The sequence below is a fragment of the Paenibacillus sp. 1182 genome (assembly GCF_017833915.1).
Classification (GTDB): Bacteria; Bacillota; Bacilli; order Paenibacillales; family Paenibacillaceae; genus Paenibacillus; species Paenibacillus polymyxa_D.
In genome coordinates this window covers 173,015-288,357 of sequence record NZ_JAFICR010000006.1, presented here as the reverse complement: position 1 = coordinate 288,357, position 115,343 = coordinate 173,015, and the positions used below count along the sequence as shown (strand labels likewise).

Genomic DNA, 115,343 nt, shown 5'->3' with positions numbered 1-115,343 from the left:
AGGCCGATCACACCAATTTGCTGTTTTGCCATCTGGTTCCTCATCCTTTGCAACATATTTTGTCTTCTATATCGCCGCTTTACCGCATTACACTTTATGTGAATCGGAATACGTGCACTTCTATTTTAACGTTTTTGGTGTAAGAAGTGAACCCCTGTCTATTCACAGATGAAAACACCCCATTTACATGAGGTGTTCAGATGTACTACGCTTCCATCATCAGCAGTTGGTGGGATAGCGTTTGCAGGCGCTCATGGCAATTCCCGATTTCAGCCTTATCTCCATCTGTCATCGCTGTGAACAGCTTCTCCAATGCATCGTCCACTTCCATTTTAAGCAGCAGCAGTCGGGTTTCTCCTTCATTGGAAGCGTACATATCCTCCATTTCCTGTGCTGACAGCACCGGTCCCTTCTGATAAATAACACGCTGCTTAAAGCCTGTAACCTCGACCAGACGAATGACCTCACCAAACAAAATATTTTCTACTAAAATATGATGGTCCTTGACTCTTTTGACAATGGCATGGCCCCGGGTGCTTCCAATCAGCTTCTCCAGCCACTCAGCCAGCTTGGCATCGCGAATTACATAATCTCCAGCCAGCTTGTAGTGTCCTGTGCGCAATTGTTGAAAACGGAGCTTCACCAGCTTGCGCCCGGTTCTCACCGACAAAACCAGATACGACTCATCCTCGCTCCAGTACAGCGAATACCCTTCCGATATCAAATCCTTGATCAGATTATGGATATGCCGACGGCTAAACCGGAGCTCTAGATTGCAATATTCTACCTCACAGCCCTTGTTCACGGCATTCCCTCCTTTTTCAAGTCCGATTCAAGAAGTCCGGCTACAGCAAGCCTGCGGCTTTCCCGCTTGATCTTCCCTTGCTCTATTTTATACTTCATTTTATGTAAGGGTACTTGGTTATTTGACCTATTTTTATGAGTAACAGCGCACAATCCTACTTTTGCCTTATATGCTTGTACCGAGCCTGGCCTAAAGTCGGTCAAGCCCGCTGACATTATGCTATAATCGGACATATTACGCCACACGAAATGGCTTAACCCATTTACAGGAGGAAAAGGAATGACATTTAGTGGATTTACTGCAAAGGACTTCGATGTTTTTGAAATACCGGGGTTGGAGCCTCGTATGGAAGTACTGATTCAGCAGGTTCGGCCCAAGCTGGAAGCGATTGGCGAGGAATTAGCTCCATTTCTAACAGATTTATGTGGGGAGCCTATGCATGTTCACGTTGCCAAGCATGCACGACGCAAAGTCAATCCCCCGATAGATACATGGGTAGCCTGGGCGGCAAATAAACGCGGGTATAAGGCGTTGCCCCATTTCGAGGTAGGTATGTTTGCTTCCCATATTTTCGCCATATTCGCAGTCATTTATGAAAGTCCCAATAAAATAACGTTTGCCCAGGCGCTTGAAGCCAACCTGAGCGATGTGCGCTCTAACATACCGGGCCATTTTTACTGGTCCATGGATCATATGGCTCCAGAAGGTACAGAACAGCAGCACATGGACACTGAAGAGTTTCAAACGATCATCCAAAAGCTGCAACAGGTAAAAAAAGCCGAGGTCATGTGTGGGCTCCGTATTGATCGTAATGACCCTCTCGCCAGTGACGGAGCAGCATTGCTGCAGACGGTGCGTTCCACCTTTGAGCATTTGCTGCCGCTGTACCGAATGTCTTTCTCGAAAGAGTAGCCCTCGCTGCTTTTCAAGGCGCTGTTCAGGCCTCCACAGTCTTCCTGCGTGGATTCCGCGCCAGAGCCAAGTGGCAGCCAAACATGAGCAGCATCACGACCCCACTGATGATAAATGGAGCTGTGTGTCCAGCACGGTCCCATAGCACTCCTGAAACGAGCGGGCCTATAACCATGCCGGAGCCTTGAAGTGTTAAAAAAAAGCCCCATACCGTTGCTCGCTCGTTTTCCGGAATCAGTCGGGCAAGAAACGTGTTCCATGCAGGCAAAATGAGCGCATATCCCAAACCAATAAGCGCTACGGATACAAACACCAGCGGAATAGATCGAACGATTGAGAAGAAAAACAGCGTAATTCCGGCTAACAAAAAGCCAACATGTAGAAAATACTCCGTTCCAAGTCGGTCGACCAATTTGCCGCAAGGGATCAGTGCCAGCACAGTCACCCCACCGCCTGCAATCAGGAGCACGCTGTACAGGTTCGGTGAAATCCCAAGGTCCGTCCGAGCGTATAGCGTAAGTACTGGGCTGATCAAACCGATAACAAAAGACTGCAAAAACAGCGCCGGGTAAATTAACGGATTGACGTTAAGCTTTGTTTTGAGTACGCCGATCGTCTCTTGGATTCCCCTTAGAATCCCCCGCTTCTGCTTTATGTACCCATCAGACGACACTAGAGCGCTCTGTTCGAGGTCAACTTTGTCAGCAGACCTTTTCGGTCCTGGCAGCATGAGAGCAACCAACAACAACACAATACTGCATCCTATCAACATCATGAACACCATGCCGTAAGAATGTCCATAGTGGGATATGGCGAAGTTCATAATGAGCGGGCCCAATCCTGTTCCGCCCATAGACGCAATTTCCAGTGTACCCATCGCCGCGCCATTGCTGTTATTAGGCCCGGACATTTCAGTCGTTCCGGTCATAACACAAGGCCAGAGCGGAGAAGTACCTAGACCGAGTAGCAGACACGCGACGACGAGCCACACGGGCTCTGTCAGTACGCTCAGCATAATAATCGCTACAAGCGTAAACAACAGCGCGGTCGACATGGTTCCACGGTAGCCGAGTCGTTCAGCCATCCAGCCCGCCGGTGCCCGAAACGCGTTGTCTCCAAAATACTGAAGTGAAAAGGCCAAACCAATAACCCCAGCCGACAAACCAAGCGTTTCTCCCATATATACCGGCAGGATGGATACCAGAAGAGATCCTTTCATAAATTCGACCAGAAATACCAAAACCCATAATTTAGTGAAAAAAGGAGTCCACAACCGCTGCGGAGCTTTTTTTCGTCCTATTTGTCTCATCTAATCCACATCCTCCACCTTCATTTTTTGGCTATAAAGACCGGGTTCTCCGCCTACTCCACTCTTTCGCAAATAAATGCGCCCTCAATCGCTTGCATTCCTACTTTAAACTGCTATACTCAATTTTGTTCTATTATCACTTGCACAGGATTGTCGAAATCCTGCACGAAAGGTTGTGACAACACTAATGAATCAAAGCAACACCCCGCTTTTTACTGCTTTGAAAAAGCATGCTCAGAGCAACCCGGTTCAATTTCACATCCCAGGTCATAAAAAGGGAGTGGGAGCAGATTCGGAATTTCGCGAATTTATGGGGGATAATGCCTTTTCCATAGATATGATCAACATCGCTCCATTGGACGATCTGCATCAGCCTTCAGGCGTCATCGAAGAAGCTCAAAAGCTTGCAGCAGAGGCCTTCGGAGCTGATTATACGTATTACAGTGTACAGGGGACAAGCGGAGCCATCATCACCATGATTATGTCGATTTGCATGCCTGGTGATAAAATTATTGTACCCCGAAACATACACAAATCTATAATGTCTGCCATTATCTTCGCTGGTGCGAAGCCGGTATTCATTTCTCCAGTCAGTGATGAGAATCTCGGTATTCACCACGGGGTTACAACCAAGTCCGTACGCCGGGCATTGGAACGCCACCCTGACGCCAAGGGCGTCCTTGTTATCAACCCGACATATTACGGTGTGTGCGCCGATTTGAAGGAAATTGTAGATCTCGCTCACAGCTATAATGTGCCGGTCCTGGTCGATGAGGCTCATGGAGTACTGATTCATTTTCACTCTGATCTACCGATGTCCGCCATGGAGGCGGGAGCAGACATGTCAGCTACAAGCGTTCACAAGCTGGGTGGTTCCTTGACTCAAAGCTCAATCCTGAATGTAAATACGAAAAACGGATTCGTTAATCCGCAGCGTGTACAAACGATTTTCAGTATGCTGACAACAACGTCGACTTCGTATATTCTTTTGGCTTCGTTAGACACATCCCGACGTAATCTGGCCCTTAACGGTCATGAAATAGCACAACGCGCCCTTGATTTGGCTGAATATTGCCGCTCAGAGGTTAACAAGATTGAAGGGCTATATTGCTTTGGTAGTGAAATTCTCGGCACGGAAGCTACCTACGATTATGATCCAACCAAAATTACGGTTCATATCCGCCATTTGGGCCTTACCGGATACGATGTGGAAAATTGGCTGAGAGATCACTATAATATCGAGGTTGAACTTAGCGATATGTACAATATTCTCTGTTTGGTGACCCCTGGGGATACCAAAGAGGAAATTGAAATTTTGTTGAAAGCTCTGCGTGAGCTGGCTTCTCTGCACTATTCCACAGGTCAGGAGCATGAGCTGGTTGTAAAGATACCAGATATCCCTCAGCTCTCCCTCATTCCAAGAGACGCTTTTTATGGAGATACGGAAATCGTGCCCTTCAAGGAATCTGCTGGTCGCATTATTGCAGAATTCATTTATGTGTATCCACCGGGTATTCCGATCTTACTGCCAGGAGAAGTTATTTCGCAGGACAATATTGATTATATTGTTGATCATGTAGAAGTAGGCCTGCCTGTTAAAGGACCCGAGGACCGAACAGTACATCAGGTGAAGGTTATCGTCGAGACTGACGCTATTTCATAATATTGATCGGACAACACATGCTTACAAAATATATTGATAGTCAAGAAAAAAAGCCTCCATTTGGGGGCTTTTTTTCTTAAAGAACTATAACAGCTACTACATCCAATTCTATTCGTATTGGGCAACAAGCTCGCTATATGCAGCTTCTACACGTTTCCACTCATCTTCGTCCTCAATATTGTAAAGCACCATTTCTTCGTTTTCTTCTTCCATACGAAGAATAATGCCATCCGCTTCGGGATTGCCTCGCTCAAGCAGAAGAGCATAAACGTGATCTTCTACATCAAAGGTCTCTACCAGCACCATTTCTACATCTTTACCATTTTCATCAGTTAGCGTAAGAACCATTTCTTCATGTTCGTGGTCATGATCGTGGTTGCAGGCTTCACCGTGTTCATGTTTGTGATCACTCATGGAAATACCTACCTTCAAATTGTTTTATTTTCCCCCGTATCGTAACATGATCAAGGGTGCAGGTCAATTTGTGGTATGCCTAATTTATCGCTGTAATGACTTTTTCGGACACCAAGGTATAGCTGCCGTCTTTGCTCTCTTTAATGTAGAAACCAACCCGGTAATTCCCTGCTGTTTTGAAATCATACGTAAAGTCGTTCGTACGGAACCAGAAGTTATCCTTTTGCGCTCCTTTGATATCTTGGGACTGAATATCCTTCACGTTGCCCGAAGGGTCGGTGATCGCTACCTTCACTCCGGAGATATCTGTTTTCAAGGTATCAATTTGACTAAATACATTAAATTTCACTTTATTGCCTTTATTCACGTTACCAAACACAGTATCTCCCTTGAACAGGAACATATGCACGTTAGGCTGGTCGAAAACAACTTTTCCACCGGATGGATCAAAATTTACAAGTCCGTTAAAATCACGGATGGGCACATAGGTCTTCCCATCAATGACAACTGCACCATCTTTTGACACCTCTCCATTAATAATCAACTGCACTTGGTCCTTGGCGGATTCCGCCGAAATGGCGGTTCCTCCCATTATTGAAAAGGCCATCATTAGGGCCATCACTCTTCTCCATTTCATCACTACTAATCCCTCCATCGTCATCTGTTAAAAACCTTCTGTCGTACATTTATACCTAGCTCAGCCGCACAAGTTGCGCTGTGTTTCACAAATTGTCCAAAGTTTTTACATAAGAAGCCAAATCTTTAGTTCCAGCAGCATAGGTGGTAAAATACGACTGTAGAATGTTCTAGTACACAAAGTCTGGAGGATAAATCCATAATGAGCCTAACGATACAAATGCTTGGCACAGGCAGTGCCTTTGCCAAGCATTATTACAACAACAACGCGCTGCTGGACAGCGGAGAAGGCAAACTGCTAATCGATTGTGGTACAACCGCTTCGTTAGCATTACACCAAATGCGCGTCCCTTTGCCTGATATTGACGCCATCTTAATCACACATATTCACGCAGATCATGTCGGAGGTTTGGAGGAATTCGGTTTTCAAATGAACATTCTCCATCGTCGCAAGCCTCTACTTTATATCGCCGAACCCCTAATCCACCCTTTATGGGAGCATACACTCAAGGGCGGGATGTCACAGCAGGGTATGATTGACAAGCTTGAAGATGTATTCGAGGTAAACGTAATAACGCCTGGCGTGCCCACTACATTAGTATCCGGTATCCAGGTGGAGCTGATCCCTACACGGCATATTCCTGGTAAAAACAGTTATTCCTTATTCATAAATGACCGCCTTTTTTATAGTGCAGATATGGTTTTTGACCCTGATTTGCTTCATCATCTGGTGCATGAACGAGGATGTCGGAGTATTCTGCATGAGGTTCAATTACAAGGTGCCGGAGAAGTCCATACGACGTTGGACGAGCTGCTAAGCTTGGCGCCATCTCTTCAAGAGTTGATTCGTCTGATGCACTATAGTGATGATATGGAACAATTCAGGGATAAAGCTGGCGTCATGTCCTTTCTGGAACAGCAACGATTATATCAACTTGCAGAGTTGGAACGTGCAGAGTAGCATGCTAAATACAGCTTAACAATTAACAAAAAGCCGCCTGGCTATCCTTTGTAGGAAAGCCAGGCGGCTTGCTGTTTTTAAATATAATGCTAGTGTTGCGAGTTAAGGTCAGAACAATGGCAGTTGATCCAGGTTATTAGAAGGATCTCCGTCGGCATCTCCCCGAATTCGTTTGCTGCCATCCTTGGCCTTGAAAACGTTAACGCCTGCAATTGAGCCTGTCTCAATCTCATTCAAAGCCTGGCTATAATCTAAAATCCGACCGGTAGATGTCTGAAAAGACATAAGGTCGCCATCCCCGTTTTTACGTACTGCTGTAATTTGCTCCCGTTCTGTATTAGCCATGCTGTATCGCTCCTTATCCATAGTATAGTGGAGGAACTTTTACTAGCATGCGCATTGTACAGATTTGTATGCACCTTGCGCTGCCGACTACAACTTTTTGCGCATACGAACATGCGGTATTCCCGCATCGTCAAAAGGTTCATCGGAGATCGTCTCGTAGCCAAGCTTTTCGTAAAACTTCTCGGCTTGACATTGGGCATCTAGCAACGAGTATCTTAACCCCAATTCACGTGCACGTTCCTCCAGTGCTAGCAGTAATACACGTCCATAGCCTGCGGCACGATGCTCCTTGAGAACGGCAATACGTTGCATTTTAGCTGTATCTTCCTCATAGTATGTCAACCGACCAGTGGCCACCATTTCACCATGTTCACAAATTAGCAAATGATGGGCCGTATCTCCCAGCTTGTCATAATGGTCAATTTCTAAATCGAGAGGAACCTTTTGCTCATCGACAAACACTTTGGTACGGATCGATATTGCCTCCTGTAGCTGCTCCTCTGTTGTTACACTTATAATTTCTGCGGCCATCACCTGTTCCCCCTATCATTAACTCCAAATTTGTAAACTCACTAAATTCGAATTATATATATAAATGGTCATGAAGTACAGGCTGACTTCTATTTTTTCACTTTACATATATGGTTAATACATGATATTATCTAATAACCGAAGGACGGTAGCTCAGCGGGAGAGCATTATCTTGACAGGGTAAGGGTCATGGGTTCGATCCCCATCCGTCCTATTCGTCAAAAGCCTTGATATTCAAGGCTTTTTTGTTTGTCTAGAGATAAATCCAGTTATCCTGTTTTTTAATCAAAATGATACTTATAAGATAAAAAAGCCGCCCGGAAAGATAGGGTCGACTTTTCTGTATACTCAGATCATTGTAATTTAACAATGTCATTTTTTCTTCAGCAAAGCTTTTCACCTTAATCCTTCTATTTATATAGAAGAAAAAAAACAGGACCTCAGCACAATACGCATAGAACTCTTAGATTACGATATAAACCGCCCCGCTCTCACCGTCAATCTCCGTCGGGTAAGCAGTCACACATCCAGTATCTGGCTCTTGCACCCGGCCAGTGGAAAGGTCAACTTTCCAGTCATGGAGCGGACAATGGATTGCTGAGCCACATATCATTCCTTCGGATAACCGTCCCCCTTTGTGCGGACAACGATTCTCAAGTGCATGCACGCTGCCATCGCTCAGACGGAATACAGCTATTTCTGTATCATGAATGCGAACTGTCCTTGCTCCACGTCGGTCAATTTCGTTCAAATTAGCTATTCTGATTCTGTTGGTTGTCGTATTGGTCTCCATTTTGTCAGCCCCCTATTCCATTACTGGCTTAAGTTCCGGCAGCTGCACAAAATTTTTGCGCAGCTCTTCGTTGTGAATAATTTCGTGCCACGGATCAGTCGTCGTGCTTAATGTCTCTTCAATTCTGGTCACCAGTTGCTTCCTCGTCTCTGCATCCGAAAGTGCCTGTTTGATGGATTCCACTCCGACCCGTTCCAACCAATGGGCTGTGCGTTCGTTCCAATTGGCCTGCTCACGATAATACTGCAGATAGGCACCGGTCCATTCCATCACTTCATCCTCGGTTCTAACGGTACAAAGTAGTTCAGCTGCCCGAACCTTGATACCCCCGTTACCTCCAACGTAGATCCCCCAGCCACCGTCAATAGCAACGACGCCCAAATCCTTGATCGTCGCTTCAGCGCAGTTACGCGGGCAACCGGACACAGCCAGTTTGACTTTGGATGGAGCATTCAGACGTTCAAATGCCTTTTCCAACCGGATGCCCATCCCCATAGCATCCTGCGTGCCAAAGCGGCAAAAGGTATTACCTACACACGTCTTAACCGTTCGCAGCGTCTTTCCATAGGCATATCCAGACGGCATATCCAACTCGGCCCAGATCCCTGGCAAATCCTCTTTTTTCACACCAAGCAGGTCAAGACGTTGACCACCCGTAAATTTAACCAGAGGCACATTGTATTTCTCCGCGACAGCAGCAATTTTCTTCAGGTCGGCAGGTGAAGTAACTCCTCCATAAATGCGGGGCACGACAGAATAGGTGCCATCTTTTTGTATATTGGCATGGTACCGTTCATTCGTAAATCTGGATTCCTTCTCATCTTCATAATCCAGTGGCCATAGCATACCTAGATAATAATTGAGGGCCGGCCGACATTTAGTGCAACCTTCCGGTTCGTTCCATCCCAGCACATTCATCACTTCTTTGACACTCTTTAATCCCATCTCCCGAATGCCATCAATGATCGCTTCCCGGTCAAGCGTCGTACAACTACAAATACCCTCTTTCATCGTTTCTCCGGCTTCTGCGCCTGCGTATAGCTGTAAGAGTCCCTCCACTAATGGCTTGCAGCCGCCACATGAGGCCGATGCTTTTGTGCATGCCTTAATCTCCCCGACACTCCGGCAGCCAGCCGCAACCGCCTCTCCAATGTCACCCTTGGATACACCATTACATCCACATACAATTTCGTCATCAGGCATCTGCTCCAGCATCATGGAGCCACTAGCTTCTGGTTGACCAGGATTGAAGCCAAGTAATAACTCTTTCTCTCGGCCAACCACCGACTCGCCACTTTTGATCAACGAAAACAGCATGGCTCCGTCAGACGTATCCCCAAACAGAACGGCTCCGATCAGTTTTTCTTCCTTGATTACGATTTTTTTGTAGACGCTACCAATATCATCCTGATACCGCAGGGAACGTGTTCCCGGTTCATCCTTGTAATCCCCTGCTGAAAACACGTCGACACCCGATACCTTCAACCTTGTCGAGGTAACTGAACCACTGTAGCCGGGAGTCTCCATTCCCGCGAGTCGCTGAGCCAGTACACCACCTTGCTCATATAATGGAGCAACCAGCCCGTAAGTGATTCCCCGGTGTTCTGCACATTCTCCAACGGCGTAGATGCCGGGGATATTCGTTTCCATGTGATCATTTACGATGATCCCGCGGTTTACAGGGATTCCCGCCGACACCGCCAGTTCAATGTCTGGTTTGATGCCTACCGCCATAACGATCAGATCCGCTTCCAACTCGCTGCCATCGGCAAATTTCAACCCTTCCACGCGGCGACGTCCTGTTATAGCCGCCGTCCGCTTATTGACCAGAAATGTCATTCCCTGCTCTTCCAGCTCGCGCCGTAGCATAAGGGAAGCAGCCTCATCCAGCTGCCGATCCATAATATATCCGTTAATATGGATAACTGTGACGTCCATCCCCAAGTTAAGCAGCCCCCTGGCTGCCTCTAGTCCAAGCAATCCGCCACCGATGACGGCTGCTTTTTTGTGCGTCTTCGCCGTCTCCATCATCGTTTCACAGTCACGAATATCCCGGAAACCGATAACACCATCCTTGTCGGTCCCTGGAAGCGGCAGAATAAAGGCTTTAGACCCCGTTGCCAACAACAACAAATCATAAGAGATGCATACGCCGGAGCGTGATGTCACCTGCTGCTTTTCCGTGTCGATAGCTGTGACAGGATCATTGGTATACAATCGAATATTGTTGTCTTCATACCAACTCCAGTCGTTGATGACAATATCCTGCAAACCAGCCCCTCCCGCCAGAACGGAAGACAGCATGATCCGGTTATAGTTTGGATGGGGCTCGGCCCCGAATACCGTAATCTCATAGCTACCTGGTGCAAGCTTCAGCAAATGTTCGAGAGTGCGTATCCCCGCCATTCCGTTGCCGATCAACACTAACTTTTGGATATTGTTCATCAGGTCACTCCCCTTCCATTTGTATCCTCAAAACATAAAAAGCCCGCTTCACATATGGGGATTCAAAATATCCCCCACATGAGAAAACAGGCTCCATTGCCGTTTCATCGAATACGCCGTTGTATCCATCAGAGTATGGAATTAAAAAGTATTGTAGCTAATATATAATGGTTCAAATGATATGTCAACATTCCTTACGCATTAACTTATAAAAAATTATATTTTATCACCATGTAACATGTCTATGACGTATAAAATATCACTCCCCTACAAAATTAGGATTGATTTTCAGACCAAAACACGCCAAAATGGTTTAAAAGTCCGTTTTAACTTGATGATGGTGGAAAAATAAAGCAAACGGATAAAATCCAATGTCATATTTGTTATCAATGAATACCATCCCCATCGCTAACTACCCTTCATATTACAGAGAGGAGGAGCCCGCTTGCGTTCCTTGTTGGTAATTCACTTACATTCTGACCATGTATCTGAGCAGACACACGCCGTTTCCTCATGGCAGGCAGGACCTGAAAACCTTTTAGAATCCAACGGATACCTAACTCTGCCCTGCCGCAATGAATCTGAAATCAAACAGCTAATCCTTAATGCAGATGCGGCGGTACTAGACATGCCTGTCGGCACGATCAGCATGTGGGGTGGCAGGCTGGAGCAAGCCAAAGCAGTCCCGTTGCTCTGGTGGTGCAGCGCAGAATCAGCGTTATCATCGACAGAGGCTTGTGAAGCTGATGTCACTGTTGATGGCATTCTAACCCCTTCTATGGCAGCCCATGAGCTGAATTGGGCTCTTCATTTTAGTGCCAAACGCTTTTTTGAACGCCAGCACTGGCAAAGTGAACGCAAGCAACTGACCGCTCGGTTGGAAGAACGCAAATGGATTGATATGGCGAAAGGAATACTTGGAGAAGTAAACGGTATCCCGGAAGCGGAAGCATATGATGTGCTGCGGAAAAAAGCAATGAACGAACGCAAACGTATCGTTGATGTGGCAATTTCCATCGTCAAAGCACAGCAAATGCTAAAAGCATAAATCTGAAAGGGGCCTGAACATGAATATCATAGAAATATTAAAAGAAGTGGGTCGTGGCAAAAGGGGCGCCCGGGATCTGAATTACGCCGAAGCCGAAGCTGCTGCCGAACTTATTATGACCCAGTCAGCAACCCCTGCTCAAATCGGAGCTTTCTTTGCCGCGGAGCGCATTAAAATGGAGAGTGTTGGCGAGCTGGAAGCATTCGTAAACGTCTGCCGTAAATATACCCATCGCTACCCGATGCATAAAGGTATTGATTTCGCCGGTCCGTATGATGGCAGGAAGTCTTCATTTATTGCCACCTTCGCAACGGCCTTTCTACTCGCCTCATGCGGAATTCCTGTAACGATGCATGGTAGTGCACCCCTCCCTCCCAAATGGGGTGTTACGCTCCCGCTTTTATTGCAGGAAATGGGAGTAACGCCCCGGAACATGACGCGTGAAATCGCCGTTCATGCCGCGAAGCTGACTGGTGTACTGTTCGTAGCCTCCGAACAGTGGTGTGTGCCCCTGCGAGATATGCGGCCCATTCGCGAAGAACTGGGGCTTCGCACAGTGCTGAATACTGCCGAGAAACTGGTTGATTACGGTTCTTCCCCATATATTGTATTCGGCGTTTTCCACAATACCGTGTTCGAAAAGACGGCGAAACTCATACAAAATCTGAATTACCACAGAGCTCTGATCGTCCAAGGGAGCGAAGGATCGGAGGATCTGTTCATCGATCGGCCGACCCGGACTTACCTGCTTGCTAACGGCGAGGTATCATTACAGGTTATTGATCCGGAAATGTACGGACTGGATTCGGTGGTACCAGAGCATAACTGGACCCCCGCTGAACAACTGCGCATTACGGAGGAAGTGCTACAAGGCACAGCTTCTATAGCCTTTTCGAATCAAGTGTTACTCAACAGTGCGGTCCGGCTGTTCGTTGCAGGGCGAGTTGACTCCATAGAGGAAGGTTTGTATACCTGCAAACCGCTGCTAGAAAATGGGCACGCCTGGGGTTTGTATTGTCACTGGCGGGAAGCCATGCTCAGAACAGAAATAAAAACGGAAGCAGACAGATCTGAAACCCGATTGCATTTATAATTACTGGCGTCACGCAGTCTGTGATTACGAGCCCTAAACTGTCCAACTCAAAAAGGCCAGCTCCCTCACTCATACAAGGGGGCTGGCCTTTTATGCAAAGAAAAAGTCACTTACTCCGTCCTGCTCTAGAACTCCGACCATTCCTCGTTATCTGCACTGGTTGCGGATGCAGCCAGATGAAGGGGACGGATGCGTACAGCTGCCGTTTTGAAGCCAGGCATCCGACAGAACGGATCAAGATCAGGGCGGGTCGCCCGATTAACATTTTGTATCCCACCCCAATGCATGGGCACGAAGAGCGTATCTTCGCGGATATCTGGTTTGATCCGGCTGCGGACAGTGAAGCTGCCGCGCTGTGATGCTATTTCTACCCACTCCCCGTCCCTGATGTGCCAGCGTCGCGCTGTCCGCGGATGAATTTCCACATAATTCTCAATCTCTCGCGCGGCCAGCGACGGACTTCTGCGCGTTTGTGCACCGGTCAAATAGTGAGCCAGTACACGGCCGTTCGTCAAAATAAGCGGGTACTCCTCTGATATCTCCTCTCCTGCTCCACAGCTTTCAACCACCGTAAAAACAGCCTTTTGATCAGAATGGGCAAAGGTTTCCCGAAACATTGTATCCATACCGGCTCTGTCCGTAGACGGGCATGGCCAATATACTCCTTCTTCACGACGCAGCCTGTCGTATGTGATCCCGTAGTAATCCGCAGGACCGCCCTGGCTGGCGAGCCGTAGTTCTTCAAAGATATGCTCAGCATCCCTGTATGAGAAATAGCCGCCCTTGTTTAGCTTTGCAGCCACCTGACACAAAATGTTCCAGTCATCTCTAGCCTCGCCTGGTGCGGGCCTCGCCGCTTCCCGTAGCAGAACGCGGCCCTCCAGATTGGTCATCGTCCCCGTATTCTCCAAATAAGATGTCACAGGCAAAACAACGTCAGCCATTCGCGCGGTTTCCGTGAGAAACATATCCGCCACAACCAGCAGATTCAGCTTTTTGAGGGCTTTCTCCACCAGCCGGACATTCGGGTTAGATACAATAGGATTAGAGCCCATCACGAACAAAGCTTGGATTTGTTTCTGATGGACAAGCTCCATCATTTCATAGGCGGACACCCCTTTTCCTGGCAAACTGCTTGGTTTCACTCCCCATACGGACGCCACATAGGCTCGATCTTCTTCATCCTCAATCGATCTGTAGCCAGGAAGCTGGTCAGCCTTTTGGCCGTGCTCTCGTCCCCCTTGCCCGTTTCCCTGACCTGTGATAGCTCCATAACCGCATCCTTCCCTTCCAATCTTGCCAGTGGCCAGCACCAGATTAAGAAATGCACGCACCGCCATATGTCCATCTGTCTGCTGTTCAACACCCCTGGCCGTAAAAACGATGCCCGTCTCCACACTGCCAAAGGCACGTGCTGCCTGCTGGATCATTTCTACTTCAATTCCGCACAACGCAGCCGATTCTCTCAGATCCACACCCTTCAAATGAGTCAACAGCTGGTCATAGCCGTTGGTCCGCTTGCGGATAAACTCTTCATTCGCAAATCCCTCATCCACGATGACCTTTAGCATGGCATTGGCCAGCACAGCATCCGTACCCGGCTTGATTTGCAGGTGCAAATCAGCGGCGGCCGCCGTTGGTGTCGCGCGCGGGTCAATTACGATGACAAAGGCGCCGTTTTCCTTCGCCTGGTGAAAGTAAGGCATTAAGGTCGGCTGGCATTCAGCGATATTCGTACCTGCGAGCACAATACAACGAGCCAACGGAATATCAGCCAGCCTGCAGGTCAGTCCGCGATCAATGCCAAACACTTTACTGCCAGCGGATGCCGCTGCCGACATGCAGAAGCGCCCGTTATAGTCGATATAACGCGTACCTACAGCCACTCTTGCAAATTTGCCGAGTAAATAAGCCGTTTCATTGGAGAGTGAACCTCCACCGTAAATTCCGATTGCATCAGGACCTTGTGTGGACAGTAGCGTAGAGAAACTGCTAGCTATAGTATCCAACGCCTCCTCCCACTTGACGGGAACCAGTTGGCCCTCTTTGCGAATGAGGGGCTGTACCAGCCTTTCCGCATGAGTCGCATGCTGATGCGCATTCATTCCCTTGATGCACAACCTACCCTGCGAGGCTGCATTATGCTTCCCTTCCGCCTTATACACTGTACGAATGATACCCGCAAGTGTCTCTGTACCCGTGCTAACGGTCATCTTACATTGCACGCTGCAAAACGGGCACTGCGTATCCATTACTGACGGTACATGTAGCCCAGCTTCCGGTTTGCCTTCTCCTGACTGACACATCAAAGCCACCTCCCTTTCGCCATTTTTCGGAATTTTATCGTCTGCACGATAGATAATTCGCCATAACTCCAACTCAACCCGTCATCCTGTCAGCATTGTGGTCCGCAGACTACCCGCTAGACCACTTCGAAGAGCAGCGTCAAGCACACTTTCCCGTAATGCCAGAACACCAGTCCTTTCCATCCACTCCCACATTTTTTCCCCATACCGGGCACTATGTCGGTATATTTGCAAGCAAGTTGCAGTCAGCAGAACCGCTTCTGTCGGGTCTTCCTCCAATCCAAGCAGCTGCCCCTGGCGAACCGGATGCTCTGCATGGCCACCCGCATAGACCTCCCAGCCTGCTGGAGAACGAGATATTCCAATATCGTGGACAAGTACACCTCCGGGATATGCCGATCCAGGACAAATAGCAACTGTAACTAACGCTGGCAATGCGAGACTTGCCCATAAAGTTGCCAACCGCTCTCTTAGCCAGGCTACTTCTACAAATGCCTGATCCATCAGATCCGCCTCAACAAAAGACCGATCCTCGGCATTTAGGTTCGTAAAGCGCAGACCCGCAGAGGGCGCCTCTCCTCCGTACTGCGGTGTGACCTGAACCGCAACGCCAGCCCCTAATGGATTTGTCGCAGATCTGTCGCGCAACCCGAGAGATTCCAAGTAATAAAGTACAGCCGGACGACACAATTCACACCCCTGCTGTCTAGTCCAACCGAGACGGGATACTACTTCACCTGGAGTCTGACAGATTGCGTCCACCATAGCTGTTTTAAGCGAATCATGATCGTAATGCGTACATCCACACACAGGGACAATTTCTTGGGCGGTTGGAGTAACTACAGGTCCGGAATCTGTGGATCGGGACAAACTATTTTTGACCAGTGCAGCCACCAGCGGCCGACAGCCCCCACAGGAACCGGACGCTTTGGTCCGGCTCTTCACCTCTTCCACCGTCTTCAGCCTATCCGTGGCAATCGCTCGCAAAATAGCCCCCTTACTCACGCCGTTGCACGCACATACCGTTTCTTCTTCCGGCAGTGCGGCTGCCGCATCCTCTGCTTTGCTCCGGCTGTTATCCCGGGATGTAAGCTCTGTAGCGGACGCCCCGCGCCGTACCATTCCGAGCAACGAGGTACTTTCCGCCGTATCTCCGTACAAAATGGCGCCAGTAACAGCACCGCCGTGCATCATCACTTTTTTATAAACCTCCAGCATCCCGTTATATTCCATAACTGCTGTCTCGTTTCCCTCATCGCGAATGTCTCCTGCGGAAAACACATGGATCCCCGCTACCTTGAGCTGCGCATACGGAACCGTCCCTTCATAGGGAGCCGTTTCACGACCACAAATAACTTTTGCCAGCACTTTGCCCTGCTCATATAGCGGCGCCACCAGTCCGTATGAAATCCCGCGGTGCTCAGCACATTCGCCGACGGCATAAATACCAGGAATACTCGTGCGCATATAATCATCCACGACAATGGCGCGGTTTACAGTCAGACCGCTATCCTGAGCTAATTCGATATTCGGTCGGATACCAACCGCCAGCACAACCAAATCCGTGTCCAGCCTGTTCCCGTCCGCAAACATCAAGCCTTGTGCCCTGTTTCGGCCTATGATGTTGACCGTTTCCTTCGCCAAATGAAACCTCATGCCCTGTTCCTCCAACTTTCGCTGCAGAAGCACAGCTGCCGTCCGGTCAAGCTGACGGTTCATAAGATACTGCGCATTATGAACAACCTCAGTTTCCATCCCTAGATTCAGCAGGCCTTGAGCAGCTTCAAGTCCTAACAGCCCCCCTCCGATAACCGTGGCCCTGCGGTATGTTTTGGCATATCTAGCCATGGTTTCACAATCATTCACATCACGAAAAGCAATTACTCCCTGTTTTCGCACTCCAGGAATGGGCGGCATGAAAGGCAATGAGCCCGTTGCCAATATGAGCATGTCATAAGGTTCTTTCATGCCGGATTCCGTTTCCACCATCCCGGCTGCAACATCAATACGACAGACGCGTTCACCCGCGTACAGCTTTACCCCGTTCTCTTCATACCAGTCCCAGTCATGGGTAACGATATGTTTAAATGAGCTCTCCTCCTGAAGCATTTTGGACAGGAGCACTCGGTTGTACCCGGGACGGGGCTCTGCACCAAATATCGTGATTTGGAACCGCTCTGGCTCCAAATTGAGTATTTCCTCCACACATTTGATGCCTGCCATACCATTGCCGACGACGACCAGTTTTTTCATCATGTTAAACCAGCCCCATTCTCCGAATAAAATAAGACAGAAAAAGCCCTTCTCCATTCAATGGAAAAGGGCACCGTTGCCGTAAAAGTCGGCACATCGTTGTGCCGATATGTATCTAAGATTACTGAATTGTGAATGTCATGTCAACATTCAATACATGAAAACTATATTTTCACCTTTTATTTAATTTTTTTCTCGCATTTGTGTTATGTATATTGACATACAATAGATCCTTTTTTATAATTTGAATTAAAATCACTCCAACGTGATCATACCAAGTCGACTCACAATGAAGTGTGTCAACCACGGCAATGAAGCCGCAAACCGTTTCCTAGATACCATGTAGGGGCGATTTGCGGCTTTTCATGTTCAAATTACATTTTGCAGACAAAGAACAACAATTAGAACAGGAGAGATGGAGAATGAACAAAAAAAGTTTCTGGAAAAGCGGACACAAGCCCACCTTATTTGGTTCCTTTCTGTATTTTGATATCAGTTTTATGATATGGGGGATGATCGGACCGTTGGCCGTTGTAATTGCCAATGATTATCCAATGGACCCTGTACAAAAAGCCAATCTTGTCGCTCTACCCATACTCGGTGGTTCCCTGCTGCGGCTCGTGCTCGGATTCATGTCGGATTATATCGGTCCCAAGCTCACAGGACAGATTGGTATGCTTGTCACGATCATCCCGCTTTTGCTCGGCTGGCTGTGGGTTGATTCGCTGGAGCAATTATACGTTGTTGCCCTACTCCTGGGCGTAGCTGGAGCTTCATTTGCAGCTGCGCTGCCGTTAGCCGGTCAATGGTACCCCAAAGAGCATCAAGGCTTGGCTATGGGAATTGCCGGAGCCGGTAATAGTGGTACCGTCCTTGCGACTTTGTTCGCCAACCGCATTGCTCAACATTTTGGCAGTTGGGAAGCCGTTTTCGGATTGGCCATCCTCCCCATCTTAATCGTCTTCATTCTGTTCAGTATTTTTGCCCGCAACAGCCCTCACCGCCCGGCACCAAAAAATCTGTCGCAATATGCTTCGGTGCTCAAACAGAGGGATGCCTGGGTATTCTGTGCCTTTTATTGCGTGACGTTTGGCGGATTCGTTGGCCTATCTAATTATTTGACTATTTTCTTCAATACCCAGTATGGCCTCTCCGCGGTACATGCCGCCGATTTTGCAACCGTTTGTGTGATTGCCGGAAGCTTTTTTCGTCCTGTAGGTGGTTTTTTATCCGATCGGATTGGTGGTTCACGCATGCTAATGTACTTGTATGCGGGGGCCGGGATTATGCTCGCCGGCATTGCGTTGTTACCGCCACTTACCGTGGTAGTTGTGCTGCTGTTCGTAGGCATGATGTGCCTTGGCGCTGGCAACGGCTCTGTATTCCAGCTCGTGCCGCAGCGCTTCGGCAACGAAATCGGGCTCATGACCGGCATCGTCGGCGCTGCTGGTGGCATAGGCGGGTACTTTCTCCCTCTTATACTGGGTCATCTGTACAAATCAACGGGTTCCTATATGCCGGGCTTCATCTGTCTGAGCCTACTTACGTTCTGTGCCTTTACCCTCGTCATCATAATGCAATTGAAATGGCGTAACAGCTGGATGCGACGCTCTGCTACAGTTACTGATGAAGCCGTCAATCGCATTGGAGAATTAAATGCCTGATATTCATCAAATATAAAGCTGCGAAAAATATAAAGCTGCGAAGCATTGAATTGTCCCTCAAACATCCCTATAGCCCAAAAAATGGCTTAACTTCGTTTATATAAAATGAAGTTAAGCTATTTTTCATGCATACTCAATCGAATCACACCTATAAAAACTATGATAAACATCACATTAGATCAATATTTTCCGAAAATATTATGAAAATTAAATGAAATTTTCATTTAAAAAACATTGAAAATCGCTTTCATTTTCATAATTTCTCTTATGTAAACACTTATATAACCATTTTTCACACAACATACTTGTTCACTTGGTTTAAAATAAGGCGTATACTTGTCCACGAATTGTTCAAGGATGAACTAAATGTAATTTTCTAGAAAGAAGGAATTAAAAATGCGTGCTTTTCATTTTACGGAAGACGGATCTATCGAAACCAAATTAACCGGAAAAGATCTACTTGCCAACCCACTGCTGAATAAAGGAGTGGCTTTTACCTTGGAAGAACGGAAACAACTTGGACTTGACGGTCTCCTTCCTCCTACGATATTAACTATTGAGGAACAGGTTCAACGGGTTTACGAGCAATTTCAGAGCCAACCGGATAATTTGCGTAAAAATGTTGCGTTAAATGATCTTTTTAATCGCAATACGGTCCTTTATTATCGTTTGCTCTCTGAGCACCTAAGCGAAATGCTCCCGATTGTTTATACACCAACAGTAGGCCAGGCTATACAGGAATACAGTCATGAATATCACAAGCCTGGTGGTATGTATTTATCTATTGATAATCTGGCGGGTATTGGAGAGGCTTTTAAGAATTTGAACCTGGACCCTGATGATATCGACCTGATCGTAGCCACAGATTCCGAGAGTATTTTGGGAATCGGGGACTGGGGAGTCGGAGGTATTAATATCTCTATTGGTAAGCTTGCTGTGTATACAGCTGCTGCTGGTATAGATCCTAGCCGGGTGCTGGCAGTTGTTCTTGATGCAGGTACAAACAACGAGAAGCTATTGGAAGATCCTTTATATATGGGGAATCGTCACAAACGTGTACGTGGAGAACAATATGATCAATTTATTGACACTTATGTTCAAGCTGCACTTTCCTTTTTCCCGAATGCTCTGCTGCACTGGGAAGATTTGGGCAATGTCAATGCACGGAACATTATCAATAAATACGGAAATAGTATTTTGACTTTTAATGACGACATTCAAGGTACTGGAGCGGTTACACTCGCAGGTGTGATGTCCGGTGTTCAATTGTCCGGAATCCCACTGAGCAAGCATCGGGTTCTAGTCTTTGGTCCAGGAGCTGCCGGAATCGGCAATGCAGACCAAATTAGCGCCGCCATGATGCTGGAAGGACTGTCAGAAGCAGAAGCAAGACGTAACTTCTGGGCTTATGATTACCGTGGCCTGCTTACCAACGAAACAGAAGGACTTTTTCCATTTCAGGTTCCTTATGCGCGTGATGCTGCAGAATGCCGTGACTGGGAACATGCTGAAGATGGAAAAATCCCTCTGCTTGAAGTCATTCGCCGCGTGAAACCGACGATTATGATTGGTACTTCCGGTGTTAGTGGGGCATTTAGTGAGGAAATCGTTAAAGAAATGGCCAAACATACAGAACGTCCTATAATTATGCCTATGTCCAACCCGACTCCACTTGCAGAAGCAACTCCGCAAGATTTGATCCACTGGACCGAAGGAAAAGCCCTGATTGCCACAGGAAGTCCTTTTGAGCCGGTGATCTATAACAATATTAAGTTTGAAATTGGGCAATCCAACAATGCTTTCGTGTTCCCGGGTCTTGGTCTTGGCGCAATCGTGGTAAAATCCAAAATCATAACAGATAGCATGTTTGCTGCAGCTGCCCATGCAGTAGCTCAAATGGTGGATTTGTCGCAGCCTGGTGCTTCCCTGCTGCCAAAAATCAATGAATTACGCGAAGTATCTGAAGCGGTAGCCGTGGCTGTGGCCAAGGCAGCAGTTCAGGATGGAGTAGCGCGTCATCAACCGGACGATATCGCACAAGCAGTTCGAGATGCGATGTGGGACTGTAAATATAAACCCATCAAACAATATGGTCAGGCAGCGGTCCTGGTTTAAAAAATAGCGAACAACATCAAATTTATACTTGCATACGCAAAGTGATTATTTAACTGATGTCCGCCATTTTTGGCGGACATCTTCATTGGAGGCGACATCATGGCTACAGGTCATATTTTTATTATCTTAATTCCTATTTTCTTTGTCATTTTAATTGGTTATTTCGCAGGATTGTTTAAAGCTTTTAACCCCGCTTCTTCTAAGGGATTAAATACACTCGTGACGAAGTTTGCTCTACCCGCACATTTGTTTATTGGGATTACGACGACACCAAGAGAGACGTTGATTCAAAAGTGGCCCTTTCTTGTGGCTTTGCTACTTGGTGTAATCGGCTTTTATATTGTATTGCTCATTGTTTATCGCTTAATTGCCAAAAAAGGCCTGACTGAATCCTCCATGTTCGCATTGAATTCAACACAGCCTTCTTTTGCATTCATGGGAATTCCGGTTCTGGGCAGCTTGTTCGGAAGTGCGACAGTCGCCATCCCGATTGCGATTACCGGGATCGTCGTTAATGCCATTCTTGATCCGCTTGCAAGTATTTTGGGAACGGTCGGCCAGCGCAAAACAACAGAATCCGACGGCACTAAAGGCAACTTATTTAAAGTCACTATGAAATCAGTCCTTCATGGACTCAGCGAGCCACTTGCCTGTGTACCTTTGTTTGGTGTCATATTGACTCTATGTGGATTCCACGCTCCGAAACTTTTACAATCCATGTTTGATCAAATCGGCAATGTTACTGCCGGTACAGCCCTATTTGCCATCGGGGTAACCATTGGTATCAAGAAGATTACGTTCAGTCCAAAAGCACTTAGCATTGCTATGCTGAAAGCCATCGTAATGCCTATTGTTATGCTCGGTATTGCTGTTCTGATAGGACTATCCCATGAAGATGTAAGCAAAGCCGTACTGCTTGTCGCTTTTCCCGGCTCGGCTGTGGCCGCTATGATTGCTACCCGTTATGAAACACTGGAAACGGAAGCTGCATCTGCATTTGTTATTAGCTCAGTCTTATCGCTCATTTCACTACCCTTGCTCATTTCACTTCTTTTATAAGGGACAGAAAAGTTAAGAACCCTCAATGCAATCCAGGTATTTATAGGTGTAAAGCAAACCCGTTTGTCCTCATTTATCTTATTTTTTAAATATTGTCTGAACAATAAAGTGATTTAGTAAGAATTGAGTTGGAAAAACAACATAAATCCAGTTTGCCGACAAGCGGCGGCCCCATCGTTTCATTCACTCGGGGGCCGCCGTTCTTTTTGTATAACCTTCTACTCTCCCTTTTAATAAATACCTAACAATTAGAAAGCAAATTGTCGAAATATATATGGGATAGGTTGTATATGAAACTAAATCGCTAATTCAAAGGAGAAGAAAACGTGAAAAACTTGAAGTGGAGAACTATGTCCTTTTTTGGTAAAAATCTATTAATCTCTTTTCTTAACATCGTATTAATAGGAGCTATTCTCATCACATCCAGCTATATACTTCAAAAGAACATTCTCACCACGCAGCTGCAAGACCAAGTTAAGGTATTGACTAAAAAATGGGCAGAAGATGTTGATAAAACAAAAGTACAACAAGCATTGAATGAAAAAGATTATAACGGCTCTGTGCAACAAGATTTACGCAAATTTCTCGATTCTATTCACACACTTTATCCTAACGTTGCCCAAGCTTACATATTCGGCACAGAGCTAACAGAAGGAAATCAGACCTCCATTATTGGCGTTCCCACAAATTTAGTCCAAGCTTTCCAAGACTTAAAGATGAACATTGGGGACATGTACACTCTTCCTGACGAAAATGCACAAGCCGTAAAAAAGATGCTTCAATCTAATGAATCAGCATTAAGCAGCTTTTACACGGACGAATATGGCACATGGACTACTATTGTTTACCCGATTACAGATGCTAGCGGGAAAGTCACAAGTGCGATTTACTTTGACGTAGATGCGAGCTCTGTACCTACCGGCCTTCATAAATTGCTTGTATACGGTGTTTCACTGCTCATTCTGTTTCTTGCCATCTTCTTAACGATTCAATATTTACTGGTAAAACGCACCCTCTCCCCGATTCGTAGCCTGATGAAGGGCATTGAAGAAGTCAGCGAGGGAAATCTGAATGTAAAAATCAAGACAGGCGAGGACGACCTTGGCATTATCAATCAAAAATTTAATTCAATGATCAAACACCTTAACGATACAATGGTGAAAGTACAGGATACCACGCAAGAAGTTACGGGATCTGCCCAGGAATTGTTAAGCATTAGCGAGAAAAACAGTACGAATACGAACGTCATTAACAGCAATATTCAGGAAATAACCCAAGGGCTTGAAGCTCAGGATCACGCAGCACTTGAAAGCTCCAGAGCTATGAATGAAATGTCGACGGTTATCCAAACCATTGCGGAGAGCTCCTCTTCCGTAGCCGATCAAGCTTATTCTATGGAAAAACGCTCCGTTGAAGGCAATCAGGTAGCCCAAAAGCTTTCCGCTCAAATGGACTCTATCTCCACTACAATGGAAAGTACAGCTGATTCCGTTAATGCGCTGCAGAACCGTTCTAACGAAATCAGCAATATCGTCAGCATCATTACAGGCATTGCCAGTCAAACGAATCTGCTTGCACTGAACGCTTCTATTGAAGCTGCCAGAGTCGGTGAAGAAGGCAAAGGTTTTGCAGTCGTAGCGGGAGAAGTGCGTAATTTGGCTGAACAGTCTCAAGAGTCTGCCAAACAAATTGCAGAGCTTATTGAAGAAATCCAAAAAGAAATTGAACAGACTGTAAAAGGCATCAGCCTTGGTACAAAAGAAGTTCAGATTGGGCTAGAAGTTACGAAGCAGACAGGCGAAATGTTCTCTGAAATTTTAGATGCGTCTAATAAAGTGTCGTCACAAATCCAGGAAGTATCCAGTGCAACGGAGCAGATTTCAGCCAGCACGCAGGAAATGTCAGCTACCTCTGACGAGCTGTCTTCCACAGTTAGCAAAACAGTCGACAGCAGCAAACAAATTCAGCATACTATTGGAGAACAGGCTGAGTCTATGGCTTCTATTGTCCAAGCTTCTGACAAGCTTACATTGATGTCCGGCGAGCTGGAAGAGCTCATTTCGTTCTTCAAGGTGAACCGAGAAGCCTAATCCTATAACTTCCAAGAGCCCTAGATAACAATAAAGAACCTCTAGTCTGATAAATGCGAACTAGAGGTTCTTTGATCTACTCTTACATACTTCTTAATTTATAAATCCTTCCAAAGCTGAGGTTGGTTTACCGTCAGCCTGCCAAGCACCTTTGTTATAACCTTGATTGTAACCTGGAGTTGCAGCAGGCTCCCAATAAAATACCCCTGTACCTTTACCGCCTCCGATGTTCCGAACCTTCGTTTTGATTGCAAATATAAATGCCTTGGAAGCCGCAGGTTCATTATATTCCATCCCGATTTCACTGATGACAATGCCTTTTCCGTATTTGGCAATGAGGTTATTGGCATTGGTAATCGTCTGATCCACCTTGCCCTGCCAGTCCGCAGGAGAGGGATACAGAGACAGTCCGATGAGATCAAACTGAGCTCCATTATCAATCAGTCCGCCGATATTCCAGTTCAACACAGAACTGTTATCCCCGTTGGCTAAATGTACGATCGTTTTAGTACTACTGCTTACCGATTTTACAGCGTTATTGCCCGTGTTGACGAGCCACGCATAGTTTTTCATGTTCACCGAAGCTTTGCCGTCTTCCCAGAGCATTCCATTGTTCGTCTCATTACCGATCTGCACCCAGTCCGGTGTTACCCCCTTGCTTTTCATCGTGTTCATAACATAGACCGTATGGGACCAGACTGCATCCATAAGTTGTGTAAATGTGAAATTGCGCCACGCATAAGGTTTGTTCTGTTGCCCTGGATCTGCCCAAGAATCACTATAATGTAGAGTCAGCATAACGCTCATACCTAACTTTTTAGCTCGTTGCGCCAGTTCTGCTGCCTTTTCGGCATTCATGTATCCGCTTGCATAATCTTTCATGTCAGGGTTTACCCACACACGGATACGCACCGCGTTGATCTGATAGTCATCTCGCAAAATTTGCAGTATATCTCGACGAACACCCTTCTTATCCTTCCAACTCATACCTTGCGCTTCCATTCCTGCTACCCAGCTTATATCTGCTCCTTTGGCGAAAGCAGGGGCGGCCGAAGCCGCACCCAACCCTACAGAACCGAACGGATACAATAAGCTGGATAACAAGATCAACATCGCAAATACCATCGTGCGGTTACCTGTTTTCATAAGTCATCTCCCATCCGAATTGTATACTTCTCATTGCCTCTGACCAATCTACCAGCTCCCACTCGGGAAAACGATAGAGATCACACTTAAAATATCATGTTCTATTTATTGCGCTCTGTCTTTAAAACCTTAACAGCGTAGGCATCCAATTGAATGCTACCATCTTCTATCACATGATTTTCAAGCATATCCGCATAAGTTCGTCCATCCAACATAATCTTTTGCGGCTCATGCGTGAAATTCAATATGAAAATATAATCATGAACTCCATCGGTACGAATCGCCGTATTCACTCCATGAGGCAACTTCACATTGAGCGCTTTACTGATTCCTGCATCATCAATTAAACTTCTGTAAAAATGACTGTGGAATAGTCCGATGTTGCGTGATGCGATGTAATAAGCCTTTCCTTGTCCCAAACGGTTCACCGTCAAAGCTGGGCGTCCTGCATAAAAGTCTGAACCGTACACAGCCAGTACCTCTGCACCCTCTGTATGAATGAGATCACACAATTCTACAGCTTCATACTCCCCTTGCAGATCCAGCTCATTGCCTTCAACCGGCAAAATGTGATTACGGTCATGATCATGCAATCCGTCAATCTCTTCCGACCAGATCCCCAGCGTCTTACGAAGCGGGCCCGGAAAGCCTCCAAGGAAGCACAAATCATGTTCATCTACGATACCAGACCAATAGGTTGCTACGAAAATACCACCGTTTTCAACAAACTTCTGTATACGCTCCCCCACACCGCTGCGGACCATATATAACATCGGAGCTACCAAAAGTTTGTATTTGGAGAAATCTGCATCCATATGAATGACATCTACAGGCACACCCTGCTCCCACAGCGCCAAATAATGCGCTTCAGCTGTCTCTTCATATTTTACACCTTTGTTCCGCGGTCCCTGTGAATCGTTGATTCCCCAACGGTTCTCCCAGTCAAAAATGACTGCGGCCTCCGCCGGTACAGATGTACCGATAACCTCCTCCAGTTTTTCCAGCGCATTACCGACATGGGTCACATCCCCGAATACCCGAGTGTGCTCATGTCCGACATGATCGACAACCGCACCATGCAGCTTTTCACTCGAACCGCGGCTTTTCCGCCACTGAAAATATTGAACGGTGTCTGACCCGTGTGCCACAGCCTGTAAAGACGAGAGCAGATGCATTCCCGGCCGCTTCAGCTTGCTAACGTCTTGCCAGTTCGTCAAACTTGGTGTACTCTCCATGAGCATCCAAGGCTTACCTCCCTTGATTGAACGAATAATATCATGCATCATGGCCACTTTAGCAGCCTGACGGCTATCATCTCCCTCACGATCATGCCATGTTGGGTAACTATCCCAGGATATAACATCGAGCAGATCAGCAAACTTCCAGTAGTTCAATCCTTCAAAAAACTCCATCAAATTGGTTGTGACCGGAATTGCTGGATTTGCAGCCTTGAGCGGCACAATCTCATGCTTGATAAAATCTGCGGTCTGATCGGTCACAAACCGTCTCCAGTCCAAATTCATGGCATGAACCTGTGTTTCACCGTGAGGTGCCGGGGACTCAACTTGGCTCCAGTCCGTAATCGTATGACTCCAAAAGGTCGTCCACCATGCGTGATTTAGCTTGTCCAGCGTACCGTATTTATCCTGGACCCAAGCGCGAAATGCCTCCTGACAATAATCACAGTGGCAATCTCCACCAAATTCATTGGAAATATGCCAGCCAATAACAGCCGGATGGTTAGCATAACGCTCGGCTAGCTTCGTATTCATGATACGTACTTTTTCCCGGTAAACAGGCGATGTAGCACAGTGATTATGGCGAAACCCGTGCAGATTACGGACACGGTTAGCCTCCACACGCAGCACCTCAGGATATTTTTGTGACATCCAGGCTGGTCTTGCTCCACTAGGAGTAGCCAAAAATGCATAGATTCCGTTCTCAGCAAACGAATCCAGAATACGATCCAGCCACTCAAACGTAAATACACCTTCCTCAGGCTCCAATGATACCCATGAGAAAATGCCAACAGACATCACGTTACATTTGGCTAGTTTCATTAGACGAATATCCTCCGCTAACACCTCAGGGTAATGCTGCCATTGCTCCGGGTTATAGTCCGCTCCATGCAGCATACGTGGAATTCGCTCACTAATCGGGGGGTACTTAGTTATGTTTTGATACGTCACTGTAAATCATCTCCTTATTATTTCTATTACTCTTTGACGGAACCTAGCGTCATACCTTTAACAAAATACTTTTGTAAAAATGGATATACAATGAGAATAGGCGCTGCACCAATGAAAATTTGCGCTGCATTAACCGTCGTTTGAGAAAGTAATTCCATCTCCTTTGGACTCATGCTCATGGAACTCATGTCCTTCTGAATAATTACAGTTTGCAGGAACGTCGCGAGCGGATAGTCCTTTGCATTGCTCAAATAGAGTAGACCGTCAAACCAGGAGTTCCAATGAAATACCATACTAAACAGCGCAATCGTCGCAATGGAAGGCATGGATATCGGTAAAAAGATACTAAACAATGTCCGAAAATGTCCTGCTCCGTCGATCAATGCGGCCTCTTCCATCTCTTTGGGAATTCCTCTAAAAAAGTTCAACATAAGGATGACCAGAAATGTGTTGACCGCTCCTGGCAAAACAAGTACCCAGAAGCTATCCATTAAATGAATCTTTTGAATAACCATATAGAATGGAACCAGACCACCGTTAAAAATCATGCTGAACACGAACAACCATGAATATACGTTTCGGCTACGGAACACAGATGTTTCCTTTGAAAGTGGATAAGCAGCTAAAAAGGTAATCAGCAGTGTCAAGCCGGTTCCCAATACAGTCCGACAGACAGAAATCCAGATGGAGTGCAGAAAAATCGGGTTATTCATTGTCTTCTTATAGGCTTCTAATGAAAACTGCACTGGCCACAGTCCAACCAGATTTGCATCTGCTGCTGATTTAGCACTAAATGATACCGCCAACACATGAATCAGTGGAACGATACACATGATAGACAAAATCACTAGTAAGCAAATATTAAACACATTGAAAATGCGGTATGGCGTTGTTTTATGATACATGACTCTCCCTCTTTCAGTCTCGTGGAATCAGAATATGCGGTAACCTGCCCATTTGTAAGCAAGTCGATAAGATATCAGAATGAGAATCATACTGATAACGGATTTGAACAAGCCGATAGCGGTGGCAAAGCCCATCTCCCCATTGATTAACGCTGTCCGGTAGACGAATGTATCAATAATATCGCCTTTTTGGTAAACCAGTGGATTATAAAGGTTGAAAATCTGGTCAAAACCGGCATTCAGTACATTGCCAAGTGCAAGCGTTCCAACAACGACTACCATCGGAATTAACGAAGGTACAGTGATGTGTAGCGTCTGTCTCCAGCGGCTCGCTCCATCCATTTCAGAAGCCTCATACAACGAAGGATTAATACCCGCCAGTGCAGCGAGAAATACGATGGTGTTGTAGCCGAACTCCTTCCATATATCTGAAACAATGACAGTAAACCGAAACCAGTTATTATCTCCCAGAAAAAAGATAGGCTGGATCCCGAAACTACCGAGAATACGGTTCATAAATCCATCTGTAGCCAACAGGTCAATCAGAATTCCGCCCAAGATGACCCACGACAGAAAGTGTGGTAGATAAACTAGTGTCTGAATGGATCGCTGAAGTCCGACCTTGCGAATTTCATTCAGCAGTATAGCAAAAACAAACGGAACTACCAGATTGAAAAACATCTTTAACACAGCAATAATTAGTGTATTCCAGACAACTTGAAGACTGTCCTCCCGTTGAAACAAAAAGCGGAAGTTATCCAGTCCAACCCACTCGGAACCCGTTATGCCTAGCCAAGGCTTGTAATTTTGAAAGGCCATCACGATGCCGCCCATCGGAATGTAGCTGAATACAATTAAGAAAATGATGGCTGGCAGCAGCATGATATGAAATGGCCACGTACGTTGCAGACTTCTCATTGCAGTTCCTCCTGTAACTTTCATTCATGGTATACTTCAATTATAAAAGCGTTTTCGCAGTCCCGACAGTTCAAAAAACCAACATACATGGCACAAAAGCAATCATTTTTTTAAGCTCGCCAAACGAATAAAACTTTTTTTCAAATACACCATGATATCGCATTCATTTCCACTCGATACGGGTGAAACTGTAGTAAAAAGGCTGCCCACCTCGGGACAGCCTTCCTACTCTGTTACAACATCATTGGTTTTTACTTTTCGACGCTTTTATACCATTCGTTTACTTCATTTGTAATTTGTTCGCCACCCGCTGTTTTCCACGTCTGCACAAAGGTATCAAAAGCAGAGATCGGCTGCTTGCCATAAATAATTTCATTGAAGGTCTGACTTTCAATTTTATCCAGATAGTCCTTTTTAGCCTTCATGGTTGGCGTAGTTGGACCTGTGAACTGATCTTTCATGGAGATATCCTTCTGTTCCATAAGCACTTTGGCAGCTGCAGGAGTACCTTTCCCGTAGTTCACCATTACATCTTTCTCTAGACGGGTCTTCGGTTCTGCGCCGTTAGCCAAACTTAGCAAAGCCTTCATTTGGGCATCAGGTATACGCGCACCATCACGAACCAGCAAATAACGAATAGAGTTTACATAACCGCCTGGTATTTTATCGATAGACATTAGCTTTCCGTCCGCATCCAAATCATAATCGTAGCCCTTAAACAGCCCATTCGACAAATCGCTATCCGGTTTGGCATTAGCATAATGGTCAAACAAATAGTTTTGATAAGTGAAAAAAGCTTCAGGATGCTGCATTTGTTTGTTGATTAGTACAACACCATTGGTGTATTGCGTACCGTGACGCATGGCTTTGTTGTCAGGACCTGCTGGAATCTTAATCGGCTTCCATATGGCACCCGGCGCATTTTTGACTGTATCCTGAAGCGGCCAGCCGCTCATCCAATATGGTCCAGGAATCATACCGGCTGTTCCTGCGACTGTAGGTTCTGCCGTTTTATTTTCATCCCACAATGCTGCTTCCTGAGGAATATATCCCTTTTTGAGCCACTCGCTCAGCTTTTGCAAACCCGGCTTCATGCCAGGCTGCACGGAGCCATATTCCAAACTGCCATTTGTACCTTTGTTCCACTGCTGAGGTAGTGTGCCATATGCCCCGAAAATCCAGGACGGGTCACCCATCCAAGTGTTCATGGATGTTTTAAAACCGATACTGAGCGGAACCACTTTGTTCGGAGCCAGTCCGTCCGGATTTTTATTTTTAAAGGCATCCATCACTTTTTCCAGATCATCCATCGTCTCAGGAGCCTTCATACCCAGCTTATCCAACCAATCTTGTCGTACCCACAATACATAATCATGGTTATAGGCGAAATCAAGCACAGGAATACCCATTTTCTTACCATCTCGGCTATACTGATTCCATACATTCGTATCCTGATTCATCGCCTGCTTCCATGAATCCGAAGCGTACTTGTCAAACAACGGACCAGCCTCTGCAAACATACCGGAATCGATCATGTCCTGTGCCAGTTGCTCATTTTCCGTCCCCAGTACAACGACGTCCGGCATCTCCTGACCGGAGGACATAGCCAAACGCAGCTTCGTAGCAAATGCGCCATTCGTATCCGTGACGGACCAGAGTGATTTGATATTAATACCGAATTTCTCTTTAGCCCATTTGGTCGCAATGTTATTTTCGATAGATTCACCATTTTTAAATTTTAAGGCGGGATCTACACCCCATACCGTGGAAATTGTGACTTCTGGATTGTATTTTTCTTTGTATACGTTTTCAGTTTTAGCTGTGCCGTCCGCACTCCCATCATTTCCCGCACCTGAGCAGCCCACAAGGCCAACTCCTAATACCATAGTTGCGGCGAGCAACGACAACAGCTTTTTCTTCGAATGAACTCGCATATTGTTCCCCCTCTAGAAATCATTTTCTACTCTTTTATTATAGAAGGGCTTTTCTTCACAGCCTATGTCACAAAATAAATATTTCTGCACCTTTCCCAACTGATCTTTACTGATTTCGTCTTTACTGGTCCCATCTCTACTGATCTCGAAATTCGTGCGGAGTCATTCCGTAATGCTTTTTGAACATTTTACTGAAGTATTGGGGATTCTGGTAGCCTAGTTCCGTCGTAATTTCGTATATTTTTTTGTTGGAATATTTGAGCAAATAAAGAGCCCGCTCCATTCTCATTCGGATAATATAGTCACCCAGACCTTCTCCGGTTTCAGCTTTATAAATTTTAGACAGATAGACTGGATGAAGATAAACCTGATCAGCAATCGTCTTAACAGACAGCTCCTGGCCTTTATCCTGGGAGATGAGCTCCTGAACCTGCTTGACCACATAGCTTTTAGCGCTTTGCTCGCTTGCGGACCATTCAGATTTAAGTTTGTTCATCATGGAAAATATCCACTCTTTGAGGTGGGGGAACGAATGAACCATTTTCTGCGCATGTAACGGATCGAAGCCTACTTGATCCATCTGTGTAATGAAACGTCCTTGTTTGTGCGCTGTATACATAAAGGCGCTCGTCACCGAAATAAACAGCTCATATAAATGCTCGCGTGTATATCCCACCTCTTCCATTTTTCCAAATACACGGCTCACTTTCGCTTCAGCCTCGTCCCATTGCCTGGATTCGAGCAGATGAGTAAGCGTAGGGTGCATATAAAGCCCCTCTAGTGACTTAACTGAACTGTGTGGCTGTTCTGTCTGTTCTTCTATGAATAGCAGTGTATCCGTCTCCTCTTGATGGTTCCAGTATAAGGATCTAATCGCTGTCTGATATAGCTTAGGCAGCTCCTCTGGAAACTTAAACCAGCCGGTTAATGCGACGTAAATTTCCCCTTTCAAATAATTGCTCACATTTTTTCGAAAGGTCTCAATCGCCGCACTCAAACAACGATTCTGCTCATCCACACTCCGTTCAGGAAATGCATTCCAATTTCCTTCTATTAATACAATTAAGCAGTCATGCGGCGCTTTGCAATGCCAAACTTGAAAATCAGGTGCGAACACTTCTTCCGCAATATTTCCAATCGCATACTCAATTAAGGAGACTGAATGATAGTCCATATCAGAAAAATGCTTCCCTAGCTGAATAAGTAGCATACTGGCAGGATGTCCCGTGCGTAGCTTGATTTCGTACTCAGACATTTTGCTCTCTATTTTTGGTACAGACAAATCACGCCCGAGTAGCAGATCGTGCATCAAATGGGTCCGCAGCACACCAAAATCGTTCCTGCGGCTATATTGTAATTGGTGAACCTTATCAAATGCTTCCCATTCTTCCTTTAGCGAATCCATGGCGGCTGACACACATTTGATAAACTCTTCATCATCCACCGGTTTTAAAATATAATCAAAAGCCTTAAGCTGGAGCGCTTTTTTCGCATATTCAAAATCAGCATATCCTGTCAGTAACAAACATCTAATGTGCGGCCATCGCTCGTTTACTTCAACAATCAATTCCAGTCCCGTCATACCAGGCATGCGAATATCTGTTACCAGAATATCAATATCGTACGCTTCCAGCACATCCACTGCTGCTAATGCGGAAACCGCTTGATGAACCCTCTCGATGCCTAGCGTCTCCCACGGAATGGTAGCTGCCAGACTTTCTGTTACATAACTCTCATCATCTACTAGTAATATCTGAACCATCTGGTCCCTCCGTTTTAACTATATTCGAATCTGGCGAAGGCTCAATTAAACCATTCGCATGCTCTCCTTCTGTTGAGATCGACCATTTTAATACTGCACGCAATCCTCCCAATGGAGACAAAGAGAACTCCAGTCCGGCATCTTCCCCAAAATGTAATCGCATGCGGTGATGCACATTCCACAAACCGTATCCATGATCCTCTTCCACAGGCTTGTCAAGCGTTGATGTCAGGGCAGCTATAGCCTCTCTACTCAAACCGAGTCCGTTATCATCCACAATCAGGTACATATACGAGCCAACACGCTCAGTCAAAATATGAATTAGACCCTCCTCCGCTTGAGGCTCTATTCCGTGCAGCACCGCATTTTCCACCAGTGGCTGCACTATAAGCGGCGGAATCGGCAGACTGCTGGCCTGCGAAGAAACATGAACTAAGAACGTTAGCCTTGGCATACGCATCTGCTGTATCCTCAGATAATATTGAACAAACTCGACTTCCTCTGATAATGGAACTAAATCCCGCTCCTGTCTTGTTGTATATCGATAATACCTGGATAAATTATGAGCCATGGCCACGACCGCCTCATGATTGCGCAGCTTCGCCATACTTGTGATAAACGAAAAACAATTATAAAAAAAATGTGGATTGATTTGTGACTGGAGCTGCTTTAGTCGCGCTTCCTTGACATGTAGCTGCTCAACATACACCTTCTCAAACAGCTCCTGAATCTGTTCGACCATCTGATTGAATTGACTAGACAGGAAAGCAAACTCGTGACTCCCCCTTAGACTTAATCGAACAGCATAGTCTCCGTCCTTTAGTCTCCGAAATGCCCGCACAAGCTGAAGAATCGGCACTTGTACCTGTGAATGAAGCAAGTAAGCGCCAATCAGGCCTACCAGCAGCGAGCCAACAACCGTTATATAAAACAGTCGATTCGATGAGTAAATCGGAGACATCATATCAGACAAAGGCATGTAATCAATCAAATACCAACCCGTCGTTTGCGAAAGAACGGCATGAACCAGGTAGCTTTCTTCTCCAATTTTCACAGTCAGATTGTCAACTTCATGGAGTCCCATTTTTTCCAATTTTGAAATCAGCTGTCCAGACAGCTCTTCATTGGCAGTACGATTATAGATCGCTCCTACGCCTTTTTTATAATAAAAAGGCTCCTTGCGTCCATCACCTTTGAAGCGGTCAAGCATATCCTGAATATTACTGCTGTCAAATTCAACCTTAATAATCGTGTTAGCAGTTTCTGGATTACCAAGTGAAGAAAACGGGGATAATGTATACAATGAAAATATAAATTGGTCTTTCCCGTATGATCTTTTTTTGGATACCTGCCAGCCGTCTTTTATCAGCTGATTTAGTTTTTTCTGGTCATATAAACCTGCTCCATTTTCCGATACAACCCGTCCAAGCGAAGGAGAATAGATACTCAGTCCGGTTCTCCAATTAGAAGAGCTTTCCTGAAGCCCAAGCTTGGTTTGAATCCGTTTGACAAGGTTAATTCCATCCAGATTGAGAACTTTGTCCTTCAAAAAAATCGCTTGAAAACTGGCTACATCAGGATCATGAATCAGCAGATGCGGCCAGGAGGAAATCATTTCAATATTCGTATTCACCTGGTTTTGAAAAAAAGTCAGCTGATTATAATTAGATTGATTCAGCTCCTCACGTAGTACACCTGTCGTTGTCTGATTAGAATAGACATACAGGATCAGCAGAGGTATAAGCAATACGATAACGATGGAGACGATTTTAGTATAAAAATTAAATTTAAACATGAGTTCTACACATCCTCTGCACAAGAAACAGGCATACTTAATTGGTATGCCTGAGCCCTGACCTTTGTTGCCGTCAGTACATACACTACATTATCAATGGTTGGCGGTGATAATATGTTTGATGCTAAGCAAATGGAATGGTTTAACCAACTATCCGCTGAAGACTTGGCCATTTTAGGTGCCGGCTTCAATACACTAGGTGATTTTTTTGATTTTCTGGCGTTGGTTAAGGCCAAACAGGAAACAGCGAAAGGAAATAAAAAGTAAATATACTAAACGGCAACTATTTCACAACAAATTTCACACGAGTTCCATCCTCATACTCATCCAATTGATGACTAACCCATGATCCTGCCCCACGATTATCCTTAGGGGCTATGTATTTGACATTTGCACCTTTGCCACCTTCTGAACACATAGCCATCGGCCATTCATCACGATCGTATCCCTTACGAGTGGGGACACCTGTAAGCGAATGCTTGCGATTTTGCTCGGCTCCTTCACGGTCAATTGTGCATACTGGTGATTTTCCCGCCTGAATGGCTTCCTTAATATGCTGCGCCGTTTCAGGGTAACGACCTGACGGGAATTGCAGCGTTACCTGAGCCGCCGAGGAAGGCGGGTTCTCTCCTGTTATTTTCGTAAGAAGATTGCCTCCTTCAAACCAGTACGCGCCCGCAGCTAGCAGAACTAAAGCTATAAAACTTAGCAACTTTTTCTTCAATTTCTCTCTTCCCTTCAAGCTATTCCAATAGATGCCTTCAACTAAGGTGATCCCCGGATTTTATTTTTTGTAACCCCTTACTAACTATAAAAAAAGGTTGAATATTGGACGACAAATAGTATAGAGAGGAGGTTGCACGAATGAACGATGAGATCAAACTGGCCGTGAGCCAAATGCAAGCCGTTGTAGTCCGGTTACTGAATGGAAGTACCGTAATTGGCTGGCCTAAGCTCCTATCTGACCAAGAAACTCAGCAATTCAAGCTCTATGATGACGAACACGTATATACGATTTCTGTTAATGACGTGGATACAGTCGCAAGAGTTATTGTATAAGATACAGGAAGCGACTTAATGAGACATCCAGCGGACAAGCCCAAACAAGGCACACCACAGAAGAAGACTAATCAGAATCCCCCAAAATAAACCTTTAAAAAGCTTCATACCATACTGACAACCTTTCCGACTGGGCTTTTCCCCATTATAACATGTCAGAAAGACAGCTGTCGCAGCTTGCTCTTGCATCATCTTCGTATCATATATTTTAAATTTTAAAATCACAATACAAAGGAAAATAATGAAATTTCCGAAAATTATGCCTGATCACCATTGAAAATGCAATCATGACATAATAAAAGTCACATTTTAATCAAAATTTAATGAAAGTTTTCCGAAAATGATGTATAATTATTGACATAACAAAACGTACGAGGTGATCATCATGGCATTATTAAACAGAGTTCATGAATTAAAATTGCAACTGCCTAACGAGCATCATAGCATTTCCCAATACGTGGAGCATGCATTGCATTCGATTGACAGTTTTGTGGAGCAACATCGTCAATTTATAGCCGCTCAGGCTCTATATGGTGAAAAGATCAATGGTACGGAAGAAAGACTGTTCCGAGACACAATTTCTGAGATTAAAGCCCAACTGGTAGCTACTTTGGAAAAGACAGTTGAAGACTTCGCACACAAAGGCGATAAACATTGGAAAAATCATTATCAGGACGGCGTAGAATAAGCTGAAAATAACCCCCGGTCTTTGGACCGGGGGTTATTTTTTATAAGTGGATGTGGCAATGTACGTAGCTATTTTAACACTTTGGCAGATGTCGTTACCTTCTTACCGCCATAGACTACTTTAATACTGGAGCTTCCGCTTTCCAAGGCCTTCACCTGACCAGCTGTAACCTGTACGATCGACGGTTTGGAGGATGTCCATACCGCTGAGCTTGTCACATTGGTAGTAGCACCTGAATCATAAACTGCATTCACACTAAGCACTTGAGAGGAGCCTTTAGGCAGCTTCAGGTTTTTATTGCTCAATACCAGTTTGAGCAGCTTAGGTGTGACCTTGATCTCGATGTTAAACGACTTATCCTGATATGTGCCCGTAATCGTTGCGTTTCCAATTCCAACGGCTTTAATGGAAGAGCCTTTTACGATCGCTACTGAAGCATTCGATGTTGTCCATTTCACTTTACTGCTCAGGGTAACTTTTTTACCATCCGTATATATGCCGATGACTTTGATGGACTTACTTCCTTTCAAATTCATTTCGGCATTCGAAAAGCTTGGTGTCAATGTAGAAATGGCTCCTTCCACAATGACAGGTACCTTCACATATTTATTCATATACATAGCCTTGATTCCAGAGTTACCGCCATTCACCGCTTTTACTTTACCATTTGCTACTGTAACTGCAGCTGTTGTACCTACCCAGCTTACCTGATTGGTAATATCCAGTATTCCACCACCAGCCATGTGGGCTTTTACTGTCGGAATACTTGCTTCTTGGCCTGCAACCAGTACATATTTTTTCTCAGAAGCCGTCAGCTTGAGCACTTTATATTGCACAGTCACTGGAATATCCAGTTTGAGCGCACCTACCGTTGCTGTCAATGTTGCACTGCCTGGGTTCACTGCAACCAGCTTACCATTTGCTATTTTAACTGCACTTTCACTGCTTAAGCTCCATTTCACATCGGATTGAACTGCTTTTTTTGCTCCATTGACCAAATAAGCAGATATACTCGGAAGAGAAGTTTTGCCTCCTGTTTCGAGAGTCAGACTGGCTTTGCTTGAAACCAGTTTTTCAACCGTCGGAAGTACATTAATCTTCAGAGTCTTGCTCAAACCATGATAGGACGCTGTAATCGTCGAATTGCCTGCATCCATCGGTGTGATTTTACCTTGCTCGACTGTGGCAACCAGCGGATTGGAGGAAGTCCATTCTGCCGTGTTGGTCACATCTGTTTTGCTGCCAGTCAGGTTGACATCAGTTGCACTAACCTGAATTGGGGAGCTACCTAAAAAGACCGATTTGGACCCAGTTGCACTCAATACCAATGCCTGGGAAGAAGAGCGCACATACACAATCGTTTGTGCTTTGAGTTCATCTTTGCTTGCTTTAATGTAAGTCACGCCTTTGGCAAGTGGACGAATAAGACCATCTTTAACGGTAGCAACAGCCGCATTCGAAGAAGTCCATTCGACACCGGATACATTTTCCGTCCCACCTCCAGTAAGAACACCTTGAGCAGTCAATTGCTTCGATTCTCCGCCAATCGTCAGATTCAGTGGACCCGTCGGATTTAATTGCAGCTTGCTGTAAGGCGATTTTACTGTAATCGTTGTACTTACCGTTTGCTGCTCATATGTAGCAACAATCTTAATCTGCCCTTTTGACACAGGAGTAATGAGTCCCTTATCTACCTTTAAAATACTTGAATCCCCAGAGATCCATTCTGCCTTTTGTGTAACATCTTCCTTGCCCTTTTCTGTCAATGACCACACTTTTAATTGAGCGGGGCTTCCACCCAGATTCAATGTAGTCGGATTTTGACTATCCCACTCTACCGTGGAGGTCTTGCTCTCCTCAGCCCGGATCAAACCTGCTGGCCATGCTGCAAATACAAACATCAGCAACGCAAGTAAGAAGGTACTCCGTTTGCTCATACGTTTCATACGTTCCATTCGTTTCGCTCCCTTTGTCTCATTCTATAAAACAGGGTATTATTAACAATCCCATTATCTTTTATCGGTAAGCAGTTAACTAAATTGAACCCTTCATCAAAAAAAGGTGAATTATTACAGTTAAAGTTCTCCACGCAGTGACCTTACCACAAACAAATGCTCTTCCTTAGATAAGGTTTGTCCATCTTCAAGAATTACATCGTGTGCCGAGTGACTAACCAGCTTTACATTATAAGCAATCAGCTGATCCTCTCTCCAAATCGTCACCGCCGACTGAAAATGAATAGCATTATCAAACTGTAACGGAACGCTCATTACATAACCAGTAGCGTTCAGCTTCGCCGGATGGCGGCTTCTACGCTCACGCCCCGGAGGAAACATGGTAATATGCGTAATATTTTCAAAAGGAATAGCCAGCATTTTCGGGCCTAAAATAACACACTTTCGTATCTCATCCCATTTTTCAAGCGTGCCGCGCACCTTCTGGGTATGACCATTGTTGCCGTGATATAAAATGACCTGACGTCCCTTCCATTGACGCATGTCCTCACCTCCAGTGCTAGCGGCTATGAATATCCCACCGAATCGGTTCCATTCCATGCTCCTGCAAAAATGCATTGGTACGCGAAAAAGGTTTGCTGCCAAAAAAACCTCTGTGAGCCGCCAATGGACTCGGATGAACGGATTTTAGCACCAAATGCTTGCTGGTATTCACGAAGCTTGCTTTTTTCTGAGCATGGCTCCCCCACAAAATAAACACTGCTGGCTGCTCGCGCTCATTAATCGCTTCAATGACAGCATCCGTGAAACGTTCCCAACCTATTCCCTGGTGAGATTGCGGTTGTCCTTCACGCACGGTTAACACGTTGTTCAGCAGCAGCACACCTTGCTCAGCCCAAGGAACGAGGTATCCCTGATTCGGAATGGGAGTACCGATATCATCGCGAAGCTCCTTGTATATATTTAATAGAGACGGTGGCGTTCGCACACCAGGTCTAACAGAAAAGCTTAAACCGTGAGCTTGTCCCTCTCCATGATATGGATCCTGTCCCAATATAACCGCTTTGGTCAGATGAAATGGCGTTAATTTGAGTGCGGAAAACAAGTCTTCTTTTGGAGGATATACCTTATGTAACTTGTACTCTCGGGCTAACGTATACCTTAAATCATTAAAGTATGGCTTTTCGACCTCTTCTCGTAGTACATCATCCCAGTCATTCCCAAACATACTCCTGTCTCCTCTCAATATGTAAATCAGTGAAAACGGTAAGCTTTTTGATCCAAAAAAATAAGCTGAACTCCTCATCCGGAGCCAGCTTATTTATTCGTTACCTGTGTTATATGCCGAAGGACCAGGAAAATATCCTTACGGTAATCAGCTACCGCAGGTCTAAATTCGATTTCCTTATTATAACATTAACGATAATGATGTCAAGTAACTGAAAGCTTAATTCCCTCAGAAGAAAAGCTCTTTATTGCTGTATTTATTACGATTTTGTATGAGTATTCAGGTATTCCAATGCATTATATAACATAACAGCAGCTTCGGCACGTGTAATCTCGCTTTTTGGATAAAACTTTTCATTTGCATCCAAGGTATTGACCTTGTAGACTAGCGAGCGTTGAATGCTACCTTGGTAAGAAGGCTCCAGTTCGCTGTCATCCGCAATATTCGCAGGTGCGATTTTAATCATCGGAAGAGCGCCTGCTTTTTCCATGCCCTGAATCAGCATATGGGTGAACTGTTCCTTAGTCAGAGCTTTGGCAGGATCAATATCCTTTGGAATAACCACACCATTATAGTGCGCGTTGATAAAAGCTTCGGCGTACCATGCATTATCCTTCACATGGGTAAACAGTCTACTGACCTGTGGCTCCTTGTTCAAATCAATGGCGGCCAAACTGAGCTGGAGTCCGCCGGAGATCAACTGAATGCCTTGGGCAACGGTCACTTTAGATGACGGGAGAAACTTCGTATCAGAGATACCTTTGAGTAGACCCTGATCTTTAAGGGATATAATTTTTTCTTTACCGCTTACGTTATTCAAATCCTTAAATTGGCGGTCTGCCGCAGACATTTGACCTCCAACGGAAAAGGACAAAATGGCTACAGTTGTAATGGCTGCAAATGCACCTTTTCTCATACTCATGTTAAATTCCACCTTGTAATTGAATTAGGCCGCTTGGCCATTAACAACTTCATTGACGTAGTATAAGCTGGAAAGGTTGCAGGCAGACGCTGTTGCTTCTTATGCTACATGTCTTCCTTAATATAATACCTTCTCCAGACTGCGTGCCAACTCATCATCGGGAAGGGGCTTGCGATGCGTATTCTCTAGGTAGATATATTTCTCTGTTTCTGGCATTAAATATTGTTTGGACCATAGGAACATATCCGGACTGTCTCCCTGAAGACGAAGAAATCTCCGCACAGTGTCCGCATGAGAAATAGTGTTATCCAGATTGGTTAACCAATCTGCCCGGTAGAAATGCTCCCATCTTCCAGTTCCTGCGAGCGATAAAGCTTCTTTACCCATTCGGTAGCTCCAAACGGCATGAGAAGCTTGTATAAATGCTCGTGGATAATCTTTTTCAAGGAACAGCCCATAAGCGCTACATAAGCTTGCCAGTCCACGTGAGCCACTCAGATGCAGTTCAATCTGCACAAGCAGTTGATTATACAGCCTTCGACATTCATCTTCTGACAACTGCTTCATGATTCGTAGACACCGCTCTCGCAGTTCAACCCAGTCCGGGATTACCGACTCGGCTTTTTCCTTGAACCAGCGAACCTGTTCAGGAAAAGGCCTTTCTCCAGTAGCCCAGTACAGCCGTTCATCACTGCCTTCTTTGCCTTGTAGCCAATACCCCATAATTTGCCGAGCTGGATGGTGATAGAATTCCTCCCCTGCTCGATCATCCTTATGCGGGCCATAAACGATAGTGCAACGGGAATAATCCCGGTATAATTGGGAAATCTCTTGAAGCTGACTACTGTACAGCCGTCCGATAAAATCAGTAAGCTGCTCTTCAGCATCCACTTCACCCTTCATCCATAAATTTGCTACTAAATCCAGCGTATATACATGCGGCAAAATATTACCTGAATTGACCAGCAGGTACTCGTCCGCCCCTGAAGTAAACGCTGTTGTTAATTCCTCTATAATTAAGCTGGCTGAGGAGGGAAGTTGGGTAAGATGGTTCGACGCTTGCAAATCGTGGAAGGTCACATGGTAATATACTCCATTCTTGTCCCCATCCTGCGTCTCAGGCAATGCTGGTACACGATAATTAAGATTCCCATGGCGCCGAGATACCATTTTACCGTAACCATTGTCCGCCCATACTTTAATCACCCCTTCGGGTACTTCCATATGCCCCTGCTTGTATAACTCGGCAATCTCACCATACATCGCCATACAGCACACAGGATGCTCCACAAATTCACAGATCATATTGTACTGCTTGCGAACCACATACGAGATTAATTGTCCGCGTTTGTCCGGCGTATTAAAGGAAGGATCATCTTCCCAAAAAGGCTTGTCACCCTGCCCGCGAAAAGATAATACCCATACAATCTTTTCTTCCTTTTGCCGTTCAATCGCTTCCTGCCACAGCTGTTCAAACAACTCGGGATGCTCTCTGTAGCTAGCTTGTTTACCCGGAAAGGCGCGCAAAAACATCTCCGCCCCCAACGGTTCAGCATGATGATGTGTGATCCATAAACCCATGTCTGCTGCAAGCTTATGATGGATACCTGTGCGTGGTAAATCGGTTCCGGGAATCACCATATTTCCACCACAGCGCAGTAACGCTTCAAAAACGGGCTGCCACACCTGCTCCGTCGGTGGATAATCATCTTTCCAGCCAATCAAGCATACCTCATCATTGACAAACCATCCCCGATATCGGACCTTGGACGGTATACTGTCAACATTCTGGCTCGGTATTACTATGGTATCCCGCTTAGGCGGGAGGAGCTCCGCCCAGAACCAGAACGGCTCCACACCCAGAGCGAAACGGCTGTAATGAAGCAGTCCATAAATAATTCCTAATTCATCACGGCCAATAATATGGAGTACCGTTCCCTTGCTACCAGCAACAAAACGCAGACAATAGCCCTCTGGCCAATGCGGACAGCTATCTCCTTCCTGCGCATAACGGATAATGATCGAGGGCTCTACTTCTGTTTGCAATGGCTCGTTGCCAAACACTTGCTTATGATCTCGCGCAATCATGTTCCAAGCGTGGGCAATGGGCACACTTTCATCAGTTTGAAGATTGTATCCGCTTTCAGATGAAATAGTCAGAGGTTCACAGGCTTTCATTTATTGTCATCTCCTATTTTTTTCAACTATGAGGATTCTTCTTGTCTTTATTTTATAGGTTGTCAACATACATATAAAGCTGTACCAACGTAAATATAGCTTTTTTTCGGTAAATCATTTGAGAGTTGAAGCTTCATTTGAGAAAGAAAAAAGTAAGGAACAGGAGAGAAATAAGAAAGACTTGACTGCTACACTAAAAATGTTCCAAAAAACAGACTGCTCTTAAAGATTCAAGCGCAGCAAAAAGGAGACTTGATATGAAATTGAAAAAACGATTTGCCTCTTTGTTCCTGTTGGCATTGATGGCATTTATCCCGGTCCAGGCATATGCTTCTGGGGCCGTTCCAACCACTCCCTCTGGAATCCCGATTTCCGAAATCGAAAACAGAACAGATCAAATTATGAAAAAATATATAGGAACAGCGATTCCTGGTGCTGCGGTTTCCATAGTAAAGGACGGAAAAATTGTTTTTTCAAAAGGTTACGGATACGCAAACATCGAGAAACAAACACCCATGAGTACGGAAACAACCTATATGGAGGCCGGTTCCGTATCGAAATTGTTCACCTGGACGGCAGTAATGCAACTGGTTGAGCAAGGAAAGCTGGATTTGAATACGGACATCCGCACATACTTGCCTGACGGCTTTCTCAAGCCTTCTTTTGATAAGCCTATTACCCTGAAATCACTGATGAGCCACACGACAGGTTTTGAGGAGCGCCTGGAAAAACTTTTGGTTCATGATCCTGCTGATCTTAGGCCTCTCAAGGAGCATGTCGCACCCGGAAACCAGCCTCAACAGATTTATGAGCCTGGAACAGTGATTGCTTATTCCAACTATGGGACCAACCTGGCCGGTTATATTATAGAACGTGTATCCGGAATGCCTTTTGAAACCTATATTCAGAAACATATATTTGAGCCTCTAGACATGAAACATTCTTACTTTACACAACGGTATGATCTTATTCCAGAGGTTATCGAACATAAAGCAACAGGCTACTTCAAGAAGGATGGAAACTGGGTGGCAAAGCCGAATGTTTTCTTTAATGATGTGCCGGCTGGTGCGTTAAACATTACTTCGGAGGACATGGCTCATTTTATGCTTGCTCATCTGAACATGGACCATTCCTTAAAATATTCGCTGTTCAACAAGAATGAAACCTTGCGAGAAATGCATGAGGCTTCGTATACCCACTATCCCGAGCTTCCGGGGAATGCCCATGGCTTTTGGGAACGGTTCGCGGGAGATTATCGTGTTATCGAGCACGGTGGAAATACAGATTCATTCTCCTCTCTGGTCTCTATCGTGCCGGATCAAAACTTTGGGATCAGTATTCTGACTAATGTGGAAAATGAAATGTCCGGGGCAAGAAGCGAACTCATTGACCTGTTTGTCGGGGGTTCCCACGCTACTCCGCAAGCGGACAGCACGTTGAAGCATAGCGCGGATGTGGAGGGAAAATACCGTTCTGCTCGCGCAGTATCATCTGGTATATTGAAGCTTATACCCGTATTATCCAATGCGGAAGAAGTGGTCACAGCCAACGGCAATGGCGGAATCACTCTGAGTATTCCATCCATGAATATTCATGTTGATTATGTAGAAACCAAACCCTATTTTTTTGAACGCGTGACTCCCGGGAGCACTCCTTATGATCACGCGGGCCTAAACATCAGCCGTCTTTTTTTCTTAACCAATGCCGATGGTAAAGTGACGCAGTTGTCATATGGAGTGATCGATGACCAATTGCCGATATCCTTCCTGCAAACATCCATCTTCAGTTATATTCTGGTCGGGGGATGCGGTATTTGGTTTGCGCTTGGGTCTATTTTCGGTATTATTGGATGGCTGCGGAAGCTCAAGGACGCAAGAAAGCAGAAGAGTGCTTCACGGCTTCCCTTGCCTGACAGTGTAACCTTAATACCGCTGCTGGGTCTGCTTGTGATCATCAATCTCATTGCTTCAAGCATCCAATTGATAGGCGACCCCTATCAGCCTATGTCCAATTTCAATTTCAATATTATCTTTTTCTGGGTACTTGGGCTTGCCTTTGTACCGGCTGCCTATCTTGCTGTAAGAAAATGTAACGTTTCGGAGACTACATTATTAAGAAAGGTATACACCGCGACGCTGATTCTTTCGTTTTTAGCTATTTCGTTTTTCCTGTATTCCTATAATTTCTATTTTTTCGCATAGATCTACTTAATTTTATCCTTTTTGTAGCATAGATAGCCTCCACGACATATTTCGAGTCGAAACATAGAAAAGGCCGTCAATAGACGGTCTTTTTTGTATTCTCTTCTCTATGAACACTCTTATTCATATTTCATAAACTACTAGTGTAGCAAATATGTCTACAGAAAGAGGGTTAATTCAAATGAAACCAAAGAAAAGTGGAAAAGGCGTAGCCCCTGTCATATCCTCCCGCACTTTCTCAATCTCGGGAAATTCAAGAACTGTTTCCAGAGATTTAGTGTTCCGTGTTACAGCAGAGGATACCTTTGCCACAATTCTTTTAGATGATGTATCGATATCCTTATTAAGAACATAAATTACTTCGTATTGTAGGCATTTAGTCGTAAACTCTCGCAAGAGCAACTTGATGGCGCGATTGATACACCGTAAGCTTGCCAAAACAAAAACGCCTCCCCGTATGTTAACGGTGAGGCAGAAGGATTAATTCCTTACTGCTCTTTTTGCCTTCTACTAAATACAAATTCGTTATCCGCCGACCACTAGGTTAGCGGGTAAAAGGATACACTGTATACATTCTTAATGACTCTCAGGTTCTGAATAAGCTTGGACTACTTTTTTATGAGTAGTACCTTAGGTTTAAACTGTTCCATCCGTTCCCGCTCCTCACTATGAATTAACAGAACATGGTTATGAAGAAAAATTCGTGATAATATCTATGTCATAGTAAGTAGATATGAATTAATTGTTTGGAGGGATAATTTTGACTAAAATTCACCAAAAGTTGACTGAATTAATTGGAAATACTCCTTTGCTAGCACTGTTGAACTACAGCCAAATCCAAAATATTGAGGCAAACGTGGTAGCAAAGTTGGAATATTTCAATCCGGCTGGTAGCGTTAAGGACCGCATTGGATATGCTATGATTAAAGACGCTGAGGAGAAAGGCTTAATCAATAAAGACTCCGTTATTATTGAACCAACAAGTGGCAATACTGGAATCGGACTTGCATTTGCAGCTGCGGCTCTTGGATATAAACTTATAATTACACTTCCTGAAACGTTTAGTATCGAACGTCGCAAGCTTTTGACTGCGTTCGGTGCTGAGCTTGTGTTAACACCGGGATCCGAGGGGATGAAAGGCGCTATCAAGCGTGCTGAGCTCTTGGCTGCCGAAACACCAAACTCTTTCATACCACAGCAGTTTAGCAATCCTGCCAATCCAGAAATTCATCGCAAAACTACAGCTGTGGAAATCTGGCATGATACGGACGGCGGTGTAGATATTTTTATCGCGGGCGTAGGTACAGGTGGAACTATTTCGGGCGTTGGCCAGTTATTAAAGGAACGAAAACCTTCTGTAAAAGTGATAGCCGTCGAACCGTTCGATTCACCAGTGCTGTCTGGCGGTACTCCAGGTTCACATCAACTACAAGGACTCGGTGCTGGTTTCATTCCAAATAACTTTAATGAAGAATATGTGGATGAGGTTTTCAAAGTTAAAAACGAAGATGCGTTTGAAACTGCACGCCTGCTTGCCAAAACAGAAGGGCTGCTTGTTGGTATTTCTTCTGGGGCTGCGGTTTATGCAGCAACACAAATTGCGAAACTTCCAGAAAACAAAGGCAAGATGATCGTGGTCATATTACCTGATACAGGTGAGCGTTATTTGTCCACTCCGCTTTTCTCAGACGTAGAATAATAACAAAAGAGACAGGAATCCCGCTGCCTCTTTTGTTAATTTTCCAAGTACACAAGCAAGAGCTCATAGAATTGTTTCATTAACCTGAATTGATTTCTTTCTTCGCTAGCGGTCCATTTTTTGCACAACAAATGGACCGTTAGTGAAGAAAAAGTTACCTTGGTCCAGCGCGATGTTGTTGGAGCTCATCAGGATTTTCTGTAAAAAGTAGGCTTCCCCATAGTAGTCTTGTACCAATCTGTATGCCTCTTTCTTTAACTTGATGCGGGTGTAGTGCATCGTCATCAGGAAGTTTTCGATTGCGATATGAGGATTGATCTGCTCAGCTAAAACACTAGCATCAAATGCTCCTAGAAAGACTTCGGCTGAATTGTCGTAGATAAGGCAGCTGAGACATTTCTTGTTTGTTGAATAACATCAGTAGAATATTTACTACCCTTAGATTTTTGCTAGATACTTGCTGAAAATGATATCCTCCAACTTGATCCAACTAAAATCATCCTCGCCACGAAACAGTTTCACTTCCCTGCGAGCAGTATTTATAGACGTGATTACACCTGTGAGTTCTTCGTCATCGAACGGGCTAAAAACCACTAGTGTTATAGGTTGACGTGTGTTGTAGGACTCTATAAGCGCTTGCTCGATCAACTGGACTTCCTGATCGTCAAGTTCCGGCTTGCCTCTCCGCTGACGGTCTTTCATGAGTTTTAAGTATGCTTCCTTGTGTTCTGGTATGATAATCCTGCTGCTTTCCCATAAGCCGTTACCTTCTAATTTTTTCGACATGTATGTAGCCTCCTGATGTATTATGTAGAAATTATATTCCGAACATACGTTCTAGACAAGGCTTTTTGTATACCGAATCCAAAACTTTTGTCCTAGAAAAATATTCCTAGGTCTGATAGACTAGACGAAAATACAAAATCAGAGGGATAAAATGAAAATTTTGGAGCATTAAAATTGGCTAACCACCGCATATTCACCTGGTTAGATCAAGTTTTGAATAATGATTAAGTTTCTTTCCCTCAAATTCATCTCCTATATTGTCCCATACGATTGTATCGACATTATTCCATGCATCTTTCGAATTGTCATATCGCTATTCTCCATAAAATAAGTTTTAGACGGACTTTGAAATTGGAACAGTGACAACCAGTACGAGAAAATAATGTCCTAGACTGTCGCTGTTCCATTGAACTAACGTATCCCGTTAGCGGAATAACATATACGAAATTCTGATATTTTTGTACAATAGTCTTAATGTTTGATTTTCCTTGAAGTCTTTTTTAAATAGAAATTGTAGTCTGGTGCAATATGTAGGTTAGTAATATTACGTTGTCTATACCTACTATGTATTTCTAAAAATCCATATATCTCTTCTTATTCTCTATATCGAATTTGCGTCTAACCTATTTTACGATTTTGGCGGTAAACCATCTGTTGGCGGGAGTGGTAAAGAAGTCGATAGTAGAGCTTGACCGACCGAATATAAAATACGCCGTCGTTATGCCCCTCGTGAATCTTATCTATCGTTTTATTCTGAATGCGGACATTTGTGCCTCGATTGCATGAAACGACGGTTAATCACAGCAGAAACCGACATCCGCCCTCAAATAAAGGACGCGATGTCGGCTTTAAACTTAACGGCCAAACTCCTTATTGATTATTTTATTGTGAGCAGGCTCCACTTCCGGAGCTACCGAGTTGATGCACGTTACCAAAATATGCTGCCCGCCTAGAGATCCGAAGGCTCTCGATTCAAATCCGAAAGTACCGCCAGCATGCCCCCAGTATGATTGCCCGTCAGCTGTTTTTATTTCATAAATCCCTAGTCCAACTTTACCTATAGGTGAATCTACTGTCGTGAGCATCTGGTCCATTATCTCTTGATTTAGAAGCTTTCCGCCCAACAGCGCACTGAAGAAGGTGGTCAAATCTTTGGTTGTTGAGACTATATCTCCGGCTGCATTTGCCCATGATTGATTCATCTCTGTTAAATCATACAAATGACCCGATCTGTCCATATTATATCCTGTGGCATGCTTACCTGGAATATCGTGACTATTTTCCATTACAAATGTCCCTGTCATCCCGAGCGGTTCGATCAACCGTTTCCTGATCTGCTCCGCATACGTCTCTCCTGTTACCTTCTGAATAATTTGACCGGCTAGTATAGTATTCATGTTCGAATAGTTCCAGCCCTTCCCTGGCGCATATACAGGCGGCTTAGCTAGTCCCATGCTGATAAGCTCGTCGGACGAATAGTAACGGAATGGATTTTGAGGCAAGGTAATATCTCGAAAATCAAGATCAGTATAGCTCGCAAGCCCGCTTGTATGGTTCAATAACTGACGAATCGTAATTTTGTTGCCGTCATACCCATTACCCTTTATGACCCCCGGCAGCCATTTTTCGACCGAATCATCCAGGTTCAATTTTTTCTCCTGAGCCAACTGCAATACAACGGTAGCAGTGAATGTCTTCGTGATGCTTCCAATACGGAATGAAAAATCCGGCTCCACCGGGCGTGGTACTTCGAAACTGGCTGTACCCGTAGCGTAGGACCAGCGTTCCCCATCCTGTAGCCCGCCTGCCACGACACTTGGAACTCTTTTGTTGGTAACTACTTGATCCATGACGCGTTTGACTTCTTCCCGATGCTTTCTTTTCTTTTCTTTCTCGTTGAGTTCTTTTTTGGGTTCTTTTGCGAATTCCGACGATAAAATATTGTCGGTATTGGCAGCTTTATTGATAGCTTGATAAGTTGCCGTCTGACCCTCTGCGTGGACAGTTCCATAGGCCACTGTACCCGCCAATATAGCTATTAAAGTAAGTGCAACTCCTTTTCGAATGGTGAATGATTTCATAACGCATCGCTCCTATTATTTTGAATGTTGTTCTGCTTTACCCCCTCACCTTACCTCTGATATTGTTAAATCGAACAGTGATAAAACCGTCTAGCTTTTGATGACATCGTACTTGGACTTGTCACATATACCGCATGACAAACTATCAACTGTCTTATATGACGTGCTTGCTAAGCTACGTTCTAACCGCCGTTACCCCACCCTCTTTCGCTTGACGGATCGGGAAGTTATATTGCATGATAGGTCTGAATCATTCGGAATTTGATTTGCAAAAAAATATAAGAAGGTGTGCGTAATTCGTGTTCTCGATAATGAAAAAAAGGGTCTGGTATGATTGGATACTTGTGGCCATACGAACGCTTTGGCTGGTCATTATCGCAAGCGCTGGTTTTGTCGATCCGTCATTAACCGTTGTGTCGCTTTGGGTTGTACTTTCTCTCGCTTTCGTCGTTTATCTCGTTCCATTAATCATCCTCTATAGGAAAGAAGACTGGTATCTCACAATCGAAGTCACGATAACGGGCTTTTTTTATCTTTATTTAGCTTACGCAGCCCCGGGATTGCTTTGGTCTTTTGTTTTACTCGTGATTACTATCGGCTTGACGAGCAGTCGAAGAAACTATGTGTGGACAGGTATCCTTAGCGGAATCGTATTCCCGGTATTGAACGGTTGGATTGCTGATCGTCTCCCGTATGAGTTTATCGTTAGCTGCAGCCTTGGTTTTGCCATCGGCTTCGCGTTTAATATTTTAATTCAGTCCCATAAGCAAGCCCGAATTATTCAAGAGCAAAAGCTGTTGCTGGAGCAGCATATTAAGCGGATTGAGGAACTTACGTTGATGGAGGAGCGCAGCCGGCTGTCACATGAGCTGAATGACACGATTGGCCATACGCTTACCTCGCTCATCGTCGGCGTCGAATCACTGCGATCGTCCGTACCAGATGCGCAAATAGAGAGGATCAATTCGCTTGTCGGAATCGCCCAACACAGTCTGGTTGATATCCGAAAGCATCTGCATCAGCTCTCTCATACTCCGTTGAACCATTCGTTAAGTGAATCGCTGCGGCAATTAACTGAAAATTTTATGAAGTCAACAGGTATAACGGTCAAATTCCGTGTGATCGGCAGTGAGACTCTTGTTATGCAAAAAATAAACAATTGTTTATATCGTTGCCTTCAAGAGTCTCTAACCAACGTAGTTCGGCACGGCAAGGCGAGCATGATATCCGTTCAGTTACATTTCAATAGTCAGCAGCTTCGATTACAGATCGAAGATAACGGCATCGGAATGGAAGAAATCCAATTTGGATCTGGGCTCAATGGAATGAAGGAACGACTTGAACTATTTCACGGCACGGTGTCCGTGCATTCCGAGTCAGGACAAGGAACTTTCGTCATATGTGATATTCCGTTGCAGACAGAGCCTGTACATGATGCAATCCGCCTGCTGATCGTTGATGACCAGGTGATCATTACCGACAGCTTGAAGCAAATTTTGGATCAGCATGCTGATTTTAACGTCGTTGGTACAGCCAGGGACGGGCGCGAAGCATTAGAACATTGTGATCGCTCCCAACCAGATATCGTGCTAATGGATATTCGTATGCAAGGAATGGGCGGGATTGAAGCTTTAGTTGAGATGAAACAACGATGGCCTGATATGAAGGTTGTATTCATGACAACGTTTAAGGATTCCTCGCAGGCAGCAACTGCATTGGAGCGCGGGGCAGAAGGCTACATGCTGAAGTCGATTCATCCGCGGGAGATGAAGGAAGCCTTGAAACTTATTTATAATGGAGGAACCTGGATTGACCAATCGGTCGCTACGCGAGTCTTCGAAGAGATGAAGCGTCAACGTGAGCAGTTGGAGAAAATCGGTTCAAGTCAGGGAAACTACCCGTACGGGCTTACGAAACGCGAGATGGAGATTCTGGAGCAACTGTCGAGCGGTCTGCGCTACAAATCGATTGCCGCCAAGCTATTTTTATCGGAGGGAACGATCCGCAATTACTGCTCGATTCTCTACTCGAAACTCGGCGTCAACAACCGTGAAGAAGCATTAGAAATGGCGCGAATGAAGAATATCGTGTAGCTGGAGAACTTCCCGATGGTACTCACGATATAGGGGTCACGTGCTGTTCTTTCACAAAATGGGCCAGGTTCAACCAGTAGTGGTCGGTTGTTTCCATGCCAACGATGACGTCCTGGAACCCTTGCTCCGTAGCAATCTTTCTGAACCAGCTAACGAACAATTCAAAGCCTTCACGGTCGTTCTCAAACGTAATAGCCTTCCCGAACTCGACTCCGCGGTAGTCTTGTGCCCGGGCGACATGTTTGAATTTAGCGATGTCTACACCGATAATTAAGGTAGAAGAAGTGATTTGATTTAATATGTTCATTTTGAGTAGAATTCATCTTGTAGTCTCCTTGGTTTGTTTTTGGATCCAGTCGCTGGCCAGCATCGTGGACCCATTTACATCATACCAAGGAGTCTTTTTCATTCTGAAACCTCTTATTTCAACTTACCTCATATAAAAACTAAACCTACTTCATTATCAATATAGGGGACAAACTTGATAAATAGTGATTACTTTCTCCGTTGCGACGGCATTTTAAATTGACTGATTATTTATGTATTTGAAAGGCCTGATTTGCAGCGTCCCAATACGATCCACAGCCGGAAAACCTTCGGTCACTGGGAGCTGGATACGGTCGTTTCCAGCCGAGGATAGAGTAAGCTTGCGTCGACACATCGTGGTGGCAAAAACACGTTTTTACCAAGTGATTATATGACGATCGCACGGCATTATCGATGAAAGCGCGACCGTGGGCGAGGGAAAGAATTCGCCTGTCACTGAGAGTTGGAACGACTGTACGGCGTGGGCGTCTATTTCGCCGACCCGTACTCATCCTGGCAACGAGACTCCAACGAGAATGCCAAGTCTTGAGCGTGAATTTATCTCAAAGGGGCATAACTTCGCTCTGGTGACAGATGCTGATCTGGAGCAGGCTCTCGCCCTGATTAACAACCGGCCCCGAAAAACTTAAGATGGAATTCCTCTCACGAATCGTTACAGGAGGAACTGTTGTACTTGTCTTGACAATCCGTCTATTAAAAAAGGTGAAAGAAAACCATCATTTCACTGGTATTCTTTCACCTTTTACGGTTTAAGGCTTTTTCAGTAGCTTATATAATGACTCTACTTATTCAAACTGTAAATTTCCATCAGTTATTATAAATCCAAATGTTTTATTTAAGGCTTGTAACTCACTCCCATGAACTTCCGTTATTTTGATTATCTTATTGTTATCATCTCTAATCACTTTGAAATCGGATTTCCTTTAGCATCATAGTAAAAGTTATTTGATCTACCTTCATTTTTTATATCCTTATCAACAAACAATCTGACTTGCTTGTCATTGAAGAGAAATCTGTCCTCTTTCTTATCATAAGTTAGACCATAGGCAATGTAATCCTTTAAAGAATCGTAATTAAAATCGGCACCTTCACCAGCTTCTTGTACTGAGGTAGATGAACTGAGGCTTGTATCGTGATGATTTTCGATGGCTTGGATTTCAGGTGTACTCGGCGGAATGGGGAGCGCGATGAAGTCCAGCGGCAAGCCGATGAGCAAGACCAGGTATCCATACTCGGTTCAACTAACCCGATCAGGTCCATGAGCGTTCTCCCTCTTGTGCTGCAAAGTCCCGCCAGCCGAGACAAGCTTGTTTTGCGGCAAAATCAAATAAAAAAGTGCAAGAACCGCCAGTAAAGCAGCGCTGATGCTAATGGCAGCGGCATTCGTATACTGGCTGGCTATCCCTCCCCCGATGACCGGGCCAATCATAATACCGAGCCCTTCAATCCCGGAGAGTACTCCCCACCCGGTCCCCTTCTGATCCTCCGGAACAAGGTACGACAGCACCGCATTCCAGGCCGGAAGCACGGCTGAGTAAGACAATCCCAGCATAAAGGCAAACAGCATCGTTAATGCAGGCGGCGGCATGGATACGACTAACAGAGCCAATACGACCGTAAGCGATACGAAACCGACGAACAGCATTTGCTTGTGCCCCCATCGATCGGCCAGCTTTCCCATCGGGACAAGAAACAGCATCGCGCCGGCCCCGCCTAATATGAGCATTAGCGAATATTGCGGCTGGCTCAGACCGAGTTGGTCAGCGGCAAAACCGGGCAGTATCGGCAGCAGCAGTCCCGCGGCGGTCATCTGCAGGACCATGCCTGGCAGCAGCCATTTCAGCTGAACGAGCCTTCTTCGCAGTCCTGCCGCTTGTTCGGCAAAGCTGACATTCTGGAGATGCAAGGGGGTTGTTCTGTTAATCCCGAACGATGCGATGCAGCCGACGGCGAGCAGCGCAACCATCAGCCGGAAGGCAGGTTCGAAGCCATAATCGAAGGTGAGATTGATTGTGACCGGCCCCAGACCGATGCAGGCCAACCACACGGTGTATATCGCTCCCATCTGGGCCGCCCGCTCCGTAAGTCGGACTTTCTCCAGACAAATGAGCCATATAGGCGACGCCCCCATCCCAAGCATCACGGAACCGGCAACAAGCCCCCAGGCATACGGACTAAAGAACACGGCGGCTAGTCCGGACAGCATCAGGACGAAAGTGGCGGGCAGCAGCCAGCGCAGCGAAAACCTGTCCAGCAAATATCCAGCCACACATTTAATCAGCGTATCGGCTGTATAATGAAGCGAGACGGCAAGACCGACCAAAGCAACGGTTTGCCCCGACTCGTTGACGGCAAAGTTCGGCAGGAACGAGAACAAGAAAGCGCTTCGGACAAACTCTGTGCAAAAAAGCACCGTGAACAGCGTCAGAGTAGAAAGCTTGAACGCGCTCCTCCCGCTCATCATATTCCACTCCTTCTTAAGGGACTTGCCTCAGGAAACAAATGCCTGACAATATGGTCCGCAGCCGCTTTCTGCCTTGCTGCGAGCAGCCCGTTCATCATCGACTGCTTGATCTGCTCAGAGGAGATCATCGCTTGTATCTGCAACACCAGATCATGAATCGTAAAGGCCACGACTGCCGCTCCTTTGCGCTGCAAATACAGGGCATTTTCCTTCTCCTGCCCCAGAAACGGATTTAGGATGAAAATTGGAACCCCGGCCTGAATCGTCTCGGATAGTGTAACGCCTCCCGCTTTCGTGACTACGCAGCAGGCGCTGCTCATCAGAACATGCAATTGATCGGTGAAGCCGAATACATCCACTCTTGCATCATCCGCCCAGCTCTCCGCAAGCTTCCGTCTCCATCCTTCCTGCCGGCCGCAAATCACTTGAATGCGGACGCCTGACAAGAGCAGCAGCTTCCCGATGAGCCTCGATAGCGAATGCAATGTGCCGCAGACGTTAGCCATAAGCAGAATCACATGCTCATCTGCTTCTTTAACGGAGCCGGGACCACTCATTGCCGCATCATGAAATGACTCTCTGACCGGAATTCCGGTCACGGTAATACGACTCTCGGGGACGCCCTGCCTGACCATGGCCTCTTTCACGTCGCTGGCAGGGACAAAATAATGATCCGGCTTGGCGAACAGCCATCTTCGGTGAACGTCAAAGTCCGTTATGACAACAGCAGTCCGGGGACGGATCGCAGATAATGCCACGCTGCTTGGCAAGCTGCCGAACGGGAATGTATAAATGATGACTTCCGGCTGGTACTGGAGGATGATTTTCTTGAGCCTGTCGCCGCCAAGACTGTTCATCCAGGCTGCGATCTTTCCCTTCATGGGAAGCTGGTTGGTCAGATGGTAGGTCCATCCGTAATAGGGAATGCCCAGGCTGGCTGCATACAGGCTTTGCCGGTACAGATAGCGGATTATTTTGTTCAGCACAGGATAGGCTTCCCGGAACAAGTCGACAACCGCCACCTGGCAATAACCATTGCGGATCAAGCTTTGCTGCAACACCTTGGACACCTGATGATGACCTTCTCCGTAATCGGCCGTTAAAATTAAAATTTGCGGTTCCTGTCCCACTATTGTCACCTCATTTCCTTTGTCAAGCCATTTCATCCAGACGAACGAATTGCAAGTTGCGTCCCTGTAATTGATGCAGTACTTCCTCCAGAGCCCGAAGCATAAAATATGGCGCGTGACGGTCCGCTCCCGGCGAATCTCCGCTGTCATGCAGCAAAATAACAGATCCGTCCGTAATTCCGTTCAGCAGCGTTGCCTTCAGTTTCTTGCGGCAGCTTCTGCTGCGCCAGTCCCCCGCCTTCAAGGACCAGAGTACAATGCGGTACGATTTGGGATGAAAGAAATCGAAAGCGTTCATGAGCCCCCACGGCGGACGATAGTGATCCGGCCTTTTTCCAATTATGGATTCAATAATATCTGCGGTCCGTTTCATATGATCACGCCGCACCGTCCAGGGAAGCATCAGCCAATTGGAGATGTGATTGTAATTGTGGATTCCAATCTGATGACCTTCACGATCCATTCTTCTGATCAGATCCGGGTGCAGCTCCGCCTGCGAGCCAAGCACGAAGAATGTGGCCTTCACTTGATAATCCTGCAATAAATCCAATAATTCCGGTGTATACCTCGGATGCGGCCCATCGTCGAACGTGAACGCTACCTGGTTCTTGGTCGTTCCCTTACGAAAGGCTCCAAATTTGATCATTCTTGGCAGAAAACTAGGAATTATCATATACAGACTGATGAAGCCTATGAGCCCAATCAACAAATATTTAACAAGCAACGTCTTTATCCTCCTTAGTGAAAATTAAGCTTAAGCATACTGCTGCAAGGAGCAAACCCATTTTTCTTCCTGTGTATCGCTCTGCATGCTCAGAATTTGCATGACCGCATGTCTGGCGGAATCCTGCTGTCTGCACAGCCCTGCCTTCTCCCTCATTTCTTCCAATAGGGAAGGCTGTTGAACCAGCCGCTGAAGCTGATCCTGCAAATTGTCAATCTGACATAGATACGCTACTCCCGCTTGAATCAAATAACCCGCATTATCCTTTTCCTGCCCCAGCCGTGGCTCCAGCAGCAGCATGGGAAGCTGGAGCGCCAGCGCTTCGGAGGTCGTCAGTCCGCCCGGCTTGGTAATCAATACGTCTGCGGACGCCATCCATTCATGGATTCCCTCCAGGAAGCCTGTCAGTATGACGTTATCCCTGTCTCCCAACGCTTCACGCAGGCGGTACAGCAGCTTCACATTGCGTCCGCATACGATGACAAATTGCACGTTAGGGGGAAAAGAGTCAGATTGCATTTGCTCGATGAAGGATTTATCGATAATCCCGCAGCCGCCACCCATCACCAGCACGACAAAGGCGTCAAGAGCCAAGGCCAGCTTCTCGCGCAGCCGGTCTTTATTGTCATGCTGACTGTAGGATGGGCGAACAGGGATGCCCGTTACAGCGATTTTGTGGTCAGCAACGCCTTTTCTCTGCAGAGCTGCACGCACGCCTTCGGAGCCAACCAGATACAGATCCGTAGACGGATGTATCCAATAGCTGTGATCGGAATGGTCGGTAATGACCGTTGCCGCAGGCAGATCCGTCATCCCTTTTTCCTTAAGCAAGGAAATGGCGGCTGATGCCAACGGGAACGTGCTGACAATCAACGTCGGCTGTTCCTCATTCAGAAGTTTGAGCAGCCGCTGCAGGCTGGTCGTGAGAAAATGCTTCAGGAAGAAAGTAAGTGTACTGTCCGTCCGGGTCTTCTGATACATATATCCGTATGAGGAAGGAAAATGCTTCACCCATTGCAGGAAGCAATACCGTTCAACCACATGCATGCGGGGATGGATCCATTGCATGAAGTCGATCACCTCTACTCCCTGTTTGTACAGCACCGATGCCTCTAAAATCGCCTTGGCCGCCTGCATATGTCCATCCCCGAGCGCGCCGGACAGAATCAGCAGCTTTTCCCGTTTCATGCTATTCATCAACAATCGCCTCCCTCGTGAAATTTAACTATGCATGAACAAAACAACCAGCACCGCCGTTAGGAATCCGACCATCCCACCAGCCACACAATCGATCGGATAGTGATAGCCCCAATAAACCCGGGATATGGCCACCAACAAGGCCAGACCAATCAAGACAAGCATAATTGCCGGTGATGAGGCCAACATAAAAGGTGTAACCAGGGCGAAAATAGCGGTAGTATGGCCGGATGGGAAGGAATAATCCTTCAACGGGAATTTGCCTACCTTCACCTGCTCCAGCTTGCGGAAAGGCCGGTCTCTGCGCACCTTTCTCTTGATCAGGACAGCAATGATATGGCTAACGGCCAGTGCGATCAAGCTTTGCAGCCCGATTCTGCTGAACTCCCCCTCGGCGAACCATGCCAAGGACACGGCGCAAATGATGGTAAACAAAGCTCCGCCCAAATGGGTAATCCATCCGAGCAATCGGTCCATTGCCCTACTGCTCAGCCGCTGGTTGCACCAGAAGAACATCGTTTGATCAATTCGCCTTATCCACTGCATCCTGTTTTCCGCCTCCATTCCCTGTTTTTTCGGTCGGTTGATGTTCATCCCTTATCTTCCTCCGCTCGCACAGCTTCCGTATCAAGAACCATATTGCCGCAATCGCAACACCAATGCCCACCAGCGTAATCGTGAGAACTTGGTTCACCATATTCTCTGCCGCACGGCCATATATATAGAAGAGAAAACCGACTACATAAAACTTCACCGCCCGGCCAATGGCCGCATAGCTGAGCAGCTTCCACAATGGATAATTCATGCATCCAGATAAAATCGTAAATATTTTAAATGGGATCGGAGTGAACGATCCGATCAGGATTGCAGCCTCGCCGCGGCGGGCAAATAAGTCGCTTGCCGAATCCAGCCATTTTTTCTTCATTACACCACCCATAACATGCTTTCCCGACACCTTGCCGATCCCATAACCGATCGGTGTCCCAAGCAGACTTCCTGCAAAGCCAACCGTAGCGAGCCATAAAGCCGACTCCGGTTGCACCGCGCTTAAAGAAAGCTGCAGGAAGAACGCCGGGATGGGGAAAATAATCGCATCGAGCATAGCGTGAATGAAAAGTCCCGTCGCTCCAAAGTTCTGTAAAAATTCCATAATTTTATCCATGAATGCCTATCCCGCCTTTGTTACAGAGCATGATGAAAAATAGGTTGCCTCCGGGCGGTATGGGTTTCCAATCGCTGTGTTTCCAACTCCATACCGCCCTCCAGGAACTTACTCACCACGCTCTTAGTTTCTTTTTTTTAATTAATTGGAGCTTGATTTGGGTAGACATAACTCCTTTGAAACGGACCGTCACTTCACCGTCATAAATCGGTTCCTCAGCGAGCTGCGGGAGTGAATCAGCATCATCGGTATCAATTTTTCGGTCTTGCGGCCAATCCGCTTCTTGCCTTCAGGGTGCATGACGGATAACAATAATCGGAGATAAGCCGTTGTAATGCGTTGGAACAGATCGGATTTCATCGGTTGTTGTTCGAAACCAAGACCATGTATCAAACCACGATGAAGCAGCGTAACGCCGACTAACGCCTTCACCTCTCTGAACTCCGGCTGACTTGCGAATGCCTCGCTGATCTGCTGCATGGATTTCCGTGTAAGCCGGGCCGTCATGAGCGCTGCGCGGTCTGAGTCTTCGGATTTGATCAGCGTCAGAATCGTTTCATTATTGAGATGGAGTTCCCCGACCAGATCGCCTTTATTGATGATCGTGGAGTCCGCACAGACGATACTCTCCCCTCGGTGTTTCTTAATCATGACTTTGCAAATTCCAAAGTGCGATGTATGCGAGCCGCGAAAGCGTGAAATCCAATCGAACCCTCTTTCCCACACCATCCAGGCCGCCTGCATTGAAGATTTGCGTAAACGAAGCAACATTGATCCAATCATCCCTCATTCTTATTTTAATCGACAAATTTTATTGAAATTGTCCAACTGAAATAATATTCCTATGTGAATTCCTTATTTTTGTTACTTTTATGATAGAGGATTTAACCAAAAAAGCATCCGGGCTGAGGTACTGGATGGTGGCCCGTCTTGAGGGGGGCCTTCACTCAATTTGATGCACATCGCTGATCGCTCAAGTTTAATCTGATATATAAGTGCGACCAAAAATAATTTCGTTACATGCTAGTTGAGATTCATTTGCACTCCTAACAATCCAATCAGGTAATACTGATAAGATGGCTTCTCCTTCTGAAAAGTCCGGATGACCCGAATCACATCGGTACGATGCTGATCGGAAACCTTCAATTAAAGCAGTGTGCAGCGCGTGCCGGGAAAATGACGGAAAGTCCCCTCATAGACATCTTCTTCAACAAACCCTGCAACCTAAGGATTCGTCGCCCTCTTACGGCCGAAGCTAAACAATTCATTCAGTTCTGCGTACCACCTGTAAGAAATGTACAGCTGAATAAGAACGTGAGTTCAAATCCCTGAAGTAGCGAATCGTTAAAGAGCAGCGTTAGGAATCCGTCTCCAATATAGCTATTATAGTAAGTGCAACTCCTTTTCGAATGGTGAATGATTTCATAACGCAATCGCTCCTATTATTTTAGAATCTTGTTCTGCTTTACCCCCTCATCTTACCTCCGATACTGTTAAATCGAACAGTGATAAAACCGCCAAGCTTTTGATGACATTGACTTGGACCTGTCACATATACCGCATGACAAACTGTCAACTGTCTTATATGACGTGCTTGCTAAACTACGTTCTAACCGCAGTTACCCCACCCTCTGTCGCTTGACGGATCGGGAAGTTATATTGCATGATAGTCTGAATCATTCGGAAATTGAGATGAAGGAAGCCTTGAAACTTATTTATAATGGAGGAATCTGGATCGACCAATCGGTCGCTACGCGAGTTTTCGAAGAGATGAAGCGTCAACGTGAGCAGCTCTTCTTGGGAAATTTTTACTTGGCTATCGCGGAAATCAATGAACATCTCTTCTTCGAGCACGATAAACACCTGGTTGGTATCTTGATGAGGAGACCAATGTATTGATCTTAGATAATTTCTCATTCAGACTATTACTTTATTTTTCAGTCTAGAACTTTAGACACCTACAATAAAGACCGCAAAGGCTTAAGCCCTTACGGTCTAATTTACTTCTGGCATCCTGAGTCCATTTTCACTTTTCTTGTTTCGTTTCGTCCCCGTCCATAGTCGTTGGTGACAAAATCCAGTATTCGGTTGACAGCACCAAAAATGGCCAGGCGGACATTACAGATACCAAGAATGAAGCATCTAACGATTATGTAGATATGCCACAATGGTACATGGAGGAACTGGCCGTCCATGTTAAAAGCATGCGGAAATTAAGGTTTGAGACAAAGGCAAATGGGACATGGAAAGGCGGGGATCGTAACTTTGTTTTTCATTCAGGTACAGGGAAACCCTATTACCATACAACGCCGTCCCAGCAGTGGAAAAACTGGTGTGAGCGGCACAGCTTCCGTAATGTATCACTTCATGATCTCCGCCATACAAATGCAACGTATTGCTGGGCCAGGGAGCATCTATCAAGGAGATTCAACATCGATTACGACATTCCACATCTCAGGTGTCTTCAGATACCTATGCTCACATCACCAAGAAGCTTAGTCGTAAAACAACAGCACACCTCGATGTCTTCGATCCAAAAGTTCGTCCCCAATCCGTCCCCAGGAGCGAAAAAGGCGCTCGCTCCCTGTGATCCTGTGATATGGAAGCCAGGATTTCAATCACTAAAAAATAAAAAATCCCTTGATAATCAAGGGATTCAAAAGAAAAACAATAGTGCCGAGGACCGGGATCGAACCGGTACGGTAGTCACCTACCGCAGGATTTTAAGTCCTGTGCGTCTGCCAATTCCGCCACCCCGGCATAATCTTAGGAACGCTATTTTACACTTACTTGTTCTTGTCTTACAAGTATCTGAGAAGCTTACTTATTAAGAAGTGTTCTCGCTATGTAAATGTCGTTCAACCGGGCACCAACATATAATACGATAATTTCATCGGATTGTAAAGTTTTTTTTAAAAAAAATAATAAAATTTCTTTTTGTATAACTTATGCACATTTGAATTACACTAATAAACGTCTTTCCAAACTACCAGAAGGGGTGTTACGAATGCGTGAAGGTATGATTCCAGCTGTTCTTGGAACGGTAGTATCGGCTTCAGGCGCTGTGTTGCTGAGCAGTAAGTACAAACTTGCAGCTACAGGCATTCTCGGTTTCGGACTGGCTCATGTTGTTCTGGGAGCGATTGATCTGATTGAGCATCGCTAGTTGTTTGGGAAGTGCCGGGCGGGATTACTCCCCCCCGGTTTTATTTTTATCAACGTTTAGTCTGGAGTACAAACGTTTATGTAAAGTATAGAAGCTGATGTACCTAATAAAAGGAGCTGTGATGTGCTATGAGAGATAATAACTCTGAAAAGAATCGTACTGACGATCAAATTGAACATAAACAATCCCTGGACAAGCGCGAGCCAGGATTTAATCGCATTCCTGACACTGATGCAGATACACCTGCTGCTACCGATATGATTGATGAAGCCATAGGTCGCGGGATAGACAAGTTACGTAACGATTTCACAAAATAAAGCGTGGGTAATAGGACATAGGTTTAAAGTAGCCCTTAATGCATTTGTTTTGATATGTACAGCGATTTCGTAAAATCACTTAAAGATCAGCATGATCCAGCCAATGATCGAGATCCACAGCACGATGCTGATTAAGAGTCCACACATGATACCAAAAGAGAAATTACCTTCATTCTTTGGCATGGTACTGCCAAATTTCAATCTAAGCTTCATTTGATTCCAGTTCATAGAACCCCCTCCTTAAGTTCTATTTCGGAATATGAAGCTTGTTTTTGTAGACCTATAGTCATGTTTTTAAAAATAAAAAAAGGGTTTTTCGTCCTATCATCCTGATCGCGGAAACAGGATTACAGCTATACCGACCAAACAAATCAATCCACCAATGAAATCGTACAAGTCGGGTGTCTTTTTATCAATCCACCAGCCCCATGCAATGGAAAGAACAATAAAGACACCACCATATGCTGCATATACACGCCCAAAGGAGGAAAATACCTGAAAGGTAGCAATAATTCCATACACAGCTAAAATTAATCCGCCGCAAAGTCCGACATACCATGTCTTCCCTTCCCGCAGCCACTGCCAAATCAAATATCCTCCTCCAATTTCAGCGATGCCAGCCAATATAAAAAGTAAAGCTGCCTTTAGCACCATTTCACATCCCTAATTCTTTAAATTTTTTTTGATTTTTTTGGGATATCTCATTAGAGCACTCGACCTAAAATGATAATCAATGCAATCACACCAACCAGAATCAGCAGGTTGCTGACCTGACGCCATAAGCTAGGCACTCCCTCGGAGTGAAGCTTCCGCTGATTGGCATCAAAGTTCGCTTTTGCTCCTTCAGCATCTGCTGATCTAGAGAAGGGTCTGTTTTCTTCATTCATAAGAGTACCTCCTTTTCAATCCACTTTAATCATACCAAACTTTTCCGTCGATTTCGCGTTGCTTTTATGTATATACTTACCACATATTTCTGATTGCATCTTCATATATGTGAAGTGTACCCCCTTATGTCAATATTTCGCTGAATATAAAGTCTGATGTCGAATCAAGGTAGAGTGGGTATTTAGACGTCTTTCATTGCAGGACGGTAGTTATGGTATAATTTAGTCAACTTGTTCAAGATCGTAACCAGTATTCAATTGTTTACTCAACTTGCAATTAAATTCACATCCAAGAATCCACATTCCGTTTACAACCTGCATATTCTGTTTGTAAACCCAGGAGGAGGATACCGATGTCCCCAATCTTTATAGCAAGTTTAATGATAATGGGTATATTTTTATTTCAGGCAGCCATCGTTTTCGGCATCATACATTGGATTTCGAAACGCACTCAACGTCCAGCACAAACCAAAATGTATCTCACTATGAGTTTGCTCGTTGTAATTTTAGGCTTCCTTGTATGGGACAACTGGATACACTCACAGGAATTCAATGGATGGGCCATGATTAGTCTGCTGATGATTATTATTAGTGCCTATATACAGCTTAGAAAGCAAAAAGAAAAATACTAATCCATTACCATGCATCAAAGGAGGAGCGCCATGAAATCTCACTCAACACGCTTTTGGTTACAGAGGGTGCTACTGCTAATGCTTGTTTTACTCTTCAGCGGCTCTCAGCAATCGTTCATTGTTGCCGATGCCGCCCCGCCAATTAATGTTCAGGCCTCTGCCAAAGCCAAGCAATTACTTGCCTACCTATCTAATGTACCGGATGGTATGCTAATTTCCGGGCAGCATGATTACTTAGAGGCACCGGATGAACAAAATAACAAGCTACAACAAATCAGCGGACAATACGCAGGGCTTCACGGCTATGAGTTTGGAGGATTAGCCAATCAGTCTCTTACGGCCCTACGAGAACAACGTCAGCATGTTGTGAATAGTGCTATCCAGTGGAGTCGGGGCGGCGGAATTGTAGCTGTTACCTTCCATCAGGCGCTACCGGGCAAACCCAAAACGTGGAATAACGTACAAGCAAAAATTACTCAAGCTGAATTTAATCGTTACATCACGCCAGGTACCCCGCAATATAAACAACTGATCGCCGATCTGGATGAGGTGGCTCTGTCCCTTAAAACCTTACGAGACGCGGATGTACCTGTTTTATGGAGGCCCTATCATGAAATGAACGGCAACTGGTTTTGGTGGGGAAACAAGCAAAATTACGCTAAGTTGTGGAATTTAATGTATGATCGATTTACTCATGTCCATCATCTGGATAACCTGTTGTGGGTGTGGAGTCCCAATGCCCCAAACGCATATAGCACTCCTTATGATCTTTCCTTCCCAGGTATTAACCGGGTAGATATTCTTGCAGCTGATATCTATAACAATGATTACAAATCCTCTTACTACACCGAATTACTAAAGCTTGCGCAAGGCAAGCCTATGGGAATCGGAGAAAGTAATATTCTGCCGAGTGCGAAGGTGCTGCAGAACCAGCCAGCCTGGGCCTATGCCATGACATGGGGTAAGGAACTGTCGGCAACCAATTCACAAGCAGCAATCAGACATTTTATGAACCAAAATAATATCATTACACGAGACCTTCTTCATGAATCACTGGACTGAAAGAAAAAAGCTTTCACTTCGCTCTAGAAGCAAAGTGAAAGCTTTTTTATACCAAAATTCAAATAAAGTTCTCTAACTATTCCTGATAACCTCTTCTAGATCAATATCGGCATATGCCTCTTCTCCAAGATGTACGGATACAATGGTGTAGATCCGCTTGGACAGTCTAGACATCAGCCGATCACCCGGTGCTACAGAGTATTCTTCCCGATAATCTCCAATTTTGTGAAAACCGCTGGACATATGGATGTACAAGTTGCCCCTACGTGTTTTACCATGCACCAACATCAAATCTCCTCCTGCTGTGTAACCAACCTAATTTCCCTGTTACATGTATATCGGTCAGAACAAGATAGGATATAAGTCCCTGGTATCCTTCTTTCGTTTCACATGTTAGTGCACGTACACGAAACGGGTCTGCCAGTGATGTGACAGACCCGTTTTTGCAAACCCATTTTCGTGATTTAGGAAGAAACTATTCTTGATAGGATTCTGCTATTGCATTCGCTGCAATGATTGCATTGTACACGTCAGCAGGACTAACCGGGAACGGCATGTTGACCATTGTATCATTCGATGCACAAGCAGCTTCAGCCACTTGGCGCCATTCAGCCTCAACAAATTCCTCTACACCCAAGTCACGAAGTGTCAATGGAAGGCCTACATCCTTAACCAGTTTAATCACGGTTTCCAGTTCTTCTTTCGGTGCATTTTCCAGCACTAGCTGGGTTAACAAACCGAATGTGACTTTCTCACCATGCTGTGCTTTATGAAGCGAAGGAACAGCCGTCATACCATTATGAATGGCGTGTGCTGCTGCCAATCCACCTGATTCTGCACCAACACCGCTCAGATAAATGGTAGCTTCAATCGTATCCTCCACCGCACGAGTATATACTTTACGATCCACAGCACGTTTGGCCTTCACAGCATTTTCCAGCAACGTATCATAACAAAGACGAGCAAGTCCCAGCCCTGTAGTGGAAGGCTTATTCAGAACCAGGTTATCCCCGTTGGCCTGATAGCAAGCACGAGCTTCAAAATAAGTGGCCAGTGCATCACCGATTCCAGCTGCAAAGAAACGTGCAGGCGCTGCTGCCAGAATGCCTGTATCCGCCAGTACAACGTCTGGATTAGTAGGCAGGAACAGATATTCATCAAAAGAGCCATCTTTTTTGTATATAACCGCAAGCGCGGTACAAGGAGCATCTGTAGAAGCAATCGTTGGGAAAATAACAACAGGCAGCTTTTCATAATAAGCCGTTGCCTTAGCGGTATCCAATGTTTTTCCCCCGCCAATGCCTATGATAATGTTCGAACCATGTTTACGCACCAATTCGCGGTTACGATCAATCTCTTCTTTTGTACATTCATATTGGAATTTCTCGAAGACCACTTGGTTACCAGCTGCTTCAATTGAAGCGCCTGCCTCCTTTTGGGCCCTTTCAAGTATGAACTCATCGCAGATAACAAAGGCTTTATCGCCATAATCCTTAATATAGTCATTTAACGACGAGAGCAGATTTTGTCCAGAAATAAATTTCTTGGGTGAAGTGATGGATCTTACAACGTTTGCCATGTAAATTCCTCCTCAGCTTTGACTCATACTCAAATTAATAACCATTTGGGCATGTGACCCCTTAACTATAAACCTCTTTTTACATTATTAAAAGGCTTATTATGGAATATTTTATGAACAAATTGTGTATCTATTATACTTGAACAGTCGAGCTCCATTCAGAATACAGGATACCCATCATGATACGATCATAACTGTTGCCATCACGAAGAACAGCGGAACGAACTCTACCCTCAAGCTGGAACCCCGCCTTCTCATAAGTTCGGATCGCTTGTGTATTGTACTCAATCACATCCAAGCCGACCCGATTTAAATTGAGCTCATAAAACGCATAACGAAGAATGAGACCTACAGCTTCTGCCCCAAAGCCCTTGCAACGGTACTCCGTATTACCTATACCTATTGCCAGTTGTCCGCTGCGATTATTCCACTCAATCCCGTGGATAGCAACAAATCCGATCAAGACATCATCTGCCAATGTTCTTAATCGAAAATAGACCTCGTTAGATCTGGGAGATCCTTCTGACTCCATCTGTTTCAACGTGTAAGGAAGCGCTAAATCCGTATCTACATTTCGCAGATACTTCGCATCCTCACCCCATTTGAACATCACTTCGGCATCTTCTTCCCTGACTGCGGCCAGCTTTATTCGTTCTCCATAAAATAAATTTTCGATCTTAATGACCCTTCAGCTCCTATTATGAAATGTGTGCTATGTTTTCTGTCACAATTGTCATGCTATCCGATGCCGCAATATAAGCTCTCCCTTATGAATTCAATGTTTAAATTTTACAAAATAATCAAACATAACACAACCAAATCATTACAATTGTCATTGTGTGATACACAAAAAGACCTTGCAGCTGCAAGGTCTTCGCATAACTAATATTTAAACAACATAGCAACCAGCTGATACCCAGCTCCAATCGTCCAGAACAGCACATAATCACCGCGCCGGATACGACCCGATTCAATACCTTCATGTAGAGCAATGAACGGGCTACTGGTTCCTGTGTAACCATATCGATCACCCACATAAATCATTTGGGCATCCTCTAGCTCCAAGTGATCCCGAATCTTTAATACATTTGCTAACGAGAACTGAGACAGACAATAAGCCCGTACATCCTGAGGCGATAGCCCATTCTTTTTTAAAATGCGTTCAAGCAGATCAAATGTAGGAGGCAAGGCCATATTAGCATCGAACGGAAGCCACTGAATATATTTTCCGGGGGCATTCCTTTGGAGTGTTGCCGCTAACCCCTGAGCCGGGTACAAAATTTTATCTATATTGACTGGGTCCGTAAAATACATAGAATCTATAAATCCGGTGTCTTCTTCTGTACGCTCCAAAATAACCGCACATGCAGCATCTCCATAGTTCGCATAAGTAATCTCATCCTCCGGACCGGAAATGAGTGAATTATAATCCGAACCGATAATAAGCGCTGTCCGCACGTCAGGATTAGATAACATCGACCGACTGGCTTGATCGACAGCGACTGTCATCCCTGCACAATTCGCGTTGGAATCCATCACGGCCACATCAGGTCTGGCCCCAATCGCATGGTGAACAAACAAGGCATTCATCGGAAACAGTGACTCAGGAACTTGAGTGGAGAACACGATCATATCCACGTCACAGCCTGTCATACCAGCCTGTTCCAAAGCTTTTTGCGCAGCCGCAATTCCCATGGTTAAACCGTTTTCGTTCGGATCATCAATGATATAACGCTGTTTTCTACCCATATGCTCCATGAAGCGTCGAATATCTTTGCCCCGCTCGTCAAAATGGCGAACATAGTATTCATTATCCAACGAATGGGACGGATGGTACACACCCAGTGCTTTTATTTTGATATGGCTCATCAGGCTTCCCCCTTACACAAACGTCAGCGCATTATTGTACAACAATATCTACGTTGTTTAATCCTGCTTCGCGTGCTACTCGACCAAGCTGCATTTTAATAATGGTTTGTTGAAGGCTGATACCAAAGATTACTTTGGCAAATCCGGTTTCTTTATAACGTACAAATGAGCCCTTCAATTTTTCCACTTCTCCTGGACCCAAAAGTGCCATCTGGGTACAATCTACCTTGAGTGTAAAGCTGGACGCCTGAATGGATGAGGTTTTGGCTACATAATCTTTTACAAAGCTATCATACTCCTCCTGGCTAAACACTCCATTCACCGCCATATGTACCGTTTTCATGGCTTGATCTACTTCGATAGTGTAAGGATGTTGACTCATTTTAGAAAGACTCCTTTAATTTCATTTTTTTGTCTATTAAGAGTATCGGAATAATAGGTAGAATTTTTAATATTAAATCAGATGAATCACCACTAATATATTACAAATTTGCGAATATAAAAAACCGTCACTGCTCCTAAAGAAGCAACTGACGGCTAGAGATTTGCGTATTCTCATGTGAAATTAATTCGTAAACGTATGGCGCCCGAGTGAGATGACAGCCGGGCGACTTTTACTCCATTTGGCTGTGGCAATGGCCGGGTTGTAATAAAACAAGGACCCATTGGTCGGATCAGCACCATTAAGTGCCTGTCTGGCTGCGCGGTACGCAGTCTTGTTGGGTTTCAGGCGGTATTGTCCATCCTGTACAGCGGTGAATTGGCCAGGCTGCAAAATAACGTCCGGGATCGAGCTTGGAAACTCGCCGGACTGAACACGGTTTAATACGACAGCCCCGACAGCCACTTGACCTTCAAACGATTCTCCGCGCGCCTCAGAATAAATGATACGAGCCAGTTGATCCAGCGCGGTTACGCGCACCTTACCGAAGGATTTCAGCTTGGCTTGTGTAGCAGCTCCGGCTACTCCATCAGGTGTCAGACCGTTATCCCGTTGAAAACGAGTCACCGCTTTACTGGTCAGAGAACCATAGTACCCAGTAAACCCGGCTTTGAAATAACCGAGCAAATGAAGCCGCTGTTGAAGCTCCAGCACCCGTTCGCTTTGAACCCCTTTCTTCAAAGCTGACGATTGTGCTTGTGCTTGTCCTGGTGCGACTGACAATACAGTACCTAACATACATGCGCAGGACAGGATTAAAATAGATAATTTTTTCATATTCCAGACAACCTCCTCTTTCATGTTCTGTCCGGTGCAACCATTCCGGCCTGTACAACTCAGGGACGTTTATCCGATGATGTTTCTTATGACATAACTTATGCCTAGCTGCAGAAATGACGCGTGGCTACATACGGAATGGGACAATCATGCTTTCACACGTCCGTTGCAGTATACCACAAGCCGCATTTACGTATCATCCGGCTCTGGTCCTAAGACTACCCAAGCAAATAAAACGCCATCCCTAAAGGAATGACGTGTATTAAAAGCAATGGAGCATGTTCTGGATACACTTGAATACGTGACTTTTTTCGCTATTTTTCGCTTTAACTTACCCGGGACCGAAGCCTGATTTCTATGAATTCAAATCACATTTCCGCGCACACATATATGGGCGTATGCATAGAGTAGCGTACGATCCTCAAATTTCGAATAACAGAAAGGCTGGAAACGACGCGTGAATTCATATATGGATTACACCTCTCCTACTGTACAATTCACCTATGATTTAAGAGACAATGTTTTGTTTCAGAAGGATGCTCAAAATTCGATCAACGAGCTGTCGATCCAGCAGCTGAATACATTGGCAAATGTATCGCTGCTGGATATTCGCCTCAGCACTGCTAATGTTGTGGAGCCTCACTATCATCAAAATGCCACAGAACTGGTCTACTGCATCTCTGGAGCCGTAACCGTGTCACTGATTAACCCCTTTACCCGCGAGTTACGACATTTTCCGATCACACCTGGCCAAGTGGCTAACGTCCCTCAAGGATGGTGGCATTATCTGGTCGCCACGATGGATAACACTCATTTGTTGACGATTTTTGATGCCCCGACCCCTGAATTTATACTGGGATCTGACATTTTGCGCCTAACGCCAAATAACATTATGGCTCATACTTACTGCCTGGATGAGAATAAGGTTCAGGAAGCGCTCGTCCCTATTAAAAAGCCTGTCATCATCGGTCCTCCCAATGACTGCAAGCAGCAGCCCCCCCCCCGAAAACCTGGGATACATGTGAGGCTTGCTGATGCTTCACCACACTATCAAGCCGTCCCCCAAAGAGATTACGCCTATACTAACGGATATCCTGGCTTCTCTTTTAATCCCTATCAAGAATAGGCTAACTCTAGTCAGGTCTTAAGTTCGAGGGAATACCTTTTCCCTGTATGTTCGCCGTTACCATAAGACCGTCCCTCTCATAAAATGCCAATGTATAAGAGGGGGTGATGGAATGGACGCTTACTACAACTGTTTGAACTGCATGAATAAAAAAGTACGTATTCTCACCATGGACGGAAAACAGTACGAAGGAACCATTATGGATGTGGATCGTAATAATGTGTACTTAAAAACAGAACGGAACGGACGTGTACAAACGTCTGCCTTTTATCCTGGCTACGGGTATGGGAATCAAATCTTAACATTGAGCCTGTTCACCCTGCTGGCGATTGCGTTAATTTAATCCCTGACCCATTGTCCGTTCCTGTCTATAGATGCCAATGTACCTCAAATGACAGCTGTCCCGCCCGGTACCATTTGTGTAGGGCTTGTACGCTGTTATTTGAGGTGTTTTATCATTTATTCCATCCTCTAAAACACTTAACCCCCCATCAGTTATATACCGATGGGGGGTTAAGCTACTCATTTTAAATTAAACCCATAAAGACTTCGTAATGATAACGAGCAGAATGAACAGTACCAGAATAGCTCCTGTCGATGTCCAAACTCCTGGGTAGCCTCCTACTGAACCGCCGCCACAACCTCTTTCACATTCACTCATGGTCATTGCCTCCTTCAATTCAAGGTACAACATAGCTTATGTATTGAGCTTTCCCATGGACCGGGCTTTTTGGCAATGTTATGAATGTTTTCGCTGATGGGCATTAGCCTACACCTTTCCTAGGCAGGAGCATAGGATAACACAACTAATCTTGAAGGAGTGAAGCAATTGAATTCAAATCAAATGCTCAATTACAACGTTAATCAACCTTTTCCTCACCATCCTACCTCTCACCACGTCGTGGTGCACCCTGTAGATCCATACGTCGTAGAAACATTAAAATCGGTGATCGGCAAGTACGTTGTACTTGAGACCACTCGTGGCAGAATTGATGGATGCGTAGTTGATTGTAAGCCCGACCATGTTATTTTAGATGTATATGGGAAAAAATTCTTTGTTCGAATCAGCGAAATCGTATGGATCATGCCCAACTAAACAAATCAGACATTAAAAATCCTCGCAGATCCTGTTCCGGATTCGCGAGGATTGATCATAATATGATTATGCTAATCGAGCTCTCCTCCAAGTGAAGCCCGGAGTTCATCTATCGTTCCGTTGTATTCATCCAAATCCACTTGGCCTCGAATACCCGGAACACTGCCTGTGCTACTGTACTGCCAAGCCCACCAGTTATTCCAAGCTGGAACCGCGGTCGGCTTTTGCGTAGTGCTGTATCGGGCTACCCACAGTTTATACATAGAAAATGTAGGATCAAACTTGGAAGCAAAGACATTACCCGTGTATACGATCGGCTGACGTCCGGTAAGCCTCTCCATTTCATCCAAAAAGGCATGAGCCACTTCATTAATTTGTGCAGGAGTAAGACCTTTGGGGTTATTTTCATAGTCCATCACAGGGGGCAGATCCAGCCTGCCTCCTGCTGAATCTAGAGCCCTAGCAAAGTTAGCAGCTTCCTGACGAGCTCCATCCGCGGTAGTTGCGTTCAAAAAGTGGTAAGCGCCAACCAAGATGTTAGCCTCTCTGGCACCCTGTACATTTATCAAAAATTGATTATCTTGATATTTTGTGCCCTCTGTAGCTTTAATAAAAGCAAATGTTTTACCTGCCGCTGCCACTTGCTGCCAATCAATATTGCCATTATAGTGTGAGACGTCAATCCCTTGCGCGTGTCCATCGGAAGAAATCACAGGTGCAACAGGTATGGTAGGTAAAACGTTCTCGGTAGTTGATGGCTCCTCCGTTTCCTGATCCAATGCTATAACAACCTTACCATCATCTGCATTGAGTATATGAAAAGGTGTGCTGTTATTAAGATCAACCACAATACGTACCGATGCGGGAGTTGTACTAAACATGGAATATCTTACTTGGGAAACATCTGGATCTTCTGTGACTGGAAAACTTCCTTGTCCACTATTGTCAAATGATTGCGATGCTAGAAATTCCTCAGCAAACTTTGTATCCGGTATGTCTACAACAATACGGTCTGCATGAGTCAACGTAGTTACTTTGGGGGTTACTTTTCCATTAACAGCTATAGTCAATTGGTGATTAGCGAAGCTAATTTGGTTTATAGCCGTGCGCGCACTCTCTTTAGGATTACTTACAGCTGGAGTAGCAGAATGATCATGAGTGGACTCGCTATTCCCGCTTGAAGCAGGTGGAGTCGTCAGGAACACGGTTTTAAGCTCGTTGTTCCAGACCACATCAACCCCTGTCTGTTCGGATACAAAGCGAAGCGGAACATAAGTCGTCCCCTCTCTAAGCAAAGGCGCTACAGCCAATCCCATTTGATGATCATTAACAGAGGCCATGGGATTGTTGACCTGAAGACTGAGGTTAAGATTTTGCTTATGTATAGTTATGGTCCCTGTCTTGGACTCCCAATTCACGCTATAACCCGATTCCTCTACAATGAGACGGAGTGGAACCAGTATATTCCCCTTTACTTCTTGAATCTGAACACCTTTGCCAACACTTATATCTTTACCGTCTAACTGAAGATGTGAACTCGAAGAGGCAGCGTGACTCTCTCTTGGAAATGCTAGTAGAAACAGAAACAAAAAAGCAAATAAACAAATTTTCTTCATTATGTACCCTACCATTCTCTATATTTTCGCTTATGAAATTCTTGCACTCTATGATTCTCAGGACCTCCATTTTGATAGACGCGAATCATATGTAAAAAGTTACGATTGATTCAGTACATATTTCAGTTTTATCATACAAAAGTACTAAAAAACTCTACCAGCTATATAGCAAGCAGAGCTTTTTCCAGTTTTATTAATCTGGTTTACTAGCAATCTTATCACAAACGAATACTTCATGTTCACACTGTTAAAAATGTTAAACCTATAAGAATGATCGAGGTAACAGACAGTACCAGTAAGGGAAGCATTGCTTTCTCTCGCAAAGCCTTAAAGCTCACATTCAGCCCCATACCTACCATAGCCATCGTTAACATAAAGGTGGTAACTTGAGAAATTCCGTTTGTCAGACTAGATGGAACTACAATATATTTTCCAAAAACATAGCTGCCCACAACACTTGTAGCCATAAAGCCGATGAGGAACCAGGGAAACTCCACTTTAGCATCTGTACGAATTTTTCCGGTTCGTTTCATCCAAACCATTAAAACAAAGCTGAGCGGTATGAGCAAGAAAACACGCCCCAGTTTGGCTAATAAGCCCATTGCAAGAGCATCCTGTCCGGCAGGCGCTGCAGCTAAGGCCACATGTGCAATTTCATGTAAACTGACGCCCGACCAGATCCCATATTGCATATCCGTCAAAGGAAGCCAGGGTCGAAGCACGGTAAACAAAATGGCAAATATCGTACCAACCAAGGCAATGAGTCCTACTCCTATGGCTGTATCCTCATCTTTGGATTTTAACAAGGGAGAAACCGCTGCAATCGCTGCTGCACCGCAAACTCCTGTTCCAATACCAAGAAGAAGCGAAAGCGAAGCATCTGCCTTGAAACGTTTTGCCAGCCAAACCGTAAAAAAGATGGAAAATACAACGGTGCCCACATCACGCAAAAGTAAACCCAGTCCATGATGAATGACAACATCCATATTCAGCTTCAGCCCAAATAACACAATCGCTCCGCGTAGTATTTTCTTTGCTGAAAACTCAACCCCTGAGCGCACAGCTTCAGGGTATCCCCACAACTGTCGGTACAGAATAGCGAGAAACATGGCACAAGCCAATGGACCTACATAATGAAAGCCTGGCAATTCGTTCAGACCGTAGCCTGCCAAAGCAAATAACATCGTGAGGATAATGCCAAATATACGCTGGAATAATCGCCCTCTGTTCGAAAATAATTTGGTATGTTGTGTATGACTATTCATGGTGAACCCCTCCAATTCTACATACATCCAGCTTAATATGTTTTTTGTCATAAGAAAAATAAATCATTATAATTATGATAATAAGTAAATAGATATAATAAATTTGGAGGAATGGGCTTTGGACCAATCTTTAATCGTATTTGTTAGGGTCGCAGAGAAACAAAACTTCACACGAGCTGCCGAGGTATTACACATGACCCAACCTGCGGTAAGTCAGTATATTCAAATGCTGGAACGTAGCGTAGGAACCCGTCTCCTGGAGCGTAGTAATAAATATGTGCGCTTAACCAAAGCAGGTGAAATTGTGTATCATCATGCCCAGGAGATTATCCGACTCCATACACGTATGCAGTACTTGGTGGATGAGCTAATGCATACGGCAAAGGGTAACCTGTCTATTGGTGCAAGCTACACGTATGGCGAATATGTGCTGCCGCATGTGATTGCGCAAATGAGAATCCAGTATCCACTCATTCAGCCCTCCATTACCATCGGCAATACATTGGAAATTGAAAAGCTCGTGATCCATAATCAACTGGATGTGGGGATTATCGAAGGAGAATTTCAGCATGACCATCTACACATTGAATCATTTGCTGATGATCGAATGTATATCGTCGTTCCGCAAAATCATCGTTTGGCTGGTAAATCTCAAGTGGATATAAATGAGCTGCATGAGGACATCTGGATTCTGCGGGAAGAAGGCTCTGGAACCCGGGAGGCGGCTGAAAAGATGTTTGCACAGCTTCGATTTTATCCTTCTCATATGATGAATTTTGGCAGTACACAGATCATCAAAGAGTCTGTAGAAGCAGGCTTGGGGATTTCTTTGCTGTCCCAATGGGTCATTCAGAAGGAACTTGCTTTGGGAACATTAGAAGTATTGGATATTCTCAATCTCCCGTTCATTCGGAAATTTTCTTTTCTGACCCCTTCTGCAGTATTTGAGACGAAAGCATGCACCGCTTTTTTGGAGGTTTTGCGAAGTTATAATGTGAAAAGATAACGTGCATAAACAAAAAAGCACCCATAAAGGTGCTTTCAGCATTCATCATTATAATATTTTTTATGAAGAAAGATGATCCATACCATGATATAAGAAATGAGAAAAATCAGCGTAGCTTCCTTGGAACTGTTGCATATCATGAGCAGCAATACCTACAAAATTCCCTGTAAAACCACCGGATAAAAAGCTGATATCCTGCATTTCAAAAAGTCGCTTCCAAGCAGATCTATCTCCGACTCCATAATAAAATTGCCCGTGGGATGCATGGACTTCCACAGCTAAATGTATAGGAAGATCGTCCTGAAGCGTAATCGCTTGGGGAACTAAAGTAAATGTATTGGCTTCACATCGCATCAAGCGTAGTACCTTCCCTTGTCCTTCCTCATAGCTAATATAGGCGTACAAATAATCTTCTTCATTAAGGTACAGTAGTAGCCCCGCCATCTGCAAATAGCTTGTTGGCTGGTACTCCAGTGCTGTTTCTACCCGGAAATGATGATCTGTTTGCCGAATGGCAAGCACGTGATGCTGGAACAGACTTTGTATGGATTCCCCAGCATGGATTCGAAGATAGCCCGGGCGCTGACTTAATGAACACCAGCTCTCGTTCGCTAGGATACGCAATGTGTTCCACGTTTTATCTAATAGGGCTCCCTCGAAAAAATCCTCGAAAATATTACTCTTTTGCTCTTGCTTAACCGAAATTGTCCCTTGAGGTGCAGGCACCTCCAATTGAGGCGTATGGCCCCCCGCGGTTAATCGCAGCCAGCCTTCATCATTCCAGTACACTTGCTGCAAGGCTGTTTCCCGTCCCAAAATGGCATATTTCCCCTCTACCGGGCGTGTGCATAAATGAGCCATGTACCATTCGCCGTCCGGTGTTTGTACAAGACTGCCATGTCCTGCACATTGTAACGGGAAATCCTGTCGATCACGTGATGTAAGCATCGGGTTGTGCGGGTCTACTTCATATGGTCCGGTTATTTGCTTCGAGCGTGCTACGGTAACGGCATGCCCCGTACCCGTTCCGCCTTCCGCTGTAACAAGATAATAATATCCGTTTTGCTTGTAGATATGAGGCGCTTCTGTTTTCTTCAAAGGAGTACAATCAAAGATTTTAACAGGCTCCCCAATGAGCTGTTGTTGCTTGCTATCATACTCCTGCATAACGATACCGGAAGATTTATTGCTTTCCAACATGCGATAATCCCACAATGCGTTCAACAGCCATTTGCGTCCGTCCTCATCATGAAATAAAGACGGATCAAATCCGCTACTATTCAGATAAACGGGCTTCGACCACGGTCCTTGGATCGTAGGCGCCGTCATCACAAAATTATGAACATCCTTGAACGGACGTTTGGTGCTTTTCACATCCGTATAGAGCAGATAAAAAAGGTTATCCGCATAACTAAGCTGTGGTGCCCAAATACTGCAATTTTTAGGATTACCTCTTAAGTCAACCTGATCGGTCAAAATATCTGTGCAGTGCTCCCAATGGGCCAAATCTTTGGACTGGTACACCCGTACTCCAGGCAGCCACTCAAACGATGACACCACAATATAGTAAGTATCCAGGGCTCGTGTAATACACGGATCGGGATTAAAGCCTTTTAATATGGGATTTTGGATCATCATGAGACCTCACTTCTCCTTACTTCCAAAATGTGACTTCAGCAAAAACCTGTTCCTTGCTCCATGCTTCTGTTCCCGCCTCAAAACAATCCGCCCACGGAACACGCTGCTTACGTAACGTAGCAACTTCATCGGGTCCGTTATATTCCTGATAACAGACGGTTTTCTCGTTCGCAACATTGTTCCAATTGTCCCAGCCACGTGGGTCAATATGATCGCCCATTTTACAATCGACAAATACGGTTTTGGCATATTCCCGCCACGGACGGCCCAAAAAAACCGGGGTAATATCAGGCTCTGCAGTTAGGTAGCATTGGTTGAATACATAGCCATACGCTTGTCCTTGCGGCGTAGAGGCGGCTGTGACGTAGCTCGTTTGGTTCTCATGATGGCGTAAACTGCGAATTTCGCAATCTTCAAAATAAGCGGTAGCCCCACCAAAAATAAAGTCCACCGTACCCTCTATATAACAATGCTGATAGAGCTGCCGATAGTGTCTATGGTGCTCCTTCAAATGGATTCCACCAAACTGGAGTCGTTCTTTCGGTGCAGGAGGTAGAGGGCCTGTAAATAAAGTATCCTGGTGCCCTTTAAAGGTACAGTTTCTAAAGACCGTTTCATCGCAATGAGCGTATACCGCAACGGCCTGCCCAATGGCTTCTCCCTGTCCTGCCGTGTTGGAAATCGTGAGATTTTCCAAGATCAGATGGCTACCGCCTAAAAATAAAGTGGGTGTCGCAAAGGTCCCTATTTCCTCACCCGCTTCATTCCGCTCCTTGGCATACCGATTCATTCGAATCTCTACCTGCCCGATGCCTATAATATGAAGATACGAACGGTAAATTCGCACCTCTTCCTCATAAATACCTGATAAAATAGTTAACGTTTCCATTTCATTGGAAGCCGACTGCTCCAATACAGCAATTGCCTCCTGAATCGTATGGAAATCACAAAAGGATTCTTTTCCAACTAGCATGATTACCCCGATCCTTTCATTTGATTTACAGGTGCTTGGCTAAAAATGTCTGCCACGCCGTGCGCATTTGCAGCGTCTCCATATGTCCACCGCCTGCAATCACAGGCTGCCAATGCTCTGGGTGACCTGCCTGCTGGTAAGCTTCCAGCAACCCTTTTGCCAAATGCTCGACTCCTTCAATAGGACACATCCGGTCATTTTGACCTGTTATACTCATCCGTGGACGAGGTACGATCCGCTTTTGAATATCAAGGGTGGTAAAATGCTTCAGCAAGCCGGGGACATAGGAATAAAAGCCATGATGGTCCAATCCCCGTTTAGCGATTAGCGTATGGGCATCTACCTGTCCACAAATATCAACCGTAACCTGTATCCGTTCATCTAACGCAGCCATCCACCATGCCATGAGTCCGCCCATCGACATACCGATTGTTGCGATACGGGAAGCATCAATGTCTTCACGCTGGCACATATAATCCACCAAGCGACGGTTATCATACAGCATCATGCCCCACAGCACTTGGCCCTGCCAGAGCATTTCCTTTACCAGCTCGCTTTCGGTTTTGCCCCCACGTTCATTGAAGCCCCACATGTCAATGCAGCATACGCAGTACCCCATGTCTGTCAGGGTTGTAGCAAACGAGGGCTGCTGCAAGTAAGAGCTGCTATGGAGCAGTTCCTTACGTCCATTCGTATAGTTGCCCCCATGCGAATGGTTAAAAACGACCATTGGAAACGGACCGTTCCCTTGCAAGGGTGTAGCTACATAAGCGGGTACAGATTCGATCCCGTTCAAGTCCAGCAGGAGACACTCCAGTCGGTACCCCTCACGCTCTTCTTCATTCAACAGAGTTGCCGTTATAGGGCGATCTGCCGGAAGGTCTCCCAACAATGCTTGTAATTTATCCACGTTGTACCTCCTTTCATGTCCTCCTAATTCATCCTATTTTGTTCAGAAGGTTGTATCGTTACTTGTTCTATCAGCTTTTCGGGCTCAGCTGTATTCTTCGAATGGCAACGATTGATTTCAACGTCTTCCCCATTCTCAATATAAAAGGCAGGACCTTGATGATTTTCAATCGTCACCTGTTGAAAACGAATATCCCTCACGTTACCTAGATAAAAACCACGGTTATTCATATCTTCGATCCCTGTCATCATGGCCGGACGACCGGGAATTGCATTTTTAGCCATAGAAATATCAATATTGGAGAATGTAATTTCAGCAATATATTGTTCTGCTAGTCCGTATAAGAATCCAGCAGCCGCATGAACCTGTCGTGCCGTAATATCGGAAAAATGAATTCGTCTAAAGCACGGGGTTTCATCGGTAATCGGATAGGGATTTTTGTCCCACACATATTTGTCTTTGCCCCGAGGGCCGCAGAAATAATACAGGTTCAGAATAAATGGACAAATGACCTCCTCCATCACAATGTTGCTGACGCGGATATCCTCGATGATTCCGCCACGTCCCCGTCTGGATTTCAGACGTATACCCCGATCTGTTTGCTTGAACACACAATTGCTGATCGTAACATTACGAATATCACCACTCATTTCGCTCCCCAGTACAACTGCGCCATGTCCATGCACCATCGTACAGTTGGTAATCGTAATATTTTCACATGGAATTCGCTCTTGTGTATCTTCGGTCCCCGCTTTGATCGCAATACAATCATCGCCCACATCTATATTGCAGTTGCTAATACGAACATTGGAACAGGATTCAGGATTAATGCCATCCGTATTGGGGGAGTCCGCCGGGTTAAGAATGGACAAATTATCAATCGTAACGTTATAGCAAGCGATGGGGTTCACAGTCCAACTGGGGGAATTTTTTAACATAACATCTTTAATGGTAACCCGCTGACAACGGTCAAAGCTGATTAATTTGGGTCTCGGATACTGTAACTCCTCTGGATGATTTCGGTGCTTTTCCCACCACGGCTGACCATTTCCATCCAGCGTTCCGCTACCTGTAACTGAAATATTCTCAAGATTCTGTCCATAAATGCATGACGCATGCACTTCCCGCTGAACGCCTTCCCATCTGGATTCCACTACAGGGTAATCAGCCAGATCCGTACTGAAGGACAGAATTGCGCCAGGACTTACATGTAGTTCAATGTTATTTTTCAGAAAGATAGCACCTGTCAGATACGTCCCAGACGGAACAACAACGGTTCCTCCTCCAGCATTGCTGGCCGCTTCAATGGCAGCCGCAATCGCTCCCGTAGCCAACGTCGTGCCATCCTGAACTGCTCCATATTCTACAATGTTATACAATTGCATTTCGTTCTCTCCTGTCTTTTTTTTGTGAATACGAAAATGATTTATAGACTGGGCTTGAAAATACACTGGAAAACGGAATAGGCGGAATGGTGCTGGACAAGTGTCAGCGATGGTAAGCACCTTCCGCCTGCGTAGTGGCAATTCATGTACACTCATGCTCAACCTATATCTTTATTTTTTCGTTTTCTTATACGCTTCCTCATACTCAGCAGTAATCCGTGATCCACCGGAGTTTTTCCAGTTTTCTACGGCTGCTTTAAATCCGGCTTCGTCAAGCTCACCCATAATAAATTTGAAGGAGGCGTCGGTAATGATTTTCTCCAGCTCTGTTCCTTGCTCATTAGCGGTGACTGAATCCAGTGGCACGGTCGGGTCCAGAACAGCAAATTCATTATTTTCTCGGACTAATTCATTAGCCAGTTCCTTTTCTGGATTGGCATCTTTTAAGTTATAAGTCACTTCACTTGGTCTGGAGCTTGAAAATGGCTGAACATCTGCTTGCCACAAATCTGTATTCGTAATTTTGAAGGCTCCATCTTTTTCGATTTTATAATGAGTGCCTTCAATACCACCGGTCATATACATATATACATCTTTGTCAATTAAATCATCTACAAATTGCAGCAGTCTCTTCAACTCAGCTTCTGTTTTTACTTCGGATTTCGGAAATGCCAGCAAACCTCCTACCCCGCTTCCCTCAGACCATACGTGGTATTTGCCATCTCCATTCGAAATCTTGTTAACTGGTACCAGCTTCAGCCCCTTTTGCAGGCCTTGGGACAAGGTTCTGAGGTTAGAGATATCGATCATGCCTGTATAAATACCTGCTTTACCTTGTGCAAATTGTTGCTGCTGGTCCGTTTTAGCGGTTACAGCAAAGTCTTTAGAGAGATATCCGTTTTTGTATAACTTATTCGAATACTTTAAGGTCTCCAAATATTGGGGAGTATCAAATTCCGGCGTAAACTTTCCGCTTTCATCTACTTTCCAGCCATTAGGTGTGCCAAAGTAGGAACTTAAAGTTTTGAAGCTGCTGTAGCGTAGATCCGATCTGTCAACAAATCCAGTCGTATCCTTTTTTCCATTCCCATCCGGATCATCTTCTGTAAACGCTCTCGCAACTTCATACAACTCATCCAGTGTCGTCGGCACCTTCAATCCTAAGCGATCCAGCCAATCCTGACGAATGACCAGACCTGCCCGAGCCAGATTCTTCTGGAACGGAACGCCATACAGTACCCCTTCAATGGATGCGGCTTCTCGCACTTCAGGCGGGATCTTCTTCAAATTTTCATAATCATCCAAATACTTTCCTACATCCCAGAATAGTCCTGATTTCAATGAACTACGCACTGAAGAGTTAGTCATCATCGTCAGCGTCACCATATCAGCCAGTTCACCAGAAGCCAGTGCGGTGGTAATTCTCTCTTCTTTGGAAGCATCCGGCACCCAGTTGAACGTGATTTTAGAATTGGTGTATTCTTCAATTTTGCTTTTGATCGTTTCTGTAGGCGGAGAAGCTGTATGCAATACGTTTAACCAAGTGAACTCCAGTTTGGACTTCGGATCATAGGTTTGGCCGCTTTGATCCTCCCCCCCCTTATCACCACAAGCTGCTAAAAAAACACTCATGACCATTAGTACAGCAAGAAGGCCTGATACTCCCTTTTTCGTCGTGATTCCCTTTTTCATCGTGTTTGCTCCTTTTCTGTTTGTATATTCATGCCATATCTTCCTCTTTCACCAGAACCTCTCGCTCTATTTTGCTGAATACCTGATGCGTCATCCACATCACGAGATAGCCCATAATACTTACTCCGGCAAAAGTTAGAATTCCTGGGTACAAGCCTAGAATCAATGCAAATAGCACGACAATGGCTACAAAAAGAACAAGCGTGTATTGTAAATACGAAAATCCAATCACTATTGACATCTTGACCTTCAGTCTGATGCCTTTCCAATCATAGTGAGCCAGCAGCGGGAAAATATAGGCCAAAGAGATAAGATACAAAAAGGCTCCAATAAGCGTCACCACACGAACATACCAGGACGAGACGTTGACGATATCCACGTAGAGCACGTAACCCACAAGGCTGTAAAGCCCGCCAATGATTGCTGCTTCTTTAAAGCTTTCTCTAAAGTAACGTACAAACGTCGGGAAAATAGCGACTTCCTCATTGCCCCGAATCCACTGTCTTAAAATACTAAGCATAGCAACGGTTGCAGGCCCAACGCCTATAAAACCCAAGCCCAGAATCGTCGCAACCGTCCAAAGCAAATTAAGGTAGACCAGGCGTAGCAGGCGCATGCACCATTTGTTCATGTTTTCTACAAACCGCACCATTTTGCATCCTTCCCGTCGTCATTAGTAAACGCCGTCTTCACCAAATTTCTTGGCCAGTCGATTGGAGCCCATAATCAGGATTAAACCTACCACACCTTTAAAAAGCCCTACCGTTGTACTAAAACTTAATTGTCCATTCTTTAAGCCCGCAGTATAAATGTAAGTGTCAAAGATTTCGGCAACTTCGCGGTTTAAGGAGTTCAATAGCAGATACATATGCTCAAAGCCCAAATCCAACGTGCTACCGATCTTCAAAATTAACAATGTAATAATGACTGGGCGGATCGCAGGCAAGGTAACGTGCCATGTCTTTCTCAGGCGTCCAGCTCCGTCCATCTCTGCTGCCTCATACAATTGCGTATCTACCACTGTAATCGCAGATAGATAAATGATGGTAGACCAGCCCAGTTCCTTCCAAATCACTTGCCCGATGTAGACTGTTCGCAGCCATTGCGGAGAAGTTAAGAAACTGATCTTCTCACCACCTAGCGCGGCAATCATTTCATTCAGCACCCCACCGTCTACGGTTAGGAATACATAAGAAATCGAAACAATGATAACCCATGACATAAAGTGCGGGATGTAGATAATGGTTTGGATAATGTTCTTAAAGAACATCTTCCTGACTTCGTTCAGCATAAGCGCCAAAATGATGGGCAATGGAAAAAAGATTACAATGTTCAATGCAAACAAAACCAGCGTATTGCGAAGCAGCATAAAAAACGTAGGCTCGGTAAACAAACGAATAAAATGCTTCATGCCTACCCATGGACTGCCTGTGATTCCCTGAAAAGCTTGATAATCCTGAAATGCAATCACCAATCCCCCCATAGGAAAGTACTTAAAAATAATGAAGTATACCAGTCCGGGTAAAACCATTAGATAGAGCAGCTTGTGTTTCTGCATTCGTAAAAGGCTTTCCGTCGTTCTTTTGTTCTTTTTCATTTTCATGTTTGGTGCGGGGACACTTGAAACTTTCATTAGTTCGACCTCCTTCAAACGTTCCTGTATACGTTTTCAAGAGTATGCGATTTTCAGCATTCCGTATATAATCACCAAATGATAGCGTTTACAAAATTGGGTGTGCAGCCTACTTTTCAACCTTTCACCTTAGCTAATGATTACTACACAACCTAATGATCATTCGCTTTTTTCCAGGCTTAGGGAACACCTCAAGATTTGATTATATACGGAATTCTTTCCTCTTGATAAGGTTGCCATGTAAACGATTACGAGGAGGTCAACCACATTGACACAGCCATTACGAAAACAAAAATTACGAAAAAAAGAATCGCTGGGCAGCCGTATCTTCAACATTGTAAACAGTACACTATTGATTCTCATTGCCCTCACTTGTCTCTTACCTTTTTTGAATATCATCGCCAGCTCTTTTGCCTCAACCGAAGAAGTGATAGCCAAGAAGTTCATTTTATTCCCAGTTACTTTTTCCTTGGATGCCTACCGCTATATTCTGTCGACTCCCACCATTTTTAGAGGTCTCGGGGTTTCGGTCGGCGTAACGATCGTCGGTACAGTTGTAAGTATGATATTTACTGCTTTTATGGCTTATGGATTATCCCGAAGATATCTACTCGGCCGCAATACGATTAACTTCATTGTCGTGTTTTCTATGTTGTTTAGTGGGGGGATGATTCCAACATTCCTGGTTGTAAAAAGCATGGGGCTTATCAATTCGTATTGGTCCTTGATTCTTCCTGTGGCCATTAATGCGTTTAACCTGATTATCATGCGTAACTTCTTTCAGGCGCTGCCAGATGATCTGGAGGAATCAGCCAAGATGGACGGGTGCAACGATTTTGGTATCTTCTTTAAAATTATGTTGCCATTAGCCCTGCCTTCTATTGCAACCATCTCTCTATTCTACGCTGTTGCCTACTGGAATACGTATATGCACGCCATTCTCTATATCAATGATTCTGCCAAATGGCCGATTCAAGTCTTGCTACGTCAAATTGTAATCGTTTCCAGTGGTATGCAGGCAGAAGGGACTGCTGTAGATGTCATTCCGCCTGCGCAGACGATTAAGATGGCGGTCATTGTCATTGCGACCGTTCCGATGTTAATCGTGTATCCATTTGTGCAAAAGCACTTTGTCAAAGGAGCTTTGTTAGGAGCGGTTAAAGGTTAATTGGCTTGCTTCATCTTTCGGTAAGCTCCCGGTGTAACCTGTTCCTTTTTCCGAAAAGAGCGGATAAAGTTTTGCGAATTATGATATTGCAGTCGCTCGGCGATTTCTTTAATCGTCATATCTGTCTCAACGAGCCACTTCTTACCCATTTGCAGCCGGTAGCCCATCAGATATTCACTAAACGTCGTTCCGTATTCTTTTTTGAAAATACTGCTTAAATAATTCGGATTGTAATGAAGTCGGTCTCCAATGAGTTCTAATGATAATTCCTGGTCATATTCAGCACGGATAATAGCAGCAATTTTCTCCGAGAGACAGCGGAATTGCTGGTTGGTCTTCTCCTTCATGCTTTTTACCATGGGGAAAATAACTTGCTCTATCAGCATACGTTCTATCTCTTCCGGATTACGGATGTCCAGCAAACGATGATACAAGGCATGATTGTCTTGCGTCAGCAGCACTTCAATCCCTAATAGTTGCTCTAATTGGATGAGGTTATTCACAAACCGTACCAACAGCACCTCAAAGTTCATGGAATGATTGTTTTTTACCATCATTTCCTCCAATAATGAGTGCACGGTATGATATACCTGCTCTTCGTCCCCTATTCGGATGGCATCAAATAGTTTTGATTCCAATTCCGTAGGATAATGGAGCAGCACCGGACCTGAAATGACCATGGAAATATCTTCATAAAAAATAATCGACTCTTTGCCTAAATTTAAACGGTGATGCAAAGCTTGCTTGCTCATCTCACAGGCTTCTTTACTTTCTAATAAGTTATCATACGCCGTACTAATGCCGATGCTGATGGAAACATTTAAATACTCTTTTACGTTTCGAACCAAAAGGGTCGCATCATCCAAGACTTGCTTTCTCATTTCCTGTTCGCTCAACCCTGTCAAAATTAATATGGTGGCCTGAGTGTTATCGTTCAAAATGATGGGAAGCATTCGCTGCTGCTCTGGAATCGTTTCTTCTACGATTTTGTTAATAGCCAGCAGCAAAACATCTTTATCCGAGGGCTCTCGATCTCCCAGATTATCCAGTTGGACTAACAAGGTAATATACATTTGATTCTCGATCTGCGGATAACCCAAGCGTGGCATTTTTCGTGCCAATTCCTCTGCAGAAATACGTTTGCGGAACAGGTTGAGAATCAATTGGGTTTCCAACTGTGGCATTTCGGACTGAATGAGACTTTCCAAGCTTTCCTTCTCGGTTACAATGTTATCGATGGAATTAATAATCCATTCAATTTCATTTTTAGAAGGTTCATTTTTGAAAGCGAAATTAGGATTTTTAGGCAAGCTTCGTTTTATTTGCTGAAATGGCTTTGTAAAGTAAATGGCAATGAAGTACGCCACTACCACCATTAAGAGCGTTAATACAAGTCCCATCATGATGATCCCAAATTTGGTCGTTTGAAAGGCATCCGCAATTTCTTTCTTATCTAATACTGTTAAGTAAGTCCAATTGTTATAGGCAGATTTGGCATAGATGACTTGTCGTGCAGGCTGCTGATCCGTTTTCTCCAAAGTTAGCATACCTGTGTTGCTCGGCTTCACTGTGGCTTCTGAAATATGCTGGAGCTGCTGGGTGGACAATAATTGTTCGGCAGGCTGGGTTTCATACATTAAATCGCCTTGATTATTCAAGATAAAAACAGCCATATGATCCTCGGTTTGAATCGTATGATTTAATGTTTGCAGCGAAATATCCGACAGAGCAATGGCTTGCTTCTTCTTAGAGAATACAGGCAAGGTATTAACAAAACGAATCCCTTTATCTGTTTTAACCCAGAATAGTCCCTGATTCTGATGGTCGATATAGGTATTAACCAGCTTCTCCCTTTCTGCTTTCGTCAAATAAGACAGGCTTCCATTGGAGATTCTCCAATTCTGATCCAGACTGATGAGTGAATATTCCGTTCCCTCTAATCCCATCGTAGCAATATAATTGAGCTGAGTATTCACATTCCGATACGCTATAAAATCTTTTTCTGTAATGGGATTTTTCACAACATCATTAAAGGAACTGGTCGTGCTATACGTATTAAAAGCATATTCAATCGTTTGAATTTTCTGCTCCAGGCTATTTCTGATCTGTGCCATATAGCTTTGCTTGGTATTGGAAACCCTCTCCACAACGGAGCTAATTGTTGTAAAATAGATGTAGCTTCCAAAACTGGCCACAAATCCTATTCCTAAAACCAGAATCGTAATAAAAATGGTGTAGAACATTCTTCCTTTTTTCATTGCGCTCCCCCTCTGGCTCTTTGCATCACATCAAAATTATAGCGCTTTCATAACAAGGTTTAAATCATTTTTTTCACGTGTGCATTATTTTTTACATCCGTATCATTCCAATTTAAGTCGATTTTGTTTGGTTGGCGGCAGTTAAAAAGAAATTTGGAGGAATTACTTATGTTACATGTTGTTAGTCCTAAAGAACCGATTGTAAAAGAAGAATTTCCGTCAGAAACTTCCTTTCTCTCCCTCTATCCCCTAGCAGTTGGTGAAGCTCGTCCTTTTATATTGGTATTACCTGGCGGTGGTTACGAGCATTTGGCCTCACATGAAGGAGAGCCTATAGCTCGGTGGTTAAACGATCTAGGTATTCATGCGGGTGTGCTGGAGTATCAAGTCGGTGATTTCGAGATTACTTCCTTGTTGGAGGATGTAGAACATGCTCTGCAATGGATTCGCCAAACATCGCATGACTGGCTGGTCATCCCTGACCAAGTGGGGCTCATCGGTTTTTCAGCAGGCGGTCACTTGGCCTCCATTGTCTCCACTATAGGGACGGTAAAGCCAGATCTTCTGTTGTTGGGATACCCTGTAATTTCATTTTATGAGCCTTATACACATATCGGAAGCCGTACGCATTTTTTAGGGGAACAGCCGACGCTGGAACAGCTTCAAGCCTTTTCATCCGATCGGCAAGTGACTTCAAAGACACCTCCAACTTTGATGTGGACTACAGCCAATGATGGCGCTGTACCGGTAGAAAATAGTCTGTTGTTCGCTTTTTCATTATCCAGGGAACGTATTCCGTTTGAACTGCATGTATTTGAGGAAGGACGACACGGCTTGGGACTGTCAGAGGACAACCATGAATGCCATCAATGGCTCAATCTGGCGGAAACTTGGCTTCAAAAACATGGATATGCTCGGGCGAGACAACAGATCACAACTCGACTGTTTATCGCCGGGGACTCCACTGCAGCTCAAAAAGGGGCTACCGAAAAACCGATGACAGGCTGGGGTGAACACTTGCAAAGCTATTTGGCACCGTCTGTTCATGTGGACAATCGTGCTGTCAATGGGCGAAGCACCAAATCTTTTATAGCAGAAGGCCGATTAGCTGATATTGAAAAAGATATTCTAGCTGGAGACTATCTGTTTATTCAATTTGGACACAACGATGAGAAAAAAGAAGACCCCACTCGCTATACCGATCCTGATGGAGATTATCGTCAAAACTTAATTCATTACATTCAGTCCGCTAGAGAGCGTGGTGGAATTCCAGTGCTATTGACCTCTGTAAGCCGCCGCCGATTCACCGCAAACGGTGAACCTGATCCGCTGGCTGTAGGAGCCTATCCCGCTGCCATGAGACAAGTAGCCGCGGAAACCAAAACACCCCTGCTCGATATTTTTGAAGCTTCTCAGCAGCTTTATCGTTCCATGGGTGAAAAAGAGTCCCAGCAGCTATTTATGTATTTGCCTGAAAAAGCGCACCCTAATTACCCCGCTGGTATAACGGATAATACCCATTTTTCTGACAAAGGAGCCAAACAGGTCGCCCAGCTTATAGCGGAAGCCATTCGTCAGTGTGCGGAACTGTCTGCATTAAAACAGCGTATGGTAGAAAGGAATCTAGACAGCGATGAGAGACTTGCACATCAACTTGTCAACTGATATCAAGAACTAGAAAGAATACAAATACGAAAAACGGGCTTGGAGCTAATCACTCTGACGTCCGTTTTTTATTCCGTGTGGATCAAAGACTATACAGCCAGGAGAATAGTTCAAAAATACAGTACAATAAAATGAATTTCTTTAATTGTTATATTTTAATTATTTTGTATCTTATAGGACTTTAGAATCGTTTTTTGTATTATTTTGACAACATTTGTCGAATAAAGCGAAATCAATAATTTTACATGGTATATTTTAGGAGCTCATATCATACATCAGGAGGAATTTTTTATGAATACTAAGAAAATCTTATTAACAACAGCAATGTCTTTGGGGCTAATTGGTAGTATCATCGTCCCTAGTGCGTCCGCAGCAGTAGGTCCTTCGCCAGTAATTACGCCTGTTGTAGAAGTTAACGGAGTATATTACAGAACGGCTACATTGCCACGAAATTATTCCTATGCGCTGTCAAATTACCCGGGCGATACTTATAAAGTGGCGAGCGGAAATGTCACAGTCTCCTCTTCCGGCGTGGTAACAACCACCACTGCAACGAGCGCAAGAGTAGAAATTTACGGCGGTAACGGTAAATTGAGAATGGTGTATACCGTCAAGGTAAACTAAGGTTGGAATAAGCGTTCCTGGGAGTACGGAGTCAACGATCATTATCAAAATGGTGATTTGATAGCGAGTTTCTTAGGCACTTTGTTAAGTGATTTCGAGAATATCAAAAGAAGCACTGTCCGTTTATTGGGGCAGTGCTTTTGTTTAATGCAATCGTAATTATTATTCGTACATACACCAGCAGTAGCTAGTTTAAATAATTTGTTTAAGTAAATTAGGCGTTTATCAGTATGAAATATTGTATTGTAAGGTGGTGGTTAATTTTAATGCAAGCTTTTTGGGTTTATTACTATCCTGTCGCTATGCAATTTGATGCCCGTCCCCCTCTATATCCAGAATTAATCAAACAACTTTACTTAGATAAAGAAGTAAATGTTTTTACAAACCAAGGAGTGTTGATTAAAGGAAAAATTACGATGTTTGGGATTCAACCGATGTTGCAATGGGGCGACCTTATGGATATGTATTTATAACAGATCATACGGACCCTTCAAAACCTAAATATTGCAACCTTAAATATACAGACATACAATGGATTGCATTCACCTAAATTTAGGAAGAAAAGCTACATGAACGTAATAGAAATCGAAGTATACAATATTTAACGGTTCCTACTGCCAAAAGTTTTGAGAAAAAAGGTAGATATGATATTGAAAAATGGGTTTATTTACAAAACCGCTTATATTGAAGAAGTTGATATTTCGTCTGGCGCTAATTTTGGATCTGTTAAGTTTTTCCCTCAGGGAGCACTACCAGATGCACCACAATTTACAACAGCTGATGATATTATAGCGATTGCTGCGGCAGGGCAGCTTGTTATACCTGGCGGAAGTACATCTGGTAGTGGTATGCCTGCCTGGTAGTGGTATGCCCGGTACTGGTGTGCCTGGTGATGGCTATTACCCAAGAAATTGGTATCCTCAAATGTATCCTTAACAAAATTATAGTTTTTCTTCCCCTTCCCCGTTTTGGGTATGTTATTATCCCGTTGCCTTTCACCTATATTCCTAAAACTATAAATTCTGATTTGCTCCGAAATTGAATAAAACTTTGAAGATGCTTGTTCAGTCACGATATAGTTATTGTAATTATAAAATATGAACAACTACTCTACTATAGAAGAACATGGTGGCAAGACTTCGGTCCACAATAGGTATTCCTCTCAAAAAAAGAACTTTATAAATTTGTTATGAGGTGACAAAAAACAAATGACATAATAATCTTTCGATCCGATCTGTTCCCTATCCCTCGATACCAAAAACGCTGATTCTCATAATTCCCAATACCTTTAGCGACAGTATTCAAAGGCGGTCGGCTGAGAAAAAAAGAGTTTGTGCGACAGCTTTTGTTTTACAAGAGATAAAAAGAGCAGGAAAGGTACCTTCACTGCTCTCTTATTAAATTTATTTAAAACTTCAATCCTGACCAAGAACCAACTTTAGTTTTTCCTCCCGTAGTCTTAAGCCATTTACCCAATAAATTTTTGTGTTGAGATTCAACTTCGATCCATAATTCCTTGTTTACTACCCATATTGCAAATTTTATTCTCGTTACTATGCTTGTAGGGTAAGTACCTTCAACTCTATTTTTGTCTCTATTCAATACAAACTTTTGAACAGGTATTCCGGCAACTTTTGGCGTTACTTCGATTTGGCATTCATGTACCGTGTAACTTACCGACCCTATCGAGATACTAGCTTCTCCCGAATAAAGGAGATTACCTTTACCTCCAGTTATGGCACAATTTTGAGGTGTTGGTGTTGGTGTTGGTGTTGGTGTTGGTGTTGGTGTTGGTGTTGGTGTTGGTGTTGGTGTTGGTGTTGGTGTTGGTGTTGGTGTTGGTGTCGGTGTCGGTGTCTCACCGCCTAACACTTCTAAGCCACTCAATTCATCAGGAAGATAACTTAGATTTCCATAGTTTACTCCTGTTCTGTCACTAATAATATTAATCAACTGGACTCGGTTTGTATTCGAATCATAATCCCCTACTGTGGCGGTAATTGTCCCGGTTATATTTGGTACAGTCGTTCGGATTTTTTTGCCCTTTAGATTTTTTACTTCGGGTAAGGTAATAAGCTGAAGCGATCTGACAGATGAAATAAAATTTTGCTTTCCTTTTTTTCTTAATTGCTGAGCCGGACTTTTTCGGGAAGTTTTCAAACTTCCCACCTTGTTCTTCACAATCACCACTCCTTCGCTGATCAATATGATTGTTAACTACATGCTTAGCTTATAAAGTCATAGTTATAAATGTCCGGGCAATTTTCACTTTATTTATGTCATCAACTTAAAAATACTTCGACAAATGAATAAATAGGTATATAAGGACTTCTACTAATAAGATAGTATTCTTTGTGGAAACAGTGTCCCCCAAGTTATCCTTCTTATGGAAAAAGGTTTTCATAGATAAATTATTCAATACCATTCTTCCTTTTTCAAAAAGTTTAATTAAATTAAATTAAATTTATTTGATTAATAAGAGGGTCACTTTTAAGTTTCCATCTTGTAAATCACTTTCAGTAGTCCTGTGTCACTCTTTTCCTAATGCTTCTATAAACGACGAAAAAACCCTTGCTAAGCAAGGGTTTTTGAGGAAATGGGCCCTGAGGGACTCGAACCCCCGACCAATCGGTTATGAGCCGACCGCTCTAACCAACTGAGCTAAGGGCCCTCAAAAAAACATGTATATTCACGTCACATATTCATAACAGCAACGTTAATTAATATACAACATTTTCTTGTGTTTCGTCAATAGTCTTTCGAAAATTTTCTTTTTAAAAATTATTTTTGTGGACTTACGGAATAAATCGGACACCATAACGACCTTTGCGCGAGCGGTACACCTCCACTGCGCGGGGATCATTGTAGCCATACATCCAGCCGTCGTGCTCCAACCTTTTTGCCAGACATCCTGCCTGAAATTTAGTCGTGTACAGTCTGCCATAGTAAATCCAATACATCCGAGCTCCCTCTTTTCACATGATGGTAGGAGTTAGTGTAACCGGATCGAATTCGATTTACACGGCCTGGGCCATAACAATCTACAATGGTTAGCAAAGAGTACGAATCGCTCTAATCATTAGACCTATTGGCCTCTATAGCTCATCTTATTTACCAAAGGAAGCGGGGTCCTGGCGCCAGGAACGCAGCAGTTCCATCTCTTCTTCCTGAATGGTTCCTTCACGCAAGGCAACGTTCATCAGGGCTGTATAATTGGACAAGCTTTGCAGCTCCACACCCGCTTCTTCAAAGGCTTGAGTCGCTTTGTCTAGCTGGTAGCTGAAAATGGCCAGTACCGCTAATGGCTGAGCGCCTGCTTGTGCTACGGCCTGTGCTGCTTTAATGGAGCTGCCTCCTGTAGAAATAAGATCCTCGATAACCATAACCTTCTGACCTGCACTAATACGGCCTTCGATTTGGTTTTCTTTCCCATGTCCTTTGGCTTTGTCCCTTACATAGGCCATTGGCAGATTTAGCTTTTGCGCCACCCAGGCTGCATGAGGAATCCCTGCTGTAGCTGTCCCTGCAATGACTTCAGTTTCGGGGTATTGCTCACGAATAAGGGCAGCAAATGAGTCTGCGATCAGCTCGCGCACCTCCGGGTAGGACATGGTCAGGCGATTGTCACAGTAAATTGGCGATTTAATGCCGGATGTCCATGTAAAAGGCTGTTGTGGGCGCAATGCCACCGCCTGAATACGTAACAGATGGGATGCAATTTGCTCAGGTATACTATTGAATGTGGTCATACTTGTATCATCTCCTCAATAATGTGTTCCGCTGCGGCGCGTGGGTCTGCTGCTGCGGTGATAGGACGTCCAACGACAATGTAGCTGCTGCCTTGTGCAATGGCTTGGCGAGGTGTAAGCACACGCGACTGATCGCCTGTAGCACTACCTGCCGGGCGTATGCCAGGAGTTATCGTCTTAAAGTCTGATCCACATACAGCACGAATGGCAGGCACTTCCAAAGGTGAAGCTACCACACCATCCAGTCCCGCCTCACGGGTCAGTTGCGCGTAACGAACCACTGCATCCTGTACCGTACCAGGAATACCTAACTCCTTATTCATGGTCGTCTGATCCGTGCTGGTCAGCTGTGTGACTGCAATAATGAGCGGCATGGAAAGCGAGCTGTCTGCGGAAATAGCTGCTTCTGCACCAGCTTTAGCGGCTGACATCATATTAACGCCCCCAGCAGCATGTACGTTGAACATATCTACACCTAAGCGGGTAATGCTCTCTGCCCCTCCCCGCACCGTGTTAGGGATATCATGCATTTTCAAATCCAGAAATACGGAGTATCCTCTGGACTTTAGTTGTTCTACAAAAGCTGGCCCTGCACTATAAAACAGTTGCATACCTACTTTTATATAACAAGGAATCCCTTCTAGCTGCCGAATTAACTGCTCAGCCTGTTGTGCATTGGGATAATCTAACGCAACCATCAGCCGTCCTGCCATCTGCTGAAATGCTCCATTCACCGTTCTTCATCCCCTTTTTACGTCAATTCGGGTGCATTTGCCCGTGATAAAGGACATCCGTCAGCCGAAGCTGATGAATGTCCTTCCCTGTGCTACTTATTTCCTCACATCTATTCGTAACGCATTATTTGCTCAGGACCGGCATGGATTCGGATGTGAAATTGATCGTTTCCAGCATTCTTAGCAAAGCGCGTACTGTATCCAGTGAGGTCATGCAGACAATGCCATTCTCAACTGCTTCGCGGCGGATACGGAATCCATCACGCTCTGGCGTTTTGCCTTTGGTCAACGTATTGAAGACAAAGTTGGCTTCACCCGTGCGAATCATATCCAGGATGTTCGGATTACCTTCGCTCAGTTTGTTGATCGTGTTCACTGGAATATTGGCCTGCTTCATAGCAGCCGCCGTTCCACCTGTTGCAATAATTTTATAGCCCAGTCTGTAAAAGCCCTGCATCAACTCGACAGCTTCTTCTTTGTCCTTATCTGCCACTGTAATGATGATCGCCCCAGTGGATGGAATTTTCATACCAGCTCCCACAAGTCCTTTGTACAGTGCTTTGGCATACTGAATATCGCGTCCCATAACTTCACCTGTCGATTTCATTTCCGGGCCCAGCGTCGGCTCTACACGACGCAGTTTGGCAAAGGAGAATACCGGAACCTTAACCGAGACATAATTACTTTCAGGCCATAGGCCTTCTGAATAACCTGCATCTTTAAGCTTACCGCCCAAAATAGCCTGTGTAGCCAGATTCGCCATTGGGATATTTGTTACTTTACTCAAGAAAGGAACTGTCCGCGAGGAGCGAGGATTAACCTCGATCACGTACACCTCGTCTTGATGAATAACAAACTGGATATTTACCAGACCGATGGTTTTCAATTCCTTAGCGATGCTGATTGTAATTTCCACAATTTTTTGTTTCAGCTCGACAGATAAGTGCTGTGGTGGATACACCGCGATAGAGTCACCTGAGTGAACCCCGGCCCGTTCCACATGCTCCATAATGCCTGGTACCAATACTGTCTCGCCGTCGCAGATGGCATCGACCTCTACTTCTTTACCCAGCATATAACGGTCGATGAGCACCGGATGCTCTGGATTGATTTTAACCGCTTCTTCCATGTACCGCAGCAATTCCGTATCTGAGTACACGATTTCCATAGCGCGTCCGCCCAGAACGTAGGATGGACGTACCAGAACTGGATAGCCCAGCGCCTGTGCGGTTCCTACTGCTTCATCAACTGATGTGACCGTGTTGCCTTTAGGCTGTGCGATAGCCAGACGAGACAAAAGTTGCTCAAACTTCTTCCGGTCTTCCGCTTCATCGATACTTTCCAGACTCGTACCCAAAATATTCACGCCTGCCGCACTCAGTGGAGCTGCGAGATTAATGGCCGTTTGACCCCCGAACTGGACGATAACCCCAATCGGTTTTTCCTGCTCGATAACATTCATTACATCTTCGAAGAAGAGCGGTTCAAAGTAGAGGCGGTCGGATGTGTTAAAGTCCGTAGATACCGTCTCCGGGTTGTTATTGATAATCACTGCTTCGTAGCCCGCTTTTTGAATAGCCCATACCGCATGTACGGTGGAGTAATCAAATTCAATCCCTTGCCCGATCCGAATCGGTCCGGAACCGAGTACGATAACTTTCTCTTTGCTAGATGGAATCACTTCATTTTCCACCTCGTAAGAGGAGTAGTAGTACGGAGTTGTGGCTTCAAACTCGGCTGCGCACGTATCTACCATTTTGTAGACCGGACGCAGGTTTTGAGCTAGACGGAATTCACGTACCTCACGCTCGGTTGTCATACTGTCGTTTTGGCCCATACTGCGAATCTCGGCGATCGAGCGGTCGGTAAAACCTTTACGTTTGGCCTGATAGAGTGTTTCGTAGGTCAGCTCAGCTTCTCCAGCGATGATGGCTTCGAACTTGATGATTCCCTCTACCTTATCGAGGAACCACCAGTCAATTTTCGTCAAATCTTGAATCTCCTGCTGCTGCCAGCCGCGACGGAACGCCTCGGCTACCAAGAACAAACGCTCATCATCTGCTTTAATCAAGCGATCCTTGAGCACGTCATCAGACAGCTGATCGGCTCCCTTAAGATGCAGACGGTGTACACCGATTTCCAAAGACCGTACCGCTTTCTGGATGGACTCTTCGAATGTGCGTCCGATGGCCATGACTTCACCCGTTGCTTTCATTTGCGTGCCCAGCTTGCGGTTGGCAGAAATGAATTTGTCAAATGGCCAGCGTGGTATTTTGCTCACGATGTAATCCAGTGTTGGCTCAAAGCAAGCATACGTCTGTCCCGTTACCGGATTCACAATTTCATCCAACGTGTAGCCGAGTGCAATTTTAGCAGCCATTTTAGCAATCGGATATCCGGTTGCCTTGGAGGCCAGCGCCGAGGAGCGACTTACGCGCGGGTTTACTTCAATTACATAGTATTGATAGCTGTGCGGATCAAGCGCAAACTGTACATTACAGCCGCCTTCGATATTGAGGGCCCGGATAATTTTCAGAGAAGCGGAACGCAGCATCTGGTATTCGCGATCTGACAGCGTCTGACTCGGAGCTACGACGATACTGTCGCCAGTATGCACGCCGACTGGATCAAAGTTCTCCATATTACAGACAACGATGCAGTTATCATTGCCGTCACGCATGACCTCATATTCGACTTCCTTCATACCTGCAATACTCTTTTCCACCAAACATTGTCCGATTGGACTGTATCTCAACCCAGAGCTGACGGTTTCACGCAGTTCTTCTTCTGTGGAGCAGATACCACCGCCTGTTCCCCCTAGCGTATAAGCCGGGCGAACGATAATTGGATAACCGATTTCGTTAGCAAATTCTAATGATTCTTCCAAGGTTGTTACAATTACACTCTCCGGTACAGGTTGTTCCAACTCGCGCATCAAATCACGGAACAGATCACGATCTTCGGCTTTTTCTATCGAATTCAGTTGAGTTCCCAGCAGCTTGACGTTTTCACGCTCCAGCACTCCGGCGCGAGCCAGTTCCACTGCCATATTCAGACCTGTCTGTCCTCCCAGCGTAGGAAGCAGCCCATCTGGACGCTCTTGACGGATAATCTGTGTTACAAAATCAAGTGTAATCGGCTCGATGTATACTTTGTCTGCCATATTGGTGTCTGTCATGATGGTTGCCGGATTACTGTTGATCAGTACTACCTCGACGCCTTCTTCTTTGAGCGCTTGACAAGCTTGTGTACCAGCGTAATCAAATTCTGCTGCCTGACCAATGACGATAGGACCGGAACCGATCACAAGTATTTTTTTAAGTTCTGTATTTTTCGGCATATTAGCGCTCTCCTCTCACTGCGGCGGCGATAGCAGCCTGACGCGGTTGCTTTGGATGATTTCTTTTGTGCTCACGGATCATGTCCAGAAAGCGGTCAAACAGGTAGCCATTATCGTAAGGTCCTGGTGCAGCCTCTGGATGATATTGCACCGAAAACGCGGGATACTTGGTATGTTTAAGACCTTCAATCGTTTTATCGTTGTTATTAATATGCGTCACTTCAAGCTCAGTACCTTGGATCGAATCCTCATTCACCGTGTAGCCGTGATTTTGTGATGTGATAAAGCAGCGTCCGCTCTCCAGTTCTTTCACCGGATGGTTACCACCGCGATGTCCGAATTTCAGCTTTTCCGTATCCGCTCCCGAAGCTAAAGCGAACAACTGGTGTCCCAAGCAAATTCCGAAAATCGGATATTCCCCTAACAGTTCAGCTACCGTACGAACGGCATGGGGTACGTCTTTTGGATCTCCAGGGCCGTTAGACAGCTGGATACCATCCGGGTCCAAGCGACGAATTTCCTCAGCCGTCGTATCATGTGGAACGACAACTACATCGCAGTCCCGTTTGTTCAGTTCGCGCAAAATGCCGCTTTTGGCACCGTAGTCAATCAATACGATCCGTTCTCCGTTGCCAGGACTGCTGTACGGATGAGGTGTGGAAGTCATAGGGACCTGATTGCGCAGTTCTTCAATGGTCAAGTCAGACATCATTTCTTTCAGTTCTTCCAGCGGCTGGGAACCAGTCGTCAAAATGCCCTTCATCGTGCCGTGATGGCGAATAATCCGGGTAAGCATGCGGGTGTCGATGTCGCTAATGCCAATGATGCCATATTCCTTCAGCAAATCGCCCACGCTGTATTGAGCACGCCAGTTACTTGGCGCTGGCTCGTAATGTCTAACAGCAAAGCCATGGACATAAGGCCGTACCGATTCAAAGTCATCACGAGTAATTCCATAGTTGCCAATCAGCGGGTAAGTCATCGTTACGATTTGTCCGCAGTAAGAGGGATCAGTCAGCACCTCTTGATAGCCTGTAATCCCTGTGTTGAAAACGACCTCGCCTGTTTTATCACCTTCCGCACCAAATGATGTGCCTGTAAACAGCGTGCCGTCCTGAAGTAACAATCTTGCCTGCATCCCGTCTCACTCCTCTATATTGTTTCCTGCTATAAGGTTCTATTTTTTTTAGTGGTTTCTATTTATTTTGCTTCGTCAGCAGACCATACCAGTTTGCCATCTACCCAAGTTTTCACAGGCCAGCCTTTGAGCTTCCAGCCTGTAAAAGGAGTGTTGCGTCCTTTGCTGGCAAACGTTTGCGGATTAACTGCCTGCTCCTGCTCCAGATCAATCATGGTCAGGTCAGCTGGAGCTCCTTCTTCCAGGCGTCCCGTATCAAGGCGGAAGACACGCGCTGGATCAGCAGTCATACGACGCACCAGAAAGTCCAGCGTCCACTGTCCGGTAGCTACGAATTTCGTGTACAACAGCGGGAAGGCCGTCTCAAATCCAACGATCCCGAATGGCGCCAGCTCCATCCCTCTTGCCTTCTCTTCCTCACTGTGCGCTGCATGGTCGGTTACGACGATGTCAATCGTACCGTCTTCCAGTCCCTCGATGCATGCCTGCACATCACGTGGGGAGCGGAGCGGAGGATTCATTTTCCAATTCGCATCCAGCCCAGGGATGTCCTCATCTGACAATACCAAGTGGTGTGGGCATACCTCAGCCGTTACCTTGATACCAAAAGATTTTGCGTGGCGGATTAACCGCACTGACTGCTCTGTGCTGACATGGCATACATGATAGTGTGCCCCGGTTGCCTCGGATAACAAAATGTCTCGTCCGACGTGAATGGCTTCGGATTCGTTCGGAATGCCTTTAAGTCCGTGGCGCTTGGCAAATTCGCCGTCCGTCACAGCCGCTCCTTCAACAAGCGTGTTATCTTCACAGTGTGCAATAACCGGCATATCCAGTGCCTTGGCCCGCGCCATGGCGTCCTTCATCATTTGCGCGCTTTGCACCCCGACACCATCGTCAGTAAAGCCGATTGCACCTGCTGCTTTGAGCGCTTCAAAATCTGTCAGCTCACGACCCAGTTCGTTTTTCGTAATGGCTGCGTAAGGAAGAACCTTGGCAAGCCCGGCTTCCTGTCCCTTTTTCAATACCAGCTGGACTGTGTCCACATTGTCAGTCACTGGACGTGTGTTTGGCATGCAGGCAATCGTCGTAAATCCACCTTTCACCGCTGCACGGCTGCCCGTTTCAATCGTTTCTTTATATTCAAAGCCAGGTTCTCTCAGATGCACATGCATGTCGATTAAACCGGGAATGACCAGTTTTCCCTGGGCGTCGATTTTTTCAACTTCGCGCTCCTGCTCAGATGCCCCTTCTTCTATAAGTAGGCTGACTCCAGCATCTGCATTTGCGATAGCCAAAATCTTTCCGTCGGCGATTAGGATGGATTTCAATTCAGCCTCGCCCTGCTCGTTCAATACGCTTGCATTCATTATTAATTGTTTCATCTGAAATATTCCTCCGCTCAGTTTTCTGCAACTTTTCCTACGATCCTACTGACAGCTTCTACAGCTTCATTGCCCGTTCCATAACCGCCATGCGGATCGGAACCCCGTTTGCCATTTGTGGAAAAATTCGTGATTGTTCGCTTTCCACAACCGCACTATCAATTTCCACGTTCCGATTCACTGGAGCTGGATGCATGATAATTGTTCCGGGCTTCAGGTTCGCTGCTCTTTTCTCTGTCAAACCGTACTGCTCTCGGTACTCATCCGCTGAGCGCAACATCCCTTCGGCATGCCGTTCCAGCTGTACCCGAAGCATCATGACCACGTCCGCCTGTAGTGCCTCTTGCATCGGAACATAAGGCGCGTACGCCGCAAGATCAGGTGCTTGCATATTATCAGGAGCGCAGAAGCTAACCTTGGCTCCAAATTTTTGCAAGGCCCACAGATTCGAGCGAGCGACACGGCTGTGCAGAATGTCTCCTATGATGGATACTCTCAAGCCTTTAAGCTCACCGAAAGTTTTTCGCATGGTGTACAGGTCCAGCAGAGCCTGCGTTGGATGCTCATTGTTGCCGTCCCCTGCATTAACCAGTGGAACACTGACCTTCTCAGCGAGCTCTTGCAGCACCCCGGCTGGCTTTAACCGGATGACTCCTGCATCAATGCCCATGGATTCGAGCGTACGTACTGTATCGTAAATGGACTCCCCTTTTTCCACACTGGAAGCCGCAGCGGAAAAGTTCAAAACCTGAGCGCCCAGCCGCTTCTCTGCCATTTCAAAAGAAAAGCGGGTGCGAGTGCTGTTTTCAAAAAACATGTTGGCTGCAAAGCGTGATTGCAGTACTGGAACCAGTTTTTCTGGTTGATATTCCCAATAATGAGCGCGATCCAGAATGGACTCGATTTCATTTCGGCTAAGTTCCTTTAACCCGAGCAGGCTACGTTCTTTAAGTTGACTGGCTGTTGTGATCATAGCTGTTCCCCCCGGTTCTGAATGATTGTCACTTCGTCCTTACCGTCCGTCTCTTGAAGGGCTACTACGATTTCCTCAGATTTGGAGGTCGGGATGTTCTTGCCGATGTAATCCGGACGAATCGGAAGCTCACGGTGTCCGCGATCTGCTAGCACTGCCAGCTGAATCATTTGCGGTCGTCCGCAGTGCATCAATGCATCCATCGCCGCGCGGATGGTGCGGCCTGTGTACAGCACATCGTCAAAGAGAATGACTTTCTTATCATGAACCGATACGTCAGCAGGATTCATCAAAAGCTCTTTTCCATTTCCTTTAGCTTCGGCTACGCTGCTCCGGTCATCCCGGTAGGCTGTGACATCCAGCTCTCCCCATGGAATTGGTGCGCCTTCAATCTCAGCAATTTTTTCAGCCAGGCGTTGCGCCAAATGAACTCCGCGTGTTCGAATACCTACTAGCACACAATCGTCAATACCTTTGTTTTTCTCCAAAATTTCATGTGCAATCCGTGTCAATGCCCGACGAATCGCAATTTCATCCATCAGTACATGTGTTTCATGACTCATGCTTCCAGCCTCCTCAGGTGATGTTCCCTTCAGACCTGGTCCCGTGTTCGGATACAAAAAAGACTCCTTGCCCAAGTTTGGCAAGGAGTCTCGTGTGAACAGTCTTCCACTGTTCTCCGATCTCTCGGACACACTGAAGACATACCGCCGCAGCGGATGCACTGATCAGTGATCCATTCACGTTACCTTGCCAGCCTCACGGGACTGATTTAAAGGTGCTATTCAGGATTTCCTTTGTCCTGCTTCTCATAGTGTGAGATGGTTAGCCATCTCTTGGACAAAGTTCATCGCAACTACAAGAAGTATGACAGATTGAAAATCGTGTGTCAACACCCGTTCAACCGGAACCACCGGAAGCACTCTAATAATTATACAACTTCATTGTATAATTATCCATAGTTGTTTTTACCCATACCTTATCCCACAATAAAAAAACCGCCAATTAGGCGGTTTAACTTAATAATTTATTCAGGTTTGTGAATAGGAATGCAAATTGTCATTGTTTTAGCGACTACGCAAGGATGCTAAAACATCCTCCATATCAGGAGGGATCGGTCTGTTGAATTCCATGTACTCTCCAGTGGATGGATGCTTAAAGCCCAGTACCGCCGCATGCAGCGCCTGACCATCCATACGAACCCCTTTGCTGCGCCCATACATAGGGTCGCCAACCAATGGGTGTCCAATAAATTTCATGTGAACACGAATTTGGTGTGTGCGTCCTGTTTCCAATTGAAGTTCAAGCAGGGTATAATCCCCCAACCGTTCAATGACAAGAAAATGGGTGACTGCATGCTTGCTGTTGCGTTCCGTCACTGTGAACAATTTGCGATCACCCGAATCGCGGCCAATCGGAGCATCTACCGTTCCCTGATCGTGGCTCAAATGACCGTGAACTAAGGCTATATATTTCCGAGTCACACTATGGTCCTTAAGCTGTGCTGCAAGTGATGCGTGAGCCTGATCATTTTTAGCCGCCATCAGCAGTCCTGATGTATCCTTATCAATACGGTGAACAATACCAGGACGTAATTCCCCGTTGATGCCGGAAAGATCGTGACAGTGGTACATCAGTGCGTTAACCAATGTTCCCGAAGAGTGTCCCGGTGCAGGATGCACGACCAGACCACGTTGCTTGTTAATAACAATAACGTCCGAGTCCTCGTAAACGACATCCAACGGAATATTTTCCGGTACAATATCTACACTTTCTGGCTCCGGTACCGATAATACAATACGATCTCCTTCAGCCAGCTTGTAGTTCGCCTTGATCGCCGTACCGTTCACCAGCACGCGACCATTTCCGATCCACATCTGTATCTGAGAACGAGACACTTCCTTCATTTCTTCGGCGATATATTTGTCTATACGCGTTTTGGCATCCCCGGAATCGGCTGTCCATTCCAGAGATTCACCCTCCAGTTCGTCCTCATAAGACAGACCTGCGGCTTCGCCGTTTTCATTCACTTCGCTCATGCTATGACTTCCCTTCAATGCTATCATTGCCATTTCCTTTTTCCCGACGCGATTCCAGCAATGTATCCAAAATAATCAGTGCTACACCGATGACAATCGCCGAATCTGCCACATTAAAAATGGGGAACGTATAGCTCCCAAAATTAAATTGTGCAAAATCAACTACTTCCCCTGAAATAGCTCGATCCAAAAAGTTACCGACTGCTCCCCCCAGCACCAAACTTAGCGCAACAGGAAGTAGCTTTTGTCCAGCCTTGACTGTTTTTCGCAGGTACCAGACGATACCAATCACCACTACAATTGTAATCACGATAAAAAGCCAACGTTGACCTTCCAAAATCCCAAAAGCAGCTCCACGATTTCGATGGGAGGTGATTAAAAAGAAGTTGCCGATGACTGGTATTTGTTCGTACAATTCCATCCGCGTAGCCACCAAATATTTGACTCCCTGATCAATCAAAAAAATAATTAGCGCAATACCAAAATAAATCACAGTCCTTCGTCACTCCGATCCGCTTATATCCGTTGTTGAACCCATTTATTGTAGCATAAGCATTCTCAGATCGTCCACGAGTCCCGCAAGCTTCAAGTACAGATCATCCATAAAATGAACTCCTTCGCATTTGATTAGAATTTCCTATGTAAAAGAGGTCTTCCCGGTGCAAACTACATGGAGCATACTCGACACAACGCATGCGCATGTAAACCTAGAACAAGGAGAGGATTCCATGTCCCCATTGACGGAGCAACAATTGCAGGGCTTGCGTAACGAACTGCTGGAACGCAAAAAAGAAATTGAACATCGTTTGCAAGACAACGACCATTACGGACTCGGCGATTCCCAACGCGACCAAACCGGCGAGCTTTCTCCTATTGATAACCACCCAGGAGACCTGGCTACCGAAACCTACGAGCGAGCCAAGGATATTTCCTTACTGGAACACGACGAATTCCAATTAGAACGCATCGAATCAGCTCTGATGGCTATGGAAAAGGGGACGTATGGCATTTGTGCCGCCAGCGGTAAACCCATTCCCTATGAGCGCCTACTGGCTGTTCCCTATACCATTTACTGTAAAGAGTACAGTCCCGAAACAGAAGTGTCTAACCGCCGCCCAGTAGAGGAAGAATTTCTCGCTCCCTCGTTCGGCAGAACGAGTCTGGATGAGCGTGATGATCAAAACGGCTTCGACGGTGAAGATGCTTGGCAGATCGTCGAAAATTGGGGTACCTCTAACACACCAGCCATGGCCGAAAGTGGAGAAATCCACAGTTATGATGATATGGAAATTGAAGCAGGCGATGATAATATGGGCTTCGTAGAGCCATACGAAAGCTTTATTGCTACTGACATTTATGGACAAAATGTATCTGTTATTCGCAGCTCCATTTATCAGCGTTATTTAGAAGATGGCGAGGGCGAAGGTCTACTGGAGCCGGATACGCACGAAGACGAATCGTGAACTTCAAAGTGGAGATCGTTGCCTAATAGGTGGTAAGCTCCAATTGTCGCTGTACGATCCGTACAATATCAGCGATATAATCACCGATAATCGGCAAATTCAACGCTCCGAGCATTTGCAGCACATAAATAATGGTAGCGGCAAAAAAAGTAAAACCTAGCGCGATGCCGATTCCCCGGGAAACGCCTGATATTAGATTTAGCCAGAGTAATCGCCAAGGCTTATTCAGCAGCAAAGCGTAATCTGCAATACGTGTCCGTTCCATCTGCTCTGACACAGCACGTATCAGCTTTTCAACACGACTTAATTGCTCTGCCTGATTACCTGTTTTGCTTTTATCTGCGGCTATGGCAGCCCCTTCTCCGTTTACCCCTCGGAGACTCCTTCCCTGTCTACGCCTTGATCGTGCCGTCATATGCACAATCCCCCTTTTCCCATGGCTGCCCTGAACGCAGCAAACGAGCCGAAGCACGTAACGGAGAAAAACCGTTTCCGATGCTTAGGCTCGTTTTTATATGCTGCCTGTTATTGTATTATGGGACAGGGGGCTTGTAATTATTCCCCAATATGAACGCCGATGGTTTTACCGTTCACTTCCACATGTTCTGCCGGTTCGGCTTGACCAAATGTCACAGTAGTAACCAATACGTTCTCACGCAACACAGAATCGAAGCTTTCAATGGCCAGACGCAGCTCATTATCTACATCCAACGTCAACGCCACATACTTTTCAATCGGCAGATCCAGTTTTTTACGATAATCCTGTACCGCACGAACCACTTCACGTACCCAGCCCTCTTGCTCCAGCTCCGGTGTAATGTCTGTGTTCAACGCTACCGTTAAGCCATAACCGGAAGCAGAAGCGAAGCCTTCTTTCGCTTTTTTCTCCACCAGCAATTCTTCAGCCGTAACTTGCAGTTCTTCACCTTCTGGAGAAGCGACGTTTAACACTCCTTTTTCTACAACAGAACGGGTATCCTCAGCAGACATTCCCTTGAAAAAGTTTTGTAGGAAACCGACATTTTTGCCGTATTTCTTGCCTGCTACTTTCAAATTCAGTTTCAGTGTAAAATCTACAAAGCCGCTATCGTCCGTCTCCACATGAATATGCTTCACGTTAATCTCATCTTTGATGATTTCCTCATAGCCACTCAGTTCAAAGTCCTGATCCATGGACAGAATCAACTCGGACAACGGTTGACGCGTTTTCAAACCCGTTTCGTTGCGGACGTTACGCGCCAATTCGACGACACGGCGTGCCGTTTCCATATCTCGTTCCAGTTCCAGATCGATCAAGGATTCATTGGCAGTCGGATAATCATCTAAATGAACACTTTCCCCGTTGCTTAGGTTGAGGTAAATATCCTCTGCAAGCAGTGGTGTAAACGGCGCAAGCAGTTTGGCAGTCGTTAACAGCACTTCGGTCAGTGTACGGTATGCATCCAGCTTATCTTCTGTAAGACCATTGCCCCAGAATCGGTCGCGTGAACGACGGATATACCAGTTGCTCAGCTCATCCACAAACGACTCAATCGCTTTGGATGAGTTCAGGAAGTCATTTACAGCCAGCGCTTTGTCCACTACCAAAATCAGGCTGTTCAGACGGGACAAAATCCAACGATCCAACTTATGAGCCGATGGTTTGAACGGATGCTGTGCCGGATCAAATCCGTCGATATCCGCATACAAGGTCAGAAAAGCATGTGTATTGACAAGCGTATCCACCAGCTTCGATTTAGCCTCACCTACAATGCCTTTGGAAAAACGTTTGCTATTCCATGGTGCACTATCTGACAGCAATGCCCAGCGGAAAGCATCTGTACCATACTCGTCAATCACTTCCCACGGATCAATAACATTACCCTTGGATTTGGACATTTTCTGCCCCTGCTCATCCAGTACATGGCCTGTCGCCATGACAGCTTTATAAGGAGCTTTGCCAGTCAGCATAGTCGAAACCGCAAGCAAGCTATAGAACCAGCCACGAGTCTGGTCAATCCCTTCACAGATCATATCTGCCGGAAATTGCTGCTCGAACGTTTCATTATTTTCAAAAGGATAATGATGCTGCGCAAACGGCATGGAGCCGCTATCGAACCATACGTCGATTACTTCCGGTGTACGAGTCATTTCGTATTTACCGCATTGGCTACGAACCTTGATATCATCTACATATGGTTTGTGCAGCTCGATATCCGCTGGTACGTCGCCGATCGCACGTTCCCTCAACTCAGCAATACTATGAGGAGCGAACTGTTCTCCAGTTTCCTCACAAACCCAGATGTTCAGCGGTGTACCCCAATAGCGATCGCGACTGATGTTCCAATCCACCAGTTCCTCCAAAAACTTGCCAAAACGTCCTTCACGTATATGCCCCGGGTACCATTCGACTTCGCTGTTGTTGGCAATCAATTGATCCTTGATCGCAGTTGTTTTGATAAACCAGCTGTCCATAGCATAGTACAATAATGGAGTATCGCAGCGCCAGCAGAACGGATAGCTATGCTCGTATTTTTCCTTGCTGTACAGCAAGCCTTTTTCGGACAGCATTTTAACAATATCTACATCACAGTCTTTCACAAAACGGCCTGCAAAATCAGTGATTTCCTCTACATAGTTACCTTGAAGATCCACCACGTTGATAAACTCAACACCATTTTCACGACATACCCGGTAATCATCCTCACCATGCGCTGGAGCCATATGAACAATACCTGTACCGCTGGAATCTGTTACGAACTTCGCACCCAGAATCTGATTACCCTTCTCAACCTGAAAATACGTAAATGGCGGGGTATAGGTTTGGCCAACCAGTTCTGAACCAGATAGCGTGCCAATCACTTCATGCTCGCCTTTAATGACGTCTTCAACCAGATTTTTAGCAACGATGTATACACCGTCTTCCTGCTTCACACGTGCATATTCCAGTTCAGGGTTGACGGCAAGCGCCACGTGACTCGGCAAGGTCCAGGGTGTTGTCGTCCAAGCCAGTACATATTCACCACTGCTATGCAGCTTGAATTTGGCCGTGGCACTCAGATCCTTTACATCTTTGTAGCCCTGCGCTACTTCATGAGAACTAAGCGTTGTCTGACAATCCGGACAATACGGACTCACACGATGACCACGATACAGCAGATCTTTTTCATGAATGGTCGCCAAAATGTTCCATACGCTCTCGATATAGTTATTATCCAATGTAATGTACGGGTTATCGAGGTCTGTCCAGTATCCGATCGCTTCGGTTAGATCACGCCATTGTTGCTCGTATTCAAACACGCTCGCCTTACATTTTTTTATAAACTTTTCAACGCCGTATTCTTCAATTTCAGGTTTATGGGAGATCCCCAGTTGCTTCTGTACACCTAATTCTACCGGCAAGCCATGCGTGTCCCAGCCTGCCTTACGTACGACGCGGTATCCCTTCATTGTCTGATAGCGGCCCACAAAATCCTTAATTACACGGCCCAGCACGTGACCGATATGCGGTTTACCGTTAGCTGTTGGTGGGCCCTCATAGAACACAAAATTTGGCTTTCCTTCACGATTTGTAATGGATTTACGGAATGTGTCCTCCTGCTTCCATTTGCTCAGGATGCGCAGGTCACGGGACCGTGCTTTTTCTTTAACATCCACTCTGTTCATACTGTCATACTCCCTCTCTGCTCATCATTGATTTCCCTAGCATTTCCTAAAAAAAGCAACAAAAAAAGCCCCATCCCTGTAAAGGGACGAGACTGTGCTCGCGTTACCACCCTGATTCCGTAAAAATAGACCATTCTAAAAATACAGTCTCATCACGGCTCTCTGAGCCCCACTCAACTACAGCAGGGCGCCATTATAACGCATGGCAAACGGTGATTGCTTACACACGCCATACATCTTAAGCGCTTCAGCTCACTTCTCCGGGAGGATCTTCGGTCATGTTCTGAACGTTGGCTTGCACCGGAAGGCCAACTCTCTGAGGGACAAATCATGACGTACTAGTTCCCATCAACGAATTAAACATGTTAAATTCATCGAATATTAAACAGCAACATCGTTGCCTTGAATAACAACCATCAGCCGACGGACGGACAATCGTTGAATTCAGTATAGTATTTACAGTTATAGCCTGTTTAAAGTGAAAAGTCAACCCTAACAACGTCTAATAAAAGCTTGTCAGAAATGAAATTAGTAAATTTCTTTCATCTCACGCTCGCGCTCCAGTACTTCGCGTTCCCGGTTTTCAAGAGCTTCCCAGCCGTCTTGGCTTAACAAGTCAAGCTGTGCTTCCACCAGTGTACGAAACCGTGCTCGGTAAATCGATGCCTGCTTCTTCAGCTCTTCAACCTCCAACGCGATCTTGCGGGATTTGGACAATGCTTCGTTCACAATACGGTCCGCATTTTTTTCCGCTTCCTTCACGATCAGTTGGGATTCTTTCTTGGCGTTGTTACGAACTTCATCTGCGGCTTCCTGCGCTACGATAATCGTCTTACTCAGCGTATCCTCAATAGTCGCGAAATGATCGAGCTTCTCCTGTACGTTCAACAACTCGGTGCTCAGTTCTTTATTTTCACGAATAACGCCCTCGTAATCTTTGATCACCTGATCCAAAAATTCATTAACCTGATCCTCATCATAACCGCGAAGCCGGCGGGCAAATTCCTTGTTATGTATATCCAATGGCGTTAATGGCATGCCGTCCACCTCCTATAAGATTGACAAAAAATACATTTTCCGCGTCACGACGCTCACTATCATCTATCGGTCATCATACCCCGTTTTGTGAATACTGTACAGAGCAAAATCGTTCCAGTTCTTCGCTATAGCTTAATTCTTTCGACAGAAAGCTCGTGATTCCTGCCTACAGCTATACAAACTTACCAATTTTGACACGGAATCTTCCCTTTTTTGTCATCCCGTCTGTTTCAAGCACTTTGAAACGCCCAAAACCCTGCATGGAAATAACGTCTCCAGCTTTAAGTGGAGTGGATGGATTCTCCTCCACCTTCCAATTTACCCTGCACCGTCCCGCCCGAATCGGTGTTAATATTTTACTGCGGCTTAGCTTGTACACATCGCTAGCAATACCGTCCAGACGCAAAGAAGCGACCGTCAGGTCTAGCGTCTCTAATGCAACTTCCTTCGTTCGCAGACTCGCTACAGGCAATAGTTCTGTCCATACATGAACACGGTGTACCTGCTGCAAATGCATCGTCATAAAATTACCGATCTCTGAAGCTACCAATACATGACACCCATCATCCAGTACATGAATATCTCCAATTTTCCCACGTTTGATTCCAAGTCCCAGTAGGGCACCTAGATAATCACCGTGCTCAAGGGTACCTATTTTAAGATCGTCAGATGTGATGGAAAGGACCTGAATCCCCATCTCCTCACCGTCCAAATACGAATAATCGGGCGCAATCAGCGCCCGCTTTCGTTCCGAAGCCATGTATCCGCCATCTACCCTAATCGTGACCTTGTCTTCCTTCGAAGCAAGTGTCTCCAATATGTACTGTTGGCGCGGGTCCAAAAAATCAGTCAGCTTCTGCTCATGATAAGCCCCCGCATGACTGATCCATTCGGAAGCACGATCCACATAATCCCGTTCATCCGGGTGAAAATGCTCATAAATCTCAGTTCGCATAACTCCTCCTAGACGAGCTTACCAATTAAAGAAATCAAACCGTACGACGCAAAACGCAGAGCAATCAGCGCAACGATGGGAGAAATATCAATCATCCCGAAGATTGGCGGTATAAACCTGCGAAAAGGAGACAAATACGGCTCCACAAACTTGGCAAGTAAATCACCAATCACACTCTCTCTAGCATTAGGAAGCCATGACAGCAGAACATATGCAATGATCATGTACGAATAAATCTGAAATAGCCAGTAAATTACCTCGATCAAGAAAAGTTCACCTCATTCTGTTAAGTTCTTGTTCAGTGTCAGCCAGTATTTCCGTAATAGAGCCTTGAATCTCAACCGTATCTGGTGTACACAGAAAAATATTGTTCCCGACTTTGGAAATACCACCACCCAGTGCATACACAGTACCACTCAAAAAATCAATAATGCGTAGCGCCTGATCCTTGCGAATTCGTTGCAAATTGACTACGACGGTGCGATGGGAACGGATATGGTCGGCAATTTCCTGTGCTTCATCATAAGAACGCGGCTCATACAGGACAACTTTCACATTTTTCTGTGAATGGATGCTGACAACATTAGTGCCCTTCTGGTTCTTACGTTTATCAAAGCTTGGGGTTTCAATTTCTTGATCTTCCTGCGTATTCATAACCTCTCGCTCTATAACTTCCTCTTCTTCCTGAAGCCCCAGAAAGTTCATGAACTTATTCATTACGCCCAATGGAAATCCTCCTCTCGTCCGACCAGTACGGAACCAAGCCGCAGCCAGGTCGCTCCTTCTTCAACCGCCACTTCAAAATCATTGGACATCCCCATAGACAAGTGAACGATGGGTTCCCTGGTCAAGGCTTGTCCATTTAACCTATCCCGTAATTCACGCAATCCCCGAAACACAGGCCGAGTTTTTTCCGGGTCTTCCTCATGAGGAGCCATCGTCATCAAGCCAATCACGTCCACATGTTCCAGCTCGCGAATTTGTTCCAAAAAGGGGACAACCGCCTCAGAGGACAAGCCATATTTGGACATTTCCCCAGAAATATTGACTTGCACAAAAGCTTTAACTCGCAGTCCCAGAGCAGCTGCCTTCTTATCCAATTCCTGAGCGAGTGATAAGCGGTCAAGCGAATGTATAAATTTAAATTTTCCAATTACATCTTTAACCTTATTCGTTTGGAGATGACCAATAAAATGCCACGTTCCCCGGTCACCCAGCTTACTCCATTTATCCGCAGCATCCTGCCAGCGATTTTCGCCCACATGCTCTAAGTCGCTATCCAATACCGATGTCATTGTCGCCGCCGAAACATATTTCGTGACAGCGATCACATTTACTTCATCACGCGAACGTCCGCTTCGGGCACATGCCGCTTCTACACGGGCATTCACTTCTTTAATTCGTTCCTCCAAAGACACGGGAGGACTCACCTCTCTTCCAGACCAATCCAACTCGCCATTCTTCCTGTGACGCCGCCTTCTTTGCGATATGAAAAAAACAAATCGCTACGGCTACTCGTGCATAAGGTTGTACATTCGATATGGCTCGGCAATATTCCTGCTTTCATCATAATGTGTCGATTGCATTGTTTCAAGTCAAGTAGTGTTTTACCGTCAGCTAAGGGGAAGTAAACAGAACCTTCCCATTTATCATTACCCGGGCAATCATGCTCCAAAACCCGAATTTGGTTCATCACGTGCTCATCCACCTCATAGGATTCAGAACCAATGGAAGGACCAATAGCTGCTAGTATATCAGACGGCTGAGATCCATATTCGTTTTGCATGGTCTGTACCATTTTCAATGCGATTTCCGCAACGGTTCCCTTCCAGCCTGCATGCGCCAACCCAATCACACGGCGCACTGGATCACAAAAATATAAGGGTACACAGTCTGCATAAAAAGACGTCAGCAAAATGCCAGGTACATTCGTCAACAGTCCATCTGTGTCCTGAAAAGCGGATGCACGATCTATAAAGCCCCGCCCGCGGTCAGTAGCCTTGACCACAGCAACATGATGACCATGAACCTGCTCACCGCACGTCCATGCTTCAGCAGCAAAACCAAGTTGCTCTGCAATGAGCCGCCGGTTACGAATGACTTTCTCGGGGTCATCCCCTACATGAAACGCACAGTTCAGACTAGCGTAGGGAACCTCACTGACACCTCCATGACGACCTGTAAAACCCGCTGTTAATCCCTGAACCTGTCGTTCCCAGGATTGAATATATAACAACTCCGGTACGGGACGTCCGCCATCTTGCATTGGCATAGCCCCCGTAGCCTCGGTATTCATTACAAATGGTTCCATTCATTCTCACCTCTACTGCCCAGTGTACCAAAAAGCCGCCGCTGTGTCTTCACAACATACTAAATTACGTGTCCCTCTTGTTCAAAAGACCCGTCGGTCATTCCGCTCCTGACGTTCGATATACGGCTTTTCCTCCCTTTCATCCGGTGGATCATGCAATCCCTCCAATCGAACAAGCACAACATCCGAACCAATTTTCACAATGTTGCGCCACGGAATAACCAATTCGCTTCCCCCTCCAAACCAGCCCATGAATCGACTGCTGCCCGGAACCACAATAGCTTCAATTTTCCCTTGTCGTACGTCAATCTCCAGATCACTGATTTGTCCCAGACGTCGCCCATCTACAATGTTAATGACATCCTTGGTTTGAAACTCGGAAATTTTCATGGCTCTTACTGACGTTTCCGGTGCACTCACACGCATCACATCCTTTAATTCACTATATGAGCGAAAGAGCCCAAAAAATGTCCTGTAAACGCAAAAACGATCCGGATAGGATCGTTTTTATCGCTGAATCATTCAAGCATTCATTTCATTAGGACTTTACATGTTTTTGCATTTGCTGAATAGCCGACTTCTCTAATCTTGAAACCTGGGCTTGAGAGATACCGATTTCGTCGGCAACCTCCATTTGCGTCTTTCCTTCATAAAAACGCATAGACAATATCATCTTTTCACGCTGGCCCAGGCGATGCATCGCTTCCCGCAGAGCGATTTCCTCAATCCATGAGACGTCTTTATTTCTGTCATCACTGATCTGATCCATCACATAGATTGGGTCGCCCCCGTCGTGATATATCGGCTCGAACAGCGAAACCGGATCCTGAATTGCATCCAACGCGAACACAACATCTTCTTTAGGCACATTCAGTGCCTCTGAAATTTCAAAAATCGTTGGTTCCCGCGAGTTCAGATTCGTCAGACTGTCCCGCACTTGAAGCGCCTTATATGCAATATCCCGTAACGAACGGGATACACGGATCGGATTGTTATCCCGCAAATAACGGCGGATCTCTCCGATAATCATCGGCACCGCGTAAGTGGAGAACTTTACGTTTTGCGAAAGGTCAAAATTATCAATCGCCTTCATTAGGCCGATACATCCTACCTGAAACAAATCGTCCACAAACTCTCCCCGATTGTTAAATCGTTGAATCACACTCAGGACGAGTCGGAGATTGCCGTTGACCAATTTTTCTCTGGCTGATCGTTCATTATTTTGCTGAAGTGATGTGAACAACTCGCGCATTTCTGCATTGGTTAATACCGGCAGTTTGGCGGTATCCACACCGCAAATTTCCACTTTGTTTCGGGTCATCGTGTCTTACCTCCCAAGGAGCAACATTAATGTACATTATCTCCTGAGGGCATTTTTTTATTCGCCGTTTCCATCGCTTCCGGATATACCCATGCATTATACCATTTTATTAAATTCTTTTCGTAAGCGCTTTATTATTCGTTTTTCCAGACGCGAAATATACGATTGCGAGATACCCAACAGGTCAGCAACATCCTTCTGTGTCTTCTCTTCTCCGTCTTGTAAGCCGAAGCGCAGCTCCATAATCAAACGCTCTCGATCCGTCAACTTATCCAGTGCTTTATGCAATAATTTACGGTCTACCTGCTCTTCAATATTACGGTAAATGGTATCATTTTCCGTCCCCATCACATCGGAAAGCAACAACTCGTTACCGTCCCAATCAATATTCAGAGGCTCATCAAAAGAAACTTCCGTTCTTGTTTTACTATTGCGACGCAAATACATCAAAATCTCATTCTCAATGCATCGGGACGCATAGGTGGCAAGTTTGATTTTCTTCTCCGGATCAAAAGTGTTAACCGCTTTGATTAGTCCAATAGCACCGATGGATACGAGATCTTCAATGTTGATGCCCGTATTCTCAAATTTGCGGGCAATATATACGACTAACCGCAAATTTCTTTCGATTAGCATCGACCGTACTGCCGCATCTCCAGAAGAAAGTTTTCCCAGCAAATAATCTTCTTCGTCTCTCGTCAGCGGTGGGGGGAGCGCCTCGCTGCCGCCAATATAATAAATTTCTTCACTTTTCAGCCCAAATAAAAATAAAATACGATAATATTGCAGTTGCAACGCTAGCCTAATTTTCATCTTCAATTTCATCTGTTCCCGCATATCATTCTCCCCCTTTTAAAAATGTGCAATTCCATCTGTGCTCCGTCCATTTCACCAATGGATGTTTCTCATTGCCTTCAAACATCATTTTGTGTTTATGCTCCATCATCCTGATTCTGTTAAATGTTCACTCAAATGTGCATCTCGTTTCTGGTTGGTATCAGCACTGCCCCCTTCTTGTGCCGTCACATCCGGGTGGATGATGGCGTGATACTTACCCTCTGCTGACAATGTTCCCCCGTCCAAGCCAATCAACACTCGATGATGTACAAAATGAACCCCATTCATCACCACCTCTACCCGGTCTGGTTTAAGGGCAAGCATAAAGGAATGACTGCGGTTAATTCCACGATAGGGGACGAGACGAACACGATCCTGCCAGCTAAACGATTCGTCTCCCAGTTCCATCACCAGTTGGTCAGCATTACCCTCAGAACATTTTTGGAGCCAGGAAGCAGGCAAATACGACTCCCACAATGCTGCCTCCATGACCATCACCGGGGTTCGGGTCAAAGGATCATGGAGCTGGTTACCTGTATCCAACAAGCCTGTACACTCAATATGATCCTGTCCAATCCACACCTGCACTTGTCCCAGAAACCCACTCATCCTTTCTGTGCGCTGCTTTGAGGACTGCACAATTC

General features: G+C 45.3%; 106 protein-coding genes, 3 tRNA genes, 5 pseudogenes and 1 other annotated feature (2 of these 115 running past the window's edge). Of the genes and pseudogenes, 32 read left to right on the top strand and 82 right to left on the bottom strand.

What is annotated here, in order from left to right; genetic code table 11:
* Together gndA and JOD82_RS14820 are read right to left on the bottom strand one after the other, a co-directional pair.
* Positions 1-32, bottom strand: the start of a protein-coding gene (gndA, locus tag JOD82_RS14825) for an NADP-dependent phosphogluconate dehydrogenase (protein ID WP_013310934.1). 1,375 nt of this gene lie to the left of the window's left edge; only the first 32 of its 1,407 coding nucleotides appear in the window; it begins with the start codon at positions 30-32; its stop codon lies beyond the left edge, outside the window.
* Positions 33-205: 173 nt separating this feature from the next.
* Positions 206-805 (bottom strand): hypothetical protein, encoded by a 600-nt coding sequence (locus tag JOD82_RS14820; protein ID WP_039270817.1) that lies wholly within the window; start codon positions 803-805, stop codon positions 206-208.
* A gap of 279 nt (positions 806-1,084) precedes the next feature.
* On the opposite strand from JOD82_RS14820, the gene JOD82_RS14815 reads away from it, so the two are divergent.
* The gene (locus JOD82_RS14815; protein ID WP_069010572.1) at positions 1,085-1,717 is read left to right on the top strand and encodes a YktB family protein; all 633 of its coding nucleotides are present in this window, start codon (positions 1,085-1,087) and stop codon (positions 1,715-1,717) included.
* Positions 1,718-1,742: 25 nt separating this feature from the next.
* On the opposite strand, the gene JOD82_RS14810 is transcribed toward JOD82_RS14815, so the two are convergent.
* Complete coding sequence (locus JOD82_RS14810) at positions 1,743-3,026, bottom strand: MFS transporter (protein WP_029517662.1); 1,284 nt, start codon at positions 3,024-3,026, stop codon at positions 1,743-1,745.
* 187 nt (positions 3,027-3,213) lie between these two features.
* Here JOD82_RS14810 and JOD82_RS14805 point away from each other — a divergent pair, with 187 nt between their 5' ends.
* Entirely contained in the window at positions 3,214-4,689 is a 1,476-nt protein-coding gene (locus JOD82_RS14805; RefSeq protein WP_029517663.1) for an aminotransferase class I/II-fold pyridoxal phosphate-dependent enzyme, read from the top strand.
* A gap of 108 nt (positions 4,690-4,797) precedes the next feature.
* Here JOD82_RS14805 and JOD82_RS14800 read toward each other — a convergent pair whose 3' ends face one another.
* Positions 4,798-5,103: a DUF1292 domain-containing protein gene (locus tag JOD82_RS14800; RefSeq protein WP_007431055.1), complete on the bottom strand. Its 306-nt coding sequence runs from the start codon at positions 5,101-5,103 to the stop codon at positions 4,798-4,800.
* 79 nt (positions 5,104-5,182) lie between these two features.
* The gene (locus JOD82_RS14795) at positions 5,183-5,740 is read right to left on the bottom strand and encodes a hypothetical protein (protein ID WP_013310940.1); all 558 of its coding nucleotides are present in this window, start codon (positions 5,738-5,740) and stop codon (positions 5,183-5,185) included.
* Positions 5,741-5,941: 201 nt separating this feature from the next.
* Between JOD82_RS14795 and JOD82_RS14790 the strand changes: the two genes are divergently transcribed.
* Positions 5,942-6,700, top strand: coding sequence for an MBL fold metallo-hydrolase (locus JOD82_RS14790; RefSeq protein ID WP_069010571.1), 759 nt, complete (start codon positions 5,942-5,944; stop codon positions 6,698-6,700).
* Positions 6,701-6,808: 108 nt separating this feature from the next.
* Here the strand turns inward: JOD82_RS14790 and JOD82_RS14785 are convergent, their stop codons facing one another.
* Together JOD82_RS14785 and JOD82_RS14780 are read right to left on the bottom strand one after the other, a co-directional pair.
* Positions 6,809-7,045 (bottom strand): DUF3892 domain-containing protein, encoded by a 237-nt coding sequence (locus tag JOD82_RS14785; RefSeq protein ID WP_069010570.1) that lies wholly within the window; start codon positions 7,043-7,045, stop codon positions 6,809-6,811.
* A gap of 87 nt (positions 7,046-7,132) precedes the next feature.
* Entirely contained in the window at positions 7,133-7,576 is a 444-nt protein-coding gene (locus JOD82_RS14780) for a GNAT family N-acetyltransferase (RefSeq protein WP_029517666.1), read from the bottom strand.
* Between the two features lie 142 nt (positions 7,577-7,718).
* Between JOD82_RS14780 and JOD82_RS14775 the strand changes: the two genes are divergently transcribed.
* Positions 7,719-7,790: transfer RNA gene (locus JOD82_RS14775), tRNA-Val, on the top strand.
* Positions 7,791-8,039: 249 nt separating this feature from the next.
* On the opposite strand, the gene nirD is transcribed toward JOD82_RS14775, so the two are convergent.
* Positions 8,040-8,369, bottom strand: coding sequence for a nitrite reductase small subunit NirD (gene nirD / locus JOD82_RS14770; protein WP_029517667.1), 330 nt, complete (start codon positions 8,367-8,369; stop codon positions 8,040-8,042).
* 12 nt (positions 8,370-8,381) lie between these two features.
* Entirely contained in the window at positions 8,382-10,814 is a 2,433-nt protein-coding gene (nirB, locus tag JOD82_RS14765; RefSeq protein ID WP_209949557.1) for a nitrite reductase large subunit NirB, read from the bottom strand.
* A 445-nt stretch (positions 10,815-11,259) separates the two neighbouring features.
* Between nirB (JOD82_RS14765) and JOD82_RS14760 the strand changes: the two genes are divergently transcribed.
* Together JOD82_RS14760 and JOD82_RS14755 are read left to right on the top strand one after the other, a co-directional pair.
* A complete protein-coding gene (locus JOD82_RS14760) occupies positions 11,260-11,862 on the top strand; it encodes an ANTAR domain-containing response regulator (RefSeq protein WP_029517669.1) in 603 nt (200 codons plus the stop codon).
* 19 nt (positions 11,863-11,881) lie between these two features.
* Positions 11,882-12,955 carry an anthranilate phosphoribosyltransferase gene (locus JOD82_RS14755; protein WP_069010567.1) on the top strand — a complete coding sequence of 358 codons (1,074 nt, stop codon included), beginning with the start codon at positions 11,882-11,884 and terminating at the stop codon, positions 12,953-12,955.
* Between the two features lie 125 nt (positions 12,956-13,080).
* On the opposite strand, the gene nasC is transcribed toward JOD82_RS14755, so the two are convergent.
* Positions 13,081-15,261 (bottom strand): assimilatory nitrate reductase catalytic subunit NasC, encoded by a 2,181-nt coding sequence (nasC, locus tag JOD82_RS14750; protein WP_069010590.1) that lies wholly within the window; start codon positions 15,259-15,261, stop codon positions 13,081-13,083.
* Between the two features lie 81 nt (positions 15,262-15,342).
* On the bottom strand, positions 15,343-17,517 hold the full coding sequence (gene nirB, locus JOD82_RS14745; RefSeq protein ID WP_069010566.1) for a nitrite reductase large subunit NirB: 2,175 nt from the start codon (positions 17,515-17,517) through the stop codon (positions 15,343-15,345).
* Positions 17,518-17,936: 419 nt separating this feature from the next.
* Here nirB (JOD82_RS14745) and JOD82_RS14740 point away from each other — a divergent pair, with 419 nt between their 5' ends.
* The 4 genes from JOD82_RS14740 to JOD82_RS14725 all read left to right on the top strand — a co-directional run bounded on the left by JOD82_RS14740 (position 17,937) and on the right by JOD82_RS14725 (position 24,442).
* Complete coding sequence (locus JOD82_RS14740; RefSeq protein WP_069010565.1) at positions 17,937-19,178, top strand: nitrate/nitrite transporter; 1,242 nt, start codon at positions 17,937-17,939, stop codon at positions 19,176-19,178.
* 396 nt (positions 19,179-19,574) lie between these two features.
* A complete protein-coding gene (locus JOD82_RS14735) occupies positions 19,575-21,293 on the top strand; it encodes an NAD-dependent malic enzyme (RefSeq protein WP_069010564.1) in 1,719 nt (572 codons plus the stop codon).
* 99 nt (positions 21,294-21,392) lie between these two features.
* A complete protein-coding gene (locus JOD82_RS14730) occupies positions 21,393-22,352 on the top strand; it encodes an AEC family transporter (protein WP_069010563.1) in 960 nt (319 codons plus the stop codon).
* Between the two features lie 326 nt (positions 22,353-22,678).
* Positions 22,679-24,442 carry a methyl-accepting chemotaxis protein gene (locus JOD82_RS14725; protein ID WP_209949555.1) on the top strand — a complete coding sequence of 588 codons (1,764 nt, stop codon included), beginning with the start codon at positions 22,679-22,681 and terminating at the stop codon, positions 24,440-24,442.
* Between the two features lie 93 nt (positions 24,443-24,535).
* Here the strand turns inward: JOD82_RS14725 and JOD82_RS14720 are convergent, their stop codons facing one another.
* From JOD82_RS14720 to JOD82_RS14690, 7 genes are all read right to left on the bottom strand, one after another.
* Complete coding sequence (locus tag JOD82_RS14720; protein WP_069010561.1) at positions 24,536-25,588, bottom strand: glycoside hydrolase family 53 protein; 1,053 nt, start codon at positions 25,586-25,588, stop codon at positions 24,536-24,538.
* Between the two features lie 101 nt (positions 25,589-25,689).
* Positions 25,690-27,777, bottom strand: coding sequence for a beta-galactosidase (locus JOD82_RS14715; RefSeq protein WP_312887693.1), 2,088 nt, complete (start codon positions 27,775-27,777; stop codon positions 25,690-25,692).
* A gap of 26 nt (positions 27,778-27,803) precedes the next feature.
* Positions 27,804-28,682 carry a carbohydrate ABC transporter permease gene (locus JOD82_RS14710; RefSeq protein WP_069010559.1) on the bottom strand — a complete coding sequence of 293 codons (879 nt, stop codon included), beginning with the start codon at positions 28,680-28,682 and terminating at the stop codon, positions 27,804-27,806.
* Between the two features lie 27 nt (positions 28,683-28,709).
* Positions 28,710-29,600 (bottom strand): ABC transporter permease, encoded by an 891-nt coding sequence (locus JOD82_RS14705; protein WP_029517681.1) that lies wholly within the window; start codon positions 29,598-29,600, stop codon positions 28,710-28,712.
* A gap of 251 nt (positions 29,601-29,851) precedes the next feature.
* Entirely contained in the window at positions 29,852-31,534 is a 1,683-nt protein-coding gene (locus JOD82_RS14700) for a type 2 periplasmic-binding domain-containing protein (protein ID WP_069010558.1), read from the bottom strand.
* A 136-nt stretch (positions 31,535-31,670) separates the two neighbouring features.
* Positions 31,671-33,296: a response regulator transcription factor gene (locus JOD82_RS14695; RefSeq protein ID WP_209949553.1), complete on the bottom strand. Its 1,626-nt coding sequence runs from the start codon at positions 33,294-33,296 to the stop codon at positions 31,671-31,673.
* Positions 33,271-35,091 carry a sensor histidine kinase gene (locus JOD82_RS14690; RefSeq protein WP_029517684.1) on the bottom strand — a complete coding sequence of 607 codons (1,821 nt, stop codon included), beginning with the start codon at positions 35,089-35,091 and terminating at the stop codon, positions 33,271-33,273. The genes JOD82_RS14695 and JOD82_RS14690 overlap by 26 nt, the downstream gene beginning before the upstream one ends.
* Positions 35,092-35,205: 114 nt before the next feature.
* Between JOD82_RS14690 and JOD82_RS14685 the strand changes: the two genes are divergently transcribed.
* Entirely contained in the window at positions 35,206-35,358 is a 153-nt protein-coding gene (locus JOD82_RS14685) for a hypothetical protein (RefSeq protein WP_165150326.1), read from the top strand.
* Positions 35,359-35,374: 16 nt separating this feature from the next.
* Here JOD82_RS14685 and JOD82_RS14680 read toward each other — a convergent pair whose 3' ends face one another.
* Positions 35,375-35,815, bottom strand: coding sequence for a NucA/NucB deoxyribonuclease domain-containing protein (locus JOD82_RS14680; RefSeq protein ID WP_209949551.1), 441 nt, complete (start codon positions 35,813-35,815; stop codon positions 35,375-35,377).
* Positions 35,816-35,955: 140 nt separating this feature from the next.
* On the opposite strand from JOD82_RS14680, the gene JOD82_RS14675 reads away from it, so the two are divergent.
* Entirely contained in the window at positions 35,956-36,150 is a 195-nt protein-coding gene (locus JOD82_RS14675) for a hypothetical protein (protein ID WP_029517686.1), read from the top strand.
* A gap of 385 nt (positions 36,151-36,535) precedes the next feature.
* Positions 36,536-36,838, top strand: a complete 303-nt coding sequence (locus tag JOD82_RS14670) for a hypothetical protein (RefSeq protein ID WP_013310964.1) — start codon at positions 36,536-36,538, stop codon at positions 36,836-36,838.
* 68 nt (positions 36,839-36,906) lie between these two features.
* Here JOD82_RS14670 and JOD82_RS14665 read toward each other — a convergent pair whose 3' ends face one another.
* The 5 genes from JOD82_RS14665 to JOD82_RS14645 form a co-directional block, all read right to left on the bottom strand.
* Complete coding sequence (locus JOD82_RS14665) at positions 36,907-38,793, bottom strand: tenascin (RefSeq protein ID WP_209949549.1); 1,887 nt, start codon at positions 38,791-38,793, stop codon at positions 36,907-36,909.
* A 120-nt stretch (positions 38,794-38,913) separates the two neighbouring features.
* A complete protein-coding gene (locus tag JOD82_RS14660) occupies positions 38,914-39,336 on the bottom strand; it encodes a YolD-like family protein (RefSeq protein ID WP_029517688.1) in 423 nt (140 codons plus the stop codon).
* 16 nt (positions 39,337-39,352) lie between these two features.
* Entirely contained in the window at positions 39,353-40,021 is a 669-nt protein-coding gene (locus JOD82_RS14655; RefSeq protein WP_209949548.1) for a uracil-DNA glycosylase, read from the bottom strand.
* 259 nt (positions 40,022-40,280) lie between these two features.
* Positions 40,281-40,943 carry an S-layer homology domain-containing protein gene (locus tag JOD82_RS14650; protein ID WP_209949546.1) on the bottom strand — a complete coding sequence of 221 codons (663 nt, stop codon included), beginning with the start codon at positions 40,941-40,943 and terminating at the stop codon, positions 40,281-40,283.
* Positions 40,944-41,060: 117 nt separating this feature from the next.
* Complete coding sequence (locus tag JOD82_RS14645) at positions 41,061-43,121, bottom strand: glycosyl hydrolase 115 family protein (RefSeq protein ID WP_209949544.1); 2,061 nt, start codon at positions 43,119-43,121, stop codon at positions 41,061-41,063.
* Positions 43,122-43,378: 257 nt separating this feature from the next.
* On the opposite strand from JOD82_RS14645, the gene JOD82_RS14640 reads away from it, so the two are divergent.
* A complete protein-coding gene (locus JOD82_RS14640; RefSeq protein ID WP_209949542.1) occupies positions 43,379-45,322 on the top strand; it encodes a serine hydrolase domain-containing protein in 1,944 nt (647 codons plus the stop codon).
* Positions 45,323-45,499: 177 nt separating this feature from the next.
* Here the strand turns inward: JOD82_RS14640 and JOD82_RS14635 are convergent, their stop codons facing one another.
* A complete protein-coding gene (locus JOD82_RS14635; protein ID WP_209949540.1) occupies positions 45,500-45,760 on the bottom strand; it encodes a hypothetical protein in 261 nt (86 codons plus the stop codon).
* 322 nt (positions 45,761-46,082) lie between these two features.
* Between JOD82_RS14635 and cysK the strand changes: the two genes are divergently transcribed.
* The gene (gene cysK, locus JOD82_RS14630; RefSeq protein WP_209949538.1) at positions 46,083-47,021 is read left to right on the top strand and encodes a cysteine synthase A; all 939 of its coding nucleotides are present in this window, start codon (positions 46,083-46,085) and stop codon (positions 47,019-47,021) included.
* Positions 47,022-47,459: 438 nt separating this feature from the next.
* Here the strand turns inward: cysK and JOD82_RS14625 are convergent, their stop codons facing one another.
* Both JOD82_RS14625 and JOD82_RS14620 read right to left on the bottom strand, forming a co-directional pair.
* On the bottom strand, positions 47,460-47,807 hold the full coding sequence (locus tag JOD82_RS14625) for a YolD-like family protein (RefSeq protein ID WP_069010548.1): 348 nt from the start codon (positions 47,805-47,807) through the stop codon (positions 47,460-47,462).
* A gap of 854 nt (positions 47,808-48,661) precedes the next feature.
* Positions 48,662-49,753: pseudogene (locus JOD82_RS14620) on the bottom strand (serine hydrolase domain-containing protein); the annotation flags it as partial.
* Between the two features lie 434 nt (positions 49,754-50,187).
* On the opposite strand from JOD82_RS14620, the gene JOD82_RS14615 reads away from it, so the two are divergent.
* Positions 50,188-51,981 carry a helix-turn-helix transcriptional regulator gene (locus tag JOD82_RS14615; protein ID WP_209949536.1) on the top strand — a complete coding sequence of 598 codons (1,794 nt, stop codon included), beginning with the start codon at positions 50,188-50,190 and terminating at the stop codon, positions 51,979-51,981.
* A 37-nt stretch (positions 51,982-52,018) separates the two neighbouring features.
* Here the strand turns inward: JOD82_RS14615 and JOD82_RS14610 are convergent.
* Positions 52,019-52,304: pseudogene (locus JOD82_RS14610) on the bottom strand (IS110 family transposase); the annotation flags it as partial.
* A 239-nt stretch (positions 52,305-52,543) separates the two neighbouring features.
* On the opposite strand from JOD82_RS14610, the pseudogene JOD82_RS29840 reads away from it, so the two are divergent.
* Positions 52,544-52,990, top strand: a pseudogene (locus tag JOD82_RS29840) (IS30 family transposase); the annotation flags it as partial.
* A gap of 219 nt (positions 52,991-53,209) precedes the next feature.
* Here JOD82_RS29840 and JOD82_RS29220 read toward each other — a convergent pair.
* The 9 genes and pseudogenes from JOD82_RS29220 to JOD82_RS14570 form a co-directional block, all read right to left on the bottom strand.
* Positions 53,210-53,524, bottom strand: coding sequence for a hypothetical protein (locus tag JOD82_RS29220; protein WP_029517699.1), 315 nt, complete (start codon positions 53,522-53,524; stop codon positions 53,210-53,212).
* Between the two features lie 21 nt (positions 53,525-53,545).
* Positions 53,546-54,214, bottom strand: coding sequence for an MFS transporter (locus JOD82_RS29215; RefSeq protein WP_245249053.1), 669 nt, complete (start codon positions 54,212-54,214; stop codon positions 53,546-53,548).
* 30 nt (positions 54,215-54,244) lie between these two features.
* Positions 54,245-54,769, bottom strand: a pseudogene (locus JOD82_RS29210) (MFS transporter); the annotation flags it as partial.
* Complete coding sequence (locus JOD82_RS14595; RefSeq protein WP_209949532.1) at positions 54,769-55,902, bottom strand: MGDG synthase family glycosyltransferase; 1,134 nt, start codon at positions 55,900-55,902, stop codon at positions 54,769-54,771. The gene JOD82_RS14595 and the pseudogene JOD82_RS29210, both read right to left, overlap by 1 nt.
* Before the next feature lie 22 nt (positions 55,903-55,924).
* Complete coding sequence (locus JOD82_RS14590) at positions 55,925-56,626, bottom strand: polysaccharide deacetylase family protein (RefSeq protein WP_029517702.1); 702 nt, start codon at positions 56,624-56,626, stop codon at positions 55,925-55,927.
* 30 nt (positions 56,627-56,656) lie between these two features.
* The gene (locus JOD82_RS14585; RefSeq protein ID WP_209949530.1) at positions 56,657-57,823 is read right to left on the bottom strand and encodes an MGDG synthase family glycosyltransferase; all 1,167 of its coding nucleotides are present in this window, start codon (positions 57,821-57,823) and stop codon (positions 56,657-56,659) included.
* Positions 57,824-57,847: 24 nt separating this feature from the next.
* Positions 57,848-58,369 (bottom strand): phosphatase PAP2 family protein, encoded by a 522-nt coding sequence (locus tag JOD82_RS14580; RefSeq protein WP_209949528.1) that lies wholly within the window; start codon positions 58,367-58,369, stop codon positions 57,848-57,850.
* Positions 58,347-58,985 (bottom strand): YqaA family protein, encoded by a 639-nt coding sequence (locus JOD82_RS14575; protein WP_483874245.1) that lies wholly within the window; start codon positions 58,983-58,985, stop codon positions 58,347-58,349. Before JOD82_RS14575 ends, JOD82_RS14580 begins: the two co-directional genes overlap by 23 nt.
* Before the next feature lie 189 nt (positions 58,986-59,174).
* Complete coding sequence (locus JOD82_RS14570; protein ID WP_049816996.1) at positions 59,175-59,756, bottom strand: YkoP family protein; 582 nt, start codon at positions 59,754-59,756, stop codon at positions 59,175-59,177.
* A 918-nt stretch (positions 59,757-60,674) separates the two neighbouring features.
* Here JOD82_RS14570 and JOD82_RS29770 point away from each other — a divergent pair.
* Positions 60,675-60,779: pseudogene (locus JOD82_RS29770) on the top strand (response regulator transcription factor); the annotation flags it as partial.
* An 880-nt stretch (positions 60,780-61,659) separates the two neighbouring features.
* Here the strand turns inward: JOD82_RS29770 and JOD82_RS14560 are convergent.
* Positions 61,660-61,745 (bottom strand) — tRNA-Leu (locus tag JOD82_RS14560).
* Between the two features lie 247 nt (positions 61,746-61,992).
* Between JOD82_RS14560 and JOD82_RS14555 the strand changes: the two genes are divergently transcribed.
* Together JOD82_RS14555 and JOD82_RS14550 are read left to right on the top strand one after the other, a co-directional pair.
* Positions 61,993-62,151 carry a hypothetical protein gene (locus tag JOD82_RS14555; RefSeq protein ID WP_013311032.1) on the top strand — a complete coding sequence of 53 codons (159 nt, stop codon included), beginning with the start codon at positions 61,993-61,995 and terminating at the stop codon, positions 62,149-62,151.
* Between the two features lie 128 nt (positions 62,152-62,279).
* Complete coding sequence (locus JOD82_RS14550) at positions 62,280-62,468, top strand: hypothetical protein (protein WP_023989396.1); 189 nt, start codon at positions 62,280-62,282, stop codon at positions 62,466-62,468.
* A gap of 75 nt (positions 62,469-62,543) precedes the next feature.
* On the opposite strand, the gene JOD82_RS14545 is transcribed toward JOD82_RS14550, so the two are convergent.
* The 3 genes from JOD82_RS14545 to JOD82_RS14535 all read right to left on the bottom strand — a co-directional run bounded on the left by JOD82_RS14545 (position 62,544) and on the right by JOD82_RS14535 (position 63,355).
* On the bottom strand, positions 62,544-62,696 hold the full coding sequence (locus JOD82_RS14545) for a hypothetical protein (RefSeq protein ID WP_165149143.1): 153 nt from the start codon (positions 62,694-62,696) through the stop codon (positions 62,544-62,546).
* 96 nt (positions 62,697-62,792) lie between these two features.
* On the bottom strand, positions 62,793-63,119 hold the full coding sequence (locus tag JOD82_RS14540) for a YnfA family protein (protein ID WP_029517707.1): 327 nt from the start codon (positions 63,117-63,119) through the stop codon (positions 62,793-62,795).
* A gap of 53 nt (positions 63,120-63,172) precedes the next feature.
* Positions 63,173-63,355, bottom strand: coding sequence for a hypothetical protein (locus tag JOD82_RS14535; protein WP_029517708.1), 183 nt, complete (start codon positions 63,353-63,355; stop codon positions 63,173-63,175).
* Positions 63,356-63,708: 353 nt separating this feature from the next.
* Here JOD82_RS14535 and JOD82_RS14530 point away from each other — a divergent pair, with 353 nt between their 5' ends.
* Together JOD82_RS14530 and JOD82_RS14525 are read left to right on the top strand one after the other, a co-directional pair.
* Positions 63,709-63,987 (top strand): hypothetical protein, encoded by a 279-nt coding sequence (locus JOD82_RS14530; RefSeq protein ID WP_209949526.1) that lies wholly within the window; start codon positions 63,709-63,711, stop codon positions 63,985-63,987.
* 30 nt (positions 63,988-64,017) lie between these two features.
* Entirely contained in the window at positions 64,018-65,049 is a 1,032-nt protein-coding gene (locus tag JOD82_RS14525) for a glycosyl hydrolase (protein ID WP_209949524.1), read from the top strand.
* Positions 65,050-65,121: 72 nt separating this feature from the next.
* On the opposite strand, the gene JOD82_RS14520 is transcribed toward JOD82_RS14525, so the two are convergent.
* From JOD82_RS14520 to JOD82_RS14495, 6 genes are all read right to left on the bottom strand, one after another.
* Complete coding sequence (locus tag JOD82_RS14520; protein WP_013311038.1) at positions 65,122-65,337, bottom strand: hypothetical protein; 216 nt, start codon at positions 65,335-65,337, stop codon at positions 65,122-65,124.
* 187 nt (positions 65,338-65,524) lie between these two features.
* Positions 65,525-66,628, bottom strand: coding sequence for a glycerol dehydrogenase (locus JOD82_RS14515; protein WP_029517711.1), 1,104 nt, complete (start codon positions 66,626-66,628; stop codon positions 65,525-65,527).
* Positions 66,629-66,761: 133 nt separating this feature from the next.
* Positions 66,762-67,310, bottom strand: a complete 549-nt coding sequence (locus JOD82_RS14510) for a GNAT family N-acetyltransferase (RefSeq protein WP_081317512.1) — start codon at positions 67,308-67,310, stop codon at positions 66,762-66,764.
* 200 nt (positions 67,311-67,510) lie between these two features.
* Positions 67,511-68,497 carry a ketoacyl-ACP synthase III gene (locus JOD82_RS14505; RefSeq protein ID WP_208332683.1) on the bottom strand — a complete coding sequence of 329 codons (987 nt, stop codon included), beginning with the start codon at positions 68,495-68,497 and terminating at the stop codon, positions 67,511-67,513.
* A gap of 31 nt (positions 68,498-68,528) precedes the next feature.
* The gene (locus JOD82_RS14500) at positions 68,529-68,879 is read right to left on the bottom strand and encodes a hypothetical protein (protein WP_029517714.1); all 351 of its coding nucleotides are present in this window, start codon (positions 68,877-68,879) and stop codon (positions 68,529-68,531) included.
* Between the two features lie 183 nt (positions 68,880-69,062).
* On the bottom strand, positions 69,063-69,716 hold the full coding sequence (locus tag JOD82_RS14495; RefSeq protein WP_069010300.1) for a cell wall hydrolase: 654 nt from the start codon (positions 69,714-69,716) through the stop codon (positions 69,063-69,065).
* A gap of 457 nt (positions 69,717-70,173) precedes the next feature.
* On the opposite strand from JOD82_RS14495, the gene JOD82_RS14490 reads away from it, so the two are divergent.
* Both JOD82_RS14490 and JOD82_RS14485 read left to right on the top strand, forming a co-directional pair.
* Positions 70,174-70,842, top strand: a complete 669-nt coding sequence (locus JOD82_RS14490; RefSeq protein WP_209949522.1) for a cupin domain-containing protein — start codon at positions 70,174-70,176, stop codon at positions 70,840-70,842.
* A gap of 112 nt (positions 70,843-70,954) precedes the next feature.
* On the top strand, positions 70,955-71,185 hold the full coding sequence (locus JOD82_RS14485; RefSeq protein WP_029517718.1) for an LSm family protein: 231 nt from the start codon (positions 70,955-70,957) through the stop codon (positions 71,183-71,185).
* A 189-nt stretch (positions 71,186-71,374) separates the two neighbouring features.
* Here the strand turns inward: JOD82_RS14485 and JOD82_RS29505 are convergent, their stop codons facing one another.
* Positions 71,375-71,503 carry a hypothetical protein gene (locus JOD82_RS29505; protein ID WP_013371969.1) on the bottom strand — a complete coding sequence of 43 codons (129 nt, stop codon included), beginning with the start codon at positions 71,501-71,503 and terminating at the stop codon, positions 71,375-71,377.
* A 168-nt stretch (positions 71,504-71,671) separates the two neighbouring features.
* Here JOD82_RS29505 and JOD82_RS14480 point away from each other — a divergent pair, with 168 nt between their 5' ends.
* Positions 71,672-71,938, top strand: coding sequence for a DUF2642 domain-containing protein (locus tag JOD82_RS14480; protein WP_025719729.1), 267 nt, complete (start codon positions 71,672-71,674; stop codon positions 71,936-71,938).
* A 71-nt stretch (positions 71,939-72,009) separates the two neighbouring features.
* Here the strand turns inward: JOD82_RS14480 and JOD82_RS14475 are convergent, their stop codons facing one another.
* Both JOD82_RS14475 and JOD82_RS14470 read right to left on the bottom strand, forming a co-directional pair.
* The gene (locus tag JOD82_RS14475; protein ID WP_069010299.1) at positions 72,010-73,554 is read right to left on the bottom strand and encodes a GH25 family lysozyme; all 1,545 of its coding nucleotides are present in this window, start codon (positions 73,552-73,554) and stop codon (positions 72,010-72,012) included.
* A gap of 239 nt (positions 73,555-73,793) precedes the next feature.
* Complete coding sequence (locus JOD82_RS14470) at positions 73,794-74,819, bottom strand: YeiH family protein (RefSeq protein WP_069010298.1); 1,026 nt, start codon at positions 74,817-74,819, stop codon at positions 73,794-73,796.
* Between the two features lie 118 nt (positions 74,820-74,937).
* Between JOD82_RS14470 and JOD82_RS14465 the strand changes: the two genes are divergently transcribed.
* Positions 74,938-75,825 carry a LysR family transcriptional regulator gene (locus JOD82_RS14465; protein WP_029517721.1) on the top strand — a complete coding sequence of 296 codons (888 nt, stop codon included), beginning with the start codon at positions 74,938-74,940 and terminating at the stop codon, positions 75,823-75,825.
* A 60-nt stretch (positions 75,826-75,885) separates the two neighbouring features.
* Here the strand turns inward: JOD82_RS14465 and JOD82_RS14460 are convergent, their stop codons facing one another.
* The 7 genes from JOD82_RS14460 to JOD82_RS14430 form a co-directional block, all read right to left on the bottom strand.
* Positions 75,886-77,463 (bottom strand): glycoside hydrolase family 43 protein, encoded by a 1,578-nt coding sequence (locus JOD82_RS14460; protein WP_069010297.1) that lies wholly within the window; start codon positions 77,461-77,463, stop codon positions 75,886-75,888.
* 16 nt (positions 77,464-77,479) lie between these two features.
* On the bottom strand, positions 77,480-78,436 hold the full coding sequence (locus tag JOD82_RS14455; RefSeq protein ID WP_029517723.1) for a pectinesterase family protein: 957 nt from the start codon (positions 78,434-78,436) through the stop codon (positions 77,480-77,482).
* 25 nt (positions 78,437-78,461) lie between these two features.
* Entirely contained in the window at positions 78,462-79,346 is an 885-nt protein-coding gene (locus JOD82_RS14450; RefSeq protein ID WP_029517724.1) for a dienelactone hydrolase family protein, read from the bottom strand.
* 23 nt (positions 79,347-79,369) lie between these two features.
* Entirely contained in the window at positions 79,370-80,731 is a 1,362-nt protein-coding gene (locus tag JOD82_RS14445; protein ID WP_069010296.1) for a glycoside hydrolase family 28 protein, read from the bottom strand.
* 171 nt (positions 80,732-80,902) lie between these two features.
* The gene (locus tag JOD82_RS14440; RefSeq protein ID WP_029517726.1) at positions 80,903-82,423 is read right to left on the bottom strand and encodes an extracellular solute-binding protein; all 1,521 of its coding nucleotides are present in this window, start codon (positions 82,421-82,423) and stop codon (positions 80,903-80,905) included.
* A gap of 28 nt (positions 82,424-82,451) precedes the next feature.
* Positions 82,452-83,075 carry a YesL family protein gene (locus tag JOD82_RS14435; RefSeq protein WP_069010295.1) on the bottom strand — a complete coding sequence of 208 codons (624 nt, stop codon included), beginning with the start codon at positions 83,073-83,075 and terminating at the stop codon, positions 82,452-82,454.
* 21 nt (positions 83,076-83,096) lie between these two features.
* Positions 83,097-84,056 carry an ABC transporter permease gene (locus JOD82_RS14430; RefSeq protein ID WP_023989418.1) on the bottom strand — a complete coding sequence of 320 codons (960 nt, stop codon included), beginning with the start codon at positions 84,054-84,056 and terminating at the stop codon, positions 83,097-83,099.
* 268 nt (positions 84,057-84,324) lie between these two features.
* Here JOD82_RS14430 and JOD82_RS14425 point away from each other — a divergent pair, with 268 nt between their 5' ends.
* Positions 84,325-85,224 carry a carbohydrate ABC transporter permease gene (locus tag JOD82_RS14425; RefSeq protein WP_013311057.1) on the top strand — a complete coding sequence of 300 codons (900 nt, stop codon included), beginning with the start codon at positions 84,325-84,327 and terminating at the stop codon, positions 85,222-85,224.
* Here JOD82_RS14425 and JOD82_RS14420 read toward each other — a convergent pair.
* Entirely contained in the window at positions 85,221-87,482 is a 2,262-nt protein-coding gene (locus tag JOD82_RS14420) for a helix-turn-helix domain-containing protein (protein ID WP_069010294.1), read from the bottom strand. The genes JOD82_RS14425 and JOD82_RS14420 overlap by 4 nt on opposite strands.
* Before the next feature lie 168 nt (positions 87,483-87,650).
* Here JOD82_RS14420 and JOD82_RS14415 point away from each other — a divergent pair, with 168 nt between their 5' ends.
* The 4 genes from JOD82_RS14415 to JOD82_RS14400 all read left to right on the top strand — a co-directional run bounded on the left by JOD82_RS14415 (position 87,651) and on the right by JOD82_RS14400 (position 90,634).
* A complete protein-coding gene (locus JOD82_RS14415; RefSeq protein ID WP_029517729.1) occupies positions 87,651-89,147 on the top strand; it encodes a GDSL-type esterase/lipase family protein in 1,497 nt (498 codons plus the stop codon).
* Between the two features lie 291 nt (positions 89,148-89,438).
* A complete protein-coding gene (locus JOD82_RS14410) occupies positions 89,439-89,771 on the top strand; it encodes a hypothetical protein (protein ID WP_069010293.1) in 333 nt (110 codons plus the stop codon).
* Positions 89,772-90,037: 266 nt separating this feature from the next.
* Positions 90,038-90,244 (top strand): hypothetical protein, encoded by a 207-nt coding sequence (locus JOD82_RS14405; RefSeq protein WP_069010292.1) that lies wholly within the window; start codon positions 90,038-90,040, stop codon positions 90,242-90,244.
* Positions 90,245-90,421: 177 nt separating this feature from the next.
* Positions 90,422-90,634 (top strand): hypothetical protein, encoded by a 213-nt coding sequence (locus tag JOD82_RS14400; RefSeq protein WP_069010291.1) that lies wholly within the window; start codon positions 90,422-90,424, stop codon positions 90,632-90,634.
* A gap of 544 nt (positions 90,635-91,178) precedes the next feature.
* Here JOD82_RS14400 and JOD82_RS14395 read toward each other — a convergent pair.
* The 12 genes from JOD82_RS14395 to lspA form a co-directional block, all read right to left on the bottom strand.
* Positions 91,179-91,952, bottom strand: coding sequence for a hypothetical protein (locus JOD82_RS14395; RefSeq protein ID WP_209949520.1), 774 nt, complete (start codon positions 91,950-91,952; stop codon positions 91,179-91,181).
* A 416-nt stretch (positions 91,953-92,368) separates the two neighbouring features.
* A tRNA-Ile gene (locus JOD82_RS14390) sits at positions 92,369-92,442 on the bottom strand.
* 124 nt (positions 92,443-92,566) lie between these two features.
* Positions 92,567-92,731 (bottom strand): hypothetical protein, encoded by a 165-nt coding sequence (locus JOD82_RS14385; RefSeq protein ID WP_014282411.1) that lies wholly within the window; start codon positions 92,729-92,731, stop codon positions 92,567-92,569.
* Positions 92,732-92,878: 147 nt separating this feature from the next.
* Positions 92,879-93,520: an orotate phosphoribosyltransferase gene (pyrE, locus tag JOD82_RS14380; RefSeq protein ID WP_013311063.1), complete on the bottom strand. Its 642-nt coding sequence runs from the start codon at positions 93,518-93,520 to the stop codon at positions 92,879-92,881.
* On the bottom strand, positions 93,517-94,254 hold the full coding sequence (pyrF, locus tag JOD82_RS14375; protein WP_069010290.1) for an orotidine-5'-phosphate decarboxylase: 738 nt from the start codon (positions 94,252-94,254) through the stop codon (positions 93,517-93,519). Before pyrF ends, pyrE begins: the two co-directional genes overlap by 4 nt.
* A gap of 124 nt (positions 94,255-94,378) precedes the next feature.
* On the bottom strand, positions 94,379-97,594 hold the full coding sequence (carB, locus tag JOD82_RS14370; RefSeq protein ID WP_029517733.1) for a carbamoyl-phosphate synthase large subunit: 3,216 nt from the start codon (positions 97,592-97,594) through the stop codon (positions 94,379-94,381).
* A 1-nt stretch (position 97,595) separates the two neighbouring features.
* The gene (gene carA, locus JOD82_RS14365) at positions 97,596-98,732 is read right to left on the bottom strand and encodes a glutamine-hydrolyzing carbamoyl-phosphate synthase small subunit (protein WP_025718621.1); all 1,137 of its coding nucleotides are present in this window, start codon (positions 98,730-98,732) and stop codon (positions 97,596-97,598) included.
* Between the two features lie 62 nt (positions 98,733-98,794).
* Entirely contained in the window at positions 98,795-100,117 is a 1,323-nt protein-coding gene (locus JOD82_RS14360) for a dihydroorotase (protein ID WP_209949518.1), read from the bottom strand.
* A gap of 58 nt (positions 100,118-100,175) precedes the next feature.
* The gene (locus tag JOD82_RS14355) at positions 100,176-101,090 is read right to left on the bottom strand and encodes an aspartate carbamoyltransferase catalytic subunit (protein WP_069289975.1); all 915 of its coding nucleotides are present in this window, start codon (positions 101,088-101,090) and stop codon (positions 100,176-100,178) included.
* Positions 101,087-101,653, bottom strand: coding sequence for a bifunctional pyr operon transcriptional regulator/uracil phosphoribosyltransferase PyrR (pyrR, locus tag JOD82_RS14350; RefSeq protein ID WP_023989428.1), 567 nt, complete (start codon positions 101,651-101,653; stop codon positions 101,087-101,089). The genes JOD82_RS14355 and pyrR overlap by 4 nt, the downstream gene beginning before the upstream one ends.
* 504 nt (positions 101,654-102,157) lie before the next feature.
* Positions 102,158-103,129, bottom strand: coding sequence for an RluA family pseudouridine synthase (locus JOD82_RS14345; protein ID WP_103049653.1), 972 nt, complete (start codon positions 103,127-103,129; stop codon positions 102,158-102,160).
* A gap of 1 nt (position 103,130) precedes the next feature.
* Positions 103,131-103,622 (bottom strand): signal peptidase II, encoded by a 492-nt coding sequence (gene lspA / locus JOD82_RS14340; protein ID WP_023989430.1) that lies wholly within the window; start codon positions 103,620-103,622, stop codon positions 103,131-103,133.
* 235 nt (positions 103,623-103,857) lie between these two features.
* Between lspA and JOD82_RS14335 the strand changes: the two genes are divergently transcribed.
* The gene (locus tag JOD82_RS14335) at positions 103,858-104,592 is read left to right on the top strand and encodes a TraR/DksA C4-type zinc finger protein (RefSeq protein ID WP_061828501.1); all 735 of its coding nucleotides are present in this window, start codon (positions 103,858-103,860) and stop codon (positions 104,590-104,592) included.
* Between the two features lie 22 nt (positions 104,593-104,614).
* Here the strand turns inward: JOD82_RS14335 and JOD82_RS14330 are convergent, their stop codons facing one another.
* The 12 genes from JOD82_RS14330 to spoIIGA all read right to left on the bottom strand — a co-directional run.
* A complete protein-coding gene (locus JOD82_RS14330; protein WP_209949516.1) occupies positions 104,615-105,007 on the bottom strand; it encodes a DUF5665 domain-containing protein in 393 nt (130 codons plus the stop codon).
* 140 nt (positions 105,008-105,147) lie between these two features.
* A complete protein-coding gene (gene ileS, locus JOD82_RS14325) occupies positions 105,148-108,237 on the bottom strand; it encodes an isoleucine--tRNA ligase (protein WP_209949514.1) in 3,090 nt (1,029 codons plus the stop codon).
* 79 nt (positions 108,238-108,316) lie between these two features.
* Positions 108,317-108,598, bottom strand: a binding site (T-box leader).
* A 167-nt stretch (positions 108,599-108,765) separates the two neighbouring features.
* The gene (locus tag JOD82_RS14320; protein ID WP_023989434.1) at positions 108,766-109,275 is read right to left on the bottom strand and encodes a DivIVA domain-containing protein; all 510 of its coding nucleotides are present in this window, start codon (positions 109,273-109,275) and stop codon (positions 108,766-108,768) included.
* Positions 109,276-109,447: 172 nt separating this feature from the next.
* Positions 109,448-110,230 (bottom strand): YlmH family RNA-binding protein, encoded by a 783-nt coding sequence (locus JOD82_RS14315; RefSeq protein WP_029517742.1) that lies wholly within the window; start codon positions 110,228-110,230, stop codon positions 109,448-109,450.
* A gap of 8 nt (positions 110,231-110,238) precedes the next feature.
* Positions 110,239-110,496: a YggT family protein gene (locus JOD82_RS14310; protein ID WP_029517743.1), complete on the bottom strand. Its 258-nt coding sequence runs from the start codon at positions 110,494-110,496 to the stop codon at positions 110,239-110,241.
* Between the two features lie 7 nt (positions 110,497-110,503).
* On the bottom strand, positions 110,504-110,956 hold the full coding sequence (locus JOD82_RS14305) for a cell division protein SepF (RefSeq protein WP_069010286.1): 453 nt from the start codon (positions 110,954-110,956) through the stop codon (positions 110,504-110,506).
* Positions 110,947-111,648: a YggS family pyridoxal phosphate-dependent enzyme gene (locus JOD82_RS14300; protein WP_029517744.1), complete on the bottom strand. Its 702-nt coding sequence runs from the start codon at positions 111,646-111,648 to the stop codon at positions 110,947-110,949. Before JOD82_RS14300 ends, JOD82_RS14305 begins: the two co-directional genes overlap by 10 nt.
* A gap of 8 nt (positions 111,649-111,656) precedes the next feature.
* Positions 111,657-112,541, bottom strand: coding sequence for a peptidoglycan editing factor PgeF (pgeF, locus tag JOD82_RS14295; protein WP_069010285.1), 885 nt, complete (start codon positions 112,539-112,541; stop codon positions 111,657-111,659).
* 81 nt (positions 112,542-112,622) lie between these two features.
* Positions 112,623-112,967 carry a YlmC/YmxH family sporulation protein gene (locus JOD82_RS14290; RefSeq protein ID WP_176715675.1) on the bottom strand — a complete coding sequence of 115 codons (345 nt, stop codon included), beginning with the start codon at positions 112,965-112,967 and terminating at the stop codon, positions 112,623-112,625.
* Positions 112,968-113,079: 112 nt separating this feature from the next.
* Positions 113,080-113,862 (bottom strand): RNA polymerase sporulation sigma factor SigG, encoded by a 783-nt coding sequence (gene sigG, locus JOD82_RS14285; protein ID WP_007431182.1) that lies wholly within the window; start codon positions 113,860-113,862, stop codon positions 113,080-113,082.
* A gap of 96 nt (positions 113,863-113,958) precedes the next feature.
* Positions 113,959-114,699, bottom strand: a complete 741-nt coding sequence (sigE, locus tag JOD82_RS14280) for an RNA polymerase sporulation sigma factor SigE (protein WP_209949512.1) — start codon at positions 114,697-114,699, stop codon at positions 113,959-113,961.
* Positions 114,700-114,804: 105 nt separating this feature from the next.
* Positions 114,805-115,343, bottom strand: partial view of a sigma-E processing peptidase SpoIIGA gene (gene spoIIGA / locus JOD82_RS14275; RefSeq protein ID WP_209949510.1) — the 3' portion only. Its footprint extends 448 nt past the window's final position; the window shows 539 of its 987 coding nt (coding positions 449-987); the start codon falls outside the window, past its right edge — the gene reads right to left on this strand; the stop codon is at positions 114,805-114,807.

Excerpts from the sequence above, each read along its gene's own strand:
- JOD82_RS14710 (WP_069010559.1), bottom strand. The coding sequence starts at position 28,682 with ATGTATCATAAAACAACGCCATACCGCATTTTCAATGTGTTTAATATT.
- JOD82_RS14535 (WP_029517708.1), bottom strand. The coding sequence starts at position 63,355 with ATGAATGAAGAAAACAGACCCTTCTCTAGATCAGCAGATGCTGAAGGA.
- JOD82_RS14580 (WP_209949528.1), bottom strand. The coding sequence starts at position 58,369 with ATGCAGTGGATAAGGCGAATTGATCAAACGATGTTCTTCTGGTGCAAC.
- JOD82_RS14785 (WP_069010570.1), bottom strand. The coding sequence starts at position 7,045 with ATGGCTAATACAGAACGGGAGCAAATTACAGCAGTACGTAAAAACGGG.
- carB (WP_029517733.1), bottom strand. The coding sequence starts at position 97,594 with ATGCCGAAAAATACAGAACTTAAAAAAATACTTGTGATCGGTTCCGGT.
- JOD82_RS14685 (WP_165150326.1), top strand. The coding sequence starts at position 35,206 with ATGTTTGATGCTAAGCAAATGGAATGGTTTAACCAACTATCCGCTGAA.
- JOD82_RS14360 (WP_209949518.1), bottom strand. The coding sequence starts at position 100,117 with ATGAAACAATTAATAATGAATGCAAGCGTATTGAACGAGCAGGGCGAG.
- JOD82_RS14735 (WP_069010564.1), top strand. The coding sequence starts at position 19,575 with ATGCGTGCTTTTCATTTTACGGAAGACGGATCTATCGAAACCAAATTA.
- JOD82_RS14695 (WP_209949553.1), bottom strand. The coding sequence starts at position 33,296 with ATGGTTCAGATATTACTAGTAGATGATGAGAGTTATGTAACAGAAAGT.
- nirD (WP_029517667.1), bottom strand. The coding sequence starts at position 8,369 with ATGGAGACCAATACGACAACCAACAGAATCAGAATAGCTAATTTGAAC.
- JOD82_RS14405 (WP_069010292.1), top strand. The coding sequence starts at position 90,038 with ATGCAAGCTTTTTGGGTTTATTACTATCCTGTCGCTATGCAATTTGAT.
- JOD82_RS14575 (WP_483874245.1), bottom strand. The coding sequence starts at position 58,985 with ATGGATAAAATTATGGAATTTTTACAGAACTTTGGAGCGACGGGACTT.
- JOD82_RS14410 (WP_069010293.1), top strand. The coding sequence starts at position 89,439 with ATGAATACTAAGAAAATCTTATTAACAACAGCAATGTCTTTGGGGCTA.
- JOD82_RS14555 (WP_013311032.1), top strand. The coding sequence starts at position 61,993 with ATGCGTGAAGGTATGATTCCAGCTGTTCTTGGAACGGTAGTATCGGCT.
- JOD82_RS14655 (WP_209949548.1), bottom strand. The coding sequence starts at position 40,021 with ATGTTTGGGAATGACTGGGATGATGTACTACGAGAAGAGGTCGAAAAG.
- JOD82_RS14290 (WP_176715675.1), bottom strand. The coding sequence starts at position 112,967 with ATGCGTGTGAGTGCACCGGAAACGTCAGTAAGAGCCATGAAAATTTCC.
- JOD82_RS14415 (WP_029517729.1), top strand. The coding sequence starts at position 87,651 with ATGTTACATGTTGTTAGTCCTAAAGAACCGATTGTAAAAGAAGAATTT.
- JOD82_RS14800 (WP_007431055.1), bottom strand. The coding sequence starts at position 5,103 with ATGAGTGATCACAAACATGAACACGGTGAAGCCTGCAACCACGATCAT.
- JOD82_RS14430 (WP_023989418.1), bottom strand. The coding sequence starts at position 84,056 with ATGAAAGTTTCAAGTGTCCCCGCACCAAACATGAAAATGAAAAAGAAC.
- JOD82_RS14700 (WP_069010558.1), bottom strand. The coding sequence starts at position 31,534 with ATGCGAGTTCATTCGAAGAAAAAGCTGTTGTCGTTGCTCGCCGCAACT.
- JOD82_RS14645 (WP_209949544.1), bottom strand. The coding sequence starts at position 43,121 with ATGAAAGCCTGTGAACCTCTGACTATTTCATCTGAAAGCGGATACAAT.
- JOD82_RS14345 (WP_103049653.1), bottom strand. The coding sequence starts at position 103,129 with ATGAGCGAAGTGAATGAAAACGGCGAAGCCGCAGGTCTGTCTTATGAG.
- JOD82_RS14640 (WP_209949542.1), top strand. The coding sequence starts at position 43,379 with ATGAAATTGAAAAAACGATTTGCCTCTTTGTTCCTGTTGGCATTGATG.
- JOD82_RS14530 (WP_209949526.1), top strand. The coding sequence starts at position 63,709 with ATGTCCCCAATCTTTATAGCAAGTTTAATGATAATGGGTATATTTTTA.
- JOD82_RS14335 (WP_061828501.1), top strand. The coding sequence starts at position 103,858 with ATGTCCCCATTGACGGAGCAACAATTGCAGGGCTTGCGTAACGAACTG.
- ileS (WP_209949514.1), bottom strand. The coding sequence starts at position 108,237 with ATGAACAGAGTGGATGTTAAAGAAAAAGCACGGTCCCGTGACCTGCGC.
- JOD82_RS14485 (WP_029517718.1), top strand. The coding sequence starts at position 70,955 with ATGGACGCTTACTACAACTGTTTGAACTGCATGAATAAAAAAGTACGT.
- JOD82_RS14420 (WP_069010294.1), bottom strand. The coding sequence starts at position 87,482 with ATGAAAAAAGGAAGAATGTTCTACACCATTTTTATTACGATTCTGGTT.
- JOD82_RS14455 (WP_029517723.1), bottom strand. The coding sequence starts at position 78,436 with ATGCTAGTTGGAAAAGAATCCTTTTGTGATTTCCATACGATTCAGGAG.
- JOD82_RS14730 (WP_069010563.1), top strand. The coding sequence starts at position 21,393 with ATGGCTACAGGTCATATTTTTATTATCTTAATTCCTATTTTCTTTGTC.
- JOD82_RS14625 (WP_069010548.1), bottom strand. The coding sequence starts at position 47,807 with ATGTCGAAAAAATTAGAAGGTAACGGCTTATGGGAAAGCAGCAGGATT.
- JOD82_RS14650 (WP_209949546.1), bottom strand. The coding sequence starts at position 40,943 with ATGAGTATGAGAAAAGGTGCATTTGCAGCCATTACAACTGTAGCCATT.
- JOD82_RS14755 (WP_069010567.1), top strand. The coding sequence starts at position 11,882 with ATGAATATCATAGAAATATTAAAAGAAGTGGGTCGTGGCAAAAGGGGC.
- JOD82_RS29505 (WP_013371969.1), bottom strand. The coding sequence starts at position 71,503 with ATGAGTGAATGTGAAAGAGGTTGTGGCGGCGGTTCAGTAGGAGGCTAC.
- JOD82_RS14500 (WP_029517714.1), bottom strand. The coding sequence starts at position 68,879 with ATGAGTCAACATCCTTACACTATCGAAGTAGATCAAGCCATGAAAACG.
- pyrR (WP_023989428.1), bottom strand. The coding sequence starts at position 101,653 with ATGAGTCATGAAACACATGTACTGATGGATGAAATTGCGATTCGTCGG.
- JOD82_RS14780 (WP_029517666.1), bottom strand. The coding sequence starts at position 7,576 with ATGGCCGCAGAAATTATAAGTGTAACAACAGAGGAGCAGCTACAGGAG.
- JOD82_RS14475 (WP_069010299.1), bottom strand. The coding sequence starts at position 73,554 with ATGAAGAAAATTTGTTTATTTGCTTTTTTGTTTCTGTTTCTACTAGCA.
- JOD82_RS14665 (WP_209949549.1), bottom strand. The coding sequence starts at position 38,793 with ATGGAACGTATGAAACGTATGAGCAAACGGAGTACCTTCTTACTTGCG.
- sigG (WP_007431182.1), bottom strand. The coding sequence starts at position 113,862 with ATGACCCGAAACAAAGTGGAAATTTGCGGTGTGGATACCGCCAAACTG.
- JOD82_RS14460 (WP_069010297.1), bottom strand. The coding sequence starts at position 77,463 with ATGATGATCCAAAATCCCATATTAAAAGGCTTTAATCCCGATCCGTGT.
- pgeF (WP_069010285.1), bottom strand. The coding sequence starts at position 112,541 with ATGGAACCATTTGTAATGAATACCGAGGCTACGGGGGCTATGCCAATG.
- JOD82_RS14720 (WP_069010561.1), bottom strand. The coding sequence starts at position 25,588 with ATGAAAACAGGTAACCGCACGATGGTATTTGCGATGTTGATCTTGTTA.
- JOD82_RS14320 (WP_023989434.1), bottom strand. The coding sequence starts at position 109,275 with ATGCCATTAACGCCATTGGATATACATAACAAGGAATTTGCCCGCCGG.
- JOD82_RS14570 (WP_049816996.1), bottom strand. The coding sequence starts at position 59,756 with ATGTTGCTTCGTTTACGCAAATCTTCAATGCAGGCGGCCTGGATGGTG.
- JOD82_RS14705 (WP_029517681.1), bottom strand. The coding sequence starts at position 29,600 with ATGAGAAGTCTGCAACGTACGTGGCCATTTCATATCATGCTGCTGCCA.
- JOD82_RS14805 (WP_029517663.1), top strand. The coding sequence starts at position 3,214 with ATGAATCAAAGCAACACCCCGCTTTTTACTGCTTTGAAAAAGCATGCT.
- JOD82_RS14550 (WP_023989396.1), top strand. The coding sequence starts at position 62,280 with ATGAGAGATAATAACTCTGAAAAGAATCGTACTGACGATCAAATTGAA.
- carA (WP_025718621.1), bottom strand. The coding sequence starts at position 98,732 with ATGCAGGCAAGATTGTTACTTCAGGACGGCACGCTGTTTACAGGCACA.
- JOD82_RS14660 (WP_029517688.1), bottom strand. The coding sequence starts at position 39,336 with ATGCGTCAATGGAAGGGACGTCAGGTCATTTTATATCACGGCAACAAT.
- JOD82_RS14520 (WP_013311038.1), bottom strand. The coding sequence starts at position 65,337 with ATGTTGGTGCATGGTAAAACACGTAGGGGCAACTTGTACATCCATATG.
- JOD82_RS14670 (WP_013310964.1), top strand. The coding sequence starts at position 36,536 with ATGGCATTATTAAACAGAGTTCATGAATTAAAATTGCAACTGCCTAAC.
- sigE (WP_209949512.1), bottom strand. The coding sequence starts at position 114,699 with ATGCGGGAACAGATGAAATTGAAGATGAAAATTAGGCTAGCGTTGCAA.
- JOD82_RS14525 (WP_209949524.1), top strand. The coding sequence starts at position 64,018 with ATGAAATCTCACTCAACACGCTTTTGGTTACAGAGGGTGCTACTGCTA.
- JOD82_RS14440 (WP_029517726.1), bottom strand. The coding sequence starts at position 82,423 with ATGAAAAAGGGAATCACGACGAAAAAGGGAGTATCAGGCCTTCTTGCT.
- nasC (WP_069010590.1), bottom strand. The coding sequence starts at position 15,261 with ATGTGTCAGTCAGGAGAAGGCAAACCGGAAGCTGGGCTACATGTACCG.
- JOD82_RS14740 (WP_069010565.1), top strand. The coding sequence starts at position 17,937 with ATGAACAAAAAAAGTTTCTGGAAAAGCGGACACAAGCCCACCTTATTT.
- pyrE (WP_013311063.1), bottom strand. The coding sequence starts at position 93,520 with ATGACCACATTCAATAGTATACCTGAGCAAATTGCATCCCATCTGTTA.
- JOD82_RS14435 (WP_069010295.1), bottom strand. The coding sequence starts at position 83,075 with ATGGTGCGGTTTGTAGAAAACATGAACAAATGGTGCATGCGCCTGCTA.
- JOD82_RS14815 (WP_069010572.1), top strand. The coding sequence starts at position 1,085 with ATGACATTTAGTGGATTTACTGCAAAGGACTTCGATGTTTTTGAAATA.
- JOD82_RS14545 (WP_165149143.1), bottom strand. The coding sequence starts at position 62,696 with ATGAACTGGAATCAAATGAAGCTTAGATTGAAATTTGGCAGTACCATG.
- JOD82_RS14315 (WP_029517742.1), bottom strand. The coding sequence starts at position 110,230 with ATGCGAACTGAGATTTATGAGCATTTTCACCCGGATGAACGGGATTAT.
- JOD82_RS14330 (WP_209949516.1), bottom strand. The coding sequence starts at position 105,007 with ATGACGGCACGATCAAGGCGTAGACAGGGAAGGAGTCTCCGAGGGGTA.
- JOD82_RS14495 (WP_069010300.1), bottom strand. The coding sequence starts at position 69,716 with ATGAAAAAATTATCTATTTTAATCCTGTCCTGCGCATGTATGTTAGGT.
- JOD82_RS14385 (WP_014282411.1), bottom strand. The coding sequence starts at position 92,731 with ATGTATTGGATTTACTATGGCAGACTGTACACGACTAAATTTCAGGCA.
- JOD82_RS14795 (WP_013310940.1), bottom strand. The coding sequence starts at position 5,740 with ATGAAATGGAGAAGAGTGATGGCCCTAATGATGGCCTTTTCAATAATG.
- JOD82_RS14585 (WP_209949530.1), bottom strand. The coding sequence starts at position 57,823 with ATGAATAGCATGAAACGGGAAAAGCTGCTGATTCTGTCCGGCGCGCTC.
- JOD82_RS14355 (WP_069289975.1), bottom strand. The coding sequence starts at position 101,090 with ATGATCACAACAGCCAGTCAACTTAAAGAACGTAGCCTGCTCGGGTTA.
- JOD82_RS14690 (WP_029517684.1), bottom strand. The coding sequence starts at position 35,091 with ATGTTTAAATTTAATTTTTATACTAAAATCGTCTCCATCGTTATCGTA.
- JOD82_RS14445 (WP_069010296.1), bottom strand. The coding sequence starts at position 80,731 with ATGCAATTGTATAACATTGTAGAATATGGAGCAGTTCAGGATGGCACG.
- nirB (WP_209949557.1), bottom strand. The coding sequence starts at position 10,814 with ATGAACAATATCCAAAAGTTAGTGTTGATCGGCAACGGAATGGCGGGG.
- JOD82_RS14505 (WP_208332683.1), bottom strand. The coding sequence starts at position 68,497 with ATGAGCCATATCAAAATAAAAGCACTGGGTGTGTACCATCCGTCCCAT.
- JOD82_RS14470 (WP_069010298.1), bottom strand. The coding sequence starts at position 74,819 with ATGAATAGTCATACACAACATACCAAATTATTTTCGAACAGAGGGCGA.
- JOD82_RS14790 (WP_069010571.1), top strand. The coding sequence starts at position 5,942 with ATGAGCCTAACGATACAAATGCTTGGCACAGGCAGTGCCTTTGCCAAG.
- JOD82_RS14675 (WP_029517686.1), top strand. The coding sequence starts at position 35,956 with ATGAACGATGAGATCAAACTGGCCGTGAGCCAAATGCAAGCCGTTGTA.
- JOD82_RS14810 (WP_029517662.1), bottom strand. The coding sequence starts at position 3,026 with ATGAGACAAATAGGACGAAAAAAAGCTCCGCAGCGGTTGTGGACTCCT.
- nirB (WP_069010566.1), bottom strand. The coding sequence starts at position 17,517 with ATGATGAAAAAACTGGTCGTCGTCGGCAATGGTATGGCAGGCATCAAA.
- JOD82_RS14515 (WP_029517711.1), bottom strand. The coding sequence starts at position 66,628 with ATGGCAAACGTTGTAAGATCCATCACTTCACCCAAGAAATTTATTTCT.